The organism is Vibrio hepatarius (assembly GCF_018860525.1).
Taxonomy (GTDB): Bacteria; Pseudomonadota; Gammaproteobacteria; order Enterobacterales; family Vibrionaceae; genus Vibrio; species Vibrio hepatarius_B.
In genome coordinates, this window is record NZ_JAHKPM010000069.1 from 1 (window position 1) to 115,343 (window position 115,343).

A 115,343-nucleotide genomic window follows, 5' to 3' on the forward strand; every position below is an offset into this window, starting at 1 on the left:
CGGCCCAGTGAATCGGTTACCTTTATGATTAAGCTTGACTCACCTTGGCGGTCAGAGTTAATTCCAATCTCCAGCGGCCAGCTCGTATCGCTAAACTCACCTTCCAGTTCACTTCCGGCAACCATGACGCTGTAACTTTTCGCTGTAATTACACTACCTTCATTTTCGCTGTTAAGAGTAACAGAGAGTTTTTCGTCCTTCACAGCAAGTCTCTCTCCAACAAAATTGGTTTCTGGTGATAAGGTTAAGCTGATCTGAGGCAAAGTGAGATTGATCTTTTTACCCCAATTTAAACTGCTTCTGCCAACCTTATCCTTCGCTATTATATCTACAGTTAATGGTTCAAGACCTAGGTCTGAGGCTTTCAATTCAAAATAAAGTGCTTCTCCTTTACCTTGTTCTTGCTTGATGATGGGTGTTTCTATCCCCTTTACCTTGTAGGTAACTTCACTTAGTCCACTGGTTTGATCTGAAATATCGAATGTAAACCTGATATTCTCACCACGCCTTTCGATGCTTTGTATACTGCCTATTGTTGGATCGTATTTATCGACCCTCAGGTTGTCTACTGAACCTTCTCCTTTTAAGCCAAAGACATCTTTCACCGTGACTGTTAGATTAAATTGCTCGATCTCTCCAGGCACATTAAACGTAAATCCTTTACACGTAGCATTATCGCATTCTACATTGTTAAACGCGTCTCTATCTTGTTGATTAGACGATGAATAAACTCTATCTCCAACTTTAACCTCGATTTCATCTATGCTTGAGTTCTCATCCAAGATTGTCTTCAAAATAACCGTATATTCCTCACCACCTTTAACTATTGTATATTCAGGTAGTTTACTGGAGTTATCAGCGATATTAATAGAAACTTCAGGAGCTTTATTGGGAAGAACCAGTTCGAGCGGGTAAGGCTTTGCTATGTTACCCGCATTATCCCTCAAGCCGTTAATATCGAACGTTAATTTAGGTTGTATCCAGTCAGTAAACCTTGAGTAATCCCATGTATAGGTGCATCTAAACTGGCGATTTTGACGACTTTCACATCCTGTCGGCTCAAATGTGTTGAACCCCTTTTCTAATATCGGCCATGTCCCATTATTGATATTGACACCAGACATATCGTCTGTAAATACTAACGCCATAGAGAACTGCTTTGGTTTACCTCCCGATGCACGAATAATATTCTCGGCTGTAACGGAATACGGTTGAGTGAAATCCGGAGTTGGCGGCTGCGAATCCAATTGTTTAAAGCTAAACAACTGCACGTTGGTCGCATCGTTTTGACCTAGTGTTTCTACAATGAGTACAGGGTTTTGGTTAAAATCTTCGTTAGACGTGATGCTACAGCGAGGAGCTTCATCCAGATTTAATTTTATTTCTCCAGAGGTGTACATATCACGATCTTGAGGGGCCTCAGTCGATGTATAGTTTTCTCGGATCCAGCACTGAATTTGTTTGGGTTGCACATGATTTTGCACAGCAAACTCAGCGGAGAGCGTTTTTCCTGAAACATGGCTTGAAAACGGTTTCGGTTTAGTAATCGAAAGCTCAACGCCTTGTCTTTGAACATGTAAGGGGCGGGAAACCTCAAGTGGTTGCCGATCTCCTTCTTCCAGATACTTGACATTGTTAAATACTTTGATGCTGAGACTATAACGCCCATCTTTTTTCAAGTTGTTAGCTGGAAGGCTAGCTTGCCATTTGCCCTCATCCAAGCTGAATTGAATCTGAGTAGGATTATTGTCTTTATAGCTGTATGAGGCTAAAACAGCATCTATCCCACTAATGTCTGACACTTCCAATATTAATTTGAGATCTTCTGATTTCGTCACCAGTCCGTCACTGCCGATAGCAATGCCACTATCTGCATAAACGATATCAAACTTTTTCTTCTCCGGCGGTTGATTTCTTATCTTTAGCTCAAACTCTTTCGTTGCTTTGTTACCTCTTATATCGAGCGCCTCGAGCTTCAAAACAATATTGTCTTTACCAGTGGTGTCCAATAACGACGATTGCAGTGGAATTTTGTAGCCACCGCCATCATTGTCTTCCAATGGCTCTGTTCCTTGGCCAAGTGGCTGAGAACCTTTTTTGTAGAGCCAATATTTAAACGTTTCTGTATTAACACCGTTACGATTTATGTCCCCACGACTATCATAGTCTTTAGCAGTAATTGTAAATTGGTAGTTAGATAGATAAAACTCATTGCCATTATTATTGTGACCATTCAGATCAAGCTGTGGGCCTTCTCTATCAATAATGAAGCTCTCAACGTTGGTGCTCGACACAAATCCATGCTTATCTGTAGCCTTAATGAAAAGCTGTGCGCGTTTGTCTTCACTAACCTTGATTTTTGGGGGATCTATTTCGATATAATCAACGGAAAACTTATTATTCCAATCATTGACTCGCCAATCAGTAATCAGAACTTCTTCGGTATCAATTCTCTGAAATAATTCGACTTTTTTTACACCCGAATCATCCTCTACTTTCTCAAATTTTGCTGTTAGCGAAGTACCTAACACCTTACTTTGTTTTGAAACAGAGTCCACCAACCAAGGTGTTTGAAAACTCACTTGAGGGCCTTGTTTATCGACTCTAAATTTCACAGTACCGCTTTCACTTCTATTAGCCGGATATGCTTTATCCGTAGCGATATAAGAAAGTGTATTTAACTCACCGTGTGTAAATGCATTTGCAGATAATCTCACTCGTACATTAGGCTGGTCACCAACAAGGTGAGGAGTGTCTGGACATCTTGCCTCGTTTTCATCACATTCAGATAGCTTAATAGAACTCTCGTTGCCAATTTTTAACTCCACTTCTAGATTCTGACCATCGCTACCTTCCTCCCCCCAGTCTAGACTTGGCTTGAAAAGCGTATTGCCGCCGAGCATATCCTCTAGCTCTTTATTGGTAACCTCTGGAGGAGTCGAGTCAATCAAGACACTAAATTTCTGCTGATTTGATGAAGTCTCTGTCACAGAGTTACCCAAATTATCGACCGCGTTTACATATACTTCCCATTCACCGTCTCCAGGGTAAATCACCTTGTCGTTTTTACACTTACTTTCTTTACATACTTTAACAGAGAAGCGGCCCTGAGCATTTAAGCTAAAACTGTCATAGTTGTAGCGATGCTCTACCCCTTGATTGTCTTTGTGCTTAAACACCAACACACGCTTGTCCTGTTGATCGTTTACATCATCGGTAAGGGTAAACAATAGTGTGTGGGCGAAGTTGGCATTCAGGTACGTATCCTCATCAAGTGGCTCGTTTGACTCTAGGTTCTTAGGACGAACTAACGACACACTAGGCGGCTCATTATCTATGAAAAGCCGTTTTGGGTATTTATCAAGATTCTTACCATTTTTATCTACCACACTGGTAAGAATCGCAAACTCCATTTTGTCTTGATGGTCCGGCCGCAGAGTATCGAGAGAGAAATTAAACCATTGCTGATAGTTATTGTTTTTTTCATCTGCTTCAAATCTTACGTCTTTAGCTTCTTCACCACGGTTTGGTTCGAGTCGGGTATACCAGAATGGCTCTAGTGTTAATGAATCAAGGGAAATTCCAGCGGCATCTGATACTGATAATTGCCCCTGTACCTTACCAGCTACGTACTGTTTTTTATTCTCATTATTGAAGTAATAACTACCCTGGGTGATATCTAACTCAACCTTTGGTGGGTCGATATCAATACTACTGCCTTCGTTCAGAAAAACTTTTTGCCCATCAAGTTTTGGGGATGCTTTCGCTATTTTATCGGCATATAACAGTGCGCTCGGCGCATCAACACGACCGCTTAGCACTTCGTGGTATTTAGAGGCTATGTCTAAGCGGTAGGTCTTTTCAGATATTTCGTACACCTCATCAAGTATGGTGGGATTCCCTTTTTTGCCCTTACCATCGGCTTTCCCATCTGTGCTTAGGTCCCTATATATAGCCGCTGCTAATGTCGTAGAGTTAGAAGTTAGTAAAAGTTCAGTGAGGCCTGCCATAGCTTCAGCAATAAATCGATGCTGATACTCTGAGGGAATAATATTATCGCTAAATCTTCCATCGAATAAACGGTCAAGCATCTTATTAGTAGCGTAAGGAGTAGTAGTAGGATCAAAACCAAAAAAGCTTTTATCACCAGCTAAAGCTTCAGAGACGTGGTCGAGTATATTGGTAAACGCTTGATCATTCTTTTCTGAATTTTCCCAAAGATAATCGAACATACCTGTGTGGTAGGTCGACAGCTCTGTTATATAGTAGCTCTTTGAACCATTAGGTTGGAAATAGACGCCGAAATTTGCATCTTTAAATGTATCAAGGTTTACCGTCTTCTTAGCAGCATCAGTATCTTGCCAGTTGTAATAATATGCTCCAGCCAAACTGGTCAGTTTAATACTCAGAGCACGATAACTACTCGCTTTATAAGATTGTAAAGTGCAAGACGCGACATCTCTAGCATTGCCTAGTCTTGATGTTGTACATACTGTAGTACCTAAGTTTTCAAATTTTCCATTTTCTAGCCCCATTAATGATGCTTGTGCACCAATAAAAGGGGTAACTACAGTAAAAGTAGGTATATCAAAGGTTGTTTTAAAATAAATGGTTTTCTCAGCGGATGTTATTCCAGCATTATCTATAGTCCTAATCACCAATTTTTGGCTATCAAGCTTGGTGACGTTTTTAAATCCTTCCCCTAATATGTCCTTAGTTAAAGGGATATAGTAATCCATGTTTTCCAGCCAATTACCATCTGATGACCGTTCTTTAAAGGGTATTTTCAAATCTTCCGCTTTGGTTGTAACGGTTTTTTTGCAGTCGTACTCACCTTTACCCTCTTTTTTAACGCAATATTCAACTTCTAAAGTCAAGTCATTGGCTGGTGTACCTAGATTAAATGGTTCACTATCGTTGTCACCCGCAATTGATTGCTTATCATCATGGATAGTTGCTGTTACATAAGGTATTTTTCTTTTTATAAAATAGCTCGGATTGAAATTGTCAAACGCAGGAACATCTTCAGCGCCTTTAATTACTTGGTTGGCATATTTATAATCAATTTTTAAATATTTTTTGGCTGATTCAAATGAACCACTTGGAAAGCTTTCATCGTTAAATGGTAAGTTGGGATCGCTGCGTTCGCCTGCTTCACCTTCTAAAACATAGTTAAACTCTATATCTTCATTAGACTGTGGGGAACTTTCAGGATAGGCGATTTCTACTGTGGGGGGTTGGCTATCTTGCCCCACAAGGTGTACTTTTGTACCTGTATTTCCTTGAGCATCTGTCGCGCTAAGAATGAATTTAGCAACGTTACCCAGGTCATTGGCAAGATAACGTTTTTCAAACTCACATTTGTTCTTATCACGCGACTCAACTTTTGTGCATTCTAATTCAACAACTTCGCCTTTAAGCTTAACCTTCACCGACTCAACACTTTGTGTCGATTCAATCACATTGCCCATTAGAACATAGTTGTCTTCGTCTGCTTTTACACTTCTTCCTGAGGTCACATTAATGACGGGTTTTTGGTTATCCCAGTCAAATGAAATAGCATAGGGAAGGTTTTCAGATTGACTATCTTTCGACGTGTTACCGAGGACATCACTTGTATAAACCAGCAATCGCGCTTTAATGGCACCTTGATCATCTAAATACTGGGTGTTTACTCTTACATCAACTTTAGTTTCAAGTGCTCCTTGTCTAAAGCTTTCCAATTCAAGCGAGCAAGCATTAGGTTGAGACTCATCCGTGCATAAACCTATATCAAACCAGTCACTGTGTTGAGGATCATCGGTCTGGGCATATTGCAGTACAATATTAGCCGGTTCATCTACACCAACATTATCTGTCATTTTTAGCGAAATTGTACTTGTGCCAGCCAATATGCCTTCACTATTTCGCTCAGCTTTGGGTGGCGTCGAGTCAATGTCATTTTTCTTACGACCACAAATTGCAAGTTCGTTACCTTTACACTCCTCCGTACCCAATAAATTTATTTTATCTGCAAATTCCCGAACTTTATCTGTGGTTAGATTTTCGGCGAGGTTTGCCACAATGATAATGTGTTTTGCTAAATCTTTAGTATAAATATCGCTATTGACTTTTGTGTTACCAAAATCTAGGTTTGGTGGCAATCCGGGAATTGAAGCACCATTTAATTTACCATCTGCCCGAATATCATCGTACTGAATGCTGGATAAGTTTATTGTGGTATATTGTGTATTTGGGCCAGTGGTATCTATAGTATCTCTAATTTCCTTAGCGTAAGAAGAATAAGCGGTCAATAGTAATCCATATTTATGGCCGTCAGTAACATAGGAAAAATCATCTGGCTGCTGAAAAGAGTTTTGGTAATTGCTAATATTTAGAGTAATAGGCTCGGTAGAGTTAACATTAAACCCATACATAGTACTAACTGTATCCAGAGCAGAAGTAATGGCAGAGGAAGCACTAATGTTTTGGCTAATCTTATATTCGGCTAAACCGGCCGCCATATGAGTCAGTGGAGTAACCATGACTTTCAAGTTCTGGCCTTCAACGTAGTTAAGCAAACTGGATAACGACTTTGATGATCCTGCAGAACTAAGCTTGACGAATTCAAGACTAATGGGATCAAAATACTGACCATTGCCAACTTGTATCAATACGGGCATCGATGCGCTTGAGAACGGTATATTGTACTTACCGTAGGGATCAGTGGTGGACTCACCCAATAACCGCCCTACTTTGCCGTTTTTATATTCCCATACCTTAACCAATGCGCCCGAGACAGGAGCATCAAACACTGTACCTGAGATTGAGCCTGTTGCTCTAGATGGAGGAGATGAATCTCCTTCCCCTCCCCCACCACCACCACATGCAGTAAGAATAAGAGATACGATTAAAGCCAGATAAGTGCAGTATTTCATTGTTTAAGCCGATACCAGTGACGAATTAAATTTTCACCGATTATATTTGGGAATTAAATTTTCTCAACGTGGTATATTGACTGGCAAAAAATACAATTTAACTAGTTATTTAGCCTTTATGTATATGAGTGCAACATCAATAGCGACATATTGTATTTCATTCTATTAAAATAAACTTATTTACGCAGGTTATAACAAATTATTTATATAAAATTTATCTAGATTTTCATATTCAAAGCTCTATTATTGCAAAAAAATAAAAAAGCATCCCCATGCATTCAACGTCTATTCAACAAAAAAGCTATAAAGATTTTTTATCTTTATGGCATTTGGCGATTATTCCTTTGGTATTGTGCGCCATGATTGAGTTAATTCCTTTCAATAGTAGTAAAACAGATCATGTTGAACGCGAGAAAACAGAATTAGTACCGCCGATTCAAACTAGTATCACGCAAGATATTTCTATTCCCATCAACATAGTAAAGCCAACTGTTTTTAATGGTTCAGTAGGGTATTCTTTTTATGGTTCTGCACTCACTTCCGGTGCATCCCCCGACACCATAGGTTATTTGACTTCTTTGGCAGCAGGAAAGTTTGATTTTCTTCACTCTGTTTCTCGCTCAGGTCAATTCGTCTTTAAAATTGATGATAAAAATCAGCTTGAAGCGTTTTTGTATCGCGATAAAATGCATATGTTTTATGTTTACAGTGATAACAAAGGCGTCCTTTTTAGCTCAGACGGAGAGCACTTTTATAAAGATAAACTGCTTCTTTCTCCTGTTTCACGGCAGTTTCGAGTAAGCTCTCAATTCAACCTTTCCAGAATGCACCCTATTACCCATAAAGTAACGCCCCATATGGGCACTGACTATGCCGTCCCTGTTGGCACAACTGTGGTCAGCATTTCCTCTGGCCGAGTGATTGCCTCGCGTTATCATCCATTAGCCGGAAACTATATCGTGATTCTCCACCCTGATGGTTTGAAAACTCGCTATTTGCATTTATCAAAACGTTTTGTTAATCGAGGTGATAATGTGATCCAAGGGCAAAAAGTCGGTGCCAGCGGTAATACAGGCCGTACTACTGGTGCACATCTGCATTTTGAGCTATGGAAAGATGGTCGGCCGATAGATTTTGAGAAAAAAAGGACCTTCGCAGAAAAAGTAGCCGTAGAACAGATATCTGCTCAAACTGCTGATGCAAAAACAGCATTAAAACGGCTTGCACGCCAGATCGCTGAATAACCGCCCCATCTCATAAATTCATATCTTAGTGGCAAGACTGAACTTTTTGAACATTCTTGCCTCTTTAATATGTAGACAGAAAATATAAACATTCACAGAATGCCTAATTAAAAGCCTTTAAATCGAATAAAACTATATATTTAATCATATAGTTTGCATTTTTATCAAATTGCTTGGAGCAGTACCAAGTATTCTGTCATCCAATTTTACTCCCCTCTCAAGATTATGTAGCGTCAACTTGAGCACTTAATTAGCTTTGAAAAATAAGCATATTGGAGATTAACGGAATGAACAGAAAAACAGCTTTAGCGTTAAGTATTCTCTCTGCACTTTCATTAGGCAGTGGTCAAGCCGTCGCTAATGATGGTCAACAGCTAGTCGATCAAGATGGCAATGTGTTGGTTGGATATTGGCATAACTGGTGTGAAGGTGATGGTTATAAAGGTGGCAACGCTCCTTGCGTAGACCTTGCCGACGTAGACCCGCAATATAATGTGGTTAATGTGTCTTTCATGAAAGTCTATGATGCTGCGACAGGTCATATTCCTACTTTTCAATTAGATCCCGACATAGGTTTGTCTGAGGAAGAGTTCAAGGCTCAGATTGCCAAACTTAATGATCAAGATAGAAGTGTGCTCATTGCTCTCGGCGGCGCTGATGCACATATCGAGCTTCACACTGGGGATGAGCAAGCGCTTGCCAGTGAAATTATTCGTCTGGTCGACACCTACGGATTTGATGGTCTGGACATTGACTTAGAGCAAGCTGCAATTAGCGCAGCGGACAATCAAACCGTAATACCAGCAGCCCTTCGTCAGGTGAAAGATCACTACAGGGCTCAGGGGCATAACTTTATGATCACCATGGCGCCTGAGTTCCCATATTTACAACTAGCAAGGGGAGATTACATCCCTTACTTGAACGGTTTGGATGGTTATTACGACTTTATCAATCCACAGTTTTATAACCAAGCTGGTGATGGTGTTTGGGTCCCAGAAGTCGGCGATTCAGGCACTTGGGTTCCACAAAATTATAAAGATCAAGATGTATTCATCTACTACATTGCCGATAGTATAATCAATGGCACTCGTGGCTATACCAAGATCCCACATGAAAAGCTGGTATTTGGCATTCCAGCCAATCCAGATGCGGCAGGAAGTGGCTTCGTTAGTAACCCTAATGATATATACAAGTCCTTAGACAGTTTAAGAGAGCAAGGGCAAGCATTGCGCGGCATTATGACTTGGTCAATCAACTGGGATATGGGAACCAATAGCGGTCAGCAAGCTTACAATGAGCAATTTGTCAAAGACTATGGTCCTTATGTTCATGGTCAAACCCCTCCTCCAACGGATGGAAAACCTTCTATTAGTGGTATTGGTGATGATCGTACTCCATTTGGTAGTAGCTACGACAAAATGGCAGGCGTGAGCGCAACAGATGCAGAAGATGGTGATTTAACCGGAGATATTGTCGTCAGTGGCGAGGTGAATACTAACAAAGTCGGTGCGTATCCTCTCACTTACTCGGTGACTGATTCCGATAGCAACACCACGGAAGAAATCAGACAAGTTACGGTATACAATACTGCTCCAGTGATAAACGGCGTAAACAATGAAACCATCTTGGTCAACTCAGACTTTGACCCAATGGAAGGCGTGAGTGCGACAGATGCAGAAGATGGCGACATCAGTAATTCTGCCATTCAGGTATCAGGACAGGTTAACACTGAGATTGTTGGGCAATACACCCTCACTTACCAGGTCACCGATGCGGCAGGAGAAACGACAACCAATGAGCGCATCATCACCGTCACTGATGAAGAAACAGGAAGTGGAACTTGGGATCCAGAAGCGATTTATAATACTGGGGATCAAGTGTTATACAATGGCGTAAATTACACAGCCCAATGGTGGACACAAGGTGATGAACCGGGCACTAACGCTGTATGGCAAGGTGAAGATGACGGACAAATTCACGAATGGAGCTCAACACAGACCTACAATACCGATGATCTTGTGACTTATCATGGACAAACCTATCGTGCCAAATGGTGGTCAAAAGGGAATGTGCCTACTGATGGTGATCCTTGGACACTAAACTAATTAGGGTTGGACGCTAAACCAGTCTGATAACTGAAATAAAGAAGCGAGATTTTACGGGGAATAAAATCCTCGCTTCTTTTGATGAATACATTATATAAGTTAGAAAACAGCTTCAGAGCCGAGGATTAAATTACTCTGGTAACTCAAACGAAATCTTGTTGACTATAGTGACTTCACTTTGATGGTAACCGTATTGTTGCAGATGAGGTTTAAGATCAATACTAAATTCCTGAACCCAAGGGATCATCAAACAGTCAATGAGCCTATCTTTAATAGCAACTTTAACGCTATTATCTGAGCTCGTCTCTAGCTCTACTTCCATTGGAGACGCACAAGCAAAGTTGGCTTGAGAAGTTAGTATCCCGTCACTACTAATACTAAAACCACCATAGAGAAGCTCATTTGGGCTGTATCTACCCTCTGCCAGTGCGCTATTAGACGCAAATAAAGTCAGAGCTAACGTTGATAAAATTATTTTTTTCATTTTATTTTACTACCTATAATTATGTTGTTTAAAAAGCCATCAGGCACATTCAAACTATTTTACTAGGCAATCGATTACAACCGTAAATCATTAAGGAGTTGATATTTCCTCCAAAAATAAACATCACTAAAAATGGATATGACATTAAATATGTTAATCATTGAAAAATCTTATAAATTCAATATAATAAAAATCTTGGTTTATTTTAATGTGTGACATTTATAATAAAACAATATCTAAGCTTTCAATAAAAAATATAACCACAGAATAATAAATAATTTTAATAATTAGTTTTATAATGTATTTATAGTAATTTTTGACTTATTATGGAAGGACCTATCGTGCTCAGTGGTGGTCACAGGCAATGTGCCTACTGATGGCGACCGGGCACTCTACTAATCACGGTTTGACGCTACACTAGCCTGACAACCTAAATAAAAGAAGCGAGATTTTACGGGGAATAAAATCATCGCTTCTTTGATTAATTATTTCTCATTAAGATGGGAGATAATGGCTCAAAAATAGACCACTATTCTTGTTCAAAGGTAATTTTATTTGCAACGCTTAGCTCGCTTTGATGATAGCCATACTGTTGAAGTAGTGGTTTAAGATCAATGCTAAAGTCTTGAACCCACGGGATCATGCGGCAGTCAATAAGACTATCTTTAATCTCTAATTGCACACTATTATCAGCGCTCATAGTAAACTCAACTTCCGTTGGCGCGGAACAGGCAAAGCTAGCTTTAGATGTCAGTACACCGTCAGCACTAATACTAACTCCACTGTAGAGAAGTTCATTTGGGCTATATCTATCTTCTGCAAGAGCATTGTTTGAAGCAAATAATGTAAGAGCTAACGTCGATAAAATTAATTTCTTCATTTTATTACCTATAGTTATGTTGTTTAAAAAGCCATCAAGAAGGTTCAAAGTATTTAATTAAGTAATCGATTACAATAGTGAATATTTTAAGCGGTGACATTTACTCCAAAAATAATCAACACAAAATACAAATATAACAACAATCAGATTAATCATTTAAAAACAACAACTTACATTATAACAATATATTATTAATTTTGATTCATTAAAATAATTCAGGTAGAGGTGAACCAATGTCAAAATTTCAATAATAAATAACACAATACAATAGCAATTACTTTTAAAATTAACGATTTTAATTTAATTATATTCGACCAACACAAATTTAAATAAACCCTAGCTCATCTAATGACTTAAATATCAACAACTGGCATGTATTCGACTATGCTTAATAAAAAGTTGTACTGTAGTTGTTGTTTTTCCTGTTGCTGTAAGCTCAGGTCAGCTTAAGAGCTGTTAGTAATCATTCGAGGCCTTTACTATGATAACAAACCAATATTTTGCATTAGTCACCAACTCAAAACGCCCCCAAAAATCAAGCAATCAAGGTTCAGACTCTCCCAAAGAACAGGAGCGCAAAGCTTTGGTTAAGGAAGCTCAGAAACAAGGTGGCTTTTAAACACTAATTATTGTCTTAGGCCTAAAATACCGTCTTTATCAGCTTTAAATTAATAGCCCAGAGCTCTGAGCTTGCGATAAACCGTATTGCGACTCACTCCTAATTCTCGTGCCACTTTACTGATGTTACCTTGGTTTGACTTATACACATCAAGTACAGTTTCATTTAGGGTTGTGTTTAGATCTGTGCTTGGAGATTCTCTAACAAGAGAAACACTTTGCAATGATTGTTGCCACTGTTGGGGTAAATGTTTAAATTCAATTTCAGCGCTGTCATCAGCCATTAATGCGGCAACTTTTATAAAATTATCGAGTTCACGTATATTTCCCGGCCACAGATAAGCCATAAGCCTTTCCATCACAGGCTTTGAGATCTTCTGTGCCTGCTTGCGATACTGGGCATGGATACTTTCAATTAGCTGGGCCTTATCTATACGCTGCTTAAGCGTGGGAAGTCTTACAGTCAAACCATTGAGGCGATAATATAAGTCTTGGCGAAAACGACCTTCAGCGATCAATTGCTTTAAGTTCTGATGCGTAGCCGAAATCACTTCTATATCAACATTATAAGAACGTGTAGAACCCAATGGCATGACAATCTTATCTTGTAAGAGCGATAACAAACGGCATTGGGCCTGCAGTGACATGTCTCCAATTTCATCAAGAAACAAAATTCCTTTGTCAGCTTGTCTAATTCGGCCACTGTAGCCTTTGGGATTTGCCCCTGTAAATGAACCTGGCGCATAGCCAAATAGCTCAGATTCAATAAGATCATTGGGTAAAGCCGCACAATTGACCATCACTAAAGGCTTATGAGAAAGACGGCTGTAGTTATGGAGAGCTTTTACAAACTCGCCTTTTCCCACACCCGTTTCTCCTAGGATAAGTAAATGAATACCTGAGCCAACTACCTTTCTCGCATCCTGCCATGCCTGATCAACTTCTGGGTCCCCATAGTGAAGACCGAGTAAAGGCTTGAGAATATGTTTCGCTTTGGCAGTTGATGAGGCTAGCCAAGAATCCATCTGCAAAATGTGTTGCTCCATATCTGTTCCATAGTTGAACATACTAACCGTACCAAAATAATACAGTTAACAATGAGATCATCCCTTTTACTTCTCTGGTGTCTCTTTATCTCCGTTTCTGAAAGCACGGGTACTCTAGCTTTACTCGACTTTTACAACAAGCTTGCAACATTTGGCCTGTGATTTGCGTTAAGTTGCGTCGCAAATAATGAGTTCAAACATCACTTGCACAAAAAATTGAATAAAAATAAGGACATTTTATGATTTACGCACAACCTGGCAGCCCAGATTCGCTTATTGAATTTAAAACCCACTATAACAACTACATAGGCGGAGAATGGGTCAAACCTCAATCTGGCGAATACTTCGAAAATATCTCCCCTGTAAACGGACAAGCATACTGTCAAGTAGCTCGCTCAAACGAGGCTGATGTTGAACTTGCACTCGATGCTGCACATAAAGCCAAAATATCTTGGGCAACGACCAGTGTTAGCGAACGTGCCAACTTGCTGCTTAAGATTGCCGATAGAATTGAGGAAAACCTTGAAGTTCTCGCCATTGCTGAAACATGGGAAAATGGCAAACCAATTCGCGAAACGCTAGTCGCTGACCTTCCTTTGGTCGTTGACCATTTCCGCTACTTTGCTGGATGTATTCGCGCTCAAGAAGGCAGCGCAGCCGAGCTTGACGTCAATACAGCAAGCTATCACTTCCCAGAGCCCGTTGGAGTAGTAGGACAAATTATCCCATGGAATTTTCCAATGTTAATGGCAGCATGGAAATTAGCACCGGCTCTTGCTGCTGGCTGCTGCGTTGTTCTTAAACCTGCTGAACAAACGCCAACGTCGATTCTAATATTGATGGAGACCATCGGCGAACTTCTCCCGCCTGGGGTAATCAATATAGTCAATGGTTATGGTAAAGAAGCGGGTCAAGCGCTGGCAACAAGTCAGCGTATTGCAAAGCTTGCCTTTACTGGTTCGACCGATGTCGGTCAACATATCCTAAAATGTGCAGCAGACAACCTCATTCCCTCAACGGTTGAGCTTGGTGGCAAGTCACCTAATATCTACTTCGCTGATATTTTTGATCACGAAGACGAATATTTAGAAAAATGTGTGGAAGGCACACTACTGGCTTTTTTCAATCAGGGAGAAGTGTGTACTTGTCCTTCAAGAGTCTTAGTCCATGAGTCGATTTATGATCGTTTCGTCGAAAGAGTAGCGGAACGTGCAAAACATATTCTACAAGGAAACCCTCTTGATACAAATACTCAAGTCGGTGCCCAAGCTTCTCAAGAGCAGTTTGATAAGATTTTAAGTTATTTGGAAATAGGCCGCCAAGAAGGGGCAAAAGTTGTGTTTGGAGGTGAAATCGCTCAACAAGCAGGAGAGATTGAATCAGGCTATTACATTCAACCTACTCTATTGGAGGGACACAACAAAATGCGTGTGTTCCAAGAAGAGATTTTTGGTCCAGTTATCGCCATCACCAAATTCAAAGATGAGCAAGATGCCCTAGCTATTGCTAACGATACAGAGTATGGGCTTGGTGCGGGTGTTTGGACTCGTGATACCAACCTTGCCTACCGTATGGGCAGAAAGATTGAAGCAGGTCGCATCTGGATTAACTGCTACCATGCATACCCTGCGCACGCGGCATTTGGTGGGTATAAAAAGTCAGGTATTGGCCGAGAAACTCACAAGATGATGCTCGATCATTATCAAAATACTAAAAATCTATTAGTCAGCTATGATGTCAATCCAATGGGTTTCTTCTAGATTTTTATTTTTCTTAGCTATCTAAGCGCCTGATGGCGCTTTTTTCACCAATTTTAAACTACTGAATTTCAACTGCAATATCTCGCCAATCCTCTAACTCTTGGCGATAATGAAGTGTTTGTTTCTGTGATACAGAATTGACAATTTTCACCAAATAGTAATGAGCTGTCGATCTATTATGCTCAATCTTTTGCTGCAATTTCTCAGTGTAAAAACTGGTCGGGTTAAACATCAATTGTTCAAAATGGGGGGTAAAATAGTCATCATCTAAACGACGGTTGAGCAATGTATTTATCTCAACTCTCATTTTAGTTTGGTGTTCAATCCAATCATAGGAAGTAATATCAAGCTGTGAGACCCAGTCAGCGATCCATAGTTGCTGATCTGAACTTAGTGGTCCCAGCCAGTCTTCAATGTTATTGGTCATCTTTTTTCGGTAGTTATCTCTAATCTCTTGCTCAGATAACTTCTGGTATTTCTTTTTATAGCGGGTATGACGGACACGAATGCTATCCATCAGCTCTTCAACTTGCTGATCTGAAAGCTGCTTAGCCAATATATAAACGTCGGGCGCAATATGACGCAGTAGCCTTTGTGTATGTGCCTGAAGTTTCTTTTCCTGCTGCTGCACATTAGCTATAGTCAGAGTTTGGGGATCAAGAACAATCAAGTCATTTAAATGTTGAATATAATGAGGTAACTCTTGCTGCTTATGCCACTTGGTGAAGCTTTCAAGCTTATCACCTAACAAAGTTTCTTGCTCGTCCGTCAGCTCAACGAAGTCATCAAGATATTCAATCAATAGCCAATCGATATTGTTATAAACAAACTTTGTACCGCAACCTGTCAAAAACAAGCTCAGCAACAGTAATCCCCATTTTCTCATCACCAGTCCCTCGCCCTACACCAACGCTATTATAGCTGCCAAATTGCCGCATAACCTTACTCATGCAAATACGAGCAAATTAGGTGCCAGGCGCAAATTTTTCGGCAACTTTTTCACATATGTACGCACCAATTGGTATAGCTGCTGTCGCTGCTGGGCTGGGGGCATTGCAAACATGTAAGCTGCGAGTACTTTCTGCAAATAAAAAATCGTGAACTAATGTCCCATCCTCTAATACTGCTTGGGCCCGAATTCCCGCTGGATAAGGTTTTAAGTCTTTGAGAACCAAGTTAGGGCAGTATTTTTGAACTTGTTTAAGATAAGCCGGTTTCCACCAAGAATTGAACAACTCGATCAAGCCAGTTTTACAATGCATACGCGTTACACGCCAAAATCCTTTGAATTTAAGCATTTGCAGTGTATCCCGAACGCTGAAATTAAGCTTAGAATACCCCTCACGTTTCCAACCTTGAACTGCATTGGGGCCTACGGTTACACTCCCATCAACCATTTTAGTCAAATGTACCCCTAAGAAGGGTAAATCAGGATCAGGAACTGGATATATGAGGTGATTTACTATCTTGTTATGCTTTGAGTCAAGTTGATAATATTCACCTCGATAAGGAACAATTTGAAAGTGTGTTTCAATCCCCAGAATCGACGTTAACCGATCAGCCATTAGGCCACCGCATGTAATTAAATATCGGGTATTTAGCTGCATTGTCTGGCCAGCTCTTATACTAGTCAGTTGAATCTCAGACTCAAATTCATGCCCAGCCATCACTTCTGTTGATAAACTCACTTCGCCACCAAGATCGGTAAACTCTTTTATCATGGCGCGAGTGACTGCTTTGTAATCAACAATACTTGACTGCTTTATATGCAGGGCTCCGAGTCCTGTGACGTTCGGTTCTATTTGTTTAAGCTGATATGGATTAAGCTGCTCTACATCAATCTCGTTCTGCTTACAGCGCTCAAACAGTGCCTGCATCCTTTCAAGTTCAATACTTGATGTAGCGACAATCAACTTGCCGCAATTCTTGACTTGGATATTATGATAACCACAAAAAGCTATTGTCTCTATCGCTCCTTGCTTACAAAACTTAGCTTTGAGACTATTCGGTGGATAATACACCCCTGCATGGATAACGCCGCTGTTATGCCCAGTTTGGTGTTGAGCAAAATCTGGTTCTTTTTCTAACAGCAAAATTCTTTTGCTCGGATATTTTTTCTTAAGCTGCCATGCCGTTGAAGCACCTATGATACCACCACCAATGATAATATAGTCATGCATGATGTCCGTTTCCTACTACCACTGTCAGAGTGATAATTGTATGTGCAAACCAGTATCAATACGTGTATCGAGAGCACAGTCACCGCAAGGTGTTGCTTTGAGTTTAATTTAAATGATGGAAGTGTGATTTAAAACGTTACAAACAATAAACGTTACAAATAATAACAGCAACAAAAAAGGGAGCCTAAGCTCCCCTTTTTTAATCCTAATCACTGACTCTAATTAAAGAGCAGCTTTCGCTTTTTCAACAAGTACTGTGAAAGCAGATTTGTCGAATACCGCGATGTCCGCAAGGATCTTACGGTCGATCTCGATAGAAGCTTTCTTAAGACCGTTGATTAAACGGCTGTAAGATAGACCATTCTGGCGAGATGCCGCATTGATACGTGCAATCCATAGTTGACGGAATTGACGCTTCTTATTGCGACGGTCACGGTAAGCGTATTGACCAGCTTTGGTGACTGCTTGGAAAGCTACGCGGTAAACACGTGAACGTGCTCCGTAGTAACCTTTAGCTTGTTTTAGAACTTTCTTATGACGTGCACGAGCTTGTACACCACGTTTTACGCGAGGCATTATGCTTCTCCTAAACTAAACGATAAATAAACTAAAAAGAATTAAGCGTATGGCATCATACGAACAACAGCAGCCACTTCACATTTAGGAAGGATTGCGTTTGGACGTAGTTGACGCTTGTTCTTAGTAGTACGCTTAGTCAAGATGTGACGTTTTGTAGCGTGCTTGAACTTAATACCACCAGCAGTTTTCTTGAAACGCTTAGCAGCACCTTTGTTGGTTTTCATCTTAGGCATGATGAATAACTCCGCATTGTAGTAGTTTAATAAACATGTAATCAGGGCGAATAAAACCCCACTACGTTCTTTCCTAAAAGAAAAGAACGGCGAGGTCAAATTACTTGCAAGCCACTAATTACTTCTTTTTAGGGGCTAACACCATTATCATCTGGCGACCTTCAATACGACTTGGGAAAGATTCAACAACAGCTAGTTCTAGCGTGTCTTCTTTCAAGCGTTTAAGAACGTCGACACCGATGTCTTGGTGTGCCATTTCTCGGCCACGGAAGCGAATAGTTACTTTCACTTTGTTGCCTTCTTCAAGGAAACGCGTCAGGTTGCGTAGTTTTACCTGATAGTCTCCAATATCAGTTCCAGGGCGGAATTTAACTTCCTTAATCTGGATCTGCTTTTGCTTCTTCTTCTGCTCTTTAGCAGCTTTGCTCTTCTCAAAGAGGAATTTACCGTAGTCCATTACGCGACATACAGGTGGCTCGGCATTTGGACTAATTTCTACAAGGTCCATACCAGCATCTTCAGCTGCTGTTACTGCTTCTTGGATTGATACAACACCAACTGATTCACCGTCTGCGCCTGTTAAACGAACTTCACGAACGCCACGAATTTCACCGTTTAAACGATGAGGATTTTGTTTGGCCGGTTGTTGGCCGCGTCTTCCGCCTTTAATAGCTTATTCCTCCAGATTGAGCTTACGGCTTGAGATCTCGTCTTGGATGTAGGAAACAAAATCATCCACTTTAAATTTACCGAGATCCTTACCTTTACGAGTACGTACTGCTATTTCTCCGGCTTCCATTTCTTGGTCACCACAAACCAGCATATACGGCACACGCTTCAAAGTATGTTCGCGGATTTTAAAGCCAATCTTCTCATTTCTCAAGTCTGCTTTAGCTCTAATTCCACATTTTTGTAGTTTTTGGGCCACTTCCTGAGCATAATTTGACTGTTTATCAGTAATATTCATGATTACAGCTTGCTCTGGAGATAGCCATGTTGGGAAAAACCCAAAGTATTCTTCAATCAAAATACCGATGAATCGTTCCAGTGAACCCAAGATTGCGCGGTGAATCATCACCGGTACTTGACGTTCATTGTTTTCATCAACGTATGTCGCACCTAGACGGCTCGGTAGATTGAAATCGAGTTGAACCGTACCACACTGCCACGCACGATCAAGACAATCATGCAAGGTAAACTCGATCTTAGGTCCGTAAAACGCTCCTTCACCTTCTTGAATTTCATATGGGATCTCCATAGATTCAAGAGACTTCTGAAGCGCTTTCTCAGATTCATCCCAAATTTCATCTGAACCAACACGTTTTTCTGGTCGAGTAGACAGCTTGACAACGATATTGTCAAAACCGAATGTCTGGTATGTATCGTATACCATCTTGATGCAAGAAGTCACTTCTTCTTGTATCTGACTCTCAGTACAGAAAATATGAGCATCATCCTGAGTGAAGCCACGCACACGCATAATACCATGTAATGCACCTGATGGCTCATTACGGTGACATGAACCAAACTCAGCCATTCTTAATGGCAAATCACGGTATGATTTCAGACCTTGGTTGAAAATCTGTACATGCCCAGGACAGTTCATCGGTTTAAGGGCGTAATCTCGATTTTCTGAAGCCGTGGTAAACATGGCTTCAGCATATTTATCCCAGTGGCCAGAACGCTCCCAAAGTACACGGTCCATAATAAGTGGACCTTTTACTTCTTGATAACCGTATTCAGTCAGTTTCTCACGTACAAAAACTTCAAGATCACGGAAAATTGACCAGCCATTATGGTGCCAGAACACCATACCTGGTGCTTCTTGCTGCATGTGGAACAAATCTAGCTGCTTACCGATTTTACGGTGATCACGCTTAGCCGCTTCTTCAAGACGAGTTAAGTGTGCTTTTAGCGCTTTCTTATCGTGGAAAGCCGTACCGTAGATACGCTGCAACATTTTATTATCACTGTTACCACGCCAGTATGCGCCTGCTACATTGAGTAACGTAAAATGCTGACAAAAACCCATATGTGGTACGTGAGGGCCACGACACATATCAACGTATTCTTCATGATGGTAAAGCCCTGGACGGTCGTCACGTGCAACGTTTTCATCCAAAATTTCTATCTTGTAGGATTCACGACGCGTTTCGAACGTATCGCGTGCTTCCTGCCAGCTCACCTTTCTTTTGATAACTTGATACTTAGTTTTAGCCAGATCTTTCATGCGCTGTTCGATCTTTTCTAGATCTTCTTGCGTAAGAGAATGCTCTAAGTCGATATCATAATAAAAACCATTGTCTATAGTAGGACCGATCGCCATTTTAGCTTCAGGGTAAAGCTGCTTAATCGCGTGCCCCAAAAGGTGAGCACATGAGTGACGAACGATTTCTAGACCATCTACATCGTCTTTTATCGTAATGATTTCAAGGTTTGCATCTTGTTCAATGAGATCACATGCATCAACACGATTACCATCAATACGTCCAGCGATGGTTGCTTTCGCAAGACCCGGACCAATTGATTGAGCCACATCGAGAGTTGATACTGGATTGTCAAATTGACGTTGACTGCCGTCAGGAAGAGTAATAATTGGCATTTAATTGTCCTTACAGTGGTGTTGCACACCAAGCAACACTTGATTTATTTATATTTCTTTAAATAACAATATGTTAAATAAAGAAAACTAAGATTGATAAATGTTGGATCACTTTTAGGAACAAATACAGATGAACCTCTCAATGAGCCAAGCACGAATACTAATGTATTCTGTGTGAAAAAGACACTGATAAAAACGCTATCTCTCAAGTAAAATTAAAGGATTGTAGATATATAAAAGCTTATTAACCAACGCATAAAGCTTCAATCAATCCATATTTCTTCCTGCCATCAATTTTGACAATCTTAAATACAGAGGATCAAAATTTATTCTGGCTGGCAGCTTCGTTAATTTATCAAGTATTAGTATTCGACGTACTTCTTTTTCTCTAGCAGAGTGTGATGATGGTACATCATCAAACTTACCAACCGCTTCGACAAAATCAGTTTCAGTTGCTATCTCTTTTTCATACAGTCCACGACGTGAAGAAGCCTGACTAAAAAGGGATATATTGTCTTCTGATATTCCCATTTTTTCCAGACAGACTTTGGTTTCTATTTCGAGCATTTCAGGACTTCTTTGCATACTGGATACCGTTGTAGCTCCAGCAGCTACGCCATACAATAAAACTAACTTCAAAACCTGATAAAATTCATTATCCTTGATAGTGCCCGATATACACTCTTCAACTAAAACGATAATCTCACCAGTCAACGTTAATATCACAATTCCTTCTAAGGCTTCCATTACAGTTGTCGTTTTATCATGGCTGTTATAAAAATTTTTGAGTCTTTTAAACAAGTTTGTTTTACGTTCAACGCTGACTCCATAGCGATTTATAACACTTTGCATATCCACACTTTGACTGTTTATTCTCGGTAGACCGTCTCCCTTTTGGGCCAATAGTTTAGTAAGGGCTGACATTTCTGGGCGTTCTCTGGCAATTCGAGTCACCCCCTCTATCGCTTCATCAGGATAGTTTTCAATCGTTTGCTTCGCCTGCGCTAATTCACGACCTTTTAGTTGCATTGATGCCCTTTTCAATAAAAGTCGTTTCATCGCTTTCGCCGTTAACTGCGCGCCGCCTCCGCCGAGTGCTTCCCCTCCAATTGACACTAAAGTTTTTACTATTATGCCTTTCATTAATTTTTCTTTTTCTGCTGGCTCATCCTCAACCCCTAATAATCCAATATCTAGGGCAGTATCAGTGATAAAAGTTGTCGCTATGCCTGCAATGATCCCTGCCGATAGTCCAGGAAACATGATCGCTAAAACAGAGGCAATGGTGTAACCAGCAATCCTTAAAGGGGTTCGCCACCACTCAATCGTATCTTTCCACCATTCTTCATTATATGAGACCACTTCGTCGTCCCATTCCGTTAGATAACTATCTTTAATGTCTTCAAAGATTTTATTGGCAAATGCACTCCCAGCGTTAGGGTTGAAGACCCTTTCCTCGGATGCTTCATTGGACCTTCTCCATGTAAAACTTTTGTGTAGTCTAAGGAGAGAAACAAAGTCGTTCATTCCAGCTTTGAAGTTTACAGCGCCTATGTATTGGTTCACCTTAGAGTCATCAGAGAGATGGTCTTTGAAAAATTGGTTATAGGGCTTATGTCGATTTCTCAGTTGAAATATCTCACTAAGCTTTAATATTTCCATCTCCGTCGGGCTTTCAAAACCAAATGCCGTTCTCATGCAATATTGAGATACTCGTCTTAGTGCTTCATCCAGATCTGGCATGGTAATATTTCCACCCTGAGATGATAACCATTGCGCGTAACGATCAATGTCTCTCATAGCACCCATCCACCCTGAATCGGTGATGGGGATATTTCTTATTTCCTCGCTATTTTTCGAATAAAAACCCAGAGAAAACGACACCCTAAAATCTTGGGAACGGTATAGCCTAAGTTTGTCAATAAAGTTTCTAGGGATAGGGATGACTATGGATAATCTCAAATTAACTAATAGCCCCTCTGTCGTTGTCGATTGCTGTTGAGTTAGAGGAACAAATATCAAGTCAGGATTTGATACTCCTTCTTCTCCAATATAATCAGCGGTTCCAAAACTGGCTTTTCTTTCACCACGAGAAAACTCATCCAACCAACCTCTGATCTCGCTCTTTTGGTTCTCATCAACCTCCCCTCCACCAATCGATATATCCATTAGTGCTAAAAGCTTCAGGTGGGTATCAATCTTATCAACAATGAAAGACCGATTGTCAGTCAGCGTGTTGTCAACCTTTTCGGCGTACTTTTCATCAAGGCCTAAGTTCAAAATACGGTCAATCGTAGCCTGTTGCTCGTGCCTATATGGAAAAAAAACAGCATTATAATGTCTTCGTGCCAAATCGCCTGCTGACAAACTTTTCTTTTTCGGCAAAATCACACCGGTTGTGGCGTGATCAGAAAACACTCTTACCGCTGCCTGCCCGTCAGGAAAAACAAATAGACTTTGCAGTAGAGCGTCAATTTCTGGAGAGTCACCTTTTTGCAGCGTGAACGTGTCTTCGGGGAATTGGTATATTCGGTTACTTTGTCTAACGTAAACGATGACTCGGCCTTCTATTCCACGGTAACAGTAGGCCCTCACGACTCTGGTTGTATCGTCTGTATTGACCGACTTTCCAACCATATACATAAATAACTCGTCAAAATGTCGCTCGGCATTTAAAGCCCCTGGATAGAGAGAGGTCAGCATAGATCTAAAATAACCTATGTCTTCTAACCAAGTGGGGCCCCGACTAAGTGATGATGCCATATCCGCTGTTCTATGGAAGTATGGGGCTATTTCTTCATACCCTTCAAGACTAAAATCGGGTTTTACTGGTGGGTTCAATTTCGATAAAGCGTCAGTGATAAAATGCGACCGACTTAGTACTTTGTCTAAGTACCTTGGACTTGAATGTTCAACAATTGTTGCGAGAGGTATTGTTGGATAATATTTTTGTGAGTAAAGCTTTTCAAAAGGCCCTTCATCGAATCCTCCAGCCTGGACAAGCACAGTATAGGCACTTTTTAAATCATGGGTCGCTTCTACCTGACTATTGTTCATTAACACTACATCTTGAGTCCATATATCGCCTCGAGTCAATCGGATCATTGTATCCGATATGTCGTCAAATACATGACCTACATTGATAAGCTTTCCTTTTTGTTCTGACCCTTGTTTTGTTTTTTCTTCATCCAGTTCGATAAAAAACTTAACCATCACATCCTCTTCTCCAAAATTGATACTGGGTAAAGAAACAGAGGACAAAAGCGATGTATGCACAATCGCATAGTCAACAAATGTGGCCCATTTGCTGTGTTGGATTTTTGCTTTTTCGCTGAAAATCCGATCGGATCCCCAAGATAGTTTGCGGTCAATAGACGTGATAACATTTTCTTCAAATGAAGTTATATCTTGTCTTGGGCTTATTTTATATAACTGCCTAAACCTCCCCTTGAAGGCCAACTCTTCTGCATTATCAAGCTTAAATTCTTCTCTTTCTGTCAGCATTAGAGCTTTTCGTTCTTCCAATTGAGCTAATGCTGTTTGGTATAAGTTCAGTTCACGCGAGGTAAGTGTTAGCAATCTATTCTGTATTGCGATTATTTTTTTGTTTGTTATCTCAATTTGAGAGTCGAGTAAATCTTCAATAGCATCAAGAAGTATTTTTTTCTTAAACTGCCCTTCTACTTCTATTTCTGGTGTATTGAGCGATAAATATAAAAGCTCTTCTTTGAGTTGGTTAACAGGCACAATCGAATTGAGCGAAGAATTAATAATGTCATTATTGATTTTTTCTTCCTGAAGTAAAATAAGCTCACTTCTTAATATATTTCGGGCTTGTATCGCCTCTTGTCTTTTTCTCCATTCATTATTTTCAGCTTCCGTGTGACCTAAACTCTCATAACGTTCAAAATCATCATCTTTATCCTCTATTCTTAGCTCTAAACGATTAATAAGTTCAATTTTTTCTGCGATTTTGCTATTCAAAGAAGAAATTTTGTTCGGTTCATTCAATGAAATGACAGACTCAGGAGAGGCAACACCATCAAGTTCCGACACCCTCGATAAGTCTTGCTTTTTACTTTCTTCAACTAATCCATGCCAAGAAGAAGTCAACGGTGTGGGGGTGTTTTCCACATCAGAGTCAGCAGTTAAAACCCCAGTATGTACCTCTGTAGATAAGTCTTGGCTCGATATTAGAGTGGGTATTACTTCCTTTGCCATAAATTAGCATTCTCAAAAGATCAAATTTGTTTACAGTCTATCTACATGAAAAGTAGTAATATTGTAAATAACAATCGAGTGGAAAACTCGATTTGATATCTTATTTATCATACAAATTGAATCCGCATAAATTCAGAGAGCACTGAATAAGAAAGAAGACTAAGAAAAAACTTCATAACAAAATTACGCACTCAAACAATATTGCTTGAGTGCGTATAAACAGGAGATTGTAAATAGAGTTACAGTTCGTAACTCAGGCCAACGAGCATTTTATAGTCGTCTTTTTCTGGTACTTTGCCGTCTGAATCAGCGGTTGGATCAGAAACATGGTCCCATACACCATCTATGCTAAGATCTAGATCACCCACTAAGTCAATATCGAAACCTATAGAATTAGTATGATGAACCCCGCCCGACTCTTCACTCTCCCAGACCATATTGTAGTCATAAGAAAAGTCGATATTTTTGGTAAGTTCATAGTCAAAATTTGAGTCCAGCTTGAATGCGCCACTATTTGCGGTCGATGAATTACCCTCTTCTACCGTAATAAATTTGGTGTAGGTATAGGCAGGACCAATAGTCACGTCCCATTCAGTGGTGTCATTAGCGATAAAGAAGTAACCGACACCCATTGAGGCTGTGATTTTATAATCTAAGTTCTGAAACTCATCGTTTTCAGCTTTAAGATCTAGGGGTCTGAAGAACAATTTGTTATCAACATAAATATCATAAGAACCACTCACTTTGGAGTTGTTGGCAGTTTTTTCATCATTCGATTCTTTGGTTTCATGACTGGCATTGAGCTGGGTTCTTGACTCGACAGTATTGCGCTCTGCATCAATATCTCCATGCAACGTAAACTCATCTGTGTTACCACTGCTCATGTCCATACCAAAAGTAAACTCTGCATCCCACTGCTCTGAATCCTTTTCATTACCACGGTATATAGATACAACTTCAGTAACAGGAAAAGACATCTCTTGATCAACGTTCGTCAGATAAAGCTTGTTGCTACGAATCGATAAGTAGCCGTCATAAATAGCCCCGTCAGCTGTACGAATAGTAAAGTAACCTGCAGTTTGGAGCTCTTGGATATCACCAAGTTCAATTTCCTGATCGCCAAGATCATCACTATCAAACTCAATTTCTTGCTTATAAGAATTTGAATCTTTTTTAATCGTACCGTTAAGCTCTCCCTTGATCACTTCTCCTGACTTGAGCTTTACCCAATCATCATTGTCTTCAAAGTATACCGTTTGGCTATTAGGCTCATCGATCACTTGTTCTGCTAATTGCTCTTTTGCAAAAGCACTAGACTGTACAGCACAAATAGCAATAAATAATGTTGTAGATTGTAATTTCATATCAATATATCTGTATAGTTTTACACCATTTAACCTAGCAACAATAAATAGATAGTCATTAATTATTGTCATAAGTAAGAAAAGCTCATGTCAATCTTGTCAGACCACATTCAGAAAATTTACCCACGAAGTACAAACTTAGGCCTGTATGCTTGCTCTTGATATCAAAGTATTAACCTTCTTAAGCAAGAAAAACGAAATATTTTCCATCACACACAATTAGCTCCTATGCTGAGAGAATAATGTATAAATAGTTTTATCTTTAATGTAGATATGAGGTCATAGAAAGCATTAGCCAGAATGGGGAATTTAGTAGCTTTTTTCAATAATTTAAGCTCTAAATCCCTAAAAACTCAGCCATATGGTAGAAGGGATTAATCATGCCGATTTATCCAGCAACACTTTTGTTCATTAGCTCATTTCTCTTGATGGGTAGTCATGGCTTGAGTGGTATTTTATTGCCTGTGTCTCTTGCAGAAAGCAATATTAGTGTCGAAATCATCGGCTTTATCCTTTCTATGTACTCGGTAGGTTTTTTACTCGGCGCAATTCTTGGTAAACGTATTTTACGCCGAATTGGCTTAGTCCGGACATTCGCGATGTGTGGAAGCTTAGGGGCCAGCGCTATCCTAACTATGGGATTAAATGCCGACATGTGGATTTGGGTGCTGATGCGGTCCTTAATGGGATTTTGTATCGCTTGTGCTACAGCAACATTGGATGTTTGGTTTAATAGCGTTTCAACCCAATCAAATCGAGGAAAACTTCTTGCTATTAATCAGATAGTTATTCTAAGCGCTATTACAATTGGCCAATTTGGTCTTGTGATAGCAGCACCAAGTGAAATTACTCTTTTTCTGATCTGCGGTGTGTTGTTTAGTATATCAGTGACTCCTGTCATCTTCGTGGCACAATTTGAGCCCAGTATCGAGTCAATACCAACCATTCCACTCAAAGCAATCTACACTATTTCTCCGTTGGGATTCATCACCTGTTTTGTATGTGGTGTTTTATACTCCACTTTAATCAATATGTTGCCTGTTTATGCCGGTGGTGTCGGACTAAATGGATTCGAACTCTCTATGTTTATGGGCGCTGCAACTGCAGGGGGGATTTTACTCCAAATCCCAATAGGCCATCTTTCTGACCGCTTTGAAAGACGTAAGGTGATTTTAGGCAGCAGTTTTGTGCTCGCAATCGTGTGCTTTGCTTTACCCGTTTCAATTGAGTGGCAATCCCCAATCGCACCTTTTTTTCTCGCTGCAATGACAATGGGTCTAATTGCCTGCCTTTACCCATTAAGCATTGCAGAAGCCTTCGATCACTCAATGAAAACTCAACTTGTACCTGTAGTCTCTGGTCTCCTTTGCATCTATGCTATAGGCGCAATTATTGGCCCTTACACAGCATCTTTATTAATGGGTAGTATTGACCAAAGTGCGTTATTTACTTTTGTCATTATGGTCGATTTGGCACTGATTACATTTATTATTTACCGAATGTCAGAGCGCGAAGCCCTCCCTGTTGAGGAACAGGAAACATTTGTTATGCACACTCCGGCTTCCGTTCACGGAGAGCTTGACCCTCGCACTGACTACCAAGACAGCTCAGTTAAGTGGGAAACAGCACTCTTGCAGATCGATCAACTTACGGCTTCAAGCCCTATTAATGCCATCACTTTCATTCGTAGCCTTGTGAATAAGCAGCCTCAGTGGGCAATTTCTCTAGTGGAACGGACAGGTAAAATTGACAATATTGATACGACACATATGTTTCGGTCGCTCGCTCTTACGCACCCCGAGTTATCACTTGATATAGCTAACCAACTTGCCAGTTCTGACGATAACCAAATAGAAGATCTCGTAATATGGCTGGCCGAAAAACAACCTGAAAATGTGTCAGCCATACTCACAGCCATGACGGAATCTATTGACTCCGACCAACGGGCCATAAGTGATACTACTGTGGCAAACCCACCTGAACAACCCGTTCAAACTTATCAAGAAATAGTGGCAAGCGAAGGCCAAGCAGAAGAGGTCGATATATCACAGCCCCCTGTTTATGAAACGATGAATGAGTGGAATATTCTAGCTGTATCAGAAAATCCTCTCCAAAATGCTCATGATATTAGCGACGTTGTGGAACACCAAGTGCATAAAAATGATTTTGGACCCGGCCCTTCTTAAGCTCTCGCTTATTTTACAGTAAGTTCTCAAAATAGTGAGATGCCAAACAAACTTTTACAAGACTTCACTAAAAACTGGGAACTGCCTATTTTTCATGGTTAAATCTCAGATTAAAGCTCAATAAACACAGTTAGTTAAAGGTATAACAAGGAAATTCTAATGGCACTAGATATCAAACCAGGTCAAGAGTTTATCAAATCTAAAGCCGCCGTCGCTTGGGCAGCAGGTGAACCCCTTAAGATGGAAGAAGTCGATGTTCAACTGCCCAAAAAGGGGGAGGTGTTGGTGCGTATCGTAGCAACCGGTGTCTGCCATACTGATGCCTTTACCCTTTCTGGTGAAGATCCAGAGGGTATTTTTCCTGCCATCCTTGGCCATGAAGGGGGTGGAATTGTTGAAATGGTTGGCGAAGGTGTAACCAGCGTTGTCGTAGGCGACCATGTGATCCCACTTTATACTGCTGAGTGTCGTGAGTGTAAATTTTGTACATCAGGCAAAACAAATCTTTGCCAAGCCGTGAGAGAAACGCAAGGTAAAGGACTAATGCCAGATGGAACAACACGCTTTTCTATCGATGGCAAACCAATTTTTCACTACATGGGTTGCTCAACCTTCTCTGAGTACACGGTACTACCTGATATATCATTGGCTAAGGTCAACCCACAAGCGCCTTTAGAAGAAGTATGCTTATTAGGGTGCGGCGTCACAACAGGTATGGGAGCGGTGCTAAACACCGCTCAAGTAGAAAAAGGTGACACTGTAGCAATATTTGGTCTTGGTGGTATCGGCCTATCTGCAATCATCGGGGCGAGAATGGCTGGAGCTAGTCGCATTATCGGCATCGATATTAATGAAAGTAAATTTGATCTTGCCAAACAACTTGGGGCAACAGATGCCATCAACCCGAAAACAATCGATATACCTATCCAAGACTTTATTGTTGATATGACAGATGGCGGTGTCGATTATTCGTTTGAATGTATTGGTAATGTTAACGTTATGCGCCAAGCTCTTGAGTGCTGTCATAAGGGATGGGGAGAGTCCGTTATTATTGGCGTTGCGGGGGCAGGCCAAGAAATTTCAACGAGACCTTTCCAATTAGTTACTGGTCGAGTATGGCGTGGTAGCGCCTTTGGTGGTGTTAAAGGCCGCTCTGAATTACCTGAGATTGTAGAGCGCTATATGGCAGGAGAATTTGGACTTGAGGAATTTATTACCCATACAATGAGTCTAGAAGAAGTCAACCACGCTTTCGATCTCATGCATGAAGGGAAAAGCATTCGCACTGTTATCCATATGGACAGATAAACCCTCCTTTTTGATACTCATAGTCACCATAAATCAAGCTATGGTGGCTATGCTAGAGATAACGATATGAACTTAATCAATATCAGCCAGAGCAAAGTGGCTGGTGGCTGGCACAAACAATACAGCCACGAGTCAAGCAGCCTTAACTGCACAATGCGTTTTGCCTTATTTCTTCCACCAAATGCAAGCATGGCCTCTCCTGTGCCTGTCGTGTATTGGCTTTCTGGATTAACCTGCACCGACGAAAACTTCATGCAAAAAGCTGGGGCATTTAACACCGCAACCAAGCTTGGTCTCGCGATTGTCGCCCCCGATACTAGCCCGCGCGGTTATGATGTAGCGGACGATGAAGCATACGATTTGGGCAAAGGCGCTGGATTCTACCTAAATGCGACCCAAGAGCCTTGGTCTAAGCATTACCATATGTACGACTACATAGTAAAAGAGCTACCCTCGTTAATAGAGGCTAACTTTCCTGTGTCAAATATCAAAGCGATCTCAGGGCACAGTATGGGAGGACACGGCGCGTTAACCATTGGGTTGAACAACCCCGATAGCTTTACATCTATCTCAGCCTTTAGCCCAATTTGTAATCCAACACAGTGCCCTTGGGGACAAAAAGCGTTTAGCGCTTACCTTGGACAAGATCAGGAAACCTGGAAGACTTACGATGCTACGGAGCTACTCAAACAAAATTCATCACCGCTACCTATTTTGGTCGATCAAGGTGATACAGATGGCTTTTTGCACGAGCAATTAAAACCAGAATTACTGATTAGCTCCGCAAAAGTTCATAGTGCAAATCTTGAACTGCGTATGCAAAAAGGTTACGATCATAGTTACTATTTTATCTCCAGCTTTATTGACGATCACCTGATGTTCCACGCGAAACATATGTCTAAATAAACAGAGGTAGAGTGCAAATGAAGCTAGTATCACCATCCTATGAATATCAGTCTGCGTTCTTGTCTTTCTATCAAGAATTTGAGAACAATGATAGTATCAATGCAGAATACTATCGTGAAGGCGTTGATGACTTTGATTCCTATGTTCAGCGATTAACTAGCGAAGCGAGCGGCATAAATCTACGCCATGGATATGTCCCTTGCAGTCACTTCTGGATGATGGACACAGAGGAAAATTTAATTGGCGTGATCAGAGTCCGCCATACCATTGATAACCTTTTTCTTTCTTTTGAAGGCGGTCATATCGGATACGATATCGCGCCTTCTTATCGTGCTCGCGGCTATGGAAAAACCATGCTAAAGCTCGCTCTACCGATTGCAAAATCGCTCGGTATATCGAAGGCTTTGATCACTGCCGATGAGAAGAACAACTCCTCCCGTGGGGTGATTGAAGCAAACGGGGGAGAGTTTATTGATATCGTGATGGGGAAAGTTTTCCCTTACCCAATTGCTCGCTATTGGGTTATTTGCAAGGCAGACACATGCAGTTAAGAAAAGCCAAAGCCAGTGAATTGGATAGTATTTATGCCATGGGATTTGATGTATGGGGGGATGATCTTCCTTTTCAAGATTACCTATCACACTGCCGTCAGAGTAAGAAGTACCAATCAGGTGCTTGGTATGTTTTGGTCGACAATAAAACTATAGTTTCCTCGGCTATTGTTTACCAAGGTGCTTTCGGGCTTGAAGAAGGCTGTTTTGGAATCGGCTCTTTAGCTACACCTCCCTACCAGAGGCAAAAAGGTTATGCATCAAAACTAGTTGCATTACTAAAAGATGAACTATTTGGCCGACAAAAGTGCCAAGCTTTGTATTTGCATAGTGATATTCACCATGAGTTCTACACAAAATTGGGATTTAAGCGCATTCAAGATACTCATTGCATGTTGTACTCAAAAGAGGCACGACCACTACCCACCGTTCACCCCTGTTATTTTTAGTAATACCTCGCTCTTAAGACTAGATGAGTAAGAAATCTTTGTTATTCATCCCAACATTGCGACATTATGCAATTGTTTTGTTATTTATTTACAATGTAGCTTGTCAAATAATAATAAAATGTTAGATTGGCTCATCACTTATTCACAACTAAGTGGTGGAATGCATTACCTTAAGGCATTATTCCTCTCTAGCCTTCAGCATTCCTCAAATAATAATATTTTTGGGCTTATACAGCACTATATGTGGCCGTAGCTCGCGTCATCTACAACATACTTCAGTTGGATTAATTATGTTTCCTATTTCTCATCAAGGAAAATGGTTTCGTTTTCTGCTGATGCTGATTTTTCTTGCAGCATCGATGGAGACCGATATTTATTTACCTACATTTCCAGACATACTAAAAGATTTAAATACTAACGCTGTCATGGTTCAGCGAATTATCAGCTACAACTTTATTGGCATCTGTCTTGGCTCACTCATCTATGGCCCTCTATCGGATCATTTTGGCCGTAGGCCTATTATGATGTTTGGCTTTTTCATATTCCTTGGTGCTAGTATTGGCTGCGTATTTGCACAAACGATTGATCAATTGCTCGCATTTCGTTTAATTCAAGGGTTTGGTAGTTCTGCCTGTATCATTGTGGGCACCACCATGATCTTCGATCTTTTTGAAGAAGAGTCCGCAGCAAAGTTAGTGTCAGACCTCAACACGCTGACAGTCAGCGTCATGGCTTTTGCCCCGCTTATTGGCGGTTGGATCAGTATTCATATGGGATACCATGCAAACTTTAAGTTTATCGCCGCCTTAGTCTTTATCTCAGCGATGACATGTTTCTTCTTTATACCTGAATCTCTGCCATCCAAAAAACGTAAAACGTTGATTCTCAGTCGAGTAACTACTGATTACAAGTGTGTACTTTCATCCTACTCATTCTGGTACAGCACACTGATAACCAGTTTAACTCTCGCAGGCTATATGGTGTTTGTCTCAAACATGTCACTTTTGTATGTTGATAACCTTGAAGTCAAGCCTGAGTATTTTCCATTTCACCAAATGGCCACACTAGGAACTTTTGCTCTAGTCAGCTTGAGTAACGGACGCCTTATCGACCGATTCGGTGTGGAAAAACTAAAGAGCTCTGGGCTCTGCCTGATTTTTCTTGCCGTCGCCACGTTCTGGCTGGTGCCAAATACGATATTAAGTTCACCAGGTTTTCTGACCTTTATAGTGTGTGTATTTTCAGTAGGTGCAGCACTTTCTATTGGGCTTTTCTTTGCAGACTCCATGCAAGTGTTTCCTGAGATGACAGGCATTGCGGCCTCCTTGGTGACATCCATCCGACTTGTCATTGTGGCTATTGCTATTGATACAGCAAGCAGCTTTTATGATGGTTCTTCTCAGTCTGTAGTCAATGCGATGACAGCGACCGTTATGGCTATTGCGTTCTTGGTATTGTTGCGCAGTGCTAAACGATTCAAACAACCAAAGTTGAGGAACAATCTCAGGGTATAAGCTTTCGGAAGCTTGCAGCCAAATACCAGCAGGAGCCATTGGAAATTCATCGATAAATGAGTAAAATCTGGCTCCTATTTGGTCACCTTGGCAAATCATATGCATCATAGCACTTATCCTTTTACCCTTTTCAATGCTTGTATTGATGAATATATCTTGCCTGAAAAATTCACTTTCCCGTTTTTCTATGAGCCTCATCCGCTATGTAAACTTGCTGCCAGCGAGCTTCAACACTACCTAATGACTCAGAAAGAGTGGGCTCATAACTTTGGGCTTGATCATAGCTATGACGGAGTGGGAAAAATGTTTGGGGTACTTATTGCTGAGTCTCAGCAAGGTGACATTGGTTATCTATCCGCTTTTTCGGGGAAAGTCGCTGGGCAGAGTGAGCTGACACGCTTTGTTCCTCCCGTCTTTGATATGTTTGCTAAACAAAGCTTTTTCCATGCTGATAATAAAGAGATCATATCGATCAATGACCAGATCGATATTCTAAATAACAGTGCTCAACTGACAGAGCTTGCCATTCAGTTAGAGAAATTCGAATCAAGATATCAACAAGAAGAAAGCGCTCATCGAGAAAAAATGATCGCCAATCGATCTGCAAGAAAATCGCAGCGTCAATATGCTCAGTCTCACCTCAACGATATAGAACTTAAGCTTGCTCTGGAAGAGCTCGCAAAACAAAGTGTGGATGATAAAAACACGCTTAAATACCTAAAACTAGAGTGGCAAGGCAAGATTCATAAGGTTAAAAGCGAGTGGCAAAAACTTATCTTTGAGCTAAACCAGCTCAAAGATAAGCGAAAAACATTATCAAATGCTCTTCAACATAAATTGTTTGAGCAATATCGTTTTTTTAATATTCACTCGGAAGAAAAATCGCTAAACTCAATATTTGAGGGCACGACACCTCCAGCGGGTGCTGGGGAATGTGCAGCACCAAAGCTTCTCCACTACGCGTTTAAACATGGCTTTAAACCGCTTGCTATGGCTGAGTTTTGGTGGGGAAATTCACCTGCATCAGAGATCCGCCAGCATAAGACGTTCTACCCTTCATGTCACAGTAAATGCCAGCCTATTTTAGGCCACATGCTGCAAGGTATGGAAGTGGACGACAACCCTCTTGAGAAAGCATGGGCAGAGCATGATCCGATGGACATTGTATTTGAAGACGAAGCGATAGTTGTCATCAATAAACCTGCCGGCCTACTCTCTATTCCTGGTAAAACCATACAAGATTCTGCCATTACTCGGCTTCAAAAGCGCTATCCAGATGCTGAAGGCCCATTTGTAGTACATAGGCTAGATATGGCAACATCAGGACTACTCGTGTTCGCCCTGACCAAACGTGCCAACAAAAGTTTACAAAAGCAGTTTATTACTCGAACAGTGAACAAGCGCTACGCAGCAATTGTGGAAGGAGAAGTCCAGCACCAAAGCGGGCAAATTAACTTGCCAATGCGAGGCGATCCTGACGATAGGCCACGCCAGCTAGTATGCTTTGAACATGGTAAATCTGCTGAGACTCATTGGCAATGTATTGAGACCAAAGATGGTCAGAGTAAGTTATATCTCTATCCTAAAACGGGAAGAACTCATCAACTAAGAGTCCACTGTGCTCATCGACTCGGGCTCAACATGCCCATGTATGGGGATGGCCTCTATGGACAAAGAGCGAAGCGATTGCACCTCCACGCACAACGGCTAATCATCGATCATCCTTACACTAAAGAACGAATGATCTTTGAGGCCGAAAGTCCGTTTTAGTACCCTATTTTACAGAGTGAAAACCAGCGGGTTATTTAGGCTCACTGTGAGTTGTATTTCTTAGTTTTACATAAACCTATGACTTTAATAATTTTATTTTCGGCTTTCTAGCTAGAGAACGGTTTTCATAGAGAGTATAAATTTTGTAGATTATGGCTTTTTCATTCAGCTTTTTGGCCTTATTCACTGTGATCCAATTTATCCACTTTACGTAACAAGTACTTTAATTTTGGGGATACTGATGAGAAATATACTGATAACTTGTGTTCTATTCGCCCTGTCTGGCTGCTTGGGTATGCCCAACAACGTCGAACCCGTAAATAATTTTGAAATTAATAAATATCTTGGTACATGGTACGAGATTGCTCGGCTAGACCATTCCTTTGAACGTGGGTTATCCGACGTCACTGCGCAATACTCACTAAGAGATGATGGCGGAGTGTCCGTTCTCAATCGAGGATACGATGCAAAGAACGATGAATGGAGCGAGGCCCAAGGCAAAGCCTTTTTTGTTAACAGTGCCGATGAGGGGTATTTGAAAGTGTCATTTTTCGGGCCTTTCTATGGTTCTTACGTCGTGTTTGAACTTGATAAAGATAACTATAGCTATGCATTTATTTCAGGGCCTAACCATGACTATCTTTGGCTTCTATCTCGAACTCCCACAGTTGACCAAGAAATTATCGACAAGTTTAAACAAATGTCCGAGCAGCGTGGTTTTGATACCAGCGAAGTGATTTATGTTGAGCAAAAAAAGGGGGGAGCTTCGAACGCTCACACACTCGACAGCATGTAACCTACATTAAGTGATTCAGCCAGACCTTGTATATTTTACACTAACAACTAGCATTAATATCACTTATATCACTTATATCACTTATATCACTAGGGTCGAGATACAATGTCTGTGTATAAAAATAGCGTCTTATTAATTCTCTCGGCTGTACTTACTTTATACGGATGCGGAGATAGCGGTGGTGGTGGTGGTGGTGCTACTACATATCCAGGGGCTAAAGGTTTAATACCACAAGAATTTAACCTTCAAGATATTCTTGTCACAAAAGAGAACATTACTTTCAAATGGAGTAAGTCTAACGGTGCGACTAATTACATTCTATGCCGAAAGGATGCCGAAAAAGAAAATAATTGTGACGAACAAAGCACAACATCTTCTCTACAAATGGCATTACCAAGTTCAGGCGTATTAGAGATATTGAAAGAACAATTTTTTGTGATTGCCCTAAATGAAAATGGTCAACGATTCTCAAATGAGAAAGCTGCTGCCCCACAAGAACTTTCGGTTTTAATTCAGTATATAAAAGCTTTTAACACGGATTCACATGATGAGTTTGGTTTTAGTGTTTCTCTATCCAGGGATGGAACAACACTCGTTATAGGTTCGCCTTTTGAGCAATCAAACACAACGGGCATTAATAGCTCTGGTTCAAATAACAATTCACTAATACAAGCTGGAGCCGCATATATTTTTCGCTTTGATAATAACAGGTGGAATCAAGAAGCGTATGTTAAGGCCTCTAACACCGGTGAGGCCAATTTTTTTGGAATGAACGTTTCTTTATCATCTGACGGTAATACTCTTGCTGTAGCAGCACCAGGTGAACGCACTAATGGAATTAACGCAGGTGCTGTATATGTTTATCGTTTTAATGCTGGCTCGTGGAGCGAAGAAGCTATCTTGAGAGGATCGAATACAGAGACTAGTGACTTTTTTGGTAATTCTTTAGATCTGTCAGGTGATGGAAAAACCTTAGTGGTCGGTGCTACTGAGGAAGCTTCACTCTCAACAGGTATTAATGGTGACCAAGGCAATGACCCTTTAGGTACGCAAGATGCTGGTGCCGTTTATCTATTTCGTTACCAAGGCGGCAGTTGGCCACAAGAATCCTATATAAAAGCCTCTAATACTGATGCAGATGACCGATTTGGATCCTCGGTAGCCTTATCAGACAATGGCAACGTCTTAGCAGTAGGTGCGACTAATGAACAGTCCAATTCAATTGAGATTAACGTTGGGCAGTCCAACAACAATCTGACAAAAGCTGGTGCTGTTTATATCTATAAGTACAAGACTAGTTGGGCTCAAGAAGCGTATATTAAGCCACTTAATACTGGCTCTGGTGATTTATTTGGTAGTTCTGTCTCTTTATCATCAGATGGTAACATCTTGGCAATAGGAGCAAGTGAAGAAAGTTCGAATTCCAATGAAATTAATATTGGTTCAGGCGATAACAGTGCCTTAGAATCTGGCGCGGCGTATATCTTTCGTTTTAATGGTATAGAGTGGTCTCAGCAGACTTATATTAAGGCTTCTAACAGTGGAGCAGGAGATTATTTCGGTGTATCAGTATCCTTGTCTGAGGATGGCAATACCCTCGCAGTGGGAGCCTCATCTGAGGACTCTAATTCACAAAGCGTAAACGGTGAAGATAATAACAACACCGCCAACTCCGGATCAGCTTATACATTCTTCTTCAATGGTTCAAATTGGATCGAACAAGCATACATAAAAGCATCCAACACGGGTATGAATGACTTGTTTGGTATCAGTCTTTCCCTATCTGGCGATGGGAAAAAATTAGCGATTACAGCCAGAGAAGAAGATTCCAATTCAACAGGTGTTAATAGCCCAGAAAACGATAATAATGAAGACTCTGGAGCCGCATACATTTTCTAGCACAAACACTCCTACCCTAAGGCATTATGATGCTCGTATCAGCAAGCTTTAGGTGGGAGTCCTAGATATATTCGGATGAGTAACTCACTCTCTACAACAAACTAATATTTTTTGTCTGCAAGCTCTAATTTGTTATCCATATCAGTTGAGCTATGTCACAAACAAGCTACTGTATAATCAAATCTTAATTGGGAGACAAAATCATGGTAGCAAAGGTAACAATAGCTCCACAGGGACCTGAATTTTCGGAGCTAATACAAGGCTACTGGCGACTAGCTGAATGGAAAATGTCCCCGAAGAAAAGGCTGTCTTTTTTAAAACAACATATCGATTTGGGTATTACAACAGTTGACCATGCCGATATATATGGGAATTATCAGTGCGAATCTTTGTTTGGAGAAGCTTTAAAACTTGAGCCTTCGATCAGAGATCAAATAGAGATTGTCACCAAGTGCAACATCATGTTGTGCGATAAACAATTTCCAAAGCGTAGAATTAACCACTATGATTCCAGCGCCAAACATATTTACACTTCAGTCGATAATTCTCTAGAACGTTTAAACATAGAACAAATCGACGTACTTCTTATCCATAGACCAGATTTATTAATGGATGCAGATGAAGTTGCTAATGCCTTTAATGAGTTATATAAAGTAGGAAAAGTGAAACACTTTGGCGTTTCAAACTTTACTCCCAATCAATCTCACTTACTACAATCTAGGCTATCCAAACCACTAGTAACCAACCAAGTTGAAATAAACCCTCTTAACTTTGACGTTGCCCATGACGGAACGCTAGATATATTACAAATGAATCGAACTCGCCCTATGGCTTGGTCTTGCCTCGGTGGCGGTCATATTTTCACTGGTTCTACAGAACAAGCTAAGCGAGTTAGAAAGGAACTAGAGAGTATCCGGCTCGAGCTTGGCGCCAAAAGTATTGACCAAGTTATATTTGCTTGGGTTAAAGCCCTGCCCTCTATGCCTATACCCATTATTGGTTCAGGCAAAATAGACAGAGTGAAAGCCGCTGTTGAATCTCTAAAACTTGAGCTGACCCGCGAACAATGGTATCGAGTCTGGGTAGCATCAAAAGGTCATGGGGTGCCATAAATTGACTTTTCAACACTAATCTTCGATAAGCGCTCAATTAGAGCGCTTTTTCAATAACTCAAATCTTATGTAAACAAGCCCCTATACACTTCTATTTCCCCTGCCTGAAACAGTAAGCTCAGATAAAAAGCCAAGGCATTATAAATCCCTCAATAAAGTAGAAAAAGAATAACCGCGAGTAACTTGAAGATATAGGATTATGCATATAACTTTTATGGTATAAATTCAGAATCGGCTCGTGAAAAGTTAAGGGACATTGATGACCAGTAACCGACAGTTTTTGCTTAGTTTTGCCAATTTAAGCCTAAAGACAAAACTTAGACTCCTGACACTCCTCTTTGCACTCATCTTATCCTCTATAGTCGGATATACGATTACCTCTCTCGATAAACAAAAAAACGATGGGATGATTATCAATATGGCCGGTAGGCAACGTATGCTTACCCAGAAGTTTACCAAAGAATTTTTGCTTGCCATGGACATCGCTCATCAGAAAAATAGCAAGCCTGACATATCTGCTAGCCGCAAAACGCAGCAATTATTTGATATCACTTTAAAAGCGCTCACTTTTGGCGGAACCACATATACGGACCTTGGGATGACCAAACCAGTCGACATCCCCCCCGCAGCTCCTCACATCCAAAAACAACTTAAGATAGTGAAACAAATGTGGGAGCAACAAAAGAAAAATGTTTCCAGTATTTTGCAAGATGGAGACTCTCCGGAAAATCTCGAATCACTGAGTAAATATAGCGTTAAAGTTTTAAAGAATATGAACGAAGCCGTTACAATGTTTAATGATGAGTCTTTTGAAAAAATATTAAAAATGGAGCGCAACCAAATCATAATCGCTATTTTCTCGCTTATTTTAACTATTCTAATAGCCGAGTTAACGTTAAGAAATGTTTTGGGCCCAATCGGGCAGGCGGTCAAAACGACTCGCCGAATAACTACTGGCGATCTCAAAGACTACGACGAGACAGAACATTTTGATAATGAGATGGGCAGTTTAACTCGCAACATCGAGCAAATGCGTGTATCTCTGCATGATGTGATCAATGTCGTTCAACAAAATAGTCGCCAGATGGCCCACTCTGCTCACCAAGTTTCTGCGGTTTCCTCCGAAATTTCATCGAGCAGTCAACTAGAACAAGAAAACTCTTCGCAAGTCCTTGAAGCCATCACTTCGTTATTGGAAATATCAGATGTTGTAAGTCAACACATCAAGAGCACCGAAACAACCTCAAAAAGTACGATGGAAACAGCGCAATCTGGAATTCTAGTGGTCAATAATAGTATCCAAGAACTCAACACTGCGGTAGATTCGGTCAACCACACTGCTGAACAAATAGAAGAGCTTAAGAACTTTACACATCAAATTAATGAAATTACCGAGTCCATTCATAATATCGCCGAACAAACCAATCTACTTGCCCTCAATGCCGCTATAGAGGCTGCTCGGGCTGGCGATCAAGGTAGGGGCTTCGCAGTCGTGGCAGATGAAGTTCGTAACCTTGCGGCAAGGACATCAAGCTCAAGCCAAGAGATCTCAGACCTGATTACCCAGTTAATGGAAAAAGTCGAAAACTCAGTTAACTCTATGCAAGCCGTAGTAGGTGCTGTGCATCAAACGAAGAAAACTTCTGCTAACACAGTAGAATCGTTTACCACCATGTCAGATGGCATAAGCAAAACTACCGAGAGTACTGAGGTTATTGCCAATTTCAATCGGGAACAGGCTGACAATCTGCAATATTTGGATACCAAGCTTAAAGAACTATTTAAAGTATTAGCTGAGAGTAGTAGCAAAGCCAAAACAACCTCCCTCGTCGCGAGTGATTTACATGAAATCTCAGAAGCTCTAGATAGTCAACTCAGAGGGTTTGAAACCACGCTCAACGAATCAATGGCTATGCCCGAAGACGAGCAACGAATCGAACCAAGAGCTGACAACAAAATTCGCGTTAAAATGTCCCAAGGCGGAAAAAATGCGGAAGGTCTTACCAGCGACATTAGCATGGAAGGAGCGAAAGTACGTTCCAATACAGAATTTAAAGGCAACACTAGCATCACGTTGGAAGTTAAATTACCACAAGGAGTCACTAAAGACAGTAGAAGTAGTATATCCATCAATGCAAATATTATGCATGTCGTACCTGTAGAAGACTACTTTAGTTATGGCTTAAAATTTGACGGTGCGTCTGTTACAGATAAGACCGTCTTAAAGGCGCTGTTTAACTACTTTAAGAAGTCACATCGCTATGATGCATAAAATAAACAAATATATAGCGACTTGATTAGGTAAAAGAAAAAGCTAATATATCTCTAATGAACGGAGTTGCCTCCTCTTGAATAGAACCGACCAAAGTATTTCTTTAGGATTTCAGGAGTTAACTCCCCTGCTTCTTCGAGTTTTTTCAGCTCCGCCACAACTGATTGTTGCTCTTCAAGGGAAGGTAATGGAACTTCAGGTTCATCGGCCATGTCATGCGTAATCTGTTCTAAATCTTTTTCTAATTCACTCATAATGCTTGTTTCTCAGTTCCGTAATACAGACAAGCTATTTTACCTCAACATTTACAAATTACGATAACATTAGTTTGATCTGCAACGACCTAGTCTACCTTAAAAAAGACATCTTTTTACTTGCACAAATTAGTAAAACCTATTTTTCAACATTGACTACTTGCAACATGAGTAAAAAACCCCATATTGTAACTAACTGAAATAACGGTATTTATATATTACCTTTTGTTTGACTAATAATTAGCCAAACAAAAGGTAAAAAAGTAAAAAGGGTGAACTTTTTTGCAGATGAAACCACTAAGTGAAAAAGTTAGGAGATAAACATTGATGAGCTCTCAGTCATTTAACACGCTACAACAATATCTAGAAAGTCAGATTATTGGTCAGGCTGAATTAGTCAAACAGCTTCTGGTCGCGCTACTCGCAGATGGTCATATCTTAGTCGAAGGACCTCCAGGCCTCGCAAAAACTCGGGCAGTAAAGTCACTTGCTGATTGCATCGAAGGTGACTTTCATCGTGTTCAATTTACTCCAGATTTATTACCTGCTGACTTAACGGGGACCGACATTTTTCGCCCAGAGACAGGTGAGTTCACCTTTCAAGCTGGTCCTATATTTAATTCCCTGATCTTGGCAGACGAAATCAACCGTGCCCCAGCTAAAGTTCAAGCTGCAATGTTAGAAGCCATGGCGGAAAAACAAATTACCGCGGGCAGAAAGACTTACCCACTACCTGAACTGTTCCTTGTCATGGCAACACAGAATCCTATTGAGCAAGAAGGCACCTATCCACTACCTGAAGCTCAGTTAGACCGCTTTCTTCTTCACCTCAACGTTGATTATCCGAATGCCGAAAGTGAGCTCGACATCTTGCGTCTAAACCGTGGTGAGGCTAAAGGTGAACAGAATATTCCGGCTCCAACAATCAGCCAGAGAGACATCTTCTCAGCACGTCAAGATGTATTGAATATCCATATGGCTGACACTGTTGAAAATTATATTATTCGACTCATAATGGCAACACGCCAACCAGCACAATATGACAATACGTTAGAGAATTGGATAGAAATGGGAGTCAGCCCTCGAGCAACTATTGCTCTAGATAGATGTGCTCGCGCTCATGCTTGGTTATCCGGACGTGATTATGTTACCGCCGAAGACGTGCAGGTTATGGCATTCCCTGTACTAAGGCATCGTATCCTCCTCACCTATCAGGCTCAAGCTGAAGGCATCTGTACTAACAAAGTCGTTAATAGATTGTTATCTCTTGTAGGCAGCGCATAAGGTTTGCAGATGGATAAAGAATTATCCCCTTACTCAGATGGTGTAAATCTTTGCCTTGATGAACTGCTGTACTTCAAACAGCACGCAATCCACTGGCTGCCACCTGCCCGTAGTTTATGGTCACAAGTACTTGGTCAACATCAAAGTAAGCAATTTGGCCGAGGTATGGATTTTACTGAAGTTCGACAATATCAAGCTGGGGATGATGTACGCAGTATCGACTGGCGAGTGACTGCGCGCACTGGTAAGCCTCATACCAAACTATTTACTGAAGAGCGCGAAAAGCCAATTATCATTTATATTGATTTAAGTGCTAGTATGCGGTTTGGTTCAAGGCTAATGTTTAAGTCCGTCCTCGCTTCTCAAATGGCAAGTCTGATTGCATGGATTTCTATTGCACAAAAAGATCGTGTGGGTGCGATTGTCGATACTGGGACTCAACTGACTGAACTAAAGCCAAGTAGCCGTAACCAAGGGCCATTAGCTTTAATCCAAAACCTAGTAAAACTTCACCAAAATGTGCTGCATACAACTCAAAAAGCAACCCAAATGGATATGTCCGAAGGCCTTAACGCACTAAATCGTCTTTGCCCCAAAGGCAGTGAAGTTGTGATAGTCAGCGACTTTTTACGCTTTTCCGAACAAAATCAGTTGTTAATTTCACGTCTGCGATCCCACAATCAAGTAAGATTAGTCCAAATATCTGACCCATTGGAAGCTGGTATTACGGACTATCGGGGAGTTGAGCAGGTATCCGATAAGCGCAACACAATGTGGGTAGACTTTTCTTCTCACAATGTGCGTCATCAAATTTCTGCTGCTTTTGAAAGCAAACAGCAGGAGCTGAAGAGCTTATCTCATAGTCATGGTTTGAGTTTTACTTGCCTCTCGACTCAAAAATCGTTGCTACAACAACTATCGGGGCGTGATCAATGAGCACTATTAATAAGGATTCTCTATTACCACTCAATCCGATGCATCTACCAGACTTACCCTCTTGGTTTCCAGTCGCATGGGGTTGGTGGGCCAGCGCAGGAGCATCTCTATTATGTTTACTGACTTTATGGCTCGCCTATCGCTGGAATAAAAAACGATTAGCTCCCAAAAAAACAGCCTTAAGATTAATTCACGCTGGTGAAAAGCCCGCTGAAGCATTCGAGCTTCTTCGCCAAGCAGCTCTGTGCTACTACCCAAGAGAAGAAGTTGCAAAGCTGACGGGAAAAGAGTGGTATGCCTTTTTGGACACTCAAGTAAAAGCCCCAGTATTTCTCGATAACTATGAGCTCTGGCAAGAAGCTCTGTATTCAAAAAATAGCCTAGGTAACGAATCTGAACTCGTTGCTCATTGCTCACAGTGGGTCGATGAAGCGCTACCACCTAAAAGAAGGAGAACCAAAGTTGGCTAACATTGAGTTTGTATGGTGGTGGAATTTTCTGTTTCTGCCTTTGCCAATACTAATGTATTTTTTACTTCCCCCAGTTCAAACTTCATCTCCTGTTTATATGCCCTACCTTCCTCTTTCGCCGGCAGGGAGTTCGGCATGGAATTCGATGGCTAAAGGCCTAGTAGCCATGATTTGGATTACTTTAATCACAGCTGTTGCAAGACCAGTTTGGTATGGCGACCCCGTTACGACACAACCAAAACACCGAGATATGATGTTAGTGGTCGATCTTTCATACTCAATGAGTCAAGAGGACATGCAACTAAACGGAAGTTTTATTGACCGCCTAGCCGCAGTAAAACAAGTGTTAACTGATTTTATTAGTCAACGGCAAGGAGACCGTCTTGGTTTAGTCCTATTTGCTGATCATGCCTATTTGCAAACGCCATTGACTCTAGACAGACACACTATCAGCCAACAACTAAACCAAACCGTTTTGCGCCTAATTGGAGATAAAACAGCAATTGGTGAAGGTATTGGCTTAGCGACCAAAACTTTTGTCGATGGGGATGCACCACAACGAATAATGATATTACTCAGTGACGGCACCAATACAGCTGGAGTCCTTGACCCTATAGAAGCAGCAAAAATTGCTCAAAAATACAAGGTCACTATTTACACCGTAGGAATAGGAGCTGGTGAGATGATGGTCAAAGAGTTTTTTATGAGTCGTAAAGTCAACACAGCAAAAGACTTGGATGAAAAATCTCTCAAAGAAATAGCATCCATTACCGGAGGCCAATATTTTAGAGCTCGTGATAGTCAAGAGCTTTCTGAAATTTACAATACCATCAACAAATTAGAGCCTATAAGTCAAACCACCCAGACTTGGCGTCCTCAGCAAGATTGGTTTGCAGTACCTTTAGCAATCGCTCTTGCTGGATTCTTCATTTTGATGATTATCAGGAGAAATCATGTCTGATTTTCGTTTCCTCTACCCAGAGTGGCTTTTTATGCTTTTACCGCTCGTAACCTTGGTTGTCTGGCTGTTAAAGCGCAGTCATACCAAAACGCTGATAGCTCCTCACCTAGCTAAAGCGATGGGGCTTGATAATAGCTCTTCTCGAAGCACTATGATTACCATCATTACCATTAGTGGTTTTTTGGCAGTAATCGCGTTAGCTGGACCCAGTTTCACAGCCTCAGAAAGACCAAGTTTTACTAACGATAGTGGTCGGGTTCTGGTCATGGATTTGTCGATGTCAATGTATGCCAACGACATTAAGCCTAATCGGCTAACTCAAGCAAAATATAAGGCCAGCGACTTATTAAAACAATGGGATGAAGGTAGTACAGGGCTCATCGCTTACGCTGGAGATGCCTATACCATCAGCCCTATGACATCTGATACGCATACTATCCTAAGCCAAATCCCCAACCTCAGCCCAGAACTAATGCCATTCCAAGGCGCTAATGCAGCCAAAGCCGTTGAACACGCGATCAATATGATGAAAAATACTGGTTTGTCTCATGGTGACTTGGTATTAATTACTGATGATATCGATGATAAAGAAGCGGCTAGCATTGAACAACTCCTAGATAACACAAAATGGCGATTAACCATTCTAGGGGTTGGCACTCGATCTGGAGCACCTATTCAACTCTCGGATGGTACCTTACTTAAGTCCGACTCAGGTCAAACTGTGGTAGCCAAATCAAATTTTTCCAATATGAGCAAAATTGCTCGCGCCACCCAAGGTTTATTCATACCGATTCAACTTAACAACAGTGATATTGATGCAATCAGCGATTTAACAAATGAAGTGGAAACAACAAGTAAACTTAATCAAGCTAACCAAATCACGGACCGAGTAAATAATGGTATTTGGCTAGTCCCATTGTTATTAATCCCTGCATTGATGATGTTTCGACGTGGTGCTGTATTTGCGCTTTTAGTTATTGTCACTCCAATCCTTACAACCAATAATGCAGAAGCATCCCCTTGGCTAAACGACAATCAACAAGCGAAAAAACTGTTTGATTCTCAAAAATACACACAAGCCGCGCAGTTGTTTGAAAACAAAGAATGGCAAGGTATTGCAGAATATGAAGCAGGTGACTATGTTGCAGCGATTGAGTCACTCAAAGGTGCTCAATCCACTAAGGGTAAATACAATCTCGCAAACGCTTACGCTCAAAATAGAGATTTTGACCAAGCCATCGAACTTTATGAGAAGGTACTAGCGGATCAACCTGATAATGAAGATGCTAAACACAATCTAGACATTGTTAAACAGCAACAGCAACAGCAACAGCAACAGCAACAGCAACAGCAACAGCAACAGCAACAGCAACAGCAACAAAATTCTGCTGATAATTCATCATCAGAGCAACAAAAAACTTCCCAATCCGAGCAAAATTCGACTCCAAAAGCAGAACCATCAGAAAAAGAATCTGAGGCAGCACAAACAGACGAACAGAAAGTGGCAAGGGATGAGCAAACTTCTCAGTCAAAAGGTCAAACTGACCAAAGCTCTCCACAGCAACAAGCAAATCAAAATGAACAGCCTAAGCCCAATGAAGTTTCTAAACAGCAGCCACAAGAAGTCAGACAACAGCAAGGAACTGAAAACATTGATCCAGCATTACGCAAACTTGAACAAGTGGAGAATGCCCGAGACCCTAGTCGCTTGCTCAAAGCACAACTGATATTACAAGCAAAAGCTAAACAACCACCAGAGAATACAGGTAAGAAGTGGTAATCATGAATCAAAAAACATTTAAGTTAATGGGTTTGTTGGCTCTAGCCGTTGCCTTTTTTAGCCCTATTTCTATGGCTGCAGCTATATGGGCAACAGTAAGCAAAAATAAAGTCGTAAAGAATGAAGTTTTCCAGTTACGTGTCGTTGTCGATGAAAAAATGTCCTCTGACGACATTGATTTCAGCTCGTTAGAACAAGATTTTTACGTCAGTCGGCCCAGCTTTGGCTCATCTATAAATATCGTTAATGGCAGAAGAAGCGTCAGAAGTGAATGGAATATCACCCTAGCAGCGCAAAAATTGGGACTGGCAAATATTCCTGCATTCACCATCAATGGCCAAAGTTCAAAGCCCATTGCCATTCAGGTCACACAAGATCTAGATGAACCCAAAGTGTCTGAACTAGTGGAACTGCGTACTACTTTAGACAAAACTCAGTTATACCCAAATGAAAGTGCTTCATTACAAATCCGACTGATTATCAAAGCGGACCCAAGGCGCTTACAGAACCCCAAAGTTTTGCCACCTGAAGTTAATGGACTCACACTTAGCCAAATAGGTGAACCTAATCAATATCAGAGTGTTCTCGATGGAGTTGAAGTCACTGTGCTTGACCAAAATTATCGAGTTACTGCTGACAACCCTGGAAGCTACACTCTGCGCAGCGCAGCCTTTAAAGGGACTATCATTTATGGTAATGACAGAATTGGTACTACAAAACTGATCTCTGTCGATACTCCTGCAGAAACGTTTGACATCCAAGTCGAGTCCAAACCAGAGGGCTACACGGGTGCATGGCTGCCTACTTCAATGTTATCGCTGAAACAAACCTGGACAGCTGCCAATGGAGCGAAAATAGCACCTAGCACTGAACACCAAGCTAATGTTGGTGATTCAATCACTCGAGAAATCTCACTAGATGTCGAAGGACTAACTCAGGAGCGTGTCCCTAAGCTCAACATCAACTATCCAGAAAATATTCGTGTTTATTCTGAGAAGCCGCAGTTTTCACAACTTGATAATGGCATAACACGTATGACCGTCAAACAAGTGTTGATCCCAAAAGAAGCTGGTAATGTCCAGCTAACAAGTGTTGATCTTAGCTGGTGGGATAGCCAAAACAAAAAACCAAATACCGCTCATTTAGATGGCTTAACTTTAACGGTTGAACCTGGTGAAAACTTGAACACATCCATACCAATACCTCAATACTCATCGCCAACAGAAACAAAAACCGTCACGGTTACTAACTCAGGTTTCTGGCCTTATCTAACGGCTCTATTTGCAATGCTCTGGATCATCACCAGCGGATTGCTGTTTCGCAACAAAGCTTTAAAAATAGAACCCGAAGACAATCAAAAACTCGACTCAGATTTAAGCACACTCTTGGTGACTGCACTTAAATCTGGAGACCACTTTAAAGCTCAGCATTGTGCTTCCCAATGGCTAAAACAAATAATTATTGATGATCAAAACCTACTAAAAGACATCAAATATGAACTAGAGCAAATGCAGAAATCGTATTTTTCTTCACAAGAAACTGGCTGGAATGCTGTAAACCTGCTTAAACTTATTAAAAAGGTGGACAAGATGCCTCGTTCAAATAATAAGCCTGAGGAGGAATTGGCTAAGCTTTAACGAGACGAAGGCAAGATTGACAGAGGCATTATTCAAGTCCTATTTCATTGAAAAATGATAGCTGGAGGAATGATGTCGGCAATCGAAAAGCCAGATCCCAGTACTCATTATGTCATCGTTTATTTCGATGGGTCCCAAATGGCTTCGCTTGAAGTCGATGCGGAGAGTCGTACTGAAGCAATCGAAGCATTGAAGCATCTGGGATTTACCCTGCGTGATATATTTTCTATTGCGCCTTAGCGAAACATTTTACCCAGAAAGGTAGTATTTAGGCTGCCTTTTCTATTTTAAGTGAAGGAAATGAAGCTTAAGTTCGCACGCATCTCTATCACATTATGCACATTCTTGTTTGCTTATATGGCAATTGCACAAGTTGATTTGGTCCAAGTAGATAAATCCAAACGACGAATGTATTTAATTGATGACCATCAAATCGTGCATGAGTTTCGAATTGCTTTAGGGAAATCCCCGAAAGGGCATAAAAGACAAGAAGGAGATCAGCGCACACCAGAAGGGCGTTATTATTTAGATTTTGTTATTGATGACTCCGAGTTTTATCGCTCAATTCATATCAGCTACCCTAATCAGCGTGATCTTGAAACTGCATACACACTTCAAGTCGAGCCAGGAGGAAACATTAAAATCCATGGTTTAAGAAATGGAGAAACCCGACCAGCCAACTTTATTCAAAGTTTTGATTGGACTAATGGCTGTATCGCAATCACGAATCAAGAGATGGATGAGTTTTTATCCCTAGTAAAACCAGGCACCCCCATCGACATCCGCTGGTAAGTTAGCTGTTAACTATCAGATACTTTCATCTCTTCAAGTACTATTTTTCTTGGTTCGCGTGTTACCCACCAACAAAGTAATGATCCTACAGTAACCAAAGCAACACCTTGTAAAAAGCTATCAGTAATCACCAAACCTAGAATAAAAGATGAGATCACCGTTGACAAAACAGGCGTAAAATATGACAGCGTCGCTAAAAGCACCATATTACCGCCAATAATTGCGTAATTCCATAAAGCGTAACCGCTTCCCATTGCAACTCCAGTCAAAATAAGCCAACTGCCGGATTTCAGGTCCAAGCTCATAGCTTGCTCAGCACTGAACGCATATTTAACCCATAAGGTTATTGCCGTCATGATGAAAAATAATGTGATTGCGTTTTGACCTGCTGCCAAACGCTTAGTCAGATTACAATATATCGCCCATAAAAAGGCACCAACAAAAGCCATCGTATACGTTAAAGGGTTAGTCGCCACATTAGCTATGATCTGCTGAACGGATAGCCCTTGATCACCTGAGATACTCCAAGCAACACCGAAAAAGGCCAATATTATCGCCGGATAGACGAGAACATTGGTTTTCTTTGGACTAACAAGTACGGCTAATAAGACGGTAAGTGCGGGCCAAAGGTAATTAATAACCAACATTTCAATTGCTTGTTGACGTGAGTGAGCCATCCCAAGCGAGAGCACTAAACAAATCTCATAAGCAACAAACAGCCCACCACCGATAAGAACATAATTTAGTGAATAACTTCGTAACTTCGGACGCCCCATGACTAATAACAAAAAAATCGAAGCAACCGTATAAATAGACGCAGCACCACCCACAGGACCAAGAAATTCTGTCACCGTCCTTGCCATTCCAGTTACACCACTCCACAGTAGAATGGCTAGGACTCCACACCATGTAAATTTATGCTGACTCATTTTGTATCCTCAGTAGAGATAAAGGCTTAAATATTGTTATTTAATGCTTTTTTTAGATTAAATGAGTGCTACATCACTTCCCAACTGTGTGACATTTCAATCCCAGAACCGAGCATTAAGCACACTGAACAATATTTTTTCAAAGAATCAGCAGTGACTTTCTCGATAATATCTTTGTCTAAGTTATCTCCTGAGATTACAAAATGGATGTTGATCTTGGTAAAAATTCGCGGCGCACTTTCACGCCGTTCAGTTGATAGTTTTGTCGTACACATTGAAACAGGCTGTCCAGCCTGTTTCAAACCATCAACAACGTCGACAGAACTGCATCCACCGGCGGCCATCAGTACCATTTCCATAGGGCTGGGTGCTGATTGCCCTCCATTGCCATCCATTACTATCGAGTGTCCAGATGGAGAAAGACCTAAAAACGTCAAATCTTCTATCCATTTCACTTCGGCTTGCATCATTTTACTCTTTATTGGTCAGTTGGATATTTCACACTCGTTTGCCGACGAATTTCTGTCAGCAACTTAGCTACAATCAGTGAACGATTCATACAGTTTTCATCAATCTGCTTCTCAGTATACTGCTTGGCAAAAGCCAATGCTTCGTAATACATTGGGTTAGGATCCTGTTTAACACTTAAATCAATAACTGAGCTACCTTTAGTAATCTTGGTCAATTTCTTACCTGTAGATATCATCTCCATTAGCAAAGCACCCTTTTCACCCTGAATCTCACTTGGTAAATAAGAGTCGCTTGTCTTGGAGTGCTGCAGAACAACCTCAAACCCTTCGTAACCTAGAATAATACTACCACTACCGTCAACGCCACTATCCAAAAGCTGAGCATGTGCTTTAACCGATAGCGGCTCACCAAACAACTCAACCGCAGAACCAACACAGTAGTAACCAATATCCATGACTGAACCATTGGCAAATTGTGGATTAAATGTATTAGGGTTTTCACCCTCAAGGAATTTAGGGTAGCGAGATGAGTACTGACAATAAGTGATCAGAGCCTTGCGAATCTTGCCGATACTATTACAGTGCTGCTTAAGTAACTGGAAGTTCGGCGTATAAGGTGACATGAACGCTTCAAACAGTATCACATTATTGTTTAGAGCAGTTTGATACATTTTCTTGGCCAACACATCATTGGCAGCAAGTGGCTTTTCGCAGATAACGTGCTTGCCCGATTCAAGTAATGTTATAGCTTGAGGTGCATGCAACGAATTTGGACTCGCAATATACACAGCATCAATTGACGGGCAGGTAGCCAGACTATCAAAGTCGTCATATAAAGCAAGAGACTCATATTTCTCGGCAAAACCCCTCGCCTTATCGAGAGAACGGGAGTATATGGCTACTAGCTGATATTTCTCTGTTTTTAGCGCAGCTTCAATAAACTGGTCGGTAATCCAGTTTGTCCCCACTATCGCAAGTCTTATCATCACTTCTTCTCCAGTTACAGCAAAAGGAGCCAATAGCTCCTCAATGATTTTACCTGTGCTTAACGTTTCACACCGTCATAACGACCCTTAATGCTAAAAATATCAAAACCATACCTGATAAGCGATCAATTAATTGTGCTTTAGAACGAATCTTATCTAGTAAACGGCGACTTGATAGCAAAAAGGTAATTAGGCTGTACCATAAACCATCAACCACTAATGGGGTCAAGACAATCAGAATTTTGGCCGATAGAGTATCGCCGACCGCCACAAACTGACTAAACAAAGCGATAAAAAATAACGCGATTTTAGGGCTAAGAATGGAAATTAGAAACCCTTCCTTTGCTGACTGCCATAGTGAAGTATCTTCACCAGACTCAAGTTTTGCAGCCACTCCACCTTTGGATCGCAATGCATTATAACCAAGATAAGCTAGGTAAGCCGCTCCACAATAACTGATTGCTTTGAAGATCAAAGGCGACTGCTGCAAGACTACCGCAAGGCCGACCAAAGTGACAAATGCATAAATTCCTATACCCAATGCATGAGACCAAGCGGTCGCTAAACCATTCCTTCTTCCACCTGCAAGGCTATGCTTAGCAACCATTGCTAAGCTCGGCCCCGGTGACATAGCGCCTAAAATACAGATTGTAAAAAGTGATAGCCAAATTGTTAGTGTCATACTATTTCTCTAAGAAAGTCCATACCGCTAAACTACAGATATAGGGGAACGATTTGAAATCAAAACTTGTGATAGTGGTTATGATTTAAACTCATAGCGATGGAATAGCTGGACGTGCTAATACTATTAAGTATCAAACCACGTATCCATTGGTGTGCTTTGTCTTTATCGTATTTCGGGTGCCACATTAACCAATAGAGGTGAGGTTCTAAATCAAAAGGTAGAGGAAAATATACCAGATCATGGACACGTGTTAGGTTTAACGCAATATGTTCAGGTACTATCATGAGATAATCGCTCACTACCAAAGCATTGACTGCTGCGGAAAAAAAAGGAATCCTTAGAGCTATACGCCTATTGACACCAAAAACTTCAAGTGCGTCATCTGTCATGGAGTCCTTATCGCCCCCACCTGTCACTTTCACATGTGAGTAACGAATCAAATCATCAACGCTAAGCTTTTTTTGTTTCGACATGGGATGTTCACAGTGCATTAGACAGACGGATTTATCTTCACCAATCTTAATACTCGTTATGTTAGAAGGTTGGTGAGGCTGCACCGTCGATGCCAAGTGAATCCCTGTTTCACTAAAACGTTGCATATAGTCAGGCTGCCAAAGCCGATAGGACAAGTTGACATTTGGAGCCTGCTTTGCAACTTTAGATACCACACTAGGCATTATATACTGCGCAACATAATCACTGGATGAGAATACAAAATCTTGTTGCCACATTTTGGGATCAAATGGCTTGTCACGTAATAGCTGCTCACACTCGTCCAATACACATGAAAGCTGCTTTTGCATACCTAATGCTCTTGGTGTCGGTACTAAAGCATTCCCCTCTCGTACAAGCAAAGGATCACCACTCAACTCCCGTAATTGCGCGAGTTGACGGCTTACCGCAGATTGAGTGATGTTAAGCCTAAGCGCCGCTCTACTCACATGGCATTCTTGCAATAAAACTTGTAAAGAACGCAGCAAGTTAAGGTTAATGTGGTTCAAAGACATAGAGTTTTCATACTAATTATCTATATTGCATGTGACGTTACAGTATCACCTTCAATCACTAAAATACTCTGCTTTTTAACTTTCTTCCAATCACGGTGACGCTCTAAAGGCTCAGAAGCCACTGTAATATTCGCCCCCTTCTTGCGTATAAACACCGTTGGTGCATCACTATCTGAGCTATATCGAATTGCCCAAAGCCTTTCGCCATCAGAGATACAAATTGAAGCTTTTAGTGGCTCTTCAATACCACGATTTACCATCATTTGGCTAATGTCACTTAAAGTTTTACTTATCGCATCAATGGGTTGTTCAGACAAACCATTTTGCAGCATTAGCAGAAAAATCAGTTCACTATCTGTTGTCCCCAGTCTTTTAAGGAAAAGAGGTTCAGATAACTGCTGATGTAAGTCATATTTTACCTGTTCAAAACCGCCAATCTGCCCATTATGAAGAAACATCCAATTATCAATAATAAATGGATGGCAGTTTGAACGAGAAACTTGAGTCCCTGTTGATGAACGAACATGTGCCATAAAGCAGTGAGAACGAATATGATGAGTTAGCGAACGAAGGTTTTCATCTCCCCACGCAGGTAATACTTCATGAAACCTCCCAGGAGTATCTCGCTCTGTATACCAACCAAGGCCAAAACCATCAGCATTTACACGAGTGACAGCTTTTCTGGCATCAATACTTTGATGCACTAGTGAGTGCTCTGGTTCATACACTAACTCATCGAGATAAATCGACTCTCCCTGATAAGCTAACCAACGACACATATATACTCCTTAAACATTACTGACACTTTTGGGCATAACATCATGATTTAAACAACCTAGCAAGTAATTCTATGCTGGGTACTATTTCCCCCATAGAAGCATTACTGGACCCAAGTACAGCAGCATGCCACGAGCGGTTACACCACCACTATGTTCATAGTAGCTCAATGGCTGTAACTGGATGCCGTGATTAGTTGTCCTTTTTACCCATTCTCAGTCACTAACATCAGATTCCATGCAAAACCATTATCAGGCTATTGCCATCGTTCCAGCTTCCGGAGATATAGGGAAGCCCAACTGCCGTCGCGAATAGGAAGAGCACTGGTTCAATCAAACACTTTAACCAGCGAGAATCGGCCGTGTTAAATAAAGTCATGCTATCTATATTCAAGTCGCATACGGTATGCCTAATAATGCATTTAGTCGCTGCTTAAGACCTAACTTGTCCCTTTGTCTACTATGTACAAGCGAAAGTGGACATGAAACCACAGCTTTATTCTTTTTATTCAATACGCTCAAACTAAAAATTTAGTTTTTAAAAGTAGATTAATATTAAAGAATTGAAACACGTACCAAGCAAAATTGCATTGGTGCATATAGCTTAATATTCAAGTATTAAACAAATACAATGATATTTATAAGTATCATTAGCAATATAAACAAGATTGCAAATTGCAAATGCATTTTGCAACGACACGCTAGAAATACAGTATTTTTCGCTCGCAAATTAAGCAATCTGGTGCTATAAAAATTGGCACATATAATGCTTTACTAAATATGACTCTCTTTAAGTCGAGAGTCACCTAGCCAACTGACGTTGTTAGTGAATAGATATTTGTTCACAGTTTTACAAGCCAATCTCGAATATTGAGATTGGCTTTTTTTATGTCTCGAAGAATTGGCACTTAGACTAGAAAAGCCAGCAGTCGATGGTATAAAAAGAAAACCCCACTAGACTTTTGCCTAGTGGGGTTTATTCTTACTCGCAGCATTCCGGCTACTGTTAGTGCTCCATGCATCAAATCCATGATAGTATGCTGAGTCCTTCAGCCGTTTCCTTTACTTCGCCATCCTAGCGGTGTCCATAGCATTCCAGCTCGTTGACCATCCCAGTCAACTCTCATCGCTTCATCCAAGAGCGGTGTCCTTGATACTATCTTCCTGATAGCAAATCTCATTCCATTAAGCGTACATTAACTTTCCTTGTTGCAACCATCCTAGTTACAAGCGTCCAGCGAATGTCCTTTGCTTTCCGTGCCGATTATTCTTCCTGAAAAATCGAATCTTCTTCCTGAAGATGACCAATCCATGGGTCTTTCCTGTTCCATGCCTGCTTCCTGCTGACACTTTAAGATTATGATAATGGTGTATTTTAGCAATAATGATTTTTACATCACTACTTTATCAAAATAACTCATCATTATATTTAACTTTAATATACAATAACTTAAAATGATCACAGCCCAAAATCGCACCAAAAACCATCACTAGGCTCACGACTTTGTGAGAAATATCTTACAATATGGTGAGTTAATTTCCTCATCCCATTTTATGCATACCTGATATCTTTTAAGATAAAAGTCACAAAAACTAGGATTGAATGAGATAAAAATAAGTAAGTGAATTTCTCTGGACTATTTCAAAGTAAAACAGGATATTATATCTATAATTTACTATTTCATTGTCCCATATAGGGATTTCTTTCACATAGGAATAATGACATGATTTCTAAATGGGCACAGCGATTTTATCAAATGGCCGTCCTCGTAGGTTCTTGGAGTAAAGACCCATCGACTCAAGTCGGTGCTGTTATTACTAAACAAAACCGTATTGTCTCTGTTGGTTTTAACGGTTATCCACATGGTATATCGGATAGCGCAATAACAGACGATCGAGAAATGAAATACCTCAAAACACTTCATGCCGAAGAAAATGCGATCTTATTTGCCAAACGCGATCTAGACGGATGCGAGATATGGGTCACGCATTTCCCTTGTCCGAATTGCGCTGCAAAGATTATTCAAACAGGTATTTCCACTGTACATTGTCCTGAGCAAAGTCAAGATTTTCTATCACGCTGGGGTGACAAGATCAAAGTCAGTCAAGAAATGTTTCTACAAGCTGGTGTAAAAGTGAACTGGCTGCCTCTCACCGACCTAAACAACGACACTTAGTTGCTCAAAGATCTCAAAAAGCTGCTGAGATTTGTATGGCTTGGGTAAATAAGCATCCATACCTGCTTCAAAGCAGCGATCTATTTCTTCGGGTAATACACTAGCTGTCAATGCTATGATAGGGATATAGAGTTTCCCTTCCTCCTCCTCCCAAGATCTAATGTTTCTCGTGGCTGTTATTCCATCCATTACAGGCATCATACAATCCATTAATATCGCCATATAGGATTGACCTGATTGAACCATAGCCACAGCCTCAGCACCATTACTCGCTATCTGGTAATCAACCCCTATTTTTTCGAGAAAGAAACTCGCAATTTTCTGATTCATTAGGTTATCTTCGACGATTAAGACACACCTTGATTCACCAGATTGGGAAATGGGAAGCCTGTCTTGTTGTATATCCTCCAGATTAAGCTCAATTGAGCTTAGCACTTTTGAAATTGCAGATTCAAGACGACGCCCTAAAAATGGCAAAGTCAGATTCGAAGAGACTAGAGCACCATAGTCAGGCGATATATACAAATGATGCTGCAAGCCGATTATTTCAGAGAAATTAAAGTGAGCTTGTAAAGAAGCGAGGTCTTTTCTTGAGCTCTGCTGAGAGTGATAGCTATAAAAAATCACGTTGAACTCGTCAGTTATTTTTATTGCCTCATCAACGTCCGGAACTTTAGTTAACAAAAGGCCAGTGCGTTCTATTTCATTTTGTACCAAAGCGCTGTAGCGGCTTTCATTGACTACATAAAGGGCGTTTCCTTTCGTGTAGTTTGTGTGTTTACATGCCGAAGGTTCCACTTCTACTGGAATTTTAAAGCTAAAACAGCTCCCAGCCCCTTCCGTTGAATTCACAGTGACTTTTCCGCCCATAAGTTCTGCGATCTGGCGACAAATGGTCAAGCCTAAACCTGTACCACCGAAACGGCGCGTTATGCCACTATCTTGCTGGGTAATTGGCCGAAAAATTTCTTCTAGTTTAGTACCCGCGATCCCTACTCCAGTATCTAATACACGACAATACAAAAATGAGTTTTCATTCTCTTTATTCAATTCAATAACAACGGATACCGTGCCATCTTGAGTAAATTTAACTCCATTACTGAGCAAATTCATCAAAATTTGTTTAAAGCGATATTCATCCAAATACAAGTCATTAGGGATGTTTGGTGAAAAGCTTACATTTAACTCTACCTGCTGCTTTAACGCTTTGGTGCTTAACATATTCATAGCTTCAAAGGTAGCTTCGCGTATATCAGTGTGACTCAGAGACAACTTAAAACTGCCTGATTCTATTTTCGACAAATCGAGAATATCGTTAATCAGAACAAGTAACGCTTGGGAAGAGATATCGATATCGGACAAAAGCTCTTTTTGAGATGAATTAAGATGACTATCAGACAAGATCTCTGTCATCCCAATTATGCCATTTAATGGCGTTCTAATTTCATGAGACATATTAGCTAAAAAAATGCTCTTAGCTTTATTTGCCGCTTCAGCACCTTCTTTGGCTGACACCAAGGCCTGTTCATGATCCCTTTGTACTTGAATAAGATAATTAATATCTTGTGCAAATTTGGTAAACTCATCTTCTCCATCTACCGTTACTAAGCTAGTACTTCTTTGGCTCCTTAAACTCCCCAACGCCAAAAGAATCTCTGTAAGTTTTGAATTAATGCGATATAAAGTGCTAGTACTCCAAAAAAACATAGCAGATAAAGCGAATAAACCAGCAATAGCAAAGAAATAAAGTAACCGCTCATTCGCTCCGATGTTAGTTAATATCTCTCTACGAAGCTTGTCAGATAACTCTCCAAGGTGTCTCTCAACTAGACTATTTCTGTTTTCAACCCATGAAGAAAACCCTTCTAATCCACCGGTATAATTTTCGTTCAATGACGTATATTGCTTAACGTCGCCATAACGTTGTAGGTCGATATCTGAAAAGAGATTAAATAGGCCTTCCGTCTGCTCTATGTGAGGACTAAGAGTAACAATTCGATTTAGGTAAAATTGTTGTCGTTCACTGAACTTAAAATAGTCTTCAGCATAATGTCTATATGGTAGCTGTTTGGCCTCGATCACCTGAGCAAGCCAAGCCTCACGCTCCATCCAAAAGTACAACCAGTTTAGATCACTCATTGCCATGTCTAGTTGGTAAATAGGCAAATCTACATCATGCCTTTCTGTTGACTGTACCGCTAAATATAAGGCTAGCAACTCACTATAAGCTTTGTTTCCTATAACTAAGCGCTCTTGTCCTTCTGTATCTGCAATATGCGGTACCAATGCCAAAAGGGCGTTGATATGAGCTAGCACATCATTGGATTCAGTGATTCCAATGTGTATATGCTCTTCTGTATGAGCGACCTGAGCAAGCAAACGTATTGAGCGCAGAGCCAATAACTGCTCGTCAACCCTTGTACTTTTATCATTCTTTACACTAAGTGTCCGATATAAATGTCCAGTAAACTCTGACAAATATCTAAGTGTTTCAACTTTCTCATTGATTACTAGATAGCTATGGAGCCTACCTTGGATATCCTTGACAAGATTAACGGATAGAAAACCGATCAATAAAGTAGGGATTAGGCACAGGATCAATAGTCGACTTTTAATGGAAATATTGGTGAGTAGCATTGAGACCCGTTCCTTCGAATCATTTTACAATCACTAGAGATTCAATATTAGACGATGTCTGTTCAAAATCTTACCTAAATTACGGAAATTATTTGATTTTTGAGCGATCGTAGGTGGTTTTTCTGTATTAAAATTTACTACCTCCAAAGAAAAATATTGTGCTCAAGCTTTTTCAGTTTTGATTGGCCTAAACAAAAGCCACCTCTGTCACATCAGTTTAACTCCCGCATTAAAACTCATAGTGTTTAAAATATGTGCTCCATCACATTTAATCATCAAATTGGCATAAAATAATAAGTTAAAATGTGATCTGTAAATTTTTCGATGAAAAAAAAGAGCTCTGATATTTATAAAAAAACACAGAAATTGATATTAATTTATCAACTTCCAATAGATTAATGTCTTTTGGTAGCTTATTTATTTTTTCTAGCAGAATAAGCAGCTAGGCATTACAATCTGGCGCATAAAAATAAAATCAAAATATTGTATTCTCTACATCACTAACCCTACACCCTAGTGAAATAGAGTCACTTCTAAAAACGTGAAAGGTCCCAAAAAACATGAGTCCAGAGAAACATCTTCTAGACTGGCAAATAAGCCAAACGATTGCGGAAACAATTTCCCCCCTACTCGGTCAACTCTATCGCGAAAAAGGCGTTGAAGTCCTCTTATTCGGTAAGACTCTAGTCAATGCCGCAACTATTGATATAATTAAGACGCACCGCCTTGCTCGTCGATACACAGGGACCCCACTATCTACAGAGCAAACTTTTCCTTTAATAAAAGCGCTGTCCGAAATGGAACTCTCACCATGTAGAGTTGATATCGGTCAGCTTGCTCATCAGTTCTGGAAGGGCCGAGACGACGACTATGGCATAAAAGATTTCCTCCATACGGCTCTACTAGGTGCTATGAATGGTGAAACTGTCAGTGAGCCACGTGATGTAGTTTTATACGGGTTTGGCCGTATCGGGCGACTCCTTACTCGCCTTCTAATTGAGAAAAATGGCCCCGGCTACCCCTTACGTTTACGGGCTGTCGTAGTACGCGGCGGTAAAAAGGGAGATTTAGAAAAGCGTGCTAGTTTGCTTCGAAGAGATTCTGTTCATGGTCAGTTTAATGGCAGTATTATTGTCGACGAAGAACGCAAAGCTATCATTGCAAATGGTAACTACATTCAATTTATTTATGCTAACAAACCCGAAGATGTAGATTATACCAAATATGGTATTAATGGTGCTTTGATAGTCGATAACACTGGTGTATGGAGAGACAGTCAAGAACTAGGCCAACACCTTGAATGTAACGGTGCCGAAAAAGTACTTCTAACGGCTCCTGGAAAAGGTGACATCAAAAACATAGTATTTGGCGTTAATGAGAACACAATCCAACCACAAGACACGATTATCTCAGCTGCAAGTTGCACCACAAATGCAATCACACCGGTACTTAAAGCAGTTAATGATAAATATGGCGTAGCATCCGGACACATTGAAACTGTTCATTCATTCACAAATGATCAAAACCTGATTGATAACTTTCATTCGGGAGAACGTCGCGGCCGCAGTGCTTCTCTCAATATGGTATTAACATCTACAGGAGCAGCTAAGGCTGTTGCTAAAGCTCTCCCTGAACTAGCTGGAAAACTAACCGGTAATGCCATCAGAGTACCGACACCAAATGTATCAATGGCTGTTGCCAACCTAAACCTCGAAAAAATAACTGACAAGGACGAGCTAAACGCATATCTACGTGAGATTGCTCTAAAGTCTGAACTATCAGCACAGATTGATTACACAGAATCTACCGAAGTCGTTTCAACTGACTTAGTTGGCTCTCGATTCGCAGGCGTTGTTGACGGTGCCGCGACTATTGCTCAAGACAAACGATGTGTTCTTTATATCTGGTATGACAATGAGTTCGGATATAGCTGCCAAGTCATACATTGCATGGAGCAAATGATGGGCGTCCGTTACAAAACATACCCTAACGTATAATTAAATACACTCCTGACTGAGGTTAGGAACACGTCTCCACAACAATAATAACGATATACTCCATGATTGCCGCTTTTTCTAAAAGCGGCTTTTTTACTTTCCCATTTTTCATTCATGTTTGGTTCATTTAAATCGTTTACTATAGAAGTATCAAAAACGAGGTGTAAATACATGAATAAAATGATTGCCAGCGTGTTGGCGCTCTTTATAGGCTTATTAACTCTTACTTTTAGTATCATAATGATGGTCCCACTCACAATTTTTGCACTACTAACAGGCAGAAAAATTGAAAAATCATTACGCCAAAGTAAACAGGAGCGAACATCTGTATTGGAGGGGGAATATGAAGATATTTCAAAATAGTACTGATAACGTCGAGTACACAATCCGCAAAACAATAGCACTAACCTTCTATTCGGCCGCTGTCGTCACAACGGCCATCATTAGCTCTATTCCATACTAATTAAATCGATTAACTCATCGACTCACATCAACAAAAAACTAAGTTTGGAAGTACAAACATCCCTCTTCAAAATCCTATAACACCTAAAAGCCCCCACGGAATGATTCTGGGGCATATTACGTTTTTCTACTAAGCTGGAATTAATGATTGCAATTAATTAACACCTTTGTTAGTTAAAGTAATATAAGTATTAAAATAAAGGACTGACAGATGAGTAATGGTCAACGGGATATCACACTGCGTTTTTTAGCTGAACCTGCCGATGTCAACTTTGGGGGAAAAGTTCATGGCGGCGCTGTCATGAAATGGATAGATTTAGCTGCATACGCAAATGCCGCAGCATGGAGTGGACAATATTGTATTACAGCCTACGCTGGAGGTATTCGCTTTGTTGCACCAATTCATGTTGGTAATCTTGTAGAAGTCAGCGCTAAAGTTATTTATACAGGTAAAACATCGATGCATATTGCAATTGATGTTCAAGCTAGCGACCCTAAAGTGCTGAAAAACCGTCTTACTACACATTGTATAGTCATTATGGTCGCTGTAGATGAACATGGAAAACCGTCTTCGGTCCCAGAGTGGATTCCAGAAACACAAGATGATATTCAATTGAGGGACTCTGCGATAAAGCTGATGAACATGCGAACTAAAATAGGCGAAGAAATGGAAGCTCACGTGAAATATCTCAAATAACGTTGGGTTTAACCATCCTCGTTCGGGCATTTCACGAAGGTTTGTCATGTTTCCTTCATCTTAATTTGATTAAATTACCTTAGAGCCGTTTATGTTAAGGTCATGGGGTGAATTTAAACCACATCACACTCAGTGAAGCAACACTTATCAATAGTAAAGCAGTCGAATATCAGTGGGTCAGAAGCTTGTACGTCGAAGGGTATACCAGTGAAGAAATTAATCACTATATCCAAATTTGCTTTGGTGGCGATGATACCTTTGCTGATTTATTTCGCCGAGTTGCCCTTTCACAAGAGAGCCTCTACGTATTACTCAAATATTTAGGGTGTGCGCCTTCGAGTCGAGAGTTCTAAAGCTTTTTTCATATTTACACACTACGTAACTCAGGATACAAGCCCACTTATTTCACTATAAATAAAAACCCGAGTCGAATCGGGTTTTGGTTACAAAAACTGTTAGTAGTGACGAAGTAAGGAATCTAAGCTAACAGCCAGCTATGCGTAACGCCAGATGTACTCTCCTTAACTGATCGGCGGCCAAACCAAAGTAGGTTAAGTCGAGAAACAATTGGGTAGCTTTTCTGCCACACATGTTATTATAGTTAGCCTTTAACACCACCAGCGGTCAAACCTCCAACCAACCAGCGCTGCGCAAACAAAAATACAATCGTTATTGGTAACGCAGACAACACAGCTGCTGCCGCAAAATCACCCCACAAATAGTTTTGTGGATATAAATACTGCTGCATTCCAACAGCTAACGTATAGGAGTCTACATCAGAAAGTAGCACTGATGCCACTGGGACCTCGCCAATAACCATAATAAATGACAAAATAAACACAACAGCTAAAATGGGCACCGAAAGGGGTAAAAGAACCAACCTAAATGCTTGCCATGGTGTTGCACCGTCAAGTGCTGCCGCTTCTTCAAGAGAGTTATCTATAGTTTCAAAATAACCTTTAATCGTCCAGACATGTAAGGCAATTCCACCAAGATACGCAAAGATTAAACCACCATGAGTATTTAAACCCAAAAAGGGAATGTATTGGCCCAGTTTATCAAACAATGCATAAATTGCGACTAGAGCCAATACTGGTGGAAACATTTGAAAGATCATCATCGCTTTGAGAATAGTGTTCTTACCTTTAAACTTCATCCGTGCAAAGGCATACGCTGACGTTGTCGAAAGAACAACAATCATAATCGATGAAACCCCTGCCACTTTAACTGAATTCCACAACCAAGTCAGAACAGGGAATGGGGGAGATGTAACAGAACCATCGTTATTCGTCACTGAAAAACCCAACGCTAACTTCCAATGTTCCAACGATGGGTTATCGGGAATAATACTCCCTATTGCAAAGTTTCCTTCTCGCAAGGAAATTGCGACAACCATCAATAAGGGAAACAGGATCAAACTAAGAAAACACCACAGTAAAATATGTGTGGCCAAAACTCGATATTTCAATGACTGACCTTGTACCATTGCCATTACAATTCTCCTTAGTCTTTAGCCACTTTTATTACACGAAGATTTAGCAAAGCCAAAGCCCCAACGAGAAGAAAGATCAATGTTGCGATTGCACTCGCCAAGCCAAAGTTTTGCCCTCCAGCACCTTCAAAAGCAATTCGATAGGTGTAATTCACCAATAAATCCGTATGGCCGGCACGCTCAGTAGTCTCTAGCATATTGGGGCCTCCTTGAGTGAGAAGCTGAATCAATACGAAATTATTGAAGTTAAATGAAAAACTGGCTATCAGAAGGGGGGTTAACGGTTTAATCATCAACGGTAAAGTAATACAGCGGAAGTTATCAATAAAATTTGCCCCATCAATAGCTGATGCCTCATATAGATCCTCCGGAATTGCCTTTAGTAGCCCCATGCATAAAATCATAATGTACGGAAAACCAAGCCATGTATTAACTATTATTATCATCAATTTGGCCATTAAAGGATCAGAAAACCAGCTTGGACTGAGGCCAAACAGTGCTTCTAGAACCATATTAATCTCGCCAAAACTTTGATTAAACAGTCCTTTAAAAATCAAGATTGAAATAAATGCTGGTACAGCATAGGGCAAAATCAAGAGCACACGATAAATAGAGCGACCTTTTAACGCTTCCCACTGGACAATATTTGCCAAAACTAAGCCAATGATAAGAGTTAACCCTACACTGAGAGCAGAAAAAGTCACGGTCCAAACAAAAATACTAACAAAAGGCTGCTTTATACCCTCTTCTTTCCAAACACGTTCAAAGTTGTACGTTCCGACCGTAACAATATATCCAGGTGATATCGTAGGGCCAGTAAACTGCCCATTTTCATCTATTGCTTGATAAAAACCAACTTGGTCATTAGGTCTTAAGTATTGGTGGGTTTCATTGTTATAGAGTGTTTCACTATCGGCTTGTAATGTATAAAGAGCCTCTATAGCCGCAAATTTGCGTAAGCCGCTCATCCGAATTACTTCACCAGAAGGTAAATAAAAATCAACGGCACTCAATATTGACTTGTTTTTAATAATGGTTTTTATTTTTTCTTTTTCACCTTCTACCTCTGTAACGGGTTCTAAGTGAAGCTGACGACCCAACTTATCAAAATCCAAGTTACCTGTTGCTAACAGTTGATCTACTGTTGTCACTACAATGCGATAACCATTATCTGTCCGAATTAATGAAAACGGATAATTTTCACCACTTTGATAAGTACGTTCCAGCAATACCGATTGTGCCCGCTCAAAGGAAAGTTGATTTTTAGCACTGTAGTTAGTAAAAGCCAAGCTTACCGTATAGGCTAAAGGAAAAAGAATAAACAGGATCATTCCTGCAATTCCGGGATAGATATATCGATGTGCATATGTTTTTGCACTACCAAAAATAAATAACGCCAATGTGGTGATAATAAGAGTAAGAAGTGCAAATGCCACCTCTCCTCTAGAATACATTAATATGATAGCGTAGCCATTAATAATGCCAATCGACGTCAAAATTGCCCATTTCATCAATATGTTTTTGTTGTAAGGCAAGCTAACTTTTGGCGACGACATAGTGCCTATACCTTGAACTGACTGCATGTGATACCCTGCTCACGATAATATAGAAGCGAAAGAGGACAACGTTCTCCCTCTAAAAATCAGATACACTACTGTGTCATTCGCGTTTCAGCGGCTTTCAATGCATCAGGTACACTCTGTCGACCATCAACGACATTATCTAACGCATCTTTCATGCTATACCAAAAAGTAGTAAGTTGAGGTATATTTGGCATGACTTCACCATTCATGGCATTATTCATAGTTGCAGCAATGCGTGTATCCATTTCAATTTGTTTCTGGAACGACTTTAAAGCCACAGCACCCAGTGGTTTATCATCATTGAGACTTTTTAGACCCTGATCTGTTAGTAAGTGATTTTCCAAAAACTCAACAGCCAATTCTTTATTAGGAGATACCGCACTAATCCCTCCTACCCAGACACCTACAAACGGCTTTGATGCATGTCCATTAAATTTTGGTAAAGTAGTGACACCATAATCGATTCCTGCTTTATCAATATTTGTCCACCCCCATGGGCCATTGATCGTCATTGCGACATTACCAGCAGCAAACTCAGATTCGGAGACGGAATAGTTCATATCAGCGGAAATAACCTTATTTTTAATCATCTCATTGATGAAGGTTAAAGATGCTTGAACCCCATCTTTTGCCACACCAACATCGCGGATATCGTAGCCATCTTTAACTTGTTTAAAAGCATATCCTCCATCTGCGGATAAAAGAGGCCAAGTGAAGTAAGCGCCATCTCGCAGTGGCCACATAATCGCTTTCTTACCAGATTTCTGTAAATTAGCATTCAAGGCTGGAATTTCTTCCCACGTTTTGGGAGGTGTTGATAATAGCGACTTGTTGTAGATTAAAGAGACCGATTCAATGGCCACAGGGTAAGCTATTTTTTTGCCTTTATAGGTCGCAGCATCCCAAGCAAAACTTACTATCCCTTGCTCAATATCTTTCGATGGTTTTATTTCAGCAAGCAACCCAGCTTCTGCATAGCCACCAAAACGATCATGCGCAAAAAATATGACATCAGGACCTTCCCCAGAGGCAGCAACCTTGGGGAATTTTTCTTCCAGCTTTTCAGGAAAAGCCACCGTAACTTCAATACCAGTTTCTGCCTCAAACCGTTTACCAATTTCAGCCATCCCTTGATAAGCTTTGTCACCACCAACCCAGATGGTCAGTTGTCCTTCTTCGATAGCAGCATTAGTACTCATTGAGCATAGAGCCACGGTAGTGCTCAAGGTTATTGTACTTAGGCCATTTCTCATATGAACATCCTTTTTAAATATATTACGGGCACAGGCTAGTCAGGGGAATTACCTAGCGTCACAACTTATTGTCGCCAAATTATCAATTAGCTCATCATCCCGTCTTCTACGCCTTGTCTATTATGGCGTGTTTTCGTGATCAGAATCGGTGATCAACAACAACATAAATCACAAAACATCCCCTGTTGGTGATCAAGTTCACTGATCTATACTGCAGTTCTTTGAACTTGATCTAACAAACCAAAGTGCTTTCTGACTCATCTACTCCCTCACTACCAACCCAAAATAAAACGTTATCAGGAGGATGCGAAATCCACATGAAAAAAACATACTAGTTTGGCCTAGTGTAGGGTAGTCGGTATCTTTTCCAGAATATATTAGTTAGGTCGATAACTTTCTGCATCTACAATAAAGCTGGGTTACATGGCCAAGAATCACTGTGAAGAAAAATAGCATTGTGTCATTAGCTAAAAATAATTAATCTTAAGTTCAATGATACAAAATACCTATACATTGTATCGGGAAGAACAAACTCTAAATTGGCTCTGACGGGTGGTGCTTTAGTTCACCACCCATATTTCTTCCCCCAGCATTTCCTCAAGAAGTATCCAAGGGCTGGTCGTCTTCAAGTTTACTGTGGTCGACACTACTATATTGTTAAAATAAAAGGGTATGCTTTGCTTGCGATGATTTTGTATGAATTAGTGCATTAAATAAACATCAAACACTGCTATTTTAGGCAAACTAACCGTAAAAACGGTACGAGATATTACTACACATTAGTGAATTTATTATATCAAGCGGAAAAATAAATATTGATCGAGGACAAGATGGCAAGTGTCACGTTAAAGAATGTATCTAAAGCTTATGGCGACGTTTTAATTTCAAAAAATATTAATCTGGAGATTAATGAAGGCGAGTTTGTTGTATTTGTTGGTCCATCAGGCTGTGGAAAATCAACCTTATTACGTTGTATCGCTGGCCTTGAAGATATCACGTCAGGCGACCTATATATTGGTTCTCAGCACATGAATGAGGTAGAGCCATCAAAACGTGGTGTCGGTATGGTATTTCAATCATACGCCTTGTATCCTCATTTAAACCTATATGACAACATGTCATTTGGTCTCAAGCTCAGCAAAGCAAATAAAAGTGAGATAGATAAACGTGTAGAGCATGCCGCAGATGTTCTCCAACTCAGTCATTTGCTTGAACGCCTGCCTAAAGCCTTGTCTGGAGGACAAAGACAACGAGTAGCCATAGGTAGAACCTTGGTCTCACAACCAAAAGTATTTTTGCTGGATGAACCTTTATCAAACCTAGATGCAGCCCTACGCGTACAAATGCGCTCTGAGATTACCAAGCTTCAAAGAAAGTTGGGTTGTACAATGATATATGTCACTCACGATCAGGTTGAAGCGATGACAATGGCAGATAAGATCGTTGTACTTGATGCTGGCTATGTCGCACAAGTAGGCAGACCATTGGAGCTATATCATTACCCTAAAAATCGTTTTGTTGCTGGATTTATTGGTTCACCTAAAATGAATTTTATTAGCGTTTTCATCGAAGCGGTAGAAGATGAACGAGTGATGGTTCAGCTCGCAAACGGCAACGCATTCTGGGTGCCTGTAGATGGCAGAACTATCACACGGGGAACGCGCATGTCATTAGGTATTCGGCCAGAGCACCTGCTCCCTAAATCACAAGGCAGTGCTTCGATTGAAGGTCAAATAAACATTGTAGAAAAACTAGGTAATGAAACCCAAGTTTACATGCATATTGAGTCAGCAGACGCTGATATCATTTATCGACAACCAGATACTTTAGCTGTTGAGGTGGGTAATAAGTGTATTGTTGATATTCCAGCGCACCGTTGCCATCTCTTCCACAGTGATGGAACAGCTTGCCAGCGATTGTACCTTGAAGCTGGTGTCAGTTTTGTAGAGTAAATCTTAACTAATGAATCAAAGCAGGTTACTCAATATTGATTTTTTAAACAGCGTTTTAATATCACTTAATGGAGGATAAATATCGATTTCCCTTACATACCCTATTGGGGTATGTCAGTTTTCAAGACCCACGCTTTCAACCACTCAGCCATCTCGCCTTGAAAATGGAGTATTAGGTATTGGCAGGATTGTTGCTAACGTTTTATTTCGTTGCCCATAATTGCACAGCGATTAGACAAGCACTCTAAAAGAGTACTTTTTATTAAAATTGTAATAATATCTTCACAATCATGTAGTGTTAATACTCTAAATAGAATTATCTAATAAAATAATGTTTTTTTGATAAGATCTTGATTTAAAACATAAATGCAGCAATAGGGCAACATGTGTACGCCCAAAAGTCATTGCGAACAATTGTGAAGTGGTTCAAAATTAGTATGTTGACATGTATTAATATCAGATATCTGAGGTTTTATGAAAGTCGCAGACCTATTCAAACATCGTGGTGAAAAATCGCAATCCGAATTTATGCAGTGGATGTCTCCTACTGTACGTGAATATTGGGACGAGTTTTTACAAAAGACAAATAATGGCCACTTATTTGCGCGTTTTTGGGATATGCAAAGACCAGCGGTTAACGATGAAGTTCAGGTAACTGCGACGACAAGTGATATTCGGACAAGAAGCATTGAGTTAAAACCTGAAGCAAAAGAACTGTACGCTCAACTAGAAACAAAACTCGGACAAGTGATACACACAGGTGAGTGGCTAGAGATTTCTCAGCAGCGTATTGATCAATTCGGTCAAATCACAGAAGATATGCAATGGATACATACCAACCCCGAGCGCGCAGAAGCCGAGTCACCTTTTAAAACCACCATTGCACATGGCTTTTTAACTCTGGCTATGTTACCAAAACTGACAGATAGTATCGATCCAGACCATACCCTTTTCCCGACTGCAAAATTGGTAGTCAACATTGGTCTCAATCAAGTACGTTTCCCTTACCCTGTTAAAGCAAATAGTCGCATTCGTGCAGTAAGCACCCTCTCTAAAATCACTCCAGTTAAGAAAGGACTTGAAATTGAGCGAGAAATCAAAGTTGAGATAGAAGGTATTCGACGTCCAGGCGCTATTGTTGTTTCTGTCATTCAGCTTCATTTCTAAGGAGGGACCAGCCCTCCTAGTAGATCATTGGCTGATCGGTATATACCCATATTCTCGAATCAAGTTACTCGCTTTAGTCCCCCGCAAATACCTAATAAATAGCTGAGCTTGCTTATCTAACATAGAGTCTTTGTAAACAACAAGAAAAGGCCGAGACAAGGAATATTTATTGTTTGCGATGGTTTGACTGTTAGCCTCAACCCCTTCAAGTTTGACCGCTTTAATTGAGCTGTCTACTGAACCTGTAGATATAAACCCGATTGCTTGTTTGTTGTGGCTAACTAAAGTTTTGACCATACTATTACTATTAACCACTAAGTTATCTGGGCTAATTGATGACACTTGGCGCCCATTTACAATTTTAGTTAATCCAAGAAGGCTTTCAAAACTATATCTCGACCCAGATGACGCTTCTCGAGTTACCACAGCAATTTTTTGATCTGGACCACCCACCACCTTCCAATTATTAATAACACCTTTATAAATATCAAACAGATTTTTGCGACTCACATTATCTATCGGATTTGATTTATTCACGACCACAGCTAAGCCGTCAAAAGCTAATGGGATTACAATAAGCGATTCATCTTGCTCACTTTCAGTCAAATAGCGTGAGCTCATCCCAATATCTGTCACACCCTTACTGAGTAGTGTAATACCAGCGGTTGAGCCAACACCCTGTACAGCAATATAAGTTTCTGGGTGGTTTTTATGAAAATCTTCAGCCAATATATCCATCACACGTGCAACAGATGTCGAACCCGATATATTAACCTCATTTGCTGCTGCAGGGTTAAAAAATAAAAATGACATAAGCAAAGGTATTAAAAATTGACGAATCATAACAATCTCCGATTCAAATTTGAAAAGTGCATTGACGTTATGATATTTCGATAAGATTACATTTTTGTGAAAATGATACAGACTCAGGGATATCTTATACCTATTCTTTAAAGCAGAATTCGACGCTGGGAGCTAGAATGGGACTCATAAGTTTACTACAAAAACAAGTAGAAAGCCGAGCACAGATAATCTGTTCTCAGCGAAACAAAAGTTTACCGGCTGAACTTGGTAAAGCAAGTTATGAGGTTACTGAAAATGGAGTCGTGTTCATTAAACAGCATTTTCTTCTTGATTCTGCTCATTGCCACTACATGTTACCAGTGGCAAAGGTTATATGGAACCTAGAAGAAAAAGCTTGGTTACTATTGGTCCCTGATGAAATCAACCACACACAATGGCTTCCCTATCCTTACCTTCCAAAAAGTCAAGATCTTACGGCAATAATGCGCGAAGTAGACAAGGATCCAAAGTCAATATTTTGGGAAACATAAGGCTTTGAACTTTTAATGATACATGGGCAGTAAAGAATATTTCCTGCCCATCAGCTTATAACTAATAGCGCTTATTCATTTAAGCAAATACCTCGACAGGTTTAGCCACTATACTCCGTGTTTCCTGATTTACCTCATTGAGAATCACTTCTATCAAGTCACCCACTCGGTAAATTACATTATCATCAATAGTTACAATGCCTGCTTCAGTATTGCATTTTAAACGCTCTTTATTAGCCAAAATTAAAGATCCAGGAACAAATGCTGCCGCACCATTTTCGATTAAACGAACACGTAATCCAGCTCGAGATACATCAAAAATTTCACCGTTAAATATCGTACCTTTGGTAGATTCATTAGCTAAAGTGCGCACATATAGCCACTCTGCCACATGACGCTCAGCAATTTTATGATGTTTACGGTGAAGCGCTAATTCATCTCCAAGATTATCATCCACAATTTGAGTAGGTGCTTTACCTAAGATATGAGCTTTTAGCATGCGATGATTAACCATATCACCATACTTTCGAATCGGCGAAGTCCATGTAGCATATAGCTCAAGCCCCATAGCGTAATGAGGTAATGGCTGATTGCCGATTTCACTGTATGCTTGATACTTACGAATACGATGGTCAAGGTAATTGGTATCTTGCTTAACTAGCCAGCGACGAAGCTCTGAAAATCCTTCCAATGTTGTAATACAATCGGCATTAAATATTGAACTCTTGGCTTCAGAGTTGACGAGCTCAATAACATCACTGATTTTCTCTGGTTTGAAGCCCGAATGAGTATTAAACACTCCGGAATCAAAGCTTACTTGAAGTACTTTCCCAGCGCAGATGTTCGCGGTAATCATACATTCTTCAACTAAACGGTTTGCGCTTCGGCGAATATCTGCATGAATAGCAATAACATCATTATCTTCACTGAGTTCAAATCGATAATCTGGTCGGTCTGGAAAAATAACGGCATTGCTCTCACGCCACTGAAGGCGGACCTGTGAACATTCATGAAGGGCGCGAATCACTTGGGCAATAGCTTCATTAGGCTGCCACTGCTCTGATTGCCCATGCTCCAACCAATCGGATACATGGTCGTAGGCTAGACGAGCATGAGACTTGATATTAGCCGAAAAAAACAGCGCATCATTTCCAAGAGTACCATCACGGCCTACCGTAACTTTGCAGCAAAGTGTCGGCCGTAATTCGCCTTCAACCAAAGAGCATAACCCATCAGCTAATTCACGTGGCAGCATTGGAATATTTCGACCTGGTAGATAGATGGTGAAGCCTCGTTGGCGAGCGACTTTATCCATTTCAGATTCTTGAGCAATATAAGCTGTAGGATCGGCAATGGCGATCGTCAGTTCATACGACCCATCGTCTTTCTTTTCAGCATATAAAGCGTCATCCATATCTTGGGTAGATGAACCGTCGATAGTCACAAAGGGTACATGTGTCATATCCAAACGTTTAAGATCAGCATCATCCTCTACTTTCCAATCCTCAACCCCCGATGGCTCTGTATTGGGTAAGTCATTTTGGGCCAATGTCACCCACCATGGGACGATTTTATCCTCAGCATCAGCAATTTTGCTCGAAATTTCAGCTAAAAAAGAACTGTCGCCGCTAAGTGGGTGCTGAACCACATGGGCAACAACCCAGTCACCTTCTTGCAACTCGTCACGCTTTAAGCCTTTAACCAGCTTAGATTTCAGCGACAGCCTCTTAAGTTGCGGGCTATCTGGAACAACGTTTAGCTTTCCTTTAAACAATTTCACCCGTCCAATGAATCGATCCACACCTTGCTCCAGCAGTGCTTCAGGCTCAGCGACTTCTCGCTCTTTTTCGGTACGAATAATGGCCCTTACTTTATCTCCATGCATACACCTTTTCATATAAGGTGGCGGAATGAAGATGCTAGTTTTACTGTCGACTTCCAAAAAGCCAAAGCCTTTTTCCGTCGCTTTAATGACACCTTCTTTCTTGGGAAGGTTTTCTTGAATTTGCTGCTTTAATTGAGCCAGTAGAGGGTTATCTTGGAACATGTTAACTTCTAAATAATTCGTTTTATGTTCTGGATGCATTCACATCCAACGCTATATGATTATCAGCCAATCAGCCATCAGCCTCATGCTATGATAATGACATTTGTAGAACTAATTTCTTTGTTCACATGTTACTAGGTAATACCATCAATGTATATCGCAGAAGTTTGAGAGCTAGATGCCGGTATCGTTTTCTATATTATCAACCAGATCAATAACAAAAGCTCATTTTCTAGCACGAAATTAATATATTCAGATACACCTGAAAAACAGTCTATCCAATCAAAGCTAGGAAAAATTTGTGATGTATTTCAATTTTTTCTGGCTTTTTTTGTGTATTTAAGGAATAATTCGCACCCCTTAGATATGTCCCTAGCGGCTTGATGCGATTTACGACTTATCCGCATCTGAACGGATTCAGCACTCACTGGATTGGTAATGGAATTGGTAGAGCTCGTGGGACCTTTTGTTTACATTTATATAGTAGGATCCCAATGACTGATTCTGTAATTCAGTTTAGCGACTTAGCGCTGAACGACTCTATCCTTTCATCATTAAATGAGATGGGCTTTGTTTCACCAACGCCTATCCAGGCTGCAGCTATACCGCACCTAATGAAAGGTACAGATGTACTCGGTAAAGCTCAAACAGGTACTGGTAAAACAGCGGCTTTTTCTTTACCCCTTTTAAACAAACTAGACCTTTCTCAACGCAAGCCTCAATCCATTGTACTAGCTCCAACACGTGAGTTAGCCATTCAGGTTGCAGCGGAAATTAAAAACCTAGGGAAAAATATTACTGGCCTGAAAGTTCTAGAAATTTACGGTGGTGCATCAATCGTTGATCAAATGCGAGCTCTTAAAAACGGGGCACATATTGTGGTCGGCACACCTGGCCGAGTTCAAGACCTCATCAACCGTGAACGCCTTCACCTAGACGAAGTGCACACATTTATTCTTGATGAAGCTGATGAAATGCTAAATATGGGTTTCGTTGATGATGTAACAGAAATCATGGAACATGCTCCTGAATCTGCTCAACGCGTTTTATTCTCTGCAACAATGCCACCAATGCTAAAAAAAATTGTGGAACGCTTTCTGCGTGAGCCTGCCACGATTGATGTAGCCGGAAAAAACCATACTGTTGACAAAGTTGAACAACAGTTCTGGGTAGTAAAAGGGATTGAGAAAGATGAAGCAATGTCTCGCATGCTGGAAACAGAAGAAACTGATGCATCCATTGTTTTCGTTCGTACACGTCAAGACACAGAACGACTAGCAGATTGGCTATGTGCGCGTGGCTTTAAGGCTTCTGCACTTCATGGCGATATTCCTCAATCTCAGCGTGAGCGTACTGTTGACCACATTAAGCAAGGTGTTATCGATATTCTGGTTGCAACTGATGTAGTTGCACGCGGCCTTGACGTACCAAGAATTACACACGTCTTCAACTATGATATTCCTTTTGATGTAGAGTCTTATATCCACAGGATTGGCCGTACAGGTCGTGCTGGTCGTAAAGGTAAAGCCATACTTTTGGTACGCACCAATCAAATTCGCATGCTTCGTACCATAGAGCGTGTAACCAAATCTCTAATGGAAGAAATCCAACTTCCCTTACGTGATAAAGTTGCAGAAGCTCGCTTAGTTAAGCTTGGGGCAGAACTTGAGCAAGAAAAAGAACATAAATCTTTAGAGAGATTTACCGAATTAGTAGAAAAGCTGCAAGAAACTTTAGATGTTGATGCAGTGACTCTTGCTTCAATATTACTTAAACGTCAACAAGGTAAGCGCCCATTATTTTATATTGGCGAAGACCCAATGATCCAAGCCATTGAGCGAGACAAGCAACGCCGTAAAGAACGTCGTGATGGTGGACGTGATGGTGGACGCGACAACCGCGGCCGAGATCGTAGTGTTAACAACCAAGACTGGGATACCTACCAGCTTCAAGTGGGTCGCGAACAAGGTGTACAAGTTAAGGATATCGTTGGCGCATTAGCAAATGAACTTGGCCTTACAAAGGGCTCGATTGGTGCGATTAAGTTAGCTCAAGGTGAAACCTACGTTCAGCTTCCAAAGGCGATGCCTTCTGAAACAGCAGGAAAGCTGCGTAAACTTCGCATCCGCCAAAAACAAGTAGATGCTGTTGTTTGTGACTTCGACGACTTCCGTGAGCCTCGTGGTCGCCGTGATGGTGGCCGTGGAAGAGATGGCGGCGGACGACGTGATGGTAGTGGCTTCCGTGGTAACCGCGAAGGTAGCCGTCGTGATGGTGGTGGCTTCCGTGGAAACCGCGAAAGTGGTAACCGCGAAGGTGGTAACCGCGAAGGTGCTCGCCGCGAAAGTGGAAACCGAGATGGCGAACGTCGATTTGATCGCAACCGAGGTGGTGATAATCGTGGTAACTTTCGGGGTGAACGTGGCCACGGTCGTGACCGTCAAGTCGAAGCATAACTAGCTTACTAAATTGAAAGCCCACTGTCAGTGGGCTTTTTTATCAATTCATAACATTCCAATGAACCGGTGGTGTAAGCCCCCAACGTTGCAACTCTTTTTCGGAATAAATGGCTCGACCTTGCTCTCCAATAGCGATAGGAAGATTATTAGCATCTTTTCCAGCCAATATTTCATTCACTAGACCTGCCGCTTGTTTACCTTGGCTTTCGCCAAACAAAACAACACCACCACTGGCTTTACCTTCTCCAACTGCGAAATCCCAAAAAGCAAATAATGGTATTTTAGAGTTTTCATTCGTCCACCTCAGTACCTCTGAAGCTGGCATACTATTCCCCCCTTCATCTACAAGCGTGTGATAAAGGCCAACAATAATGACTGATACGCCATCATCTTCAGCGTTGATTACATTCTCCTGCCAGTCTTCTTGTGTTCCAATAAGAAGAATCTCTGCTTCAACCCTAAGGCTTTTTTCAATCAATATATATTGCTTTTTAATATGCTTGGCTGCTTCTTGGGAGGTTACTCCAGAATCAAACATCACTCTGAATTTATGCTTCTTCTCGGGCAACATTTGGCTCAAGTCTCTAATGTTTTTGACAAATAAAGGTAACTCGAGTACCCCTGTCACTTTTGCTTGGCCTTTATATTTCCTCAAAAGCGAACGTGGATTTGAATTTATGCCTAAAAAAACAATCGATATAGGCTCTTGATACAATTTAGGTAACATATATTTCAGCGCATTATCATCTCCCAAAACCACAATACTTGGCTTTATTTGCTGGTAATATTCAAATGCTTCGTTAGCCTTGGATTCAAACTGTTCAACAGGCACCCGCTTGGTGTCCATCTGAAAGCTGAGCAGCTCAGCTGATGATGACATCGTATCTGTGATACCTTTTATATAACTAACATCCCATGGATATTCAGCATGGTAGCTCTCTATTAAGAGTACCTTTTCCGCTTGAGCACTGCTCACTCCTAGAAGCAAGAAAAACATGAGTAATCTCAAAATTACAACCTATAAATATTAATTACCTAAGTTAGTCTAGATTGAAAAATAAGATCTGGAGGCTCTTATTCTTGATAAAAACTGAAAAGCGCAAGCTATACTCAATTGAAAACACCATCTTAGAGTACTATGAGTCGAAATAAGAAAGTAGAAGAGAGCATTAATAATCCTTTACAAAGTCGGATCGGGCGTCGAATCATCCTATTGATGGTAACGTTAAGCAGCTTCGTGACTTTGTTTACCACCATACTTCAATTGTCTTGGGACTATAAAAAGGAGTTTAACGATGTAGAACAGCGCCATATAGAAATACGTGATGTTCATGCAGGCTTGCTAGCTTCATCTTTATGGTCATTCGATCTAGCCGTGCTTCAAGAAAGGCTTGATGGATTAGTGAATCTTCCCAAAATTGATTTTCTCGAAGTCAAATCAGGTAACTACACATTTAATGCAGGGAAAGCAGAAACAGGCAAAGTAGTCCACGAGACTTTCCCACTTACTTATCGCGACCCAGAGGATGGGCACTCTGAGCAAATAGGCACCGTTTATGTAGAATCAAACGCACAAGAGATTTACGATTATTTACTCCATCAATTTATTTCCACTCTAATTCTAAATGCGCTCAAAACCACTCTGGTTTGCTCAATTATGCTATTAATATTTCATGCTAGTGTAAACCGAAGGATATTCCAGATTGCTCAATATTTGCGAAATTTTAATCCACGCCACCCAAGTAAACCTCTAGTATTAGCAAAAAAGCGCTGGATTTCAGAAAAAGATGACGAGTTAGATTGGCTAGGCGAAGGAGCAAACAAAATAAGTAGTAACATAACGCTGCTATACAATAACATTAAAGAAGAGCAGGATCGTTTGGCCGATTTTACTCATGTTTCGTCTGATTGGCTATGGGAGACCAATGAGCTTGGACAGTTAACCTATTGCTCAGAGGCGATGAAGGAGTCGTTGTCTCTTGATTCTGTCCACGGGATTAGTTTAACGGAAATTGAAGCTCTAAAAAGTTCAGTCAATTTACATCAAGCAATTACTCGACGTAATGATTTTACGAAGGTAGGAGAAAGCATCACAATAAATAGTATTACCTTACATTTACTTTTTCAGGCAAAAGCTCGATATCAAAAAAGCCAGTTCTTAGGCTTCAGAGGAACAGCCATCAACATTACTGAACTCAAATTGGCTCAAATTGAGCTTGAAGAACTTAACCAAAATTTGGAGCATATGGTGGCTTCTAGGACTCTTGATCTCAAGCAAAGTATGGAACAATTACAAGATGCCCAAGACAAGTTGGTGGAATCAGAAAAACTCGCAGCTTTAGGAGGTCTAGTCGCAGGGGTAGCTCATGAAGTTAACACCCCACTTGGTATAGCAGTTACTGCAACCTCAGTTATTCGGGATGTAACCAGTGAACTTAATAACGCCTTTGCATCACAGACATTAACAAGTACGCAGTTTGAGTCATTAATGAAGCGTACGTCAGATAGTAGTCAAATGCTTGAGCATAATTTAAACCGAGCAGCGCAATTGGTGAGAGATTTCAAGCAAACCGCAGTCGACCAAGTTTCAGAAGCGCGTTCTCAATTCAATGTTGCACAAGTCATTGAAGCACTTTTAGCAAGCCTACACCCTGAAACACGTAAAGTACCAGTCAAACCAACCTTGACAGGCGATCACTCTGTTGTGATGAATAGCCTACCAGGTGTGCTCACTCAAATCATTTCTAACCTGGTTATGAACAGCATTAATCATGCATTTGAAAGCCAGCCACAAGCTGAGATTTCGATCAACTTTTTCCAAGAAGACGATACTATCTTTTTTGAATATCGCGATAACGGTAGTGGCGTCGAAGACGCTTTACATCAAAAGATTTTTGAACCTTTCTATACCAGCAAACGCGGTTTAGGTGGTTCTGGGCTTGGCTTGAATCTAGTATTTAATTTAGTACATCAAAAACTAAAAGGAGAGCTGGAGTTCAGCTCTCAATTGGGTAGCGGTGTATTTTTTAAGTTGATTATCCCAGTAAACTTACCACTTGAGACAAATTCATAACTAAAATAGTCACTTTAGTCTGGAAGGGATTCTCTTATCGCTAAAAACTCATCCCAGTGTTTAATGAGTAGTTCAACCAGTTGAGGCTCGAATTGCTTACCTTTCTGGGCTACTAATTCAAGCATAATTTGCTCATCACTCCATGGTTGTTTATAACTGCGCTTGGAACCTAATGCATCAAATACATCAGCTAACGCAGTGATTCGCCCAGAAATAGGGATATCAAGTCCAGACAAGCCATTTGGGTAACCTGTACCATCCCATTTTTCATGGTGATAACCTGCAATTTCTTTTGCAACTGTCATCAAACGACGTTTAGATTTGCTTAAAATATCAACCCCATAATCTACATGCTTCTTCATGATTTCCCACTCTTCCGCATCCAGCTTACCCGGTTTATGAAGGATTGAATCTGGAACTGCCACTTTACCTACATCATGTAGTGGCGAGGCATATTTGATCATAGATGCATCATAATCACTTAAACCGTATAAAGATGCTAATTTTTCACTGAATAAGGAAACTCGTTGGACATGAGCACCAGTTTCTTTACTACGAGCCTCAACAGCATTTGCAAGGTTATAAACAAGTTCTTTAGACGTTTCTCGGATATCAAGCATTAAACTCAAATTCTCGAATGTCAGACCGATATTCTGCATGTAAATTTCAAGAAGCTGCATATCCAGTTCAGTTAGCTCACGGCTAACATTAACATATAAAATGCAGTCAACCCCTTGTTCATCGTGGGAAAATAAAACATATGAATCACCAAAATTTTCCGACTCGCGTGATTTAAATACTTGTTTGCACCGAGCTGCGACTTCCTCTGGGAGTTTTTCAAATGAACATTCACTATACGTATCTACAAAAGTGCCCGTTGCAGCTAAAGTCAATGCTCGGGACTCTTCACCATCTGGCCTCGGCTGGACAATGCAATAAAGAGCCGACTGCTCAAGCATTAGTAAAGATGTCAACTGCTCAAGGACTGATGTTGCATAAGCCTGCAATGTCGTCGTATTTTGAACACAGGCTGAGGCTTCAATAACTTTACTTAAACCTTTTTTTTGCTGCTCTATCAGGCACAAATCTCGATAAGAACGCAGCATGGAGTAAAGCAAGGTCTTTAACTTTTGAGTTGTGAGTTCGGTTTTTTCTTTATAATCATCTATTTCATATTCACGAATAACCGTATCTTCCGGAGCTTGTCCTGCTTGGCCTGTTCTTAATACAAGTCTAACTCGGCTATTTCCTAATGTACTGCGAATATACCTCACGAAATCTAAACCAGCATGTTCGGTTTCCATCACCACATCGACTAAAGCAAGTGATATATCATCATGTTGCTTAAATAATGTCTTAGCTTCATCTCCTGAATAAGCAGAAATCAAGTCAAGTTTACGACCCTCAAACTCAAAATCCGATAGTGCAAGTTTGGTCACTTGATGCATTTGTTCATCATCATCTATGAGAAGGACTTTCCATGGCAACATTGGAAACTCATCTGGTGTGCGTGCATCACCAGCTTCCGGCTGATCTGACTGTCGGTGGTCTGCAAACATTTCCATCTAACATTTAACCCCTTATCACACATCTATACTCTAAGTTTTAGCACAAATTGATAAAAAAGCCCGAAAAACACACATCTATCATTTACATTTAAAAATAAAAAATTAAGTTAGCAATTCATACAAATTAAATCTTAGATACAAAAGGTTACTGTTATATAAGGTAAGGTTAATATTTATAATAATTATCCCGTTTAATTTCTATTTTCTGTATAATTTAAGTTGTCACTCTACTGCCTTTCATTAACGGTAGATACAATGAGCAAACCATCTTTATAAGTAACAGCCGTATGAAACTTGTAGAGCTTGCGAGTTGCGCAATTACATGAACTATATTCACCCGTGTTGACACTGATTATTACGTCATATTTGAGTAAAAATCACATACGACGAGAATACATCTGTCTTGTTTTTTGATATGTTTTCCTCTTCACTGGCAGATATAAGACATAGCCTTTCTTATAAAATGCATTTTTCTGTAATGATTTGGTAGATAGTATGAATGACGACACTCTACAATATGCTGGTTTCTTGCCTCGCCTTGGTGCAACATTAATTGATACTGTACTGCTTTTGTTACTTACTATACCCATCATGTATTGGGCATATGGAGAACTTTACTGGAGCTCAGACGATTTTTTATTGGGAGGATGGGATTTAATACTTAACTGGGTATGCCCATTAATAGCTTCCATTATCTTTTGGGTATATCGATCTGCAACGCCCGGAAAAATGGTCTTTAACCTCGCCGTCCTCAATGCAAAAACGGGTCAACCACTCACTGTTTCAACTTCTATAATCCGCTATTTTTCATACTACATAAGTGCTATTCCACTCTGCTTAGGGTTTATTTGGATCATATTTAATCATAAGAAACAAGGCTGGCATGACTTAATTGCAGGCACAATTGTAGTGAAACAAGTTCAATCAAAAGAAATGTCTCAAGCTAGCTTAGGACAAAAATAGCAATGAGCTTTGTGAAGATGACGAATTTATTAGATATTTGCTTAAACACATTATAGGTGCGTATGTAGATTCTTATCCCTTATAAAAATGTACAACTAACCCACTAAGAATATTTGCTCTAAATTGACCGATAACTACTAGAAGTAAGGATTGGAATTCACTACAATGGGCCGCTAGGGTTTGCAGACTGCTACTCTATTCTTCTATGTCAAAGTGTTGACCTTTGAAATAGGCTATTCCTAACTCAAGTGATCTGTGTATTCATTTATGGACCAAGACAAGTTTACTCATATCTACCGCTTGCCGACCGCGACACAAATACGTATTGCTAAATGGCAGCAGACATTTAATGGAACGTCAGATTTGGTGATCCATAAAGCGATAGAAGCACGTAATAAGCAATACCGCCAGCCGAGCTTTTTTCTTACCGGCTGGAGTGTGAATTTGTTCGACAAGAATGACATCTCCATTACTAATCACGGTAAATACATTCAAACCGCTATGCGAACCATGGTCGATCGCAAAGTGTCATACAAACGCATTTACCTTACACGAGTACCTCTCGAACAAGCAGAGCCTGCATTGGCTAACTTCAAACTAGAATGGCTTTCAAAACACAACCATGTTGCGCGTAAATACAATCAAATAAAGAAGAAAGAGCTACTACGCTATGCCCGAGAGGAAGAAGAAACGCTGTATCCGTCAATACCAAAAGGTGAATTTGACAAAGCTTTGTGGAACCGCTTAGTTTTATCTGAACTAGGAAACCAGCGAAAATTTGATAACCCCTATTTCGTAAAAAAGTCCAAGGTTTAATCCCAAAGGCAGCCTAACACTGCCTTTGAGTTACTCATATTTGTCCATTATTTCTTGATATAGTGAAGCTCCAGACTCACCCTTAGTACTTTTGAGAAGATCTATGCCTCGCTGTAATTTGGCTTTAGCTTCAGGATTAACACTCGTATTTAAAGCAAAATACACATCCCCTTCTCTTACCGTATATACTGCCTCAAATAAGTCAGGGTCTACCTGTGCTTCTTTAGACCACCATATTGCGGCTCGATGAGCATAAACTAATAAATCAATACGCTTTTTCATTAATTGCTCAGACAGTGTTGTGACGTAATTAGACTCCTGCATTGCATTTCGAGGAATCCCCATATCTAATAGAGATTGCTCGCCAATATCGTCTCGAATTACTCCAATACGGTATTTAGCCATATCCATAGCTTTATTAATTTTTATATTGGCATCCTTACGAGCCATAACGACAATTTTTATATCAGTAATGGGACCAACCCAGTGGAATAACTTCTCACGGTGTTCAGACCGAGTGGTTGAAAATAACACCGCGTTATCCTCAGTGAGCGCTGTCCTGTAGGAGCGGGCCCATGGCTGGAGAGTGATTTGTGATATTTCAACCTCCTCTCCCACCAACTTGCTTGCTGCTTTCAAAATATCGACAGCGTAACCAGATATCTCACCATCTTTCAGATAATTTCCCGGAGGATAAGACTCCGTAAAATACGAAAGCTCACGCAAATCTGATGATTCTTCAGCCTTAATAACAGGAGTATTAATTAACATTAATAGAATCGATATGGACAGAAGACATTTTACTCGCTTCATTATCTTCTTTCCCCAAAAGTAATGACCATCGTATAAACTTAGTTCACCAAACAGCAGTTCTAAAGAAAAACCACGAATAAAATGAAGTATTTTTTACAACAGCAGGTTGCACATCTGCTTAAGATCAAAGTCTCTAGGCATTGAATAGACAGCTATTGCTGCGCATATAAATCCTACCGTTCTCCAGCTACCAATAAATTCTCCAGATATCAGCCAACATTTAGAGCTGTTATTGGAGTATAAGATTCAATGCTGAAGTCACAATTTCTGAACAAATTTTCTCTACAAAAAAGAATAAATAGTATGCGCCCAGTTGATTTACTCTGAACACAGATCATACTTACTGATGACAAAATAATCATTAAGGAATAGCGAACTATGTGGCCCTTCAGAAAACTTGCGGAAAACGATACCCAATACGACGAGTTTAATGGTTATAAACAAACCGTCAATTCTATGAATCAGTCATTAGTGACTATACAATTCACACCCAGTGGTGACATAAAGTCCGCAAGCCCTCTTTTTCTCGAAGCCATGGGTTACAAAATTAGTGAAGTACAAGGAAAGCACCACAGAATATTTTGTGCTCCAAGATATGTAGAAACCCAAGAGTACCGAAGTTTTTGGCAAGACTTAGCGAAAGGACAAGTAAAAGCCGGAACTTTTGAGCGGTATAATAAATCCGGAGGCCTCATTATTATCGAAGCAACCTACTTTCCCGTACTCAATGATAATGGCCAAGTTGAAAGTGTAATTAAAATCGCTAATGATGTTACTGAAAAAATGACAAAAGCCCGTTCACAACATGATCTGATTTCAGCATTACACCAAAACTTCGCGGTCATCGAATTCCAACCTGACGGAACGGTTATTGAAGCAAACAACAATTTCCTTGATGCGCTAGGATATAGTCTTGAGCAAATCCAAGGCAAGCATCATAAGATGTTCTGCTTTGATGAGTTTTACAATCATAACCCTAATTTTTGGAAAGACTTATCTAGTGGTCGCGCGTTTTCTGGTCGATTTTTGCGTAAAAATAATTACGGCGAGGAAATATGGATTCAAGCCTCTTACAGCCCTGTATGTGATGGACAAGGAAAAGTATATAAGGTGGTTAAGTTCGCTTCTAATATCACTGAAGATGTCAATCGAGAACTGGCCGTTTCCGATGCTGCCAATATTGCCTACAGTACAGCGGTAGAAACTTCTCAAGTGACCCAAGAGGGTAAAAAAGTTCTAGAAGATACGGTAAATATTTCGCAAACAATGATGAAAAACCTAAACCAGTCTATCAATCAAGTCCAAGAACTCGCGTCACTTTCAAATGATGTCTCGGAAATCGTAAAAACGATTGGTGGCATTGCTGACCAAACAAACTTACTGGCCCTAAATGCAGCCATTGAAGCAGCAAGAGCAGGAGAACAAGGCCGAGGATTTGCTGTCGTTGCGGATGAAGTTCGACAGTTAGCCTCTAGAACCTCTGAATCAACTGAAGAGATTACTCAGGTTGTCAACAAAAACATGACATTGACACAAGAAGTCACAAAAGCAATGAATGATGTAAACAACGTAGCAGAGCAAACCAGCTCTCGTATCGAAGAAGTCTCACACACTATGGATGAAATATATAGCGGAGCTGAGAGTGTTGCATCAGCAGTCAACAGCTTCAAAGCAAATAATGCTTGAGTACGAGAAAGACCACCAGTTAGTTGGACTTAGGAGAAAAAAGTCTAGCAAATATCCCAACGTGAGTGAGTTAATCTCCTAAGAAACAAGCTATAGTACCGCTGTATTCAGAGGCTAAACGATAAAAATATTCGATATTCAACAAAAAGAGTGCCAGTGTTACACTTCAAGATTATCGACACAAATGCTAAAGGTGGACTATGAACCCAATACTTGAGATGTTAAACCAATACAATATTAGCAATGAACAAATAAGTGATCTGTTTGAAACACTAACTCAAAACCCTCTTGCCGCCATGGAAAATATAGGTCAGCTTGGCCTACCACAAGACCAATTGCAACTGTTGATGGGACAAGTAATGCAAAATCCACAGTTGATTAAGGACGCTGTTGAAGAGCTCGGCCTCGACTTCTCAAAAGTAGAACAAGCAAAAAACACACTCCAGCAATAAATAAGGGCTCCTTAGTGGAGCCCTATCGTTTTATTCAATCATCGCTAATTTAAACTGAGTGTCACACCGGAATAACTACTGTAAGCTCTTAGCATAACATGGTAAGTAGTACCAGGTGTTGCTGTTACAGTACACTGCTCATTATTTCCGTAGTTATATGGACGGCAATCAAAGCTACTAGCTGTAGGCTTACTACCTGCTTTTACGTATAAATCTGCATCACCGCTTCCACCAGCCATAGAGACAACCGCATTAGATGCCGAATCAACAGTAAATGTGTAAAAGACTTCTGACGAACGAGCTCCGGAAAGGTTAGTTACTGGTGATCCCTTCACTAAAACGTTATCAGTTGGAGGAGGAGTCGTACCACAAGAAGCATTTACGCCGACAGTATTAAATGCATCTTCTACATCTGTAGCATTATAACCCATATCCGCAGCGGCTTTAGCAACACCACATCCGCCTTCATCAAAAGTACTATTTGCTGTCCAATACGTCTGGTTTGCCAAAGTAAATATTTCAAAGCCTTTACGAACATCCCATCCTGCTTTGTTTGCTAGTAAGTAAAAGGCACGATTAAAGACACCACTAGAGTAGTGCACATTCAAACCATTGTAGTACTGTGAGGCATTATCTATTGAGCGACCGTCTCGAGATGGCTGCTCAAAATAGCGTAGACCTCCGTCTGATTTGAAAATATCTGCCCCTACTATCCAGTCAACTGAGCCTTTCATGTAATACTCCGCCGCTTCACCTGCAATATCAGAGAACGCTTCATTCATGCCACCAGACATATTGGCATAGACTAGGCCAGAGTTTTGCTCAGTAAAACCATGACTTACTTCATGAGCACTCACGTTAATATCTACTAACGGATAAAACCTGCTTTTTCCATCACCAAAAGTCATAGAAGATCCATTCCAAAACGCATTTTCATAACTACTACCATAGTGAACACGCATTGTAAGCTGGAATGTTAATGGCGCGGTATTCATCCAGTCTTTGTACATATCAAACACAATTTTACCAAAGTAATGAGCATCGTTAAGAGGTGAATATGCCCCATTGACAAACTTGTGATCATTAAAGTTGGAGTCATCATTACAAGAATAGCTGTAGGCACTACTACCTGATGTTCTGCCATTTAAGTCAACTGTTTTAACTGCAGCATTATTCATTATACAAGTGTTACCAGACTTACTGATGACAAACCCTGGGTAGTCTGAACCAAAATTATACTGCCCTGTTTTCTCATTCCCGCCTGGTCCTGTACCCTGTGCTTCTGCATGGTTAAGCCCACTCCACTGCTTGAGTACTTCTCCCGTATTGGCATCAATAAAATAGAATGGGCGCTGAGGTACCTGAGCTGCAATGAAAAAATCAACCATATAAACAACTTTGGCAGTATTGGACTCATCCAGCCAAACCATAAGTTTAGATTGAGTATTTTCTATCGGAGCACCTGATTCGATTAACGTTCTTCTCTTAAAAGCATCTTTAGCCGCTAAAATCGCTTGTTTTTCATCTAAGGCTGGAGACGAAGTGGCGACATCACCACTAATTCCTTCCATCATGATGCCATACACTTCACTTTGGCTGGTTTTTGTTTCAGTTGCAACAACTGAGGTATTAAATACTGGAAGCCCCAAATAAGTTTGTTGATAGCGAACTTTTACCTTTCCATTTGGTAAAACTACCCGTTTAACTTCAGAAAAACCCGTTTCCATTGGTACAACGCTAGTAGATTGAGCTTTTAGAGTTGTGTGCAATAGTGTATCGCTTTCGACTTTAACCATCTGTGCGGCCGATACTGGGAGGCTGACTCCTAACCCAGCGGCAATAAGCCAAAGTGTTTGATGTTGTTTCATTTTACTTTCCTGTTATTGGTATAGAATCCTTCTCCCCAACGACTGAATAGGAAGTGTCTTTGCGACAACTCGCTCCAATAACATGGTTGAAAACAACTTAACCAAGCAAACTGAATATGAAATTACAATTAGCCACATGGAAAAAAAATAAGACATTAAACACTCATTAAATCTACAATTATTTAACTTTATGACATTAAGAAGCCTTAAAAACAACAATATAAAGACTAATGATACTTTTGAGTCACAAAAAATGAACAGACAGATATCATTAGTGACACTAGGTATGTTGTAACCGATTTCATTAATATTTCATTAATTTACAGAACATCATATACAATAAGAACCCTTTTAATTAGGGCTCTTATTAACAAAATAATCTTTACGGGATTCTATTTCTTCTTTAGTTTGTAGTAGCATTCTAAGTCATAATCTTCACCCGATTTTGCTGTATACTCTTTAACTTCAGAGTATGCTCGAGGCTTTCCTTTATCATCACCTTTAACCAAACTTATCCAATGACGCATTGCAGACATATCCTGACTTTTCTGTAAAAAATAAGTGCATGTTTCCAATTGAATATCATCAATCTCAACTAACTCGACACAACCAGTTCCTTTGTGATGACCAAAAGCTAGTTCAACATGGCTTCCTGTACCATCACGGAAGAGAATCGACTCAGGGTCTTCTTTATTACCAGAATAAGCCACAAAGTGTTTTGAATGTTCTAGACCGCTATGGCTACCATCTTTGAAATAAGCCATAACATGCCGATAATCTACTACATACGCAGTCACATCATTGTGAGAACCATTTTCAAGTGGAAATAGGCGATCAAGCAATTGTTTAGCTTTGCCTTGTTTTTCTGAAGCCTTATTTGCACTTACCTGCTCTACCTCAAAGACGGCTTCAGCGATAAAAGTCTCGTGCGCTTGATTATTTCTCGTTTTGTCGAAAGTAAGCATATTCATAATGTATTTCCCTCACGAATTTTCAATAGATTTTCTGCTCTTGAGCAAGTATTTAACATCTGTGTTTCACTATATGTTGATTAATAACTGTGCTTACTTTGTATACTAGTGAATTTATTACTACAATTTCACAACAAAAATTTTACAATGTGAATTTTACAAAAAATGCTATCAAAAAGCCTTATTCGTCAATCTCATTTTTTGGGAACAAAAATACGAAATCTCAGAAAACGAAATCACTTAACTATGGAAGACCTTTCAACACGCTGTATTCGAGTTAACCCTGAATCGGCACCGTCAGTGTCATACTTATCCATGATTGAACGAGGAAAACGCGTACCCAGTAGTGATATGCTAGAGGTTATCGCCAACGTTTTTCAAAAAGACCCCTCATGGTTTTTGGATGACGAACCTGAGAAAGCAGATATTACTCCGATGAAAGGTAATAGAGGTGGAATCCATGGAATGGCACTGGAACCAAGTTTCCTTTTTTCGAATGAAATATTGCAGATTGCCATACCAGAAATGTTATCTCAAACAGGTATTTCTGGGCGTCAGTTTGCACATCTACTCATTAGAGCTCACCAGGAAAGTCATCAGAACCATTTTCCGGATCTAGAACGAGCTGCAGAAGAAGTCGGTCAAAAGCAGCTTAACTTATCTTGGCAAGACCTTATGAGTATTGCTCGTAGTATGGGGTTATGTATCCGCTGGATATCGAGTCCGCCAAAAGATATCGTTGATGAGTTAGGTGTGAGTACTAAGCAAGTCATGACTTCTTTCTTTGAGCCTTCAGCTACGATTTACTTAAATGAGATACTAAAGAAACACCCAACACGCTTAAAATATGACCTCGCCGTTTATATAGGTCACTGTGTTTTACATAATAAGGCTGGGTTAAAAAGTGTACTTTCTGTAGGCCAAGCCAATAGCTGGGAAAACGAAGACCAAGCAAGTTCAACCTCAGAACTTAAGTCTAAAGATATCTTAAAGGCATGGCGCGATTTTGAATCAAGCTTTTTCGCTGGCGCCCTACTTTGCCCCAAAGTTCCTTTTCGCCAGTTACTCGATCGCAGCGGATACGAAATTGATGCGCATCTAAAAGCCGGCGTATCTCCCTCAGTTGCGATGCGACGCATGACCGTGGTGTCTCCATATCCGCACTGGCACTATTTTGATGCGTACGGCCAAAATAAACTTAAAGCCGTATATAGAGGGAACGGTATTCCACTACCTTGGGGAAATATGTGCCAAGTTAACGACCCTTGTCAGCATTGGGCTGTTTTTCGCCGACTTGCACAACCTCAAAGTAGCAGCTCTGCACAAATTTCTATCTTAAATGTTAACGAAGAACCTAGGATTTACTGCTGTGAGTCAATTAACATAACCGATCCAGCAGGTAATAATCGAGTACTATGTGCTGGTATTGATTTAAACCCAGCAATTGATGCACAAGGTGGCGATTCTAAAGCAATTGCTGAATCTCTGAAATTTTTATGTGTTAAAAATGGAGGGACGGCCCCTATTCCCAGTAATCTTCGAAAGGAATTCACAACTATTGCCAAGATTCTCAATATTAATTGGGTTGAACGTGGCATACAAACTGATGCGAGAGTAATCTGTTCCCGTGGTGCGGTTTGTCCAAGGCAACCAAGTTGCTACAACCTAAGCATGCCATTTATTCCAGAAACACCAAAATAAAAAAGCCAACCACAAAAAGTGTGGTTGGCTACATAATGTGTGAACAATCAATATTCACTAACAACGTCAGTTGGCTAGGTGACCCTCGGCTTAATAAGGGTCAATACTACTTAAGCACAAGTCGTGCCAATAATCACGAAGATGTAATTAACTGATAATTATGAATTTTTAAATTTGCGTATGAAGTTTATAGATACTTCATACGTATAGAATGCCATTTATTTGCAAAATGCAAGCATGGTATTATCGTTTTGCAAAGGATTAATGCTATCATTAATCAGTACACATTAAGCCTGAGGGGGCTATAACTCCTTGTGGCTTACTTATGTCGAAATACCCAGATTGGACCAATTAAGATAAACCAAAAATTATCCCAGCAAGAAGGCATTCTTCCTTCTATCTTATGGCCAATGAATTGCACAAACCACAACAAGGTAAATAGGCTTGATGAGATGAGAAGTACTGGTAATTGCAGAATATCTAAAGACCAAATTAAAGATATACAGGCTAAAGTAAATCCTAACATCATCAAAAACACACTTAAGGAAAGCCTGAAATAAAAAACCATTGCGGGGATTATAGCTAAGTAAACCCAATTCAGGGTAAAGCCCAAAAAAGAGACCGAAGGTATTGCCCACAACAAACCTATAACCGATAGAAAAATACCAGGTACAGACACTTTATGAATCTTCTGATTTATGGGATCTTGGTGACTTGCTCCATAATCATTTAACCATTGATCCAAGTCTCGCATTACTTTTACTCTCATTGATTGAATTTTCAAATAAAATGATTTTTGGCGCTGTATTGTAAAATCTAATTAATCTTGACGTCGCTTTTCATCATACATCCGATCATCAGCCACTTTGAGCATCTCATCCACTTCTGCAAATTCATCACCATATATAGCTTGGCCAACACTGACATAAATATTAATCTCATGTTCTTCGTAAATGACTGGAGTTTGGCAGATTGCTTTTTGTAATTCGATATTAATAATATCAACATTTTCTTTATCCTTAATTCGAGTCAGGAGTATCAAAAATTCATCCCCCCCTACTCGAGCAACCAAATCAGACGACCTTAATACGCTTTTGATTCTTTTTGCTACTGCAATAAGCACTTTATCACCAGCAGCATGGCCATAAGTATCGTTAATCCATTTGAATTTATCCAAATCTACATTGAGAATCGCAAATGACTCTTTTTTTCCTGAACCAGTAACAAGGCTAAAATGACGTTCTAGCGTGTACATAAAATAGCGTCTATTTGGCAGTGCCGTTAGTGCATCATGGAGGGAACGTTGATTAGCAGTATGATATAGATAAAAAATAGTGCCATAGGCCAACATTAGTAAAACAAGAAGTGGGTATCCCAACAGCCTAACAGCATGAATTCTATACCACTTACTAAATTCAAGGAGATCAGTCTTGGGCGCAGCCGCAATGCTCCATGTCCCATAGGGAAACTTGACAGATTCTATTGAGAAAGAGCGATCAAATGTACTTTGTGTACCATAAAATATGTCTCCCCCCTCACCAGAGCTATCAACTCCTCGCATCGCCAAATCGTACTTTTCACTATATCGTTTAATTCCTACATCATTAAATAAACTTTCTAGAGAAATAACTAAGCTGCAAACTCCCCAATAATTTCGATGGTATATTGGATCAGTAAAAATCGGCACTTGAGCAATAAGAACACGCCCACCTTGAACTGAATTAACTGGTCCAGCAATCAAAATTTCGTGTATATCTCTTGCCTTATTAACTGCCCTCCATTGCTCGGGAAGAGTTCGATAATCTAGATTTAATAACTGTTCATTTCCTTCAAACGGGTATATGTACCTCACAATATCATCAGGAGCTAACGTAATGAGCTCCACATGATGAGCTTTGCGCATTACACTAGATGCGAATAACCCCCAGCCTGAAAACTCTAAGCTTGGGTTTGAGGCGATAAGTGCAGATAGACTATTTGCGACGAAAATATCATTGAAAATAGCGATTTCTAACTCAGAGCGGACAATAGAAAGTTCTTCTTTTGCTCGAACTAGTATACTATCGTGCAAGAACGTTTTCTGGCTACGATCAATAAATTCAACAAGCCCAATGCCAGCAGTACATAAAAATAACGCCATCAGCGACACTACCCATTGACTGCCGAACCACTCTTTCATTCCACCCTCACAAACACTCATCGATAGATGATATTTTGGAAGCTGTGACCAAGTATCCGATGAGATATGTACGTCATTCTCCACCTTTGTTATCTGTCTATAAGGACCATCACCAACATTTAGTCCCCTACTTAAAAACTATATGAACTTGAGTAAGTTTCCATTAATAATGATAAAAATATTACTTTCAAGGCGAGATTCGTACTTCTACGTAAGTACATAATCACAGAAGTTCTAGTAAATTTAGAGTCTTAAATTTGAACTTGTATATGCATGAAATCTAGACTTCTCACATTAGGGCACTAGCTTTATCCTTGGGATCTAACTCGTGTCCTATTGCTCCTAATAGAAAAAACAACACAAAGAGTATTAGCGATAACCATCAATACAAGACCAAATGTTTGAAAATAATCATAGGTCTTTTGATAGAAAAGAAACTGCCACAAGGCAGTAAAAAGCAAATTAGTGTAGATTAGTGGTGCTAATTCAGAACCAGAACTGACAAGGTGATAGGCTTTTGAACGGAAAACATGAGTATTAATGATCATTACCCCTAACGCACCAAGCGCTAATACAATAGGTAATGAGCTACCCTCAAATGGCATATATAGACTTCGGTTATCTGCAAAACTGAACATAAGTAAGGGGGTAACCACTACAGCTGAATAGAGAAGGCTCCAAAGGTTGACTTCAAGCGCATTTAACCTGCTCTTACTCACTTTGTATAAACTCAGTTGAGAACCTGCATTGAATACCCCTGCACAAAGACCAACCAGAAACTCAAATCTAAAATTTACATTACCACCATCGCTAGACAGAAGAAAAACACCTATAAATGTCACTATTAAGCCAATAATATTCCTCACCTGGAGGCGGCTTGAAAATAGAAAACTCTCTAATATCGGAATAAATAATGGCCCCGTCCCAAATAAAACGACACTTTCCATTAGCGTCAAACTCTGCAGTGAATATATAAAACACACTTGGCCTGCACCAAGGCATAATGCCCTCAACCAAAGGGATAGCTGCTCACTTCGAGTTGGCCACCTAATTCCCTTACCTGCAAGCAAAATAATTAAAATCATAGCTGGAATAATAAATCTTAAAAAACTTAACAAACTCACTTCAAAATGCTCACTTAAAAATTTTGAAATTAGTCCAGTTAGTGACAAACTGAATGTAGATGCAAACATAAATATAATTGGACACCAGCGATTTAACATAACTCCCTCCTAAATCATGACTCAAGTCTATGGACTCATAAGTCAAATTAAAAGCGAGTTATCTTTACACCATTGGTAAGAAAAACTTACATATGAAAAGACCAATACCACTAAAGTCTATTTACTCTTTCGTTGCTGTAGCTGAAACAGGAAGCATGACAGCTGCTGCTAAAGCGCTGAATGTCAGTCATTCCGCTATTAGCCAAGCTATTAAGACTCTCGAATCTCAAATAGGTCAGACACTCTTTATACGTCAAGGAAGATCTGTCTTTCTTAATGCACTAGGACGCCATTACTATAAAAGAGTGGCACCAGCACTCGAGCAAATAATCGTCGCGACTGAAAAGCTTATTGAGCAACAGCAAAGTCAAAGATTGACCCTCAACATGGTGAACTCTTTAGCGATGCACTGGTGGATTCCTAGCGTTGACAGGTTTAACCGATATGCTCCTGAAGTTGATATTCGTATATCAAGTCTTACTGGTCATTTTAGAATGGAGGTTGAAGGCGTCGATGTGGCTATTATACATGGTAAAACAGATGACTGGTCGGACTATTACTGTGAACTTCTCGCAAAAGATGAGCTAGTGATGACTGCCAGCCCTGAATTGATTAATGCACAGACCACTCCCGAATCTTTACTTATGCAACACCCGGCTATTTTTGTTAGCAATGACCGAAGAAAATACGACTGGAAGGTATGGTGTGACATGTATCAACTCCCAGAGCCAAATTATACACATAACCTCCGTTTCAGTGCTTCTATTCAAGCGGTTCAAGCCACAATCCGAAAACTTGGCGTGTTTGTTTCCCATAAACAGTTCATTCGAGACGAAGTACTCCAAGGATCTCTTGTTGAAGTGGGTTCTCCTGTTCTCAACCCTTATCAAGATTTCTATTTCGCCTGCCAACCAGATAAACTTAAGAACGAAAACATTCTTGTTTTGCGTAACTGGCTACGTCAAGAGTTCAATCAATAGAACAAGGGGGTTGAGAGACTGAGTTGATAGACCTTTTTATTATATGTTAGTTAGTGCAATACTCACTTTGATTATTAACTTTAAATAATACATCATCCCCCTAGAATACGGCCCTAATTTTTTACTAGCAAATCCATATAGTTAACGTCTTTTATTCTTATTCTCTATGAATAGCAAACACATCACATATAAACATTGTTTCATATAAGCATTTGATATTAATTGATTTATTTTCTCAAACCTTCCTCCAGACTGATTTTTTTCTTCTAGACTTTAATAGCCGGATTGTAGATTTTATAGGCAAGGACCCATATGACAAATTTTGCAGGACAACATCTTGAAGAAATGGCGGACATGCGTTCTGCTCGTAAATGTAAAATAGTACTTTTATGCTCTGTAATTGCAGTACTTATTATGATTTATTATGGTACTACCCATGTTATCAATCAAGACTACCTGTTCGGTACTATTAACATATTCTGTGCCATTGTTTTGGCAGGAAACCTTTTCTATTTAAGGGTTAACCCATCTGTCAATATTTCTGACGTAGTTCTGTCAAGCGTGTTATTACTCCAAACTTTTTTGTTACTTTTCTATGGTGAACATATAGCCGACAGACTTCTCTGGCTCTACCCCATATGCGCCGCTATTATTTTCGCATGCGAATTTCGTACAGGTTTCATTCTAAGTACTAGCTTGTTCGTTTTAACTGCTGTAATTTGTTTGTTCACTAACATGGCTACTATCCCAGCTCATTTCGCCTTAGACCGTTTTTTAGTCAGCCTACTCGCAATATGCGTTCTCAGCAACTTCTCGGCATACTACTATGCTAAAGTTGTCAGTTACATACAATCTCTACACAAAGAGGGAATCGAGGATCTTGCTTATCGTGACAAATTGACAGGGTTAGCGAATCGTTGGAGTTTTGAAAGTTGGGCCTTAGGAAAACTTGAACAGGTCAAGGACAATGACACTTTAACTGCGATGGTATTTTTGGATATTGATAACTTTAAAAGTATCAATGATACCTATGGGCATGAAATTGGCGATCGTGTACTACAGCATTTTGCCAATCGCCTAAAAAATAACATTCGCACAAAAGATCGTAAAACCCAAAGAAATGATTATTCTATTGCTCGATTTGCAGGAGATGAATTTGTTCTCCTCCTTTACGGTGTAAATAGTGTCGAAGATCTTAATCGAATTTTGGGGCGTATTTGTCACTTGTTCGAAGATAGCTACCAAAGTACACAAAGAATAAACAAACTTACTGTCAGTGCTGGCGTAGCAATTTACCCTGATGATGCTGACTCTATGTTGGAACTCACTCGTTGTGCAGACAAAGCAATGTACTCAGCCAAGCACAGTGGTAAAAATCAATACCGATACTATAACCCAGATCTTGCCAAATCAGTCGATGGAGAAGATGAACTCGATTTAGCAAAAATAACCCCTTTGATAAAAGCGAAAACTAACGACTCATAAACATCAGCCATAGGCTAATTGACATGACTACTAGCATCCATGCCGCATACCTAGCTGAGTTAGGCTTATCTTTTTTTGACGTAACAACCGGTTTCATCGCTTTATCTTTCACGACCTTTGCTGCCGAAGCTAATGATCCGCGCTGTTCTCTCAGCTCACGCCTTTTTTGTGCTTCGTTAGCAACCTTGCCAAAACGATGCAACTGATCTGTCGTTAACTCCTTGTTAGGATCATAACGCGCGTGTGGGTCTTTGTGTTTTGGTACAATGGACATCTCTAACCTCCCCAAAAAACATACCTTCACAATGTAATTATAGTAAAGTTTTTTATCAATTGCAGATGATCAACTTGATTTCGCCGAAGTTCACGCTTTTTGAGCATTAATATTCCAGCTAAATTACACCTTAAAAAAACCAAGCATAATTCTTGCCACTTCTGCGGTAACGAGAAGTTAATACTAGTACTGATGACAACCGTCCCTTGTGAACAATTACCAGTAATAAGATCGCGGAATATATGGCTTCGATAGGTTGTAAATAAATGACTTAGCATGATCAAGATGAATATTTACGTAAAAAGAAATTAGCTCCTCTTTTTAAAATTTTCACTTTTGTCGGTGGTTTAAAGGTATACTTATCTTTTAATATTGATTAAATGAGCCGTTTAATGTGGCGTTAAAAAAAACAGATAAAGACACCGAGCCTGGAAAACGCTCTAATTTTACAAAAGGTACTTTCCTTAAGTTATCTGGGGCTACACTACTCGTAGCGCTAGCGGTTGCATTTTCTTCTATACTATATTTTAGTTATAAGGACTATATACACCCTAAAAATGTGTACGGCCGATGGATAGAAATAGGGACACCTGAGTACGATACCGAGATACTGACATTCAGCAAACGCGGTGTATTTCGTAACGAGCGGCTGATCACCACTGATTTTGAGTTTGATGGAACCTTAATCACAGTAACAACAGGGAGCGGCAAGTCCGTTTACCAAGTTTCAGGAACTTTCGAGTCCCCGCAACTAAAACGCTTAACTCCTAGTCACCCAAATCAGCGCTTCATAAAAGCAGGTTTTGAAGACTCCGTTAACAGTGGCGGTGGCGCAGCTCAAAAACGTCGTGCAGCCTTATCAGAACATTTTAGCAGCAAAAAATAATCTCATCCCTCTAAAACTAATACCATACTAAATAGACAGTGCTTGGGTTCCGATTTTTTCTTATTTGTAAATTAGCAAAAATTTTTACTATGAACATCACTAGTTTGATAGACAACATATCTTTATACTGGGACAAATGTTTGTAACCATAAGAGCCAATTAATGATGGAGTCATCATCTCCCTTAACACAATACTTAACTACATTTTTGCAAAGTTGGAATACCAATTTTTTATTTATTACCTTTGCCAGCTTCCTTGCTTGGGTTACATGGCGAGTGGTATACAATCGGCTAGAATTTCTGTCAAAAAAAACCAAATTTGATTGGGATGATCTGACTTTACATGCATTAAAAACTCCAATTAGTGTGTTAATATGGTGTTTGCCTGCAACAATATCACTCGACTTTTTTATTCAAGAGCACTTTGGGATTAAGCTCGGTTGGCTCAGTACGTTAAAATTACCCATTTTTATCGCTACCTTTGCCTGGATAACAATACGTTTTATTAACAACGTAGAAAGCTTTGTCCTTAAGAAAAAAACTCATGATGAAACAACAGTCCAGGCTATCGCTAAAGTCTCACGACTAATTTTCATTATCGTCGGCACACTCACTATCATGCAAGCTTTTGGGCTTAGTCTATCAGGTTTACTGACATTTGGTGGTGTTGGTGGTTTGATCGTCGGTTTAGCTGCTAAAGATTTACTCTCTAACTTCTTCGGCGGTATGATGATTTACTTTGATCGTCCATTCAAAGTAGGTGATTGGATACGTTCACCAGATCGTCAAATGGAAGGAACGGTGGAACGCATCGGATGGAGGATGACCATTATTCGAACTTTCGAAAAACGGCCTCTATATGTTCCAAATTCTGTTTTCAGCAACATTGTTGTGGAAAATCCTTCACGAATGCTAAACCGGCGAATCAAGGAAACTATCGGGGTTCGTTATAATGACAGCCAAAAAGTAGAGAACATCGTAAACGATATAAAATCAATGCTTCAAAATCACCCTGATATTGATACTAAACAGACGCTTATCGTAAATTTTAATGCCTTTGGTCCATCATCATTACAAATGCTAGTTTACACCTTTACCAAAACCGTCAATTGGGTACGCTACCATCAAGTGAAAGAAGATGTTTTGCTTAAAATCATGAACATTATTCACCAGCATGATGCTGATATTGCCTTCCCAACTCAAACACTTAAAATAGAAACACAAGTGATAGAAGAAGGCGGCCAGGAGGGGTAATTGTAGTCGTTATTTAATGCGCTGTTACTTGGAGTAAGCAATAAACAGGTCAGCGCTTTACCTAAGGCCTATGCTTTTATCACTTGAAAGCTCTTACTGCGCAATCCACTCAACTTCCAGCAAAATTTTGTTTTGACAGCTTAATCGCCCCAAAAAGACATCTCCTTGGTGGACTTCACCAACGCCTTTCGGTGTCCCCGTCATCACTATATCGCCATCAACTAAACTTGTATAAGTTGTCAATTCCTGCAAAATGGATTGAGGTGAATAAATCATTTCAGCTACTGTACCTTTTTGCACGCGCACACAATTAATAAATAGTTCAATTTCTAAAGATTCAACCAGAATACCTTCAATAGAAATAAAACGACTAAATACAGCAGAGCCATCAAATGCCTTCGCACGCTCCCATGGTAATCCTTTACTTTTAAGCTCAGACTGTAATTGACGTTTGGTTAAATCCAGCCCTAAACCCACAGCACAAAATTGCCCATCATTAACCATAAAGCAAATCTCACCTTCGTAGTGAATAGCTTCTCCATGGTAGGAACATAACTGGCTATGAATAGATGAAGGCGGTTTATTAAACACCACCATTTCATCAGGGATTGCATTATTTAACTCTTTTATATGGTTATGATAATTTCGCCCCACACAAAGAATCTTTGTCGGTTGGACGAATTTACTGCCGAGTTTAACCGAGCCCATACCTTCTCCTTACCATTAGTCACTATGCTAGATGGTAATAGAAATCGGCGTATGAGCGGCATAAAGCAAAACAAAAAATTGAACTTATGCACAAAGTTTTTCTTACAATAGAAAAGCGCCTATTCAATATTTGAATAGGCGCTAACACAAATGCGTGTTAAGGCAGTTGGATTACTGAATTATAGGTAGTAACGAGCACCGATTAGCCACTTGTCATCATCTTTAGTAGTATCGTCATCATCACCTAGATCTATCTCATAACCAGCAAAAGTGACAAAATTAGGTACTACTGTATATTCAAACTGTATTGCTGATGTGCTGTATAGAGTCTTATTGGTTTTGTCATTATCAACTGCTTCGTAGTTAACACTAACATTAAGGCCATTATCCATACCATAGGCTAGCAAACCTTCAAGTTGAACGCTTTCTTCAAGGTATGTACTGCTAAACTCATAGAAGTACTCATTCATACCATAAACTACAGCTGCGTATACACCTGAACCGTAAGAACCGTATTTCAGTGAGAAGATGTGCGACGTTGCGCCCTCATCTTTAGTACCGACTTTACGATCACCGCCTGAATAAGCATAGCCTAAACCAAAGTCCATCATTTTTACATGCAATGCTAACTGCATTCTTGCATCAAGATCTGACTCAGTTTCTTCTCCTTGCCAGCCTAGGCCAAAACCAACCATGCCATCATCTGAGAAAGAATAAGAATTTCTGTAGCTCACCATTCTCTCAGCACGGGCGCCGCCCATTTGGTAGTCATATAGAAAATCATTCGCAAAAGCAATCGGGTAATCAGCTGCTTCACCAACGTCGTAGTATGGTGACCACTGAGTGCCCGCGACCATACGGCCCATTTCTTCGTGTGTTGCACCGATATAGCCTAGACGAGTTTTAAAGGAAGTATCACCACCATCTAGGTAGTTCAATGCCCACTCACCTTTCATATCAACAACTACACCATTGCCAATATCTTGTGTTCCTGCGATGTTAATACGAGGAGATACGCTCTCTACTTGTACATCTTGTCTTTGTTCTTCGGTTGAGCTTGAACTCTTATCATACTCACCAACACCCACATCGACATAACCGCCAATAGAAAGAGTTGTGCCTTCACTGTTATAAACTTCTGCTGCAAAAGCGTTCGTACCACATGCTGTTGCCGCAACCAAAGCGGCTAATAATTTAATTTTCATAATTTAACGTCCATATAGGTTATAACTTTTGTTCATATAACACTCAGAAAACCAAGCTTTTTCATAAACATTTATAAAATAGTACGAAAAAAGCAAATGTGAAGTGCAATTTGTTTCTTATTGGGATGATAAATTAGAAATTACTGAAGTAATAAAAATATGATTATAATTTAACCTGTTGAATAAAAGAGCTTTTAATTGCTATTGATAATTTAGAATTAAATCAGGATCAAGTTCACATTTTTTAATATTTATGTGGAACTTTTCTTAAAAATTAAAAAAATCCTCTATCAGTAGAAGGGTTTTTATGGATTTTTTTCATTTAAACTTTAATAACAATAGACATAATAACGACTTAAACATAGTGGACTATATCTGTTATAAATGTTCCTTTTAAACATCACTACTCATCCCAGTTACCCAGTAACAAATTTTTCTATTGACTAACAATTTCAACTTGGTCTCCAAAACGCTGATTAGGTAGAGTCACGATAAACGCAAGACCAGGATCTTGTGGCCAAACAGAAATAGTTCCTTCATGCAGTGCGATAACTCGCTCGACAATCGCCATTCCTAAGCCAACACCTTGCACTTGATTTTGGGTTTCTCTCGCCCGGAAAAAGCGCTCAAAAATACGTTCTATATCTTCTTCACTCATTCCTCGACCACTATCAGATATCACTATTTTTACATGATCACTATTTGACACCACTTCAGCCAATATATTGGCCCCCTCGCCCGAATAGCGGATGGCATTGTCAATCAGATTACGAAAAAGACAGTTTAAAAAAATTTCATTCCCTTGTATCAAATAGTGGTCTTGTGTGGCATCAAGCATGATTTCTTGGCCTTGTTTAAGTGCCAATGGGACTAATTCAGCAATAACACAGCGTAGCAAGGAAACAGCATCAACTGGCCTAGTCAAATCAACCGTCAAGCCACTTTCTATTTTTGCCAAAGTGAGCAATTGTGCTATCGTCCGCTCTGAGTGGACAATACTTTGTTCTATCTGGGCTAGATCATGGTTTTTTTCGTCAACATTTTCTGTTTTAAGTGCATTTTGAGCGTTGAGTTTGATGAATGCTAGTGGTGTTCGAAGTTCATGAGCGGCATCTTGATTAAAGCGCTTTTCTCTTTGCCATGACGCATCTACTTGATCGAATAAAAAACTCGCTACCATCGCAGTAGAGCATGCAGTTTGGACGTTAACACTTGGTCCTTTTAGGTCCAACTTATAAGAAACCCGAGTGGTAACATAATCTTTATCATTGTTGGTCACAATCGATGCGCCACTGGCAAATTGAGTCACGCTAGGGTGCGAGTTAACTTTGTTCAAGTGCCATGCTGCACCTGTTCCTCCAAATACACCCACCTTGCCTGGATAGCTTGCAGGAACATAGCCCGCATCTTCAAATGCATGCCAACTACTCTCAAGAAATGCACGATGTTGAGGGTCCATAATTTCCGCATCACGTGGAGTGATGTCGAAAAAATGCGCATCAAAATACTCCGCATTACCAAGAATACCTCTGCGAGGAATATAATGAGATGAAGCAATTGACTCTTCGTCAACACCCGATTCCCTGAGTTCTTGTTCGCTGAAAGTGGTAATAGTTTCTAAGCCCTCAGCGAGATTACTCCAAAACGTTGAAATATCTTCTGCTCCAGAGAATCGGCCTGACATGCCAATAATAGCTATGTCTTTATCGCGCAATGTTACTTGGTCGTTCATATGCCACCTCATGGTTATATTTTAATTTTGAATGGGATGTATTGGGTTCCAAATTCAGGGCAAATAAGTTCCTGCCTCCAAGTGAGGAATAAATATTTACTAATGAATATCTTTTAATTAAAAGTATTAGCTCTTAGGTTTCACTTGATGTTTTACATAATACATTCGGGTACTTTTTCAGTATGTTTTTGCTAAGAGATTCAACAGTAGGGCACTGAAATAAATCAATAATATTAATTGGAATATCAAATTGTTTTTTAATTTGTCGATGAACCTTACTCATGAGTAATGAATTACCACCGGCTTCAAAAAAGTTTTCATCTATCGCTACTTTCTTAACCGCTAATACTGATTTCCAAATAGCGATAATTTGATTTTCTATTTCAGAATCCTGTTTACTATTTAACATGTTTTAACGCCTTCTCGTCACTTAGCACTGAGTGCTGAGTGCTGATTTACTGATTTTTCCATTAGGGAGTGTGGGTAAACTGTCTACGGCATAGTAGCGTGAGGGCTGCATGTAATAAGGCAATATCTCTGCCATTTCTCGCTTTATAGCCTGTATGTCTTTATCACTGTGTTGATAAGGCACATAAAATGCCGTGAGGTATTGTTTTTTTCCATCATCACTGCCATCCACAATGACCGCAACATGTGATATGTATGGCAATGCATGCAACTGAGCTTCTATTTCAGAAAGCTCAATCCGATGACCACGCAGTTTTATTTGCGAATCAATTCTTCCATGAAAGAGTAGTGCTCCATCCTTTCTTAAACTAACGAGATCGCCTGTACGGTACATTTTTGCCTTTGCGACCGTGGAATACGGGTTAGCCAAGAAACGTTCAGCGGTCAGATCTTCACGTTTTAAGTAACCCAGTGCGAGAATATCTCCCGACAAATAAAGTTCACCACGGCACCCTTGCTCAACCATTTCAAGCTGCTCATTTAGTACTAAAGCTTGGGCATGAGGTATTGGAAAACCAATTGGGACAATGGTTTCATTAGTATTAGATTGGCATTGCCAATGACAAGCAAAAATCGTCGCTTCTGTGGGACCATATAAATTATAGATCTGGCCTTTACATTGCTCAGATACATCGTCGACTAAGCGTTGGGACAACGCTTCTCCACCAGAAAATATATGCTCAAGTGAAGGGCACTTATCCAATACACCAGCGTCGGCAATGATTCTAAGTGCCGTGGGAACAAACTGAGCAACAGTGACATGGTGGTGTCGAATAAAGTCCGTGAGTAAAGCAGGGTCATACTTGGCTTCTTCGCAGATTAATGCAGTACTCGCCCCCATCATTAAAGGCCAGAAAATTTCCCACACCGATATGTCAAAGCTATAAGTAGTTTGACTCAATACTCGGCTATCTTGCTCCAGATGAAATGCCTCCCACTTAATGATGTCTTCTCCGTTCAACGTAGATAAGAGATCATAAAGATATAATGTCCGAAATCATTGCTAGGTACTGCTCTGCCAGCAGCATGATGTTTGGCTTAGTAAAGGCTGAACCCTCATAATCAAAACTTAATCTAAACCGCCTCCCTTCATCTACTGTTAGGGTCAAATCACAACGAGCAAATGGCTCAATAATGTGCTGAACAGACATCTGACAATCTGCGATCCTTTATGCCTTTGGTAAGGCTGACAAGTAATTAAATGTAATAGGAAAGCGGAGTGTATCTAGCCAACCTTTACGCCTCATCTCATCAACAAGTAATTGGTAAGGAACTGACTGATTATCTAATAGTGAATAAATCGATTTACCGCTGGATTGCAACAGGGTCAGTACATTCTCAACCTGTTCCACTGGTTGGTAGTAAGTCACCATGTTAACGAAACAGCCTAATTGAGCATCATTTTGTAGCAATGAACGACTTGAGGTTGGAAGACCAATAGGCACATTTTTATAAGGTGTATTTCTGTTTAACGTGAGATTAAACAGTGTGAGAAGCAAAACATAGGGAGTAGTATTATGTCTTCGTGCAAACTGTTTTATTTCTCGGGTAAAGACTTGGGATAACTCTATCTGGTAACCATCTGGGTTGGGGTAATCTTGAACAGGATAAAGAGATGCATCGGCACCTTGGTGTAAATATCGTTCTAACGTCGATAACCAGAACTGCATTTGATGTTCCTGCTCAACCGCTGCGCCTCGATGATGAGTCAAATTAAGCGGATGAGAAATCTGGCTAGAAAAGCTCAAGTCTCCTACTGCATGAGCTTGATAAGCACTTATGAATTGTTTAAAAAACAAACCAATAGACTCATAATCAAATACAGCATGGTGCACTCTGACCAAAATAACATGCTGGTTTTTGTCCTTGGAAAGAAGGGTTACGATAATCGCTGGTGTGGTATCTAGATCCATAACCGGCATGTCAGCCATTGCTAACCATTCTTGTTGTGAATAGTCAGCTAATTGTTTATCAAGATACCCAAGTTGACGATACTGAATCTCAAATTGTTCTGACGTGTAGTCCCCCTGCTTTACAGTAAAATCATCTAGATTAAAGCGAGACCGCAGCAGTGGATTCTTCTCTAATACTTTCTTTATCGACCAAGAAATCGCTTGTTTATCCGCTTGTCCTTCCACAGAAATACTGAATGCAGGTTGATAGGCTTGTGGATTTACACATGTTTGTTCCAAGGTGACGAAATAAGCTTGTGATGAAGAGAGAGCACAAAATTCAACACCCTCCTCGCTATCATGCTTTTGGGAACTAAAATTACTTTCCCCACCGTCAGTACAGTAATATGGAATGATCGCCGCAAGCATACTTGGGGTCGGGTTGCGAATGATCAAGTAAAAATCAAGTTCACTATACAAACGTCGACAGATCATAGTTCGAACACGCATGACTTGTAGGGAATTCCCACCCAAATCGAAAAAATCATCATCCACCCCTAGCCCCTTCAAGCCCAAAACTTCTTGCCAAATATCCACTAAGTCTTGCTCAAGATCGTTTATGGGTGAGCGATACTCACACTTGAGATCAGGGCGAGAAAGCACTGGCTTGGGCAAGCGTGCATTATCCAGCTTTCCATTCGGAAGCTTGGGAAAGCTATCTAGATAAACAAATTGTGACGGGATCATCACCGCTGATAGATATTCGCCAAGATAGGCCCTCAGCTCCCATGCAGTCGGTTTACTACTCGTGATGAGATAAGCGATAAGTTCATCGTTTACCATCTTAACAACTGCATCTTGAACACCATCATGGCGACGCAAGCACGCTTCAATATCACCCAGTTCTAATCTTACTCCACTTAACTTAACCTGACGGTCCTTCCGGCCAAGATAGACCATGTCGCCTTCAGAGTTGAGTCGCCCTAAATCCCCTGTTCTATGGGCCTTCAAAGCCTGATAAATAAAAAATCGCTCATCATTAAGCTCTGGCAAGTTAGCATAGCCACGTGCAACACCAGGCCCTGCAATACAAATCTCCCCAATAAATCTTAACCAATATGTTTAAGGTGGTTGAGTTATTCGGTTTTTTCTCTATAGATCAAGGTATGGTGATCAATAATAGTCCAAGTTCAGAGCTACTGACATCTGATCACCCTCTATCGATGCGTCATTTTTGCATGTTATTTGGCGAAGAATATTACCGTGGCTACGAAGGGTTGCTCCACACCTGTCAGACAGGACAGTCTGGCTTTAAGCATGTCTTTGATAACACGTTATACCAATACTTAGACAAAACACCGAGCAGAGCTTCAGTGTATGATTTAGCAATGCGAGATTTCTCAAGACCGGTTGGCGCTTTATTAGCAAAAACCTTTCCTGACCTTTTCAGTAAAGTATCAAGCGTGATTGATATTGGTGGAGGAAGCGGAGTGATTAGCACCGAGCTAGTAAAAAACTATCAACATCTAAAAGCGTGTATCTTTGATAGACAAGACGTATGTCAAAGAAGTGCAGAATCATTGCCATCAGACTTAAAAGAACGTATTCAAACTTGCAATGGTGACTTTTTCGAACATATTCCAGAAGGCTATGATATTTATTTATTTATTAAAAAACGTTTTACACAATTGGAATACACAATCATGTAGCCAAATTCTGAATAATATTGGTCAATCATTACAACAAGGCCGTTTGTTAGTCATAGAACCTTTGGTGGAACCGGAAGAAGAATCCCCTCGGCTTCTTTTCAACGCACTATTTCAATCTGTGATATGTGAAGACGGTACCTATCAAAGAAACTTAAGCGATCTAGAAACTCTATTTTCAGAGTGTCAGTTAAGAATAGTTCAGACAAATAAATTAGCGACAGGGCACACTGTAATAGAATTAACAAAAGTTATTTAAGTCAATAATTAGATTATACATAGCATAATTTATGGGAGATGGGTTATTTCCCATAAATTATACTTTTATCCACATATGAATGTAATTGATAAAATAACACTTTTCTTCCCTGCTATATTTTCATTTTTCTCATTGTGATTTCTTGATATACATTCATATTTATAAAAAATTATAATTATGTGCATTCTTACCGCCTACTTTTTTGATTAAGGACAAAACAGATTGTTTAACAAGGAGTCAAAAATGCAGGTAAGCATAACAACTAAACGATCGATACTCGCCACTGTTATTAGCAGTACAGTCCTCACAGGGTGTTTCTGGGATGACCCGCGTCGAGGTGCAAATTACGTCAGTGACAATGTTGATAAGGAACAATTGATTGGTCATCTCGTCACGCTGGAAGGTTTAGCCTCTAGAACAACTGACGGTAAGTCCATTACCAGAGCCGCTGGCACTTTAGGCTATCAAAACTCGACCGAATTTATCATTGCAACAATGAAAGAGCGCGGCTTTATTGTCACCACCCAAGAGTTTGATTTCAGAGCTTGGGAAGAACTCCCCGGAACAAAAGCCAAGGTCGATGGAAAAGACTTAGTCAGCACCAAAAATGCACCCGATGGTGTTGAAGCCGATTTTGCCCTAATGTCCTACTCAGGCAAAACCAATGGTCAACTCGATGGAGAACTTGCTTTCGTCACTCCCGATTTCAGGTTTGACGCTCCCGATTACGACAGTACAGATGGCTGTGAAGTCACCGATTTTAATGGCAAAGATCTCACCGGAAAGATAGCCGTTATCCAACGAGGGGGATGTGCATTTAATGTAAAAGCTTTCAATGCCCAAAACGCAGGTGCAACAGCTGTGCTCATTTTTAACCAAGGCAATGGTGAAGGAAGAAAATCTGTGGTAAATGGTACTTTAAGTAGCACCACTCAAGTCACAATACCGGCTTTAGGCGCGCGCTTTTCGCTTGGCCAAGATTGGTATAACAAAAGCCAATCAGAACTAGTAAATGCAAGCTTGCTGGTCAATATCAAAGATGAAGATGTTGTTACACAAAATATTCTGGCCGAAACCCCTATCGGTGATCCAGCACAAGTTGTGATGCTCGGTGCACACCTTGATTCCGTTCCCGAAGGGCCAGGAATAAACGACAACGGCTCTGGCAGCGCTGGTCTACTGGAATACGCAGTGACGTTATCTGAGCTTGAAGTGCCAGTGAAAAATAAAGTGCGTTTTGCTTGGTGGGCAGCAGAAGAAGCAGGGTTAGTTGGATCTGAATACTACACAGATAACTTATTTGAGCCAATTTACAATCAAGCACAGCAACAAATCCTTGATGAACTAGGCCTTAAAGACCCCGGAGAATTAACCCCAGAGCAGGTCGATTTAGTGGAAGCTAGATATACACATATCAATAAAGTAAAAATGTACTTAAACTTCGATATGATTGGCTCTCCAAATTATATCTATGGTGTGATGGATGGAGACTTATCCGATACCAAAGACAGCCCAGACAATGCCTATAAGGGAGATTTCACACCACCCTACGGCACATCCGATATTGAATCTATCTTCCATGAATTTTTTACAGATAAGGAAGAATCGACCATACCTCAAGCACTATCAAAACGCTCAGACTACGCAGGTTTTGCCGACTGGGGTATTGCATTTGGTGGCCTATTTACGGGCGCGGAAAAAGTGAAAACTGCTGAAGAGGTAGCAAAATTTGGCGGCGAGATCGATGTGGCTTATGACAAGTGTTACCACCAAGCCTGTGATGATATTAACAACATCAACCATTCAGCTATTTACAAAAACACACAAGCGATGGCTTATGCCACAACCTACTACGCCTTAAGCGAGCAGCTCTTCCCAGATACCCCAGATGAGTCAAAAAGCAAAGCTATACTAACCTCATCAGTATCACAACCGAAGGAAAAACTGCGCATCGGCGAAAAACTCAAAGCAGCAGACAGTGTGTCTGACCATAATCACTTCCACGGCGATTTTGATCAAGATAGAAAATAGCGCAGACATAAAACCGATAAAAGCTTCCTATTGGGAGCTTTTATTTGAGTTGTTCCTTCACTAAACGGGGTGCACCAATCTTTTACTTCCATATACTCTCCACCAACTAAATTTACTGAATATTTTTTCTAGATCTCTCACACGGACACACACCGAAAAATTCAACTTAGCCCTTTGTCCTATTTACCACGTTTTATCTAAATCCTGTGAGTATAAAGAGATGGCTCGACGATACTGCTTTATTGCATCACTATTGGTGGTCGATAGCAAAAGCTCAAGCAGCAATGAGGTTGCTTCTTTGTGTCTCCCCAAATTATAAAGACACATCGCGTAAAAAGGCTGAACCTCAATAGAATTAGGATATTCAGTTAGAGTCTTTTCGAAATAGCCTAGCGCCTCTGAATACATACCAAGGCTTCGGTAGGTACTCGCCAAGCCAAACAATGCATCAAACCTTTCAACAGGCGAAAGCAAGCCGGAAAGAGATGACAAGTAATGAGTAATTGCCTCTTGCTCCTTACCTTGATTGTCGTACGACCAAGCAATGTGCAAATGAGCCTTGGCTGAGTAACTCTTATCAGTCAGCAGCTTAGCAAGCAAAGCTCGCGACTCAGCATATTTCGCCTCTTTTCGCAGCTCAATGGCTTGTTCGATGATGGTTTCCATTAATATCCCTCAAAGCACATATTAATCAACTAATAATCAATTAGTTAATTGCATCAGCTCGCTTGATAATACTAAAAAAAATGTTAACAATACATAAACTTTATCACCTGAGAACTAAAAGGAATTAACAATGATTTTATATGAAGTAAATCTTACTATTTTAAATGAGATTGCTGATGACTATATGGCATGGCTAAAACCACATATACAAGAAATGTTAAGATTCGAAGGGTTTATCAAGGCGGAACTATATAAAAACAACGAGCAGGAAGATGGTAAGACAAATGTCGTTGCCTCATATTACGTCAACAATGAAAACAACCTTCAAGCCTATATCAATGAAATGTCTGCGGATATGAGAGCAGACGGGATAAAAAGGTTTGGGGATAAATGTATCGCAACAAGACGAGTACTAAAGCTCACTGACACTTATACCTGTGACGAGCACTCTACAGGTATGTAGTCAATACTTACCGAATGGCTCATATCTAAACAACATGATATGAGCTTACCAACATCTTCAGGCTGGATCTTATCTTCTTCAGATATCGCTATATTTGCTGTCATGTCTGTCATGTCTGTCATGTCTGTCATGTCTGTCACGACCACCATATGGCAACATTTCTTTTCTCAGTCGAGCAATTTAGGAAAAATTAACGAAATTTACGAGGACACACACTTCAGTCAATTATGCGAAATTTACGAGGACACACACTTCAGTCAATTATGAATAGACAATAGCCACCAAACTAGATTGCCTTTCCATTTACATTATATTTAGATGTCGAATTATTTTCCAGGACATTGGCTTGTAAGATAACCTGTGCTATCTTGAATTATGTCTTTTATCTCTGATATGACATCAACATTAAAAGATTAGAACTCTAAGGTTTTTCGAAGATGGCTATAGCTTTGAAAAGTTGTCATAGATATAAAAGGAAGGTTTATGTCTCATACTGTGGAAAAAGTCAGTGGCTCTTCAATGGCAGACTTTGATGCTGTGTTGGATAATATTATTCTCAAACCAGAGCCTAAAGCTAGGTATAACAGGATCCTAGTTGTGCCAGCATACCAAGGTATAACAGACGCTCTTTTAGAGAACAATACTACGCATGAGCCTGGTGTGTATCAATATACTCTGAGTGGAGGCTGCATTTGGGAAAGTAAACTCGACAGTGTCATTCAAAGGTTACTATTGGTGAACGAGAGTTTATTTGCCGATCCAATGTTACGTAGAAAAGCGGATGATTTCATTTTAGAACTTGTGGCTTGTACTCGTCAGTGGATTCGAGATCATTTATCAATGAACCATAGCGAACACAATTCATCTAATTATTGCTTTTGGAACCTAATTCGAGAGCGACTAGCATCCATAGGCGAAGCCCACAGTGCTTATAATACTGCGCTGAAGGCCAAACGTTATGGTGTTCAAACAAAATTTATAGATTTAGCCGGTTCCCCGAATGAATTGCGTAAATCACTTGATTGCCAAGTATGGAGTAACCTCGGTGCACTAGATTTAAGCAATGAGCTTCCTATAGTGACCGCGTATGCATCATGTGAAATGAATAACCATTGTCAAAATGATCGCCGTTACGGAGACTTGACTCTAAGCAGAATAGCCGCCTTAACAGACGCGAAACAGGCTATCATACACAAATCTCACCACGTGAGTTCGGGTGATCCCGCGCTAATTGGCGCTGAACAGGTAAGCCCTCTTGGTAACTCAAGCTACCAAGTTGCAAATCAACTGTCAGCGTTATCAAATGAAGTTGTCCATCCAGCAGCAATCGAAGAACTATCTCAAAAAAATATAGACCTTCGAGTTAAATGCACTTTTGAGCCAGAGCACCCTGGGACTTTCATTAGCTGTAGCCACCACCCAGAAAAGCCAAAAGTTGAAGTAATTTCAGGAAAAGAAGATGTATGTGTTTTAAGAGTTTGGCTAACGGATAATAATGTAGATTTAGATACTCTAGAGTATCAACTCCTAGCATTACCAAGTATTAGTCTATTGCATCATGATGCTCTTGACAAAGTAGTGAGTTACTACTTTGATTGTTCAGCACATAATTGGGGGGAAATATTCACCAAAGTAAAAAAATTATTACCTAATAATGAGTTAAATGTCCAACGAGTCGCTTTACTTTCAGTACTTGGCACCAAAATAGATTCTGAGCAGACTTTATCGGTAGGCTGTAGCGCTTTAGAAAAACATGGCATATATCCTAAAAACACTCATTATTATCAAGATGGAAGCAGCGTGAGATTTGTTGTAGCAACGGCTCAATTTAAGGCAGCGCTATGCGCATTACATTATGCTTTTTTAAAACATTGATGCCTTATCAACAACCGCTATCGGAATACTATCAAATCTGCATCCGTCAGATATCAAATATCACTTCACCAACTCCCGCTGACTTTGTGATGTAATAGGAAAAATTCGTCTAATAATTCAAAGCTTCCAGTTAATGCTCTTTCCAAAGGCGTAATGTGACCCAATTTAGGAAAAATACCGTGAAACGATCAACCAAAACTAACGATGTATTGAGCTAATGACAACGAATGACTCCGTAGCTCTGCTATGCCTGTAGTTGCAAGAAGTAATGGTACGTCCCTGACTCCCTTTTATAACCTAAAGATTCATACAGTTTCTGGGCATTGCCATTGCTCTCAGCTGTCTCTAGGGCTAGACCTTTAACATCGTCCTTTAATCCCATTTCTTTAGCTGCATCCATTAGTTTCCTCGCTACTCCCTGTCTTCTTGCAGTGTCTGAAACAAATAAGTCGTTAAGGACCCAAGTTTTAGCAGCAGAAACAGAAGAAAAGCTTGGGTACAATTGAGTAAAACCTAAACCATTACCTTCATCATCAAGAGCAAGAAATATAACCGATTCATTATTATTTAAACGCGACTCAATAAATTCACGAGCAACATTGAGGTCACTCTCTTGACCATAAAACACTCGATAAGCATCAAAAAGGGGAGAAATTATGTCTAATTGTCCAATTGTTGCTTTTACTATTTCCATGTACAAAATCCATTTTTTTTAGAAAGGTATATCGCCCAATTAAGTAGTGAACAACGCAGACCACCATAATTTAAACCACTGTGCCGTAAACACTTAAGCTAAATCAAACCGAAAGTGCCGAGCTTTGGTAATCCGCGTTAAATACTTTTTATACAACCAGTTACTGAGAACTAAATGTCTTAATATACAAAGCTTCAACCTTATCCCTTGCCCACTGAGTTCGACGCAAAAATTTTAAAGATGACTTAATTGAAGGATTATTATAGAAACAGTTAATTTGGATCTGAGCGTCCAAACCCTCCCAGCCATAATGCTCAACCAAGCGAGTAATAATCTTCTCTAACGTCAAACCGTGTAGAGGATTTTTGGGTTGTTCTTGGGTCACTATCGATTCCTAATATAAAAATAATTAGCGCAATTTTAGCAGAATAACCAAAACAATTTTGATATTTGAAACCAACGGCAGAAGTTAAGATCAATTCTAGCTCTCGCGTTCCATTCAGGCTCTGAAAGTTCTGGGCAAAAATTGTGCAATAAAGTGAAACCGAGCCAAATATTAGTAGTCCTGCTTTAGTACCTGCTAGTCATTTTTTATTAAAGCTAACTTTGAACCAAAAACAATAAAAACTACACCTGTAATTGAGTTTAACCACACTTTAAACGTTGAACTATTAGTAGCTCTTTTAAATTTTGAAAGCATCACAACCATCAGTGAGAACCACAATAAATTAACAATAGAATGAGCTGTGACTAAGGTATATGCACCTATTGCAGTTTCGTTTGCTGATAGAAACTGTGGGAAGGCAGCTAAATAAAATATTGATACTTTAGGGTTTAATACATTGGTTAGAAAACCCTCAAAGAATGCTACGCGCATTGAAGTGTTTTTGTGGTTACTTGGCTGAGTATAAATAGGAAGACTTTCAATTTTTTTGAAGGCACCAATTATCGCTTTGACTCCAACCCAAATTAAGTAGGCTGCACCTAACATTTTAAATATAAAGAATGCTTCAGATGATTGCACTAACAGTACGGAGATACCAAGAATTGATAGCGTGCCATGCACATAAAATGCCGCAACAAATCCCCATATATTAGCAAAGCCTGCCTTTTTTCCTGAGACAGGTACAGTTTTAGCTATAAGAAAACCGTTAGGGCCAGGGGAGACCACCAGTAAGGTAGCAACAGCTATAAAAGTTAATACATTATTTATATCCATATAAGGAAGTCCAATTCAACTGTAGATTCATTAATGAACGCCGTTAAAGTTCCCGACAGTGTATCAAAGTTAACACTATCACCTGACTTTACTTGCCCACGCTCCTTAAGAATATGCGCAACAGCAAGTGTTCCATGACCACACAATTTCACCTCTGTCTTAGGTGTGAACCACCTTAACGTCATGTCTGAAAGCGCTAAAAATGCAGTTTCAGATACTGCCATTTCTTCAGCAATTGAAAGCATTAAGCTTTCACTTAAGGCATTGGTTGTTATACAGACTCCAGCAGGGTTTCCTTTGAACACATCTGTTGTAAATGAATCAACCTGATAAACATCTAAATCCATTCGTTCTCCAAATTTGATAAAGTCGCGTTAAGATGTGATCAATGCAGCTAACTAGGGCTAAGTCATTGTGCCGTAACACTAAAGCTGAATCAAACCAAAAATGCTAAGTGTTGTAAACCCATCTTCAATGCCGGCATGGCGCTGAATTCAACGTTAGTTCTTGTATATCAATTAAATCGACTTCCCTACCCAATATTCGCTTATAGTCTACTAAATGATGAACGGGGATGACTGGCAATTCGACGCCTTTGTAATCTTTAATCACTGATTCTGAATAGTGGATTTCAAGCTGGTACCAAGAGCCATCTAAAGCCGACTGTATCTTCGTATGTTGAGATAAGCCTATTTCAATTTTTTGATTTTGGTAAACCAACTGGAAATACTCTAGATCCCAACCGTATTCGGCGTAATGGGTTAACGGTTTAGATATGAATTGCGATACTTGTTCCAATATCTTGCTTGCGTCGACATTGTGGATATAAAGATCTATATCTGCAATTTCACGGCTACCTCCATGAATAGTTGCAGCTAGCCCACCAACAATTTGATACTCAACACCCTCAGTTTCCAAAAGTCCTTTGAGCCACTTCAAAGCTACTATTACTTTTTCACTCATGTATTTCCCTTAATTTAACTTTACTCTGCACCATAACGCCACCATCAAACTTAAACCATTAGTTTGTATGCATAGAATTATAATAGAACTAGGGAACTCGCTAGCCCAAACAAGACATCACACCTTTCTAACGACGATAATAGACCCGAAAGAGATGACAGATAAGGAGCAAAAGAGACAAGCATTGCGAATCAGCTCAAACGGTCTGTTAAAGTGCAACTCTCAAAGATGACCACCGAACTAGCCACCCTTTTGAATTTACTCGATTTTCAAACGTTTCTCGTGATCTCTTTGGGTTATATGTGATGCAGTAATCGAATAGTGATTCAAAACCAAAAGAGGAAATACATTCGTACTGGTCCAGTCCAACTTTCCGAACAGCAACAGCCGTTTCTTTTTCAACCCAAAAGCTCATAGCGTCCAAAGTACTTAAATATGGCAGGTCTCCATTACGTTCGTGCATACTGGCTTGATTTCTCACCTGCCAATTTACTTCGGGCATACATTCTTTCAGTTTGGCTTCATAATTTAAGTAAGTATTTGAATCTAGTTCATGTTGCTCATAGTAGATAACATCAACATCGTTTAAAGGTGTTAGCGGATCAAAATTATGTAACGAATCCCAAACCAAATTACGGACAAAGCCTGCGGCTATATAACATTGAGGTAAATTCAGTTTAGATACGCAATCTAACGCTGATAGCCTTACTTGGTCTTGCTTAATAAGTTCGATTATTTTATCCATGTTTGTCTTGCGCTATAACGCTGCCTTAAGCCTAAAAAATAGTTGGCTAAACTTGTTGAGGCACGAAACAAAACCAACTATTTTGTTCATCTTCACCCATTAAATTACCCAACAAAAGTATGGTCTCTGACCATCCATTCGTTCGACTAGTGCTCCTAACTTATTGTAGAACTCATGTGCTTTGGTGTTATAAGGACTAGCTGTCCAAGAAATATGAGACGTTAATGACTTTTCCGCTTCTTTTTTCAAAGCATGCATAAGTTCAGCACCATACCCCTTTGACCGATGTCGACTAACAACCAGCAAGTCATCAAGCCAAATAGACGGATCACCACTAAAGGAAGAATAACGATAATGAAATAAAGCAAATCCTTGAACTTCGCTCTCGACTTCCAATAGCAAAGCATAAGCAAACGGATGCTCACTAAATAAGGTTCGTTCAATCTTCTCTGTGGTCGTTGAGACTTGACCGTCAAACCCTTTCATGCTTCGATCAAACTCAGCTTTATGTTCAATCAATTCTAGCAACTTGCTCGAGTCTTGTTTGATCGCTTTCCTTACATTCACTGTGTTCTCCATAAATAAACATTTTTGATTGTTGGTTAACCCTAAACTTAAATTTACAGCAAGTAACTTAAAGAAACTTACAGGGACAGGAACCTAAGTGAGACTATAAGAAATTTCATATCTGACAGTGCAAATTAATGAAAAAAATTACCATTTATATCGTATATACAAGAATATATGCTTGGGCGACACTATGCCTTCGTACGCCAAAAGCGTACATTTACTGGGTTCATCAATATATTCTTTATCATCACACTTTAGGAGTATTTCCTCTTCATACTTACACAAAAAAAGAGCGTAGCAGTATGTGTCCACGTGTAGCTTTTTTAGGCTCAACCACCCATTTCAGGAGCTATTATATCAAATTTTGGAACATCTATTGGGAACTGAGCCCAACTTACTGCTTGGGCAGTATATATAAGCATATTCGGAAATAATTCCTCTTTATTTTGCAGGCACGATGCTGAAATACTGTAAAAATTCCCAACTTCACAGAATACAGCGACAGTGGTGCTGCATTTAATACAAAACATATGTTCCATATTTTTTCCAGAATCGCCTTTTCTAATAAAAATTGAAGCCTTCCCTTTCGTAAAACTAACACTATCTTTGGGGTACCAAACCCCAAACCATTTATCTGAATTTGTAACTCTTTGGCATGAAAGACAATAACAAAAAACTGAGTTTAGTGGGTCACCCAAACACTCAAACTCAAGCTTTCCACATGCACATACTCCT

General features: G+C 40.2%; 98 protein-coding genes and 1 pseudogene (1 of these 99 running past the window's edge). 48 read left to right on the forward strand and 51 right to left on the reverse strand.

From position 1 onward, the window contains the following. Nucleotides 1-6,917: hypothetical protein (locus KO511_RS20805; RefSeq protein WP_215989305.1), on the reverse strand; the 6,917-nt coding region annotated here is incomplete at its 3' end. Between the two features lie 272 nt (nt 6,918-7,189). Between KO511_RS20805 and KO511_RS20810 the strand changes: the two genes are divergently transcribed. Then, a complete protein-coding gene (locus tag KO511_RS20810; protein ID WP_215989306.1) occupies nt 7,190-8,161 on the forward strand; it encodes a peptidoglycan DD-metalloendopeptidase family protein in 972 nt (323 codons plus the stop codon). 287 nt (nt 8,162-8,448) lie between these two features. Beyond that, nucleotides 8,449-10,266: an immunoglobulin-like domain-containing protein gene (locus tag KO511_RS20815; RefSeq protein ID WP_215989307.1), complete on the forward strand. Its 1,818-nt coding sequence runs from the start codon at nt 8,449-8,451 to the stop codon at nt 10,264-10,266. Between the two features lie 130 nt (nt 10,267-10,396). On the opposite strand, the gene KO511_RS20820 is transcribed toward KO511_RS20815, so the two are convergent. Together KO511_RS20820 and KO511_RS20825 are read right to left on the reverse strand one after the other, a co-directional pair. Next, entirely contained in the window at nt 10,397-10,750 is a 354-nt protein-coding gene (locus KO511_RS20820; RefSeq protein WP_215989308.1) for a hypothetical protein, read from the reverse strand. 529 nt (nt 10,751-11,279) lie between these two features. Further along, entirely contained in the window at nt 11,280-11,630 is a 351-nt protein-coding gene (locus KO511_RS20825; protein WP_215989309.1) for a hypothetical protein, read from the reverse strand. A gap of 481 nt (nt 11,631-12,111) precedes the next feature. Between KO511_RS20825 and KO511_RS20830 the strand changes: the two genes are divergently transcribed. Then, nucleotides 12,112-12,249: a hypothetical protein gene (locus KO511_RS20830; RefSeq protein WP_185759750.1), complete on the forward strand. Its 138-nt coding sequence runs from the start codon at nt 12,112-12,114 to the stop codon at nt 12,247-12,249. 49 nt (nt 12,250-12,298) lie between these two features. On the opposite strand, the gene KO511_RS20835 is transcribed toward KO511_RS20830, so the two are convergent. Beyond that, the gene (locus KO511_RS20835; protein ID WP_436840234.1) at nt 12,299-13,294 is read right to left on the reverse strand and encodes a sigma-54-dependent Fis family transcriptional regulator; all 996 of its coding nucleotides are present in this window, start codon (nt 13,292-13,294) and stop codon (nt 12,299-12,301) included. A 239-nt stretch (nt 13,295-13,533) separates the two neighbouring features. Between KO511_RS20835 and exaC the strand changes: the two genes are divergently transcribed. Next, nucleotides 13,534-15,054 carry an acetaldehyde dehydrogenase ExaC gene (gene exaC / locus KO511_RS20840; protein ID WP_215989311.1) on the forward strand — a complete coding sequence of 507 codons (1,521 nt, stop codon included), beginning with the start codon at nt 13,534-13,536 and terminating at the stop codon, nt 15,052-15,054. A gap of 58 nt (nt 15,055-15,112) precedes the next feature. Here the strand turns inward: exaC and KO511_RS20845 are convergent, their stop codons facing one another. The 8 genes from KO511_RS20845 to KO511_RS20880 form a co-directional block, all read right to left on the reverse strand. Next, nucleotides 15,113-15,940 (reverse strand): DUF6279 family lipoprotein, encoded by an 828-nt coding sequence (locus tag KO511_RS20845; RefSeq protein WP_125320513.1) that lies wholly within the window; start codon nt 15,938-15,940, stop codon nt 15,113-15,115. Nucleotides 15,941-16,019: 79 nt separating this feature from the next. Next, nucleotides 16,020-17,234: an L-2-hydroxyglutarate oxidase gene (gene lhgO, locus KO511_RS20850; protein WP_215989312.1), complete on the reverse strand. Its 1,215-nt coding sequence runs from the start codon at nt 17,232-17,234 to the stop codon at nt 16,020-16,022. 222 nt (nt 17,235-17,456) lie between these two features. Further along, entirely contained in the window at nt 17,457-17,810 is a 354-nt protein-coding gene (rplT, locus tag KO511_RS20855; RefSeq protein WP_125320511.1) for a 50S ribosomal protein L20, read from the reverse strand. A 41-nt stretch (nt 17,811-17,851) separates the two neighbouring features. Then, nucleotides 17,852-18,046 (reverse strand): 50S ribosomal protein L35, encoded by a 195-nt coding sequence (rpmI, locus tag KO511_RS20860; protein WP_019275792.1) that lies wholly within the window; start codon nt 18,044-18,046, stop codon nt 17,852-17,854. A gap of 118 nt (nt 18,047-18,164) precedes the next feature. Further along, nucleotides 18,165-18,716: a translation initiation factor IF-3 gene (infC, locus tag KO511_RS20865; RefSeq protein WP_125320510.1), complete on the reverse strand. Its 552-nt coding sequence runs from the start codon at nt 18,714-18,716 to the stop codon at nt 18,165-18,167. A 3-nt stretch (nt 18,717-18,719) separates the two neighbouring features. Beyond that, complete coding sequence (thrS, locus tag KO511_RS20870) at nt 18,720-20,648, reverse strand: threonine--tRNA ligase (protein ID WP_215989313.1); 1,929 nt, start codon at nt 20,646-20,648, stop codon at nt 18,720-18,722. Between the two features lie 267 nt (nt 20,649-20,915). Beyond that, nucleotides 20,916-24,869 carry a hypothetical protein gene (locus tag KO511_RS20875; RefSeq protein ID WP_215989314.1) on the reverse strand — a complete coding sequence of 1,318 codons (3,954 nt, stop codon included), beginning with the start codon at nt 24,867-24,869 and terminating at the stop codon, nt 20,916-20,918. A 239-nt stretch (nt 24,870-25,108) separates the two neighbouring features. Next, nucleotides 25,109-26,233: a DUF481 domain-containing protein gene (locus KO511_RS20880; RefSeq protein ID WP_215989315.1), complete on the reverse strand. Its 1,125-nt coding sequence runs from the start codon at nt 26,231-26,233 to the stop codon at nt 25,109-25,111. A 380-nt stretch (nt 26,234-26,613) separates the two neighbouring features. Here KO511_RS20880 and KO511_RS20885 point away from each other — a divergent pair, with 380 nt between their 5' ends. The 11 genes from KO511_RS20885 (at nt 26,614) to KO511_RS20935 (ending at nt 40,996) form a co-directional block, all read left to right on the forward strand. After that, nucleotides 26,614-28,419: an MFS transporter gene (locus KO511_RS20885; protein WP_215989316.1), complete on the forward strand. Its 1,806-nt coding sequence runs from the start codon at nt 26,614-26,616 to the stop codon at nt 28,417-28,419. Nucleotides 28,420-28,578: 159 nt separating this feature from the next. Continuing rightward, nucleotides 28,579-29,727 carry an S-(hydroxymethyl)glutathione dehydrogenase/class III alcohol dehydrogenase gene (locus KO511_RS20890; protein WP_215989317.1) on the forward strand — a complete coding sequence of 383 codons (1,149 nt, stop codon included), beginning with the start codon at nt 28,579-28,581 and terminating at the stop codon, nt 29,725-29,727. Nucleotides 29,728-29,793: 66 nt separating this feature from the next. Then, entirely contained in the window at nt 29,794-30,633 is an 840-nt protein-coding gene (gene fghA / locus KO511_RS20895; RefSeq protein ID WP_215989318.1) for an S-formylglutathione hydrolase, read from the forward strand. A gap of 17 nt (nt 30,634-30,650) precedes the next feature. Beyond that, nucleotides 30,651-31,184 (forward strand): GNAT family N-acetyltransferase, encoded by a 534-nt coding sequence (locus KO511_RS20900; RefSeq protein WP_215989319.1) that lies wholly within the window; start codon nt 30,651-30,653, stop codon nt 31,182-31,184. Then, a complete protein-coding gene (locus tag KO511_RS20905) occupies nt 31,175-31,633 on the forward strand; it encodes a GNAT family N-acetyltransferase (protein ID WP_215989320.1) in 459 nt (152 codons plus the stop codon). The genes KO511_RS20900 and KO511_RS20905 overlap by 10 nt, the downstream gene beginning before the upstream one ends. Nucleotides 31,634-31,923: 290 nt before the next feature. After that, nucleotides 31,924-33,147, forward strand: a complete 1,224-nt coding sequence (locus tag KO511_RS20910) for a multidrug effflux MFS transporter (RefSeq protein WP_215989321.1) — start codon at nt 31,924-31,926, stop codon at nt 33,145-33,147. A 99-nt stretch (nt 33,148-33,246) separates the two neighbouring features. Beyond that, nucleotides 33,247-34,917 carry an RluA family pseudouridine synthase gene (locus tag KO511_RS20915; protein WP_215989322.1) on the forward strand — a complete coding sequence of 557 codons (1,671 nt, stop codon included), beginning with the start codon at nt 33,247-33,249 and terminating at the stop codon, nt 34,915-34,917. A gap of 241 nt (nt 34,918-35,158) precedes the next feature. Then, a complete protein-coding gene (locus KO511_RS20920; RefSeq protein ID WP_215989323.1) occupies nt 35,159-35,713 on the forward strand; it encodes a lipocalin family protein in 555 nt (184 codons plus the stop codon). A gap of 105 nt (nt 35,714-35,818) precedes the next feature. Further along, on the forward strand, nt 35,819-37,612 hold the full coding sequence (locus tag KO511_RS20925) for an FG-GAP repeat protein (RefSeq protein ID WP_215989324.1): 1,794 nt from the start codon (nt 35,819-35,821) through the stop codon (nt 37,610-37,612). Between the two features lie 203 nt (nt 37,613-37,815). Beyond that, nucleotides 37,816-38,724: an aldo/keto reductase gene (locus KO511_RS20930; RefSeq protein WP_215989325.1), complete on the forward strand. Its 909-nt coding sequence runs from the start codon at nt 37,816-37,818 to the stop codon at nt 38,722-38,724. A 259-nt stretch (nt 38,725-38,983) separates the two neighbouring features. Beyond that, nucleotides 38,984-40,996: a methyl-accepting chemotaxis protein gene (locus KO511_RS20935; protein ID WP_215989326.1), complete on the forward strand. Its 2,013-nt coding sequence runs from the start codon at nt 38,984-38,986 to the stop codon at nt 40,994-40,996. Between the two features lie 53 nt (nt 40,997-41,049). Here the strand turns inward: KO511_RS20935 and KO511_RS20940 are convergent, their stop codons facing one another. Further along, the gene (locus KO511_RS20940; RefSeq protein WP_215989327.1) at nt 41,050-41,250 is read right to left on the reverse strand and encodes a restriction endonuclease subunit S; all 201 of its coding nucleotides are present in this window, start codon (nt 41,248-41,250) and stop codon (nt 41,050-41,052) included. Between the two features lie 327 nt (nt 41,251-41,577). Here KO511_RS20940 and KO511_RS20945 point away from each other — a divergent pair, with 327 nt between their 5' ends. From KO511_RS20945 to KO511_RS20980, 8 genes are all read left to right on the forward strand, one after another. Further along, a complete protein-coding gene (locus KO511_RS20945) occupies nt 41,578-42,534 on the forward strand; it encodes an AAA family ATPase (RefSeq protein WP_215989328.1) in 957 nt (318 codons plus the stop codon). Between the two features lie 9 nt (nt 42,535-42,543). Then, nucleotides 42,544-43,470, forward strand: coding sequence for a DUF58 domain-containing protein (locus tag KO511_RS20950; RefSeq protein WP_215989329.1), 927 nt, complete (start codon nt 42,544-42,546; stop codon nt 43,468-43,470). Further along, complete coding sequence (locus KO511_RS20955) at nt 43,467-43,940, forward strand: DUF4381 domain-containing protein (RefSeq protein WP_215989330.1); 474 nt, start codon at nt 43,467-43,469, stop codon at nt 43,938-43,940. Before KO511_RS20950 ends, KO511_RS20955 begins: the two co-directional genes overlap by 4 nt. Then, the gene (locus KO511_RS20960) at nt 43,933-44,901 is read left to right on the forward strand and encodes a vWA domain-containing protein (protein WP_215989331.1); all 969 of its coding nucleotides are present in this window, start codon (nt 43,933-43,935) and stop codon (nt 44,899-44,901) included. The genes KO511_RS20955 and KO511_RS20960 overlap by 8 nt, the downstream gene beginning before the upstream one ends. Beyond that, complete coding sequence (locus KO511_RS20965) at nt 44,894-46,681, forward strand: VWA domain-containing protein (RefSeq protein WP_215989332.1); 1,788 nt, start codon at nt 44,894-44,896, stop codon at nt 46,679-46,681. The genes KO511_RS20960 and KO511_RS20965 overlap by 8 nt, the downstream gene beginning before the upstream one ends. 2 nt (nt 46,682-46,683) lie before the next feature. Next, nucleotides 46,684-48,318 (forward strand): BatD family protein, encoded by a 1,635-nt coding sequence (locus KO511_RS20970; protein WP_215989333.1) that lies wholly within the window; start codon nt 46,684-46,686, stop codon nt 48,316-48,318. A gap of 69 nt (nt 48,319-48,387) precedes the next feature. After that, complete coding sequence (locus tag KO511_RS20975; protein ID WP_171361711.1) at nt 48,388-48,558, forward strand: hypothetical protein; 171 nt, start codon at nt 48,388-48,390, stop codon at nt 48,556-48,558. 117 nt (nt 48,559-48,675) lie between these two features. Then, nucleotides 48,676-49,110 carry a L,D-transpeptidase family protein gene (locus KO511_RS20980; protein WP_252724503.1) on the forward strand — a complete coding sequence of 145 codons (435 nt, stop codon included), beginning with the start codon at nt 48,676-48,678 and terminating at the stop codon, nt 49,108-49,110. Between the two features lie 8 nt (nt 49,111-49,118). Here the strand turns inward: KO511_RS20980 and yddG are convergent, their stop codons facing one another. The 6 genes from yddG to KO511_RS21010 form a co-directional block, all read right to left on the reverse strand. Continuing rightward, the gene (gene yddG, locus KO511_RS20985; RefSeq protein WP_215989335.1) at nt 49,119-50,039 is read right to left on the reverse strand and encodes an aromatic amino acid DMT transporter YddG; all 921 of its coding nucleotides are present in this window, start codon (nt 50,037-50,039) and stop codon (nt 49,119-49,121) included. Nucleotides 50,040-50,107: 68 nt separating this feature from the next. Then, on the reverse strand, nt 50,108-50,506 hold the full coding sequence (locus tag KO511_RS20990; protein ID WP_215989410.1) for an OsmC family protein: 399 nt from the start codon (nt 50,504-50,506) through the stop codon (nt 50,108-50,110). Between the two features lie 11 nt (nt 50,507-50,517). Further along, the gene (locus KO511_RS20995; protein WP_215989411.1) at nt 50,518-51,495 is read right to left on the reverse strand and encodes a Gfo/Idh/MocA family protein; all 978 of its coding nucleotides are present in this window, start codon (nt 51,493-51,495) and stop codon (nt 50,518-50,520) included. A 67-nt stretch (nt 51,496-51,562) separates the two neighbouring features. Further along, nucleotides 51,563-52,177, reverse strand: coding sequence for a LysE family translocator (locus KO511_RS21000; protein ID WP_215989336.1), 615 nt, complete (start codon nt 52,175-52,177; stop codon nt 51,563-51,565). Nucleotides 52,178-52,236: 59 nt separating this feature from the next. Then, a complete protein-coding gene (locus KO511_RS21005; RefSeq protein ID WP_215989337.1) occupies nt 52,237-53,187 on the reverse strand; it encodes a LysR family transcriptional regulator in 951 nt (316 codons plus the stop codon). Nucleotides 53,188-53,207: 20 nt separating this feature from the next. Beyond that, on the reverse strand, nt 53,208-53,966 hold the full coding sequence (locus KO511_RS21010; protein WP_125320482.1) for a class II glutamine amidotransferase: 759 nt from the start codon (nt 53,964-53,966) through the stop codon (nt 53,208-53,210). Between the two features lie 71 nt (nt 53,967-54,037). Between KO511_RS21010 and KO511_RS22485 the strand changes: the two genes are divergently transcribed. After that, nucleotides 54,038-54,160, forward strand: coding sequence for a hypothetical protein (locus tag KO511_RS22485; RefSeq protein ID WP_289847804.1), 123 nt, complete (start codon nt 54,038-54,040; stop codon nt 54,158-54,160). Nucleotides 54,161-55,687: 1,527 nt separating this feature from the next. After that, nucleotides 55,688-56,140: a dCMP deaminase family protein gene (locus tag KO511_RS21015; RefSeq protein ID WP_215989338.1), complete on the forward strand. Its 453-nt coding sequence runs from the start codon at nt 55,688-55,690 to the stop codon at nt 56,138-56,140. Here KO511_RS21015 and KO511_RS21020 read toward each other — a convergent pair. Then, a complete protein-coding gene (locus KO511_RS21020; RefSeq protein ID WP_215989339.1) occupies nt 56,123-58,777 on the reverse strand; it encodes a hybrid sensor histidine kinase/response regulator in 2,655 nt (884 codons plus the stop codon). The two genes, KO511_RS21015 and KO511_RS21020, sit on opposite strands and share 18 nt — an antisense overlap. Before the next feature lie 560 nt (nt 58,778-59,337). Between KO511_RS21020 and KO511_RS21025 the strand changes: the two genes are divergently transcribed. From KO511_RS21025 to KO511_RS21040, 4 genes are all read left to right on the forward strand, one after another. Further along, nucleotides 59,338-60,774 carry a glyceraldehyde-3-phosphate dehydrogenase gene (locus tag KO511_RS21025; protein ID WP_215989340.1) on the forward strand — a complete coding sequence of 479 codons (1,437 nt, stop codon included), beginning with the start codon at nt 59,338-59,340 and terminating at the stop codon, nt 60,772-60,774. Between the two features lie 171 nt (nt 60,775-60,945). After that, nucleotides 60,946-61,137 carry a hypothetical protein gene (locus KO511_RS21030; protein ID WP_215989341.1) on the forward strand — a complete coding sequence of 64 codons (192 nt, stop codon included), beginning with the start codon at nt 60,946-60,948 and terminating at the stop codon, nt 61,135-61,137. 310 nt (nt 61,138-61,447) lie between these two features. Continuing rightward, on the forward strand, nt 61,448-61,933 hold the full coding sequence (locus tag KO511_RS21035; RefSeq protein ID WP_215989342.1) for an acyl-CoA thioesterase: 486 nt from the start codon (nt 61,448-61,450) through the stop codon (nt 61,931-61,933). A 107-nt stretch (nt 61,934-62,040) separates the two neighbouring features. Then, the gene (locus KO511_RS21040; RefSeq protein ID WP_215989343.1) at nt 62,041-62,286 is read left to right on the forward strand and encodes a hypothetical protein; all 246 of its coding nucleotides are present in this window, start codon (nt 62,041-62,043) and stop codon (nt 62,284-62,286) included. A 248-nt stretch (nt 62,287-62,534) separates the two neighbouring features. Here the strand turns inward: KO511_RS21040 and malG are convergent, their stop codons facing one another. The 3 genes from malG to malE form a co-directional block, all read right to left on the reverse strand. After that, nucleotides 62,535-63,425: a maltose ABC transporter permease MalG gene (gene malG / locus KO511_RS21045; RefSeq protein WP_215989344.1), complete on the reverse strand. Its 891-nt coding sequence runs from the start codon at nt 63,423-63,425 to the stop codon at nt 62,535-62,537. 11 nt (nt 63,426-63,436) lie between these two features. After that, nucleotides 63,437-65,008 carry a maltose ABC transporter permease MalF gene (gene malF / locus KO511_RS21050; protein ID WP_215989345.1) on the reverse strand — a complete coding sequence of 524 codons (1,572 nt, stop codon included), beginning with the start codon at nt 65,006-65,008 and terminating at the stop codon, nt 63,437-63,439. Nucleotides 65,009-65,076: 68 nt separating this feature from the next. Further along, entirely contained in the window at nt 65,077-66,261 is a 1,185-nt protein-coding gene (malE, locus tag KO511_RS21055; protein ID WP_215989346.1) for a maltose/maltodextrin ABC transporter substrate-binding protein MalE, read from the reverse strand. 830 nt (nt 66,262-67,091) lie between these two features. On the opposite strand from malE, the gene malK reads away from it, so the two are divergent. Continuing rightward, nucleotides 67,092-68,213 (forward strand): maltose/maltodextrin ABC transporter ATP-binding protein MalK, encoded by a 1,122-nt coding sequence (gene malK / locus KO511_RS21060; protein WP_215989347.1) that lies wholly within the window; start codon nt 67,092-67,094, stop codon nt 68,211-68,213. A gap of 474 nt (nt 68,214-68,687) precedes the next feature. Continuing rightward, the gene (locus tag KO511_RS21065; protein WP_215989348.1) at nt 68,688-69,380 is read left to right on the forward strand and encodes a MaoC family dehydratase; all 693 of its coding nucleotides are present in this window, start codon (nt 68,688-68,690) and stop codon (nt 69,378-69,380) included. A 24-nt stretch (nt 69,381-69,404) separates the two neighbouring features. Here the strand turns inward: KO511_RS21065 and KO511_RS21070 are convergent, their stop codons facing one another. Next, on the reverse strand, nt 69,405-70,223 hold the full coding sequence (locus KO511_RS21070; RefSeq protein ID WP_215989349.1) for a phosphate ABC transporter substrate-binding protein: 819 nt from the start codon (nt 70,221-70,223) through the stop codon (nt 69,405-69,407). A 137-nt stretch (nt 70,224-70,360) separates the two neighbouring features. On the opposite strand from KO511_RS21070, the gene KO511_RS21075 reads away from it, so the two are divergent. Further along, nucleotides 70,361-70,714, forward strand: coding sequence for a DUF3024 domain-containing protein (locus tag KO511_RS21075; RefSeq protein WP_215989350.1), 354 nt, complete (start codon nt 70,361-70,363; stop codon nt 70,712-70,714). A 79-nt stretch (nt 70,715-70,793) separates the two neighbouring features. On the opposite strand, the gene rnb is transcribed toward KO511_RS21075, so the two are convergent. Continuing rightward, nucleotides 70,794-72,761 carry an exoribonuclease II gene (gene rnb / locus KO511_RS21080; protein ID WP_215989412.1) on the reverse strand — a complete coding sequence of 656 codons (1,968 nt, stop codon included), beginning with the start codon at nt 72,759-72,761 and terminating at the stop codon, nt 70,794-70,796. A gap of 494 nt (nt 72,762-73,255) precedes the next feature. Between rnb and KO511_RS21085 the strand changes: the two genes are divergently transcribed. Then, nucleotides 73,256-75,217: a DEAD/DEAH box helicase gene (locus KO511_RS21085; RefSeq protein ID WP_215989351.1), complete on the forward strand. Its 1,962-nt coding sequence runs from the start codon at nt 73,256-73,258 to the stop codon at nt 75,215-75,217. Between the two features lie 43 nt (nt 75,218-75,260). Here KO511_RS21085 and KO511_RS21090 read toward each other — a convergent pair whose 3' ends face one another. Continuing rightward, entirely contained in the window at nt 75,261-76,229 is a 969-nt protein-coding gene (locus tag KO511_RS21090; RefSeq protein WP_252724495.1) for an ABC transporter substrate-binding protein, read from the reverse strand. A gap of 129 nt (nt 76,230-76,358) precedes the next feature. Here KO511_RS21090 and KO511_RS21095 point away from each other — a divergent pair, with 129 nt between their 5' ends. After that, nucleotides 76,359-78,293 carry a PAS domain-containing sensor histidine kinase gene (locus tag KO511_RS21095; protein WP_215989352.1) on the forward strand — a complete coding sequence of 645 codons (1,935 nt, stop codon included), beginning with the start codon at nt 76,359-76,361 and terminating at the stop codon, nt 78,291-78,293. 14 nt (nt 78,294-78,307) lie between these two features. On the opposite strand, the gene KO511_RS21100 is transcribed toward KO511_RS21095, so the two are convergent. Beyond that, the gene (locus KO511_RS21100) at nt 78,308-79,858 is read right to left on the reverse strand and encodes a response regulator (protein ID WP_215989353.1); all 1,551 of its coding nucleotides are present in this window, start codon (nt 79,856-79,858) and stop codon (nt 78,308-78,310) included. A gap of 498 nt (nt 79,859-80,356) precedes the next feature. Here KO511_RS21100 and KO511_RS21105 point away from each other — a divergent pair, with 498 nt between their 5' ends. Then, nucleotides 80,357-80,824, forward strand: a complete 468-nt coding sequence (locus KO511_RS21105) for an RDD family protein (RefSeq protein WP_215989354.1) — start codon at nt 80,357-80,359, stop codon at nt 80,822-80,824. Nucleotides 80,825-81,091: 267 nt separating this feature from the next. Continuing rightward, the gene (locus KO511_RS21110; protein WP_215989355.1) at nt 81,092-81,640 is read left to right on the forward strand and encodes a hypothetical protein; all 549 of its coding nucleotides are present in this window, start codon (nt 81,092-81,094) and stop codon (nt 81,638-81,640) included. Between the two features lie 30 nt (nt 81,641-81,670). On the opposite strand, the gene KO511_RS21115 is transcribed toward KO511_RS21110, so the two are convergent. Next, the gene (locus KO511_RS21115; RefSeq protein ID WP_215989356.1) at nt 81,671-82,453 is read right to left on the reverse strand and encodes a substrate-binding periplasmic protein; all 783 of its coding nucleotides are present in this window, start codon (nt 82,451-82,453) and stop codon (nt 81,671-81,673) included. Between the two features lie 378 nt (nt 82,454-82,831). Here KO511_RS21115 and KO511_RS21120 point away from each other — a divergent pair, with 378 nt between their 5' ends. Continuing rightward, nucleotides 82,832-84,139, forward strand: a complete 1,308-nt coding sequence (locus tag KO511_RS21120) for a methyl-accepting chemotaxis protein (protein WP_215989357.1) — start codon at nt 82,832-82,834, stop codon at nt 84,137-84,139. 200 nt (nt 84,140-84,339) lie between these two features. Then, nucleotides 84,340-84,591, forward strand: a complete 252-nt coding sequence (locus tag KO511_RS21125; protein WP_215989358.1) for a DUF2999 family protein — start codon at nt 84,340-84,342, stop codon at nt 84,589-84,591. A gap of 44 nt (nt 84,592-84,635) precedes the next feature. Here the strand turns inward: KO511_RS21125 and KO511_RS21130 are convergent, their stop codons facing one another. After that, nucleotides 84,636-86,459: a M4 family metallopeptidase gene (locus tag KO511_RS21130; RefSeq protein WP_215989359.1), complete on the reverse strand. Its 1,824-nt coding sequence runs from the start codon at nt 86,457-86,459 to the stop codon at nt 84,636-84,638. A 392-nt stretch (nt 86,460-86,851) separates the two neighbouring features. Then, complete coding sequence (locus KO511_RS21135) at nt 86,852-87,430, reverse strand: hypothetical protein (RefSeq protein WP_215989360.1); 579 nt, start codon at nt 87,428-87,430, stop codon at nt 86,852-86,854. Between the two features lie 165 nt (nt 87,431-87,595). On the opposite strand from KO511_RS21135, the gene KO511_RS21140 reads away from it, so the two are divergent. Continuing rightward, entirely contained in the window at nt 87,596-89,131 is a 1,536-nt protein-coding gene (locus tag KO511_RS21140) for a DUF3612 domain-containing protein (RefSeq protein WP_215989361.1), read from the forward strand. Between the two features lie 319 nt (nt 89,132-89,450). Here the strand turns inward: KO511_RS21140 and KO511_RS21145 are convergent, their stop codons facing one another. The 3 genes from KO511_RS21145 to KO511_RS21155 form a co-directional block, all read right to left on the reverse strand. Next, nucleotides 89,451-89,885, reverse strand: a complete 435-nt coding sequence (locus tag KO511_RS21145) for a DUF962 domain-containing protein (protein WP_215989414.1) — start codon at nt 89,883-89,885, stop codon at nt 89,451-89,453. A 66-nt stretch (nt 89,886-89,951) separates the two neighbouring features. Further along, nucleotides 89,952-91,331 (reverse strand): diguanylate cyclase, encoded by a 1,380-nt coding sequence (locus tag KO511_RS21150; RefSeq protein WP_215989415.1) that lies wholly within the window; start codon nt 91,329-91,331, stop codon nt 89,952-89,954. A gap of 287 nt (nt 91,332-91,618) precedes the next feature. Next, entirely contained in the window at nt 91,619-92,533 is a 915-nt protein-coding gene (locus KO511_RS21155) for a DMT family transporter (RefSeq protein WP_215989362.1), read from the reverse strand. Nucleotides 92,534-92,625: 92 nt separating this feature from the next. Here KO511_RS21155 and KO511_RS21160 point away from each other — a divergent pair, with 92 nt between their 5' ends. Beyond that, on the forward strand, nt 92,626-93,513 hold the full coding sequence (locus KO511_RS21160; protein ID WP_215989363.1) for a LysR substrate-binding domain-containing protein: 888 nt from the start codon (nt 92,626-92,628) through the stop codon (nt 93,511-93,513). A 312-nt stretch (nt 93,514-93,825) separates the two neighbouring features. Continuing rightward, entirely contained in the window at nt 93,826-94,998 is a 1,173-nt protein-coding gene (locus tag KO511_RS21165) for a GGDEF domain-containing protein (RefSeq protein ID WP_215989364.1), read from the forward strand. Here KO511_RS21165 and KO511_RS21170 read toward each other — a convergent pair. After that, complete coding sequence (locus KO511_RS21170; RefSeq protein WP_215989365.1) at nt 94,985-95,272, reverse strand: hypothetical protein; 288 nt, start codon at nt 95,270-95,272, stop codon at nt 94,985-94,987. The two genes, KO511_RS21165 and KO511_RS21170, sit on opposite strands and share 14 nt — an antisense overlap. A gap of 394 nt (nt 95,273-95,666) precedes the next feature. Between KO511_RS21170 and KO511_RS21175 the strand changes: the two genes are divergently transcribed. Together KO511_RS21175 and KO511_RS21180 are read left to right on the forward strand one after the other, a co-directional pair. After that, complete coding sequence (locus KO511_RS21175) at nt 95,667-96,158, forward strand: DUF2850 domain-containing protein (RefSeq protein WP_215989366.1); 492 nt, start codon at nt 95,667-95,669, stop codon at nt 96,156-96,158. 165 nt (nt 96,159-96,323) lie between these two features. After that, complete coding sequence (locus KO511_RS21180; protein ID WP_436840235.1) at nt 96,324-97,412, forward strand: mechanosensitive ion channel family protein; 1,089 nt, start codon at nt 96,324-96,326, stop codon at nt 97,410-97,412. Nucleotides 97,413-97,505: 93 nt separating this feature from the next. Here the strand turns inward: KO511_RS21180 and KO511_RS21185 are convergent, their stop codons facing one another. The 7 genes from KO511_RS21185 to KO511_RS21220 all read right to left on the reverse strand — a co-directional run bounded on the left by KO511_RS21185 (nt 97,506) and on the right by KO511_RS21220 (nt 104,470). Continuing rightward, nucleotides 97,506-98,120 (reverse strand): fumarylacetoacetate hydrolase family protein, encoded by a 615-nt coding sequence (locus KO511_RS21185; protein ID WP_215989368.1) that lies wholly within the window; start codon nt 98,118-98,120, stop codon nt 97,506-97,508. 179 nt (nt 98,121-98,299) lie between these two features. After that, a complete protein-coding gene (locus KO511_RS21190; RefSeq protein ID WP_215989369.1) occupies nt 98,300-99,325 on the reverse strand; it encodes a porin in 1,026 nt (341 codons plus the stop codon). Nucleotides 99,326-99,761: 436 nt separating this feature from the next. Next, the gene (locus KO511_RS22360; RefSeq protein WP_252724496.1) at nt 99,762-101,057 is read right to left on the reverse strand and encodes a sensor histidine kinase; all 1,296 of its coding nucleotides are present in this window, start codon (nt 101,055-101,057) and stop codon (nt 99,762-99,764) included. Between the two features lie 133 nt (nt 101,058-101,190). Further along, nucleotides 101,191-101,466, reverse strand: a complete 276-nt coding sequence (locus KO511_RS21205; RefSeq protein WP_215989370.1) for a phosphopantetheine-binding protein — start codon at nt 101,464-101,466, stop codon at nt 101,191-101,193. Nucleotides 101,467-101,487: 21 nt separating this feature from the next. Then, complete coding sequence (locus KO511_RS21210; RefSeq protein WP_252724497.1) at nt 101,488-102,486, reverse strand: amino acid adenylation domain-containing protein; 999 nt, start codon at nt 102,484-102,486, stop codon at nt 101,488-101,490. A 13-nt stretch (nt 102,487-102,499) separates the two neighbouring features. Further along, nucleotides 102,500-102,676, reverse strand: a complete 177-nt coding sequence (locus tag KO511_RS21215; protein WP_215989371.1) for a hypothetical protein — start codon at nt 102,674-102,676, stop codon at nt 102,500-102,502. 18 nt (nt 102,677-102,694) lie between these two features. Beyond that, on the reverse strand, nt 102,695-104,470 hold the full coding sequence (locus KO511_RS21220; RefSeq protein WP_215989372.1) for a condensation domain-containing protein: 1,776 nt from the start codon (nt 104,468-104,470) through the stop codon (nt 102,695-102,697). A gap of 65 nt (nt 104,471-104,535) precedes the next feature. Here KO511_RS21220 and KO511_RS21225 point away from each other — a divergent pair, with 65 nt between their 5' ends. The 3 genes from KO511_RS21225 (at nt 104,536) to KO511_RS21230 (ending at nt 107,413) form a co-directional block, all read left to right on the forward strand. Then, complete coding sequence (locus KO511_RS21225) at nt 104,536-105,126, forward strand: methyltransferase (protein ID WP_252724498.1); 591 nt, start codon at nt 104,536-104,538, stop codon at nt 105,124-105,126. Next, complete coding sequence (locus tag KO511_RS22365) at nt 105,068-105,382, forward strand: methyltransferase (RefSeq protein WP_252724499.1); 315 nt, start codon at nt 105,068-105,070, stop codon at nt 105,380-105,382. The genes KO511_RS21225 and KO511_RS22365 overlap by 59 nt, the downstream gene beginning before the upstream one ends. A 243-nt stretch (nt 105,383-105,625) precedes the next feature. Next, nucleotides 105,626-107,413, forward strand: a complete 1,788-nt coding sequence (locus KO511_RS21230) for a M28 family peptidase (RefSeq protein WP_215989373.1) — start codon at nt 105,626-105,628, stop codon at nt 107,411-107,413. Nucleotides 107,414-107,596: 183 nt separating this feature from the next. On the opposite strand, the gene KO511_RS21235 is transcribed toward KO511_RS21230, so the two are convergent. After that, nucleotides 107,597-108,079, reverse strand: coding sequence for a tetratricopeptide repeat protein (locus KO511_RS21235; RefSeq protein WP_215989374.1), 483 nt, complete (start codon nt 108,077-108,079; stop codon nt 107,597-107,599). 130 nt (nt 108,080-108,209) lie between these two features. Here KO511_RS21235 and KO511_RS21240 point away from each other — a divergent pair, with 130 nt between their 5' ends. After that, nucleotides 108,210-108,542, forward strand: coding sequence for a DUF4286 family protein (locus KO511_RS21240; RefSeq protein ID WP_215989375.1), 333 nt, complete (start codon nt 108,210-108,212; stop codon nt 108,540-108,542). Here the strand turns inward: KO511_RS21240 and KO511_RS21245 are convergent. Then, nucleotides 108,509-108,691: a hypothetical protein gene (locus KO511_RS21245; protein ID WP_215989376.1), complete on the reverse strand. Its 183-nt coding sequence runs from the start codon at nt 108,689-108,691 to the stop codon at nt 108,509-108,511. The genes KO511_RS21240 and KO511_RS21245 overlap by 34 nt on opposite strands. A 334-nt stretch (nt 108,692-109,025) precedes the next feature. Between KO511_RS21245 and KO511_RS21250 the strand changes: the two genes are divergently transcribed. After that, nucleotides 109,026-110,417 carry an amino acid kinase family protein gene (locus tag KO511_RS21250; RefSeq protein ID WP_215989377.1) on the forward strand — a complete coding sequence of 464 codons (1,392 nt, stop codon included), beginning with the start codon at nt 109,026-109,028 and terminating at the stop codon, nt 110,415-110,417. 244 nt (nt 110,418-110,661) lie between these two features. Here KO511_RS21250 and KO511_RS21255 read toward each other — a convergent pair whose 3' ends face one another. From KO511_RS21255 to KO511_RS21290, 8 genes and pseudogenes are all read right to left on the reverse strand, one after another. Continuing rightward, nucleotides 110,662-111,111 carry a GNAT family N-acetyltransferase gene (locus KO511_RS21255; RefSeq protein WP_215989378.1) on the reverse strand — a complete coding sequence of 150 codons (450 nt, stop codon included), beginning with the start codon at nt 111,109-111,111 and terminating at the stop codon, nt 110,662-110,664. A gap of 160 nt (nt 111,112-111,271) precedes the next feature. Then, nucleotides 111,272-111,496 carry a VF530 family DNA-binding protein gene (locus KO511_RS21260; protein ID WP_215989379.1) on the reverse strand — a complete coding sequence of 75 codons (225 nt, stop codon included), beginning with the start codon at nt 111,494-111,496 and terminating at the stop codon, nt 111,272-111,274. 195 nt (nt 111,497-111,691) lie between these two features. Beyond that, the gene (locus tag KO511_RS21265) at nt 111,692-112,330 is read right to left on the reverse strand and encodes a LysE family translocator (protein ID WP_215989380.1); all 639 of its coding nucleotides are present in this window, start codon (nt 112,328-112,330) and stop codon (nt 111,692-111,694) included. Nucleotides 112,331-112,335: 5 nt separating this feature from the next. Continuing rightward, nucleotides 112,336-112,677: pseudogene (locus KO511_RS21270) on the reverse strand (PhzF family phenazine biosynthesis protein); the annotation flags it as partial. Nucleotides 112,678-112,801: 124 nt separating this feature from the next. Further along, nucleotides 112,802-113,293, reverse strand: coding sequence for a MazG-related protein (locus tag KO511_RS21275; protein ID WP_215989381.1), 492 nt, complete (start codon nt 113,291-113,293; stop codon nt 112,802-112,804). A gap of 208 nt (nt 113,294-113,501) precedes the next feature. Next, a complete protein-coding gene (locus tag KO511_RS21280; RefSeq protein ID WP_215989382.1) occupies nt 113,502-114,038 on the reverse strand; it encodes a nucleotidyltransferase family protein in 537 nt (178 codons plus the stop codon). Nucleotides 114,039-114,137: 99 nt separating this feature from the next. Then, on the reverse strand, nt 114,138-114,617 hold the full coding sequence (locus tag KO511_RS21285; protein ID WP_215989383.1) for a GNAT family N-acetyltransferase: 480 nt from the start codon (nt 114,615-114,617) through the stop codon (nt 114,138-114,140). Between the two features lie 320 nt (nt 114,618-114,937). Beyond that, on the reverse strand, nt 114,938-115,343 hold the 3' portion of the coding sequence (locus KO511_RS21290; RefSeq protein ID WP_215989384.1) for a GFA family protein. 14 nt of this gene lie beyond the right edge of the window; 406 of the gene's 420 nt are visible here — the last part of the coding sequence; the start codon falls outside the window, past its right edge; its stop codon occupies nt 114,938-114,940.

What these genes read in the sequence shown, in the direction of transcription:
- KO511_RS20810 (WP_215989306.1), top strand. Translation starts at nt 7,190, where the DNA reads ATGCATTCAACGTCTATTCAACAAAAAAGCTATAAAGATTTTTTATCT.
- KO511_RS20815 (WP_215989307.1), top strand. Translation starts at nt 8,449, where the DNA reads ATGAACAGAAAAACAGCTTTAGCGTTAAGTATTCTCTCTGCACTTTCA.
- KO511_RS20820 (WP_215989308.1), bottom strand. Translation starts at nt 10,750, where the DNA reads ATGAAAAAAATAATTTTATCAACGTTAGCTCTGACTTTATTTGCGTCT.
- KO511_RS20825 (WP_215989309.1), bottom strand. Translation starts at nt 11,630, where the DNA reads ATGAAGAAATTAATTTTATCGACGTTAGCTCTTACATTATTTGCTTCA.
- KO511_RS20830 (WP_185759750.1), top strand. Translation starts at nt 12,112, where the DNA reads ATGATAACAAACCAATATTTTGCATTAGTCACCAACTCAAAACGCCCC.
- KO511_RS20835 (WP_436840234.1), bottom strand. Translation starts at nt 13,294, where the DNA reads ATGGAGCAACACATTTTGCAGATGGATTCTTGGCTAGCCTCATCAACT.
- exaC (WP_215989311.1), top strand. Translation starts at nt 13,534, where the DNA reads ATGATTTACGCACAACCTGGCAGCCCAGATTCGCTTATTGAATTTAAA.
- KO511_RS20845 (WP_125320513.1), bottom strand. Translation starts at nt 15,940, where the DNA reads ATGAGAAAATGGGGATTACTGTTGCTGAGCTTGTTTTTGACAGGTTGC.
- lhgO (WP_215989312.1), bottom strand. Translation starts at nt 17,234, where the DNA reads ATGCATGACTATATTATCATTGGTGGTGGTATCATAGGTGCTTCAACG.
- rplT (WP_125320511.1), bottom strand. Translation starts at nt 17,810, where the DNA reads ATGCCTCGCGTAAAACGTGGTGTACAAGCTCGTGCACGTCATAAGAAA.
- rpmI (WP_019275792.1), bottom strand. Translation starts at nt 18,046, where the DNA reads ATGCCTAAGATGAAAACCAACAAAGGTGCTGCTAAGCGTTTCAAGAAA.
- thrS (WP_215989313.1), bottom strand. Translation starts at nt 20,648, where the DNA reads ATGCCAATTATTACTCTTCCTGACGGCAGTCAACGTCAATTTGACAAT.
- KO511_RS20875 (WP_215989314.1), bottom strand. Translation starts at nt 24,869, where the DNA reads ATGGCAAAGGAAGTAATACCCACTCTAATATCGAGCCAAGACTTATCT.
- KO511_RS20880 (WP_215989315.1), bottom strand. Translation starts at nt 26,233, where the DNA reads ATGAAATTACAATCTACAACATTATTTATTGCTATTTGTGCTGTACAG.
- KO511_RS20885 (WP_215989316.1), top strand. Translation starts at nt 26,614, where the DNA reads ATGCCGATTTATCCAGCAACACTTTTGTTCATTAGCTCATTTCTCTTG.
- KO511_RS20890 (WP_215989317.1), top strand. Translation starts at nt 28,579, where the DNA reads ATGGCACTAGATATCAAACCAGGTCAAGAGTTTATCAAATCTAAAGCC.
- fghA (WP_215989318.1), top strand. Translation starts at nt 29,794, where the DNA reads ATGAACTTAATCAATATCAGCCAGAGCAAAGTGGCTGGTGGCTGGCAC.
- KO511_RS20900 (WP_215989319.1), top strand. Translation starts at nt 30,651, where the DNA reads ATGAAGCTAGTATCACCATCCTATGAATATCAGTCTGCGTTCTTGTCT.
- KO511_RS20905 (WP_215989320.1), top strand. Translation starts at nt 31,175, where the DNA reads ATGCAGTTAAGAAAAGCCAAAGCCAGTGAATTGGATAGTATTTATGCC.
- KO511_RS20910 (WP_215989321.1), top strand. Translation starts at nt 31,924, where the DNA reads ATGTTTCCTATTTCTCATCAAGGAAAATGGTTTCGTTTTCTGCTGATG.
- KO511_RS20915 (WP_215989322.1), top strand. Translation starts at nt 33,247, where the DNA reads ATGCATCATAGCACTTATCCTTTTACCCTTTTCAATGCTTGTATTGAT.
- KO511_RS20920 (WP_215989323.1), top strand. Translation starts at nt 35,159, where the DNA reads ATGAGAAATATACTGATAACTTGTGTTCTATTCGCCCTGTCTGGCTGC.
- KO511_RS20925 (WP_215989324.1), top strand. Translation starts at nt 35,819, where the DNA reads ATGTCTGTGTATAAAAATAGCGTCTTATTAATTCTCTCGGCTGTACTT.
- KO511_RS20930 (WP_215989325.1), top strand. Translation starts at nt 37,816, where the DNA reads ATGGTAGCAAAGGTAACAATAGCTCCACAGGGACCTGAATTTTCGGAG.
- KO511_RS20935 (WP_215989326.1), top strand. Translation starts at nt 38,984, where the DNA reads ATGACCAGTAACCGACAGTTTTTGCTTAGTTTTGCCAATTTAAGCCTA.
- KO511_RS20940 (WP_215989327.1), bottom strand. Translation starts at nt 41,250, where the DNA reads ATGAGTGAATTAGAAAAAGATTTAGAACAGATTACGCATGACATGGCC.
- KO511_RS20945 (WP_215989328.1), top strand. Translation starts at nt 41,578, where the DNA reads ATGAGCTCTCAGTCATTTAACACGCTACAACAATATCTAGAAAGTCAG.
- KO511_RS20950 (WP_215989329.1), top strand. Translation starts at nt 42,544, where the DNA reads ATGGATAAAGAATTATCCCCTTACTCAGATGGTGTAAATCTTTGCCTT.
- KO511_RS20955 (WP_215989330.1), top strand. Translation starts at nt 43,467, where the DNA reads ATGAGCACTATTAATAAGGATTCTCTATTACCACTCAATCCGATGCAT.
- KO511_RS20965 (WP_215989332.1), top strand. Translation starts at nt 44,894, where the DNA reads ATGTCTGATTTTCGTTTCCTCTACCCAGAGTGGCTTTTTATGCTTTTA.
- KO511_RS20970 (WP_215989333.1), top strand. Translation starts at nt 46,684, where the DNA reads ATGAATCAAAAAACATTTAAGTTAATGGGTTTGTTGGCTCTAGCCGTT.
- KO511_RS20975 (WP_171361711.1), top strand. Translation starts at nt 48,388, where the DNA reads ATGATGTCGGCAATCGAAAAGCCAGATCCCAGTACTCATTATGTCATC.
- KO511_RS20980 (WP_252724503.1), top strand. Translation starts at nt 48,676, where the DNA reads ATGGCAATTGCACAAGTTGATTTGGTCCAAGTAGATAAATCCAAACGA.
- yddG (WP_215989335.1), bottom strand. Translation starts at nt 50,039, where the DNA reads ATGAGTCAGCATAAATTTACATGGTGTGGAGTCCTAGCCATTCTACTG.
- KO511_RS20990 (WP_215989410.1), bottom strand. Translation starts at nt 50,506, where the DNA reads ATGCAAGCCGAAGTGAAATGGATAGAAGATTTGACGTTTTTAGGTCTT.
- KO511_RS20995 (WP_215989411.1), bottom strand. Translation starts at nt 51,495, where the DNA reads ATGATAAGACTTGCGATAGTGGGGACAAACTGGATTACCGACCAGTTT.
- KO511_RS21000 (WP_215989336.1), bottom strand. Translation starts at nt 52,177, where the DNA reads ATGACACTAACAATTTGGCTATCACTTTTTACAATCTGTATTTTAGGC.
- KO511_RS21005 (WP_215989337.1), bottom strand. Translation starts at nt 53,187, where the DNA reads ATGTCTTTGAACCACATTAACCTTAACTTGCTGCGTTCTTTACAAGTT.
- KO511_RS21010 (WP_125320482.1), bottom strand. Translation starts at nt 53,966, where the DNA reads ATGTGTCGTTGGTTAGCTTATCAGGGAGAGTCGATTTATCTCGATGAG.
- KO511_RS22485 (WP_289847804.1), top strand. Translation starts at nt 54,038, where the DNA reads ATGCTGGGTACTATTTCCCCCATAGAAGCATTACTGGACCCAAGTACA.
- KO511_RS21015 (WP_215989338.1), top strand. Translation starts at nt 55,688, where the DNA reads ATGATTTCTAAATGGGCACAGCGATTTTATCAAATGGCCGTCCTCGTA.
- KO511_RS21020 (WP_215989339.1), bottom strand. Translation starts at nt 58,777, where the DNA reads ATGCTACTCACCAATATTTCCATTAAAAGTCGACTATTGATCCTGTGC.
- KO511_RS21025 (WP_215989340.1), top strand. Translation starts at nt 59,338, where the DNA reads ATGAGTCCAGAGAAACATCTTCTAGACTGGCAAATAAGCCAAACGATT.
- KO511_RS21030 (WP_215989341.1), top strand. Translation starts at nt 60,946, where the DNA reads ATGAATAAAATGATTGCCAGCGTGTTGGCGCTCTTTATAGGCTTATTA.
- KO511_RS21035 (WP_215989342.1), top strand. Translation starts at nt 61,448, where the DNA reads ATGAGTAATGGTCAACGGGATATCACACTGCGTTTTTTAGCTGAACCT.
- malG (WP_215989344.1), bottom strand. Translation starts at nt 63,425, where the DNA reads ATGGCAATGGTACAAGGTCAGTCATTGAAATATCGAGTTTTGGCCACA.
- malF (WP_215989345.1), bottom strand. Translation starts at nt 65,008, where the DNA reads ATGCAGTCAGTTCAAGGTATAGGCACTATGTCGTCGCCAAAAGTTAGC.
- malE (WP_215989346.1), bottom strand. Translation starts at nt 66,261, where the DNA reads ATGAGAAATGGCCTAAGTACAATAACCTTGAGCACTACCGTGGCTCTA.
- malK (WP_215989347.1), top strand. Translation starts at nt 67,092, where the DNA reads ATGGCAAGTGTCACGTTAAAGAATGTATCTAAAGCTTATGGCGACGTT.
- KO511_RS21065 (WP_215989348.1), top strand. Translation starts at nt 68,688, where the DNA reads ATGAAAGTCGCAGACCTATTCAAACATCGTGGTGAAAAATCGCAATCC.
- KO511_RS21070 (WP_215989349.1), bottom strand. Translation starts at nt 70,223, where the DNA reads ATGATTCGTCAATTTTTAATACCTTTGCTTATGTCATTTTTATTTTTT.
- KO511_RS21075 (WP_215989350.1), top strand. Translation starts at nt 70,361, where the DNA reads ATGGGACTCATAAGTTTACTACAAAAACAAGTAGAAAGCCGAGCACAG.
- rnb (WP_215989412.1), bottom strand. Translation starts at nt 72,761, where the DNA reads ATGTTCCAAGATAACCCTCTACTGGCTCAATTAAAGCAGCAAATTCAA.
- KO511_RS21085 (WP_215989351.1), top strand. Translation starts at nt 73,256, where the DNA reads ATGACTGATTCTGTAATTCAGTTTAGCGACTTAGCGCTGAACGACTCT.
- KO511_RS21095 (WP_215989352.1), top strand. Translation starts at nt 76,359, where the DNA reads ATGAGTCGAAATAAGAAAGTAGAAGAGAGCATTAATAATCCTTTACAA.
- KO511_RS21100 (WP_215989353.1), bottom strand. Translation starts at nt 79,858, where the DNA reads ATGGAAATGTTTGCAGACCACCGACAGTCAGATCAGCCGGAAGCTGGT.
- KO511_RS21105 (WP_215989354.1), top strand. Translation starts at nt 80,357, where the DNA reads ATGAATGACGACACTCTACAATATGCTGGTTTCTTGCCTCGCCTTGGT.
- KO511_RS21110 (WP_215989355.1), top strand. Translation starts at nt 81,092, where the DNA reads ATGGACCAAGACAAGTTTACTCATATCTACCGCTTGCCGACCGCGACA.
- KO511_RS21115 (WP_215989356.1), bottom strand. Translation starts at nt 82,453, where the DNA reads ATGAAGCGAGTAAAATGTCTTCTGTCCATATCGATTCTATTAATGTTA.
- KO511_RS21120 (WP_215989357.1), top strand. Translation starts at nt 82,832, where the DNA reads ATGTGGCCCTTCAGAAAACTTGCGGAAAACGATACCCAATACGACGAG.
- KO511_RS21125 (WP_215989358.1), top strand. Translation starts at nt 84,340, where the DNA reads ATGAACCCAATACTTGAGATGTTAAACCAATACAATATTAGCAATGAA.
- KO511_RS21130 (WP_215989359.1), bottom strand. Translation starts at nt 86,459, where the DNA reads ATGAAACAACATCAAACACTTTGGCTTATTGCCGCTGGGTTAGGAGTC.
- KO511_RS21135 (WP_215989360.1), bottom strand. Translation starts at nt 87,430, where the DNA reads ATGAATATGCTTACTTTCGACAAAACGAGAAATAATCAAGCGCACGAG.
- KO511_RS21140 (WP_215989361.1), top strand. Translation starts at nt 87,596, where the DNA reads ATGCTATCAAAAAGCCTTATTCGTCAATCTCATTTTTTGGGAACAAAA.
- KO511_RS21145 (WP_215989414.1), bottom strand. Translation starts at nt 89,885, where the DNA reads ATGCGAGACTTGGATCAATGGTTAAATGATTATGGAGCAAGTCACCAA.
- KO511_RS21150 (WP_215989415.1), bottom strand. Translation starts at nt 91,331, where the DNA reads ATGAGTGTTTGTGAGGGTGGAATGAAAGAGTGGTTCGGCAGTCAATGG.
- KO511_RS21155 (WP_215989362.1), bottom strand. Translation starts at nt 92,533, where the DNA reads ATGTTAAATCGCTGGTGTCCAATTATATTTATGTTTGCATCTACATTC.
- KO511_RS21160 (WP_215989363.1), top strand. Translation starts at nt 92,626, where the DNA reads ATGAAAAGACCAATACCACTAAAGTCTATTTACTCTTTCGTTGCTGTA.
- KO511_RS21165 (WP_215989364.1), top strand. Translation starts at nt 93,826, where the DNA reads ATGACAAATTTTGCAGGACAACATCTTGAAGAAATGGCGGACATGCGT.
- KO511_RS21170 (WP_215989365.1), bottom strand. Translation starts at nt 95,272, where the DNA reads ATGTCCATTGTACCAAAACACAAAGACCCACACGCGCGTTATGATCCT.
- KO511_RS21180 (WP_436840235.1), top strand. Translation starts at nt 96,324, where the DNA reads ATGGAGTCATCATCTCCCTTAACACAATACTTAACTACATTTTTGCAA.
- KO511_RS21185 (WP_215989368.1), bottom strand. Translation starts at nt 98,120, where the DNA reads ATGGGCTCGGTTAAACTCGGCAGTAAATTCGTCCAACCGACAAAGATT.
- KO511_RS21190 (WP_215989369.1), bottom strand. Translation starts at nt 99,325, where the DNA reads ATGAAAATTAAATTATTAGCCGCTTTGGTTGCGGCAACAGCATGTGGT.
- KO511_RS22360 (WP_252724496.1), bottom strand. Translation starts at nt 101,057, where the DNA reads ATGAACGACCAAGTAACATTGCGCGATAAAGACATAGCTATTATTGGC.
- KO511_RS21205 (WP_215989370.1), bottom strand. Translation starts at nt 101,466, where the DNA reads ATGTTAAATAGTAAACAGGATTCTGAAATAGAAAATCAAATTATCGCT.
- KO511_RS21215 (WP_215989371.1), bottom strand. Translation starts at nt 102,676, where the DNA reads ATGTCTGTTCAGCACATTATTGAGCCATTTGCTCGTTGTGATTTGACC.
- KO511_RS21225 (WP_252724498.1), top strand. Translation starts at nt 104,536, where the DNA reads ATGTTTAAGGTGGTTGAGTTATTCGGTTTTTTCTCTATAGATCAAGGT.
- KO511_RS22365 (WP_252724499.1), top strand. Translation starts at nt 105,068, where the DNA reads ATGATATTTATTTATTTATTAAAAAACGTTTTACACAATTGGAATACA.
- KO511_RS21230 (WP_215989373.1), top strand. Translation starts at nt 105,626, where the DNA reads ATGCAGGTAAGCATAACAACTAAACGATCGATACTCGCCACTGTTATT.
- KO511_RS21235 (WP_215989374.1), bottom strand. Translation starts at nt 108,079, where the DNA reads ATGGAAACCATCATCGAACAAGCCATTGAGCTGCGAAAAGAGGCGAAA.
- KO511_RS21240 (WP_215989375.1), top strand. Translation starts at nt 108,210, where the DNA reads ATGATTTTATATGAAGTAAATCTTACTATTTTAAATGAGATTGCTGAT.
- KO511_RS21245 (WP_215989376.1), bottom strand. Translation starts at nt 108,691, where the DNA reads ATGGTGGTCGTGACAGACATGACAGACATGACAGACATGACAGACATG.
- KO511_RS21250 (WP_215989377.1), top strand. Translation starts at nt 109,026, where the DNA reads ATGTCTCATACTGTGGAAAAAGTCAGTGGCTCTTCAATGGCAGACTTT.
- KO511_RS21255 (WP_215989378.1), bottom strand. Translation starts at nt 111,111, where the DNA reads ATGGAAATAGTAAAAGCAACAATTGGACAATTAGACATAATTTCTCCC.
- KO511_RS21265 (WP_215989380.1), bottom strand. Translation starts at nt 112,330, where the DNA reads ATGGATATAAATAATGTATTAACTTTTATAGCTGTTGCTACCTTACTG.
- KO511_RS21275 (WP_215989381.1), bottom strand. Translation starts at nt 113,293, where the DNA reads ATGAGTGAAAAAGTAATAGTAGCTTTGAAGTGGCTCAAAGGACTTTTG.
- KO511_RS21280 (WP_215989382.1), bottom strand. Translation starts at nt 114,038, where the DNA reads ATGGATAAAATAATCGAACTTATTAAGCAAGACCAAGTAAGGCTATCA.
- KO511_RS21285 (WP_215989383.1), bottom strand. Translation starts at nt 114,617, where the DNA reads ATGGAGAACACAGTGAATGTAAGGAAAGCGATCAAACAAGACTCGAGC.